Origin of the sequence: Listeria rocourtiae subsp. hofi, from assembly GCF_963575615.1 — a bacterium.
GTDB classification, from domain to species: domain Bacteria; phylum Bacillota; class Bacilli; order Lactobacillales; family Listeriaceae; genus Listeria_A; species Listeria_A hofi.
Window position 1 is genome coordinate 1 of record NZ_CAUYTL010000004.1, and the last position, 115,343, is coordinate 115,343.

The window sequence follows — 115,343 nt, forward strand, 5'->3', positions numbered from 1 at the left end:
AAATACGTATCCAAAATCTAAATGCAGATTTTGGATACGTATTTTTCTAGGTCAGAGAACCTTTTGTCTCAGACTCGCTCAAAAGTTTATGTAGTTTAGCGTATGCCTAACTTTACGATATTCAAGTTATTCTTCTGTAGATTACGCCAAATGTCATTCCTCGATTTGGTCTTCTCCACAAAAATGCCCTTTTTCTCTAATTGTTGGATTACCTTGTTTAATACATCTTTATTTTCTTGCAAATGGTATCACTCCAATCGCCTTTTCAAAAACTATCCCGTTTATATTTTTTCTATAGGTTCACTTTAACACAAAAACGTTGATAAAAATACCCCTTTTCAAAAAAAATTCTGGTATTTACGAATTATTTTTTATATTTGGTCCTTGTAAACGGTTTAAAACCGAATATTATACGCAAAAAAGGACTATGTAGCGAAATTTTGTTATAATTTAAAGACATGAAAAGAAGGAGTGATTTAAATGGCCATATCCAAGGCAAAAAAAGCACGAATAAAGCGTGTCCGTGAGGGAGGATTAGATCCAACAATTCATAGGAGTGTTTTTGCAACAATCGATTTGCGAACACAACGAACAAAAACAAAACAAGAAAAAGTAAACCAAAAGAAATACAAGCAATCTTATTCCGACGATGGACAAGAATGCTTGTATTTTTGTACCTGCTTATTTTAGATAGCCGTCCTCTATTCTTACCACACGATCTACTAAATCTAATACACGTTCATCGTGCGTAACCATAATAGCCGCCTTGTTATTCCGTTTCACTTCTTCTGCGATCATTTGCACAACTTTATGTCCTCGACCCGCATCTAAACTCGCGGTCGGTTCGTCTGCCAAAATAATATCTGGATTGTTCATAAGTGCCCTTGCAATTGCTACTCTTTGCTTTTCACCACCTGATAAGCTCTCTGGATAATTGTGCGCTCGCGAGCTTAGGCCTAGTTCCTTAAGCAATATGTCCGCTTTTTGTCTCGCTTGACCACCACGATTTCCTGCCAATTCAGCAATGAGTAGTAGCTGGTCACGAATGTGTAGATAAGGAATGAGATTAGCACCTTGGAAGATGAATCCAACTTTATCAAGACGAATCTTTGTCAATGCTTTTCCAGAAAGTCCACTTAGCTCGGTGCCACCTATCGCGATTTCCCCAGCAGTTGGTGATAGTAAAGCACCCGCAATGGATAAAAAAGTACTTTTCCCTGAGCCTGATGGACCAACAATAGCTACGAATTCTCCCTGCGCGACTTCTAAAGATACATTCTTCAAAACTTCTACGATTTGATCTCCATCTTGATAACTTTTTGAGATATTTTTCATACTTAATGTCATTAGATTGCCCTCCCGATTGCTTCTAGTGCATCTACTTTAGCCACACGATATAGTGATAACATCGAGCCGGCCACCGCGACGATGAGAAAGAGTACTGAGCAGCCAATTGCGAGAGCAGGGTCAAGTGTAAACGGCATACTGGCAGGTAAAATAGCAGCAAGTCCGAATGTTAAACCATTGCCGATTGCTAAACTGACAACCGATAAAAATAGAACTTGACTAATAATACTCCTTCCAAGATAGGCGGTTCCTGCACCCACTGCTTTTAACACGCCAAATTGATTAATTTTTTGGATTGTAATAACATAGAAAAATGCCGCGAGGACGAAAGCTGCGATAACAAACAAGAAAGCAATCATCATGAGCAGCGAGCCTTGTTCTTCAGAATAGCCTGGTATGCCTTGGAGAACTTCTTTACTGGATGCAAGTTCGAGTTTTCCAAGCGTCAAACTTTCGGCCTTACTTTCGGAAATATCAAGTGCAACAGCGGTATATTCGCCTTGTGCGGCCTGATTCGTTTGGTGAATGAGACTCCAAGCATCCCAGCCCACGAAAATAACTGGCGAGTGACTAAACGTGTTATTTTTTGTGAAGCCTGTTATCCTAAACTGCTGACCGGTAGCACTGTCTTTCATGTTGCTGTTTAGTGTATACCCTGATTCCTTGAGTGAAATATCGGCTATTACTTCATTTTCAGCTTTCGGTGCCATCCCTTCTGTTATCGTTGGTTTTATAAAACTGCCTTTATCCATACCAAAATAAGTGATATCCGTTTTTTTGTCTTTTTTCGGTGGCGTAATCGTTCCCATTTGCACACCAAGATTCGCGCTCTCTTTTTTGCTTAGTTGCTTTGTAATTTCTTGCGTTTCGGATGCGGTTAAATTCGAGCGGGTTAAGCGGTTATCTGAGTCTTTCTGCAACACGTAATAAGTTGCGGGACTTGATGAAATCGCGGCTCCATTGTCATTTGCAAGACCGTTTGCTAGGCCAGTGACAAATAACACCAACCAGGCAATCAATACCATGATTAAACCGATTAAAAAGTAGCGTAATTTTGCGTGTTTCAATTCTCTTAATGCCAAAAACATTCCGTTCAACTCCTCCTAAGATCTTACGCTTAGTTTAATGGAGTATTGTAAACGGAATGTGAATCGGATTTTACAAATTAATTTTTGGCAAAGTGACAATAAATGTCGTGCCTTGTCCTAGCTTACTTTCTACAAAAATGGTGCCATTATGCAGGTCGATAATTTTTTTACTGATGGAAAGACCGAGGCCACTAGAATCTTCTTCGCGTATCCGGCTCTGATCGGCTTTGTAGAATCGACTGAAAATATGTTCCTTATCTTTATCGCTTATTCCGATACCATTATCAGCTACTTCCACGACGACTTCATTGGCTTTTTCATACAAATGGATCTTAATAGTCCCGCCTTTTGATGTGAATTTCATCGCGTTCGTCAATAAATTCGACCAAACTTGATAGAGGAGCTCGGCGTCTCCGGTGTACATCACGCCCTCGAGTTCAACATCCATTGTCAGCTCTTTTTCACGCCAGCTCCATTCTGTCATCTGTAATAATTGACGCCACTGCGCTTCTAGTTGGAACGTTTCTTTTTTTCGTAACGTTGCTTCTTGATCTAGTGATGCAAGCGTTAATAGCTGCTTCGTCAAGGAAGATAAGCGCATTGTTTCTTCTGATAAAACGGCTAAATATTCCGCCCGTTCTTTTTCTGTCAATGTTTCTGAGCGTAGTAATGTCGCAAAACCTTGCATGGATGTGAGCGGTGATTGTAATTCGTGCGAGACATTCGCCACAAACTCCTGACGCGCAGCCTCTGATTTCTCGAGTTCGCTAGCCATTTTGGAAAAAGATGCTGCCAGCTGGCCTATTTCATCCTTGCGCCGAACTTGTAATGCTACATCATAGTTCCCTTTACGAATTTTCTTAGTCGCATTAGTCAATTTTATAATTGGGCTCACTATGTACCTACCACTAATAAGCACAAGTAAGATACTAATAATCGATGTAAACGTAAGAATCAGCGCGAAAAAAATGCGCAACTCTCCAAATTGCTTTTCTGGATCTTGCCTTAGAAAAAGTGCCTTCGTTTCTCCGTCCGTTTTGATTGGTACACCAATTGTATTGCGCACATCATTATCAAAAAATCCTGTGATGAAGAACCCTGTTTCGAACGTATCAATACCATGATAAGTTTCACTAGCTAGCACTTGTTGCACTGTTTTTTCTGGCAAATCATTTTTCCTGAATTCGCCACCAAAATAGTTGGACTCCATTTTACCATCTGTTAGGAATAATTCGTAGCCCAATGCGCCGACACTTTGAAGGTAACTATCTAGTGAGACAGTTTCATTTTCTTGATAAAACGATTGGATTTCACGAGCCATTTCGGTTACTTTTTCATCGTTAAACGGCTTTAATTTCACTTGATAGTAAATATTAGCAAAGAGGAATCCGAGTAGGCTACTGGCAAGAATAACAACGAGCATCGTGACGACAATACGAATATAGAGCGTTTTCATATCGTTTCCTCAAGTTTATAGCCAACGCCACGCACGGTTGTAATTTTTATACCGTTTTTATGCTCGTCAAAGTGGTCTCGTAAACGTTTGATATGTACATCTATCGTGCGGTCGCTACCATCATAATCACGTTGCCAAATCCGTTCGATTAATTCTTCTCGTGTAAAAATACGGCCTGGATAACTTGCCAGTTGGTAAAGTAACTCGAATTCTTTTACCGGTATCATGATTTCGCGTTGACCGACTGTGATGCCATAACTTTTTTGGTCAATCGTAATATTACCGATTTTAATTTTTGATTCGCTTGATTGATTGGATCGGCGTAACAATGCCCGGATTCGGAAAACCAGTTCTTGAGGCTCAAATGGCTTGGTGATATAGTCGTCTGTTCCTACTTCAAAACCCCGCGCTTTATCTACAAGCGCATCTTTGGCAGTCAACATAATAACCGGTATTTCTGGATAGCTTTGGTGCATTTTTTGACAAAGTTCGAACCCATCCATTTTCGGCATCATAATATCAATGACAGCCAGATGTACGTGTTGGTTATCAACAATCGTTTCGGCCTCAGCTCCATCACGTGCTTCCAAGACATGAAACCCCTCTGTACGAAGACAATGCCCGATTAGTTGGCGAATGTGCCGATCGTCATCTACTACTAGAATCTGTTTCATCTTGTCACTCCTCTCCTTTAGCTACATCATACCAAAAACCATGTCGCACTTAACTAGGCAACGTGGTTTATTAACATTACAGCACTTTTTCTAAAAAACTAATCGTACGTTCGTGTTTTGGTGCGTCAAATACTTGCTCTGGTGTGCCTTCTTCCACGATATAACCGCCGTCCATAAAAATCACGCGATCACCGACCTCTTTTGCGAAGCCCATCTCATGTGTGACAACCATCATCGTCATACCTTCTTTCGCCAAATCCTTCATAACCCCTAAAACTTCACCGACCATTTCGGGATCGAGTGCGGATGTTGGTTCGTCAAAAAGCATGATATCTGGATTCATCGCAAGTGCTCGTGCAATCGCCACACGTTGTTTTTGCCCACCAGAAAGTTGACTCGGTAAAGCATCAGCTTTATCTGCTAGCCCAACACGTTGCAAAAGCGCAAGAGCATTTTTTTGTGCGTCTTCTTTGGACTGCTTGCCAAGCTCAGTTGGAGCAAGCATGATATTTTTCAAAACAGACATATGCGGGAAAAGATTGAAATGCTGAAATACCATACCAATGTTTTCGCGGACTTTATTAATATCCGTTTTCTTGTCTGTGATTTGGTAGTCATCAACAATCACATCGCCTGCTGTTATTTCTTCGAGCTTATTCATGCAACGCAAAAATGTACTTTTACCAGATCCAGATGGACCGATAACACAAACTACTTCGCCTTCTGCTACTTCCAGATTGATTCCTTTTAAAACTTCATTCGTACCAAAGCTCTTCTTTAGATCGGTTACTTTTAGTTTAGTCATTATTTACCCTCCGTTCCATCCAGTTCGATAGTTTCGTTAAGGCGGTGATGACAATCAAGTACATGATTGCGACAATCAGCCAAATAGTCGATGATTCGAATGTACGAGCGATGATAATTTTACCGGATTGAGTAAGTTCAACAAGACCGATAACACTCATGATTGACGTATCTTTCAACGTGATAACAAACTGATTGATGAACGACGGAATCATGACGCGAACCGCTTGCGGGAGAATAATTTTAATCATCGTTTTGCCGTATGGTAGGCCAAGTGAGCGACCTGCTTCCATTTGACCTTTATCAATAGCTTGGATTCCGCCGCGAATAATTTCAGTAATGTAAGCTCCTGCATTTAAACTTAGCGTAATCACTGCTGCAACGGTAGCATCCATTTTAAAGCCCATTGCTTCGGGAATACCAAAATAGATGAAGAAAGCTAAAACGATTAATGGAATACCGCGGAAAATATCAACGTAAACTGTTGCAATACCACGTAATAATTTGCTGCGACTTACTTTTAAGAATCCAAACAAGAGACCTAAAGCAGCTGCGAAAACAAGAGAAATAAGCGTTAATTTAATTGTGTACCAGAGGCCTAAAAGTAATGCTGGTAGGCTTTCAATGAGCAAATCCCAGAATGATTGAGGTTTTACATCGCTACCAATATAGCTGTCCAAAATTTCTTGATATTCCCCACTTGCTTTAATATTTGTCAAACCAGCATTGAATTTCTTAAGTAACTCTTGGTTTTTGCCTTTATTCACCGCAAAACCGTAAGAATTTCCTTTTTCTTTTTCTGTGACAATATCAAGACCATTTCCTTGTTTCACGCCATAAGCAAGCACAGGATAGTCATCGAAGCAAGCAACAGAGTTCCCTGTTCTAACATCTGCATACATACTTGCAGAATCATCGAAAGGTACAAGTGTATAGCCGTATTTGTCTTTATTAGCATCCGCAAAAGCGTAGCCTTCTGTTCCCGTCTTGACAGCGACTTTTTTGCCGTGTAGATCTTCGTAAGATTTAATCGAATCGTCACCTTTTTTGATGGCCATAACGATGCCGGACTCAAAATAAGGATCAGAGAAATCAAATTTTTGTTTGCGTTCATCCGTGATACTCATACCCGCGATAACGCCATCCACTTGATTACTTGTCAGTGCTTGAACTGCCGCGTTAAAACCTAGTGGCTTTACATTGTATTGAAAATCTTGATCTTTGGCGATAGCTTTTAGGATGTCCATATCGATTCCAACTAGCTCGCCTTTTTCGTTCTGAAATTCAAACGGGGCAAATGTTTCATCCGTTCCGATTTCATATACTTTCTGCTCTACTGCTTGTGCATTTGGCACAAAGCTACCTGCGACCATTGCGAACACTGCCATGAATGATAGCAGTAAAAATAGTATTTTCGTTTTTTTCATTTTTTCCTCCCCATTTTGCAAGTATGTATATAAAATGTTCCTTTACTTTTGATGCGGTACAAACATAACACTTTCTCGATTTTATCATAATGTAACCTTATTGAAAATACCCAATTCAGATAAGGTTAAATGGACATCATAAGAAAACCTCGGAATAATAGCGCTATTCCAAGGTTTTTTAATCATTTTTAAAATTTTGTTAGGCTTCAATTGCCCCATACGTCTTTAGCAATGGCTACAACGTGCGCTAACTTCGCCCATTGTTCATCTTCCGTAAGTATGTTCCCTTCTTCTGTCGAGGCAAAACCGCATTGTGGACTTAGGCAAAGTTGAGATAGCGGCACAAATTCAGATGCTTCTTTAATTCTTGCTTTAATTACTTCTGGGTCTTCTAGCGTGCCATTTTTCGATGTGACAAGGCCAAGAATTATTTTCAAATCTGGTCGCTTTACGTAGCGCAATGGAGCGAAATCACCAGAACGATCATTGTCGTATTCTAAGAAGAAACCATCAATATTAAGGCCGCCAAATAGCGTTTCGGCCACTGGCTCGTATCCTCCTGAGGCAATCCATGTCGAACGGAAATTGCCACGACAAATGTGCATCGTAATAACCATATCATCCGGCTTTTCGGAGATTGCTTCATTGATTAGATTTTTATACGTCTCTTGCAATGTATCTGGATCAAAGCCACGTGCACGGACGACTTCTCGCTGCTCGTCAGAACATAGATAGCTCCATGATGTATCGTCTAGTTGCAAGTAACGACAACCCGCATCATAAAAAGCCTGAATCGCCTGCTTATACGCGTTCGCCAAATCTTGAACAAACAGCTCGTTGTCCGCCAAGTACGGCGCGTATTCCATATCCCCCCGATAATGCAACATCGCCGGGCTTGGAATCGTCATTTTGGCAACGGCATCCTCTCCCGCAATGCTATGTAAAAATTGATAATCTGCAATCATTGGATGATTACCGAACTTAATTGGCGCGACAATTTTGACAGAATGTGTCTTTGTTTGGACATTAGCGAACTGAATACCGTCCTGCGCGTCGTATCCTTCCACGCCATCCAAACCTTCTAGGAAATCAAAATGCCACCAAGCACGGCGGAATTCGCCATCCGTCACAGCTTTTAGTCCAGCTTCTTTCTGCTTTGCTACGATTGACCGAATTTCAGCATCTTCTATTGCACGTAATTCTTCGGCTCCAATCTTGCCCGCCGCCTTATCCAACCTCGCCTGTTTAATCGCTTCTGTTCTCAAAATACTACCAACTTGATCTGCTCTAAATGGTGCTTTTCCCATACTCTCCACTCCAATCTTGAAATTTGAAAAAACCGAACCCGTTTCACCAGGTTCAGCCTTTTTATCCTATGCTTCCGCGATTACTTCAATTTCAATATCTGCATCATTCGGCAATTTCGCAACTTGAAAAGCGCTACGTGCCGGGTAATCCCCTTCAAAAAACGATGCGTATATCTCATTGACCGCCACAAAATTACCAAGATCCTTGAATAATACCGTTGTTTTGACGATTTTATCGAGACTTGAGCCGCCAGCTTCTAATACCGCTTTAATATTGGCAAATGCTTGCTTCGTTTGTGCTTCAACGCCAGCCGCCATTTCACCGGTTGCCGGATCAATGCCCAATTGCCCCGATGCATAAATAAAGCCATTTACTTTCACTGCTTGAGAATATGGTCCCAACGCTTTTGGTGCTTGATCTGTGTGAATAATCTCTTTTGTCATGTATAAATCCTCCTAGTTATGGTTTATGTTAGTATTGTATGTTAATTCAGATAGTTTTGCAATCTTTAAATAGGTAACTTCTCTCGGAAATTATGCCAACGCTCGATAATAAGCTGTTGAACCTGCCCCGTAACATCGTGTACATTGGACATAAACACTTGAATCAACAGATAAATACCAACAAACGTAATCACTGCCACCAGCAAGAACACCAAAAGGCTAATCCAATAAACGTCTACACGCGACTTTTCATAGTGACCAATAATAAAATACATAATGGCAAATGGCAAAAAGAATAAGGCGACAAAACAAAGCAATATAGAAAATAACACTGAACCGAACAACGTCAAGATAATTGAAATAATTAAAACAACGAGCGGAAAAGTAATCATGCCACCAATACCCGCAGCACTCTTCATAAATGTCACTTCTTTAATGCCCATCACATATCGAATCGCAGCCCAAGCAACTGTAATATTCAACAACATCAAAATCAGCATGTAAATAAAAACCTGACCTGACGAAACGAAAATCGCAGTAACTATCTTTTGGATGATGGGATACTCCTGTAATGAATTAACTATTACCCCTTTCATATTCCAGCTGTATTGCAGCGAAAGCCCAATCACAAATAAAAGTACGTGAAGCAAACCAAAATACCCCTTCTCTTTACTAGCCTGCATACTCGTTCTTACAGGACGCGCAATCGTCATCCCCACATATGAAACATAATCACGAATCATCGCTAAACCCCTTTCTTATTTCAATATGATATAATTATAACTTATCCACCAAAGATTAACACATTTAAACTGTTACTTTACTAGAAAAATGAGGAGGAAATCATGTTTATCAAATTACTAATTATCTACTATATAGTCATCAATAGCATCGGTTTTGCATCAATGGGCATCGATAAAAGAAAAGCCGTGAAACATCAATGGCGTATCCCCGAGTTCACGCTTTTACTGTTTGCATTTCTCGGTGGTGGTATAGGCTCTTGGCTCGGTATGCATCTTTTTCATCACAAAACACACAAGCTAAAATTCACATGGAGCGTTCCTATTTCGGTTGCGCTACACATCGGGATTATCATTTACCTCCTGACTTACTTTAAGTAACGAGCCTATCTAAGCAGAGAAGTTGTATTCCAAACCCATTATCCTTTAAAATAGACTTATTCGAGAGGGGTTTTTGACTATGAGTTTTAATCTTATTTCTGTGGAAGAGCTAGAAAATCGTTCTGCTGAAAATATTATCGATGTACGAGATACAGCCGATTTTAACGCCGTTCATATTGAAGGTGTCCGCAATATCCCGCTAATCGGCCTGCCAAATTTCATCGAAGAACTAAATCCAAATACGATTTACAGTATTATTTGCTATTCTGGAAATCGCTCTATGCAAGCATGCGAATACTTAAGTGCACGCGGTTATCAATGTGAAAATGTCGTTGGTGGCATGAACGCTTGGCTTAATAAATAAAGCTGAATTAGTATCAACAAAGAGGTACGCTCTGTCCATAATGGATAGACGCGTACCTTTTTGCTTTGCGTTATTTTTTCTGACCGATTCGACTCACCAATTTGCCAAGTTCCATCAAGATTACAGCACCAAGAGCAAGCCCTGCCGCTATTCCCCACTCATTTAAGCCAAATGATTCTGGAATGGAGAAGACTTCACGCGCACCTGGAAGTATCGTGATACCATAAAGTACAAAACATACCAAGACCGCGTAGATCACGTATTTATTACTAAAAAATCCTGCTTCGAAAGCCGTTTGTTTATTCGAACGTGCCGCAAAAGTTTGCAACGTACGAGCTAAAATTAACGTCGTAAATGCCATCGCGACACTAATTTCAGGCGAATGTTGCAGCCCGATATATTGCGAAATGATAACCGCAACGCCAATCAATGTCCCCCGAGTCACAACCGCCTGCATCGTTCCACCCGCAAAAATACCTTCTTTAATATTCCTTGGTTTGCGCTCCATTACATCTGGCTCCGCTTTTTCCATTCCGAGTGCAATCGCTGGCAAGGAATCATTCACCAAGTTGATAAATAGGAGTTGTAGTGCCGTAAATGGATTGATCCAATCAAATACTAAAGCAAAAAGAATCGCAATGATCGCACCTAAATTCCCTGCAAATAAGTACGCAATCGCCTTTTTAATATTATCAAAAACAGTACGGCCAACTTCTACCGCGCTCACAATTGAAACAAAATTATCATCCGTCAAAACCATCGCTGAAGCATCTTTGGCAACATCAGTTCCACTTCCCATTGCCACACCAATATCAGCTTGTTTCAAGGCCGGTGCATCATTCACGCCATCGCCCGTCATAGATGTAACTTTGCCTTTTTTCTGCCAAGCCTTCACGATGCGGATTTTATTCTCAGGAGATACCCGTGCATACACGGAAATATGCTCCAGTTTTGCGTCCAGTTCTTCTTCCGTTAATGCGTCCAGCTCCTGACCAGTTAACGCGATGTCATCTGGATCCATCAAGCCAATATCGCGCCCAATCGCTTGCGCCGTTGTCTTGTGATCTCCGGTAATCATCACCGTACGAATCCCCGCTTTTTTCGACTCCTCAATTGCCGCGTAAACCGCTTCACGTGGCGGATCAATCATTGCCGTCAAACCAACGAGCACCAAATCATGCTCATCATCCAAATCAACATCAACTTGCGAGCCATCCAAACGCTTATACGCATACGCCAAAACCCGCAACGCCTGATTCGAAAAATCCTCATTCGCCTGCATCAAGCGTGCCTTCAACTCTTCCGTCAACGGCTGCTCCTTGCCATCCAAAAACACTTGGCTACAACGCGCAAATACGACATCCGGTCCACCTTTTGTCAGCATCGCTTTTTGCCCATCAAACGTATGCACCGTCGACATCAACTTCCGCTCCGAGTCAAACGGAATCTCCGCCTCACGTAAATAACGCTCCCTAATTTCGTTATAATCCTTATTATTCTTATTACTAAAAGCAATCAAAGCAACCTCTGTCGGATCCCCAAGTTCAAGCCCTTCCTCATTGATGTTCGAGTCATTACAAAGCACCGCGATATGAATTAAACGACGCTCCCCTTCCGACCACATATCTGGTGTATTTGGAAAAACTTCTTGCGTCCCGTCCGGCAAATAATAATCCACTACCGTCATCTTATTCTGCGTCAACGTCCCCGTTTTATCGGTACAAATAACACTCGTTGAACCAAGCGTCTCAACCGCCGGCAGTTTTCGAATAATCGCATGCCTTTTTGCCATCTTGTTCGTCCCAACCGACAACACAATCGTCACAATCGATGACAACGCCTCCGGAATCGCTGCAACCGCAACTGCAACTGCAAACATAAAGGCATTCAAAATCGCTTTCGTCATATCGCCACTTCCGTCACCAAACCAAACACGCCCAGCTTCAATCGCAAAAATTAAAATACAGAGCAGCAAAATCCCAATACCTAGTTTCTTACTAAAGCTCTCCAATTTTCGCTGCAACGGCGTCTGTTTTGCCTCCGCGCTCTCCAACAAGCCAGCAATTTTTCCAATTTCCGTATCGCCACCTGTACCAGTCACGACAAAAGCACCGCGCCCGTAAACCGCCAAAGCACCACTAAAAACCATATTTTTTCGATCCCCAAGCGCCACTTCCTCAGAAATCGCGCGGATATGTTTCTCAACCGCTTCGGATTCCCCCGTCAGCATTCCCTCGTCCACTTTAAGCGAGCCACTTTCGAAAATCCGGCCATCCGCTGGCACAAAATCCCCAGCATCCAGTAAAACAATATCACCGACAACAAGTTCCCGCGCCGCAATCGTCAACTTCTCTCCGTTACGAATTACCTTAGCCTCAGGTGCTGACATCTCCTTGAGCGCATCAAGCGACCCTTCCGCCTTACGAGTCTGCACAACACTGATCACAGAATTCAGCAACAACACTGCAAAAATAATTAGCGACTCCACAACCTCACCAATCAAAATTTGCACAAGCGCTGCGGCAAGTAACACAATCACCATTGGATCTTTAAACGTTTCCAAAAACAGTTTCCACAACGGATCCCGTAACTTATCTTTCAATTCATTATAACCATCCCGTTCCAACCGTTTCGCAACTTCCGCTGTCGTCAAACCGGTTTTTGCAGACGTTTCTAGCTCTTCTAGTACCTTATCTGCTTCTTCCTGATATCTCTGCATCCCTAAACACCTCTTTTTTTCCAATATACTATTCATTATACCCAAAAAACACTATTTTCAAATCAAAAAACCACGAAATCCCAAAAAATCAGGATTTCGCGGTCTTTAGCTATTTACGATACTATTAAATTACTCTTTTAAATCCGACATCTTCGCCTTGCCCATCAAGAGCATAGTCACAAATGCCAAACTTAGCGGTATGAGCGTCCACAAGAACGTCTGTGCAATCGAGCTACACAAAACTTCGGTCACTTTATCCAAAATTTCAACCGGAATTTTGGCACGTAGTTCTGGTGACAAAATCGCGCGACTATCCATATGTTGAAACATATCCGGTACCCCGTTAGCAAACAGGTTACGCTGCACCACGCCATAAATCGTAATCCCAACTGTCATCCCAAACGAGCGAATAAAGTTGTTCGTAGCACTCGCTGTTCCCCGCTCACTCGGATTGATTTTATACAAGCTTGCCGTCCCCAGAATCGAGAACGATGGACCAATCCCAACACCTAACATAACCATGTAAATCGTTAACATGTAACGTGGCGTATCTGGAGTCAACGTCCCAAACAAAATCGTTGTAACAAACGTCAAAATCCCTGCACAAATCATAATCGAGCGGAAACTAAAGCGATTCGCCAAATTCCCCGAAACGGCAGCCATCACACTCGTACCAACCATCATCGGCAAAAGCAATAAGCCTGAATTCGTCGCCGTTCCACCATCAACGCCTTGCACGTACAGCGGGATATAAATCGTCGCCACCATAAATACACCACCATATAGCATCCCCGTCAGCACTGTCCCCAAGTAAACGTTTCGCTTAAACAAGTAAAACGGTAAAATCGGATCTGCGACGCGACGCTCCACAAAAATAAGCACAACCATCGCGACTACAAACAAAACAAATAAGCTCAAAATCTGCACAGAATCCCATGCGTATGTTTGCCCACCAAGCTCTAAACCAAACATCAAAGCAACTGTCCCACCAACGAGGAAGAACGCTCCCAACCAATCAATTTGAGCTTTATTATGTTTTGGTGACTCTTTATAAAAAATACTAATTAAAAATAAGGCCACAATACCAATCGGCACGTTAATATAGAAAATCCAATGCCAACTAATGTTATCCGTAATAAATGCGCCTAGTAGCGGCCCAACAACGCTTGAGAGTCCAAACACAGCACCGAACCAACCGCCGACGCTCGCTCTTTTTTCTAGCGGCAATACATCCCAAATAATCGTGAACGCTATTGGCATCAAAGCACTACCACCAATTCCTTGAATCGCTCGGTAAATCGCCAGCTGCGTCATCGTCTCCGCTGTTCCACAAAGAATCGAGCCAATTAAAAATAATATAATTCCGAACACATAAAATCGTTTCCGTCCATACATATCCGATAATTTTCCGAAAATCGGCATTCCCGCCATTTCCGCAACTAAGTACGCTGATGTAATCCAAACATACTTATCAAGTCCCCCTAAATCCCCTACGATTGTACCCATACTTGCCGCAACAATCGTGTTGTCAAGAGAAGAAACAAAGATTCCAAGCATGAGCGCTATCAATACCGGAACTATTTTCGTCTCTGTTTTTGCCATTTCCCTCACCTTTCTCGACTATAACCATGTATAATAGAGTTGAGCACACCAAAAGTAAATCAGCAACAAACATTCACCTTCCACAAATTTTACATACTTCCTGCTTTCACCAATATGCGGAATACAGATGCTTTCGCTCGATTTACATAAAGCCCAGTTTAACTCCTACTCGAAATTTATCACAGTTCGTCTTCTTAATTTAACACTGTTAAATTATATCTTGATTACCTCGAAAATAAAATCAGTCTAAAGGAGTATTTTTAGTGAGCAAAAAAAGGAATTTAACGAAAGAAAAGATTATTCTGGCCTCCTTAGAAGTTTTGCAGAAAAATGGTATGCAACATTTGTCGATGCGCAAAGTAGCTGAGGCGATGGGTGTCCAAGCACCAGCGCTTTATTGGCACTTCAAGAACAAACAAGATTTGCTTCAAGGTTTAGCAAGCTACATCTCGTCCCAAATTGAACTTCCCGATTCAAAGCTCTCTTGGCAAGAAAAAGCTCGCTTTCTTGCGATACAAAGCCATGATGCGATGCGTGAAATTCCTGACGGTGCGGAGATCATGATGAAAACAATTCCAATCGATACCCACCGTCTACAGATGATTGATTGCTTATTTGTCGCATTTTTAGACGCAGGTTTTACGGAAGATCAAACATTGGCATTGTGCAATTTAATCGATAATTATGTGACCGGAATTGCGATAGATGAATCGTCACAAGACCGAACGCTACAAGAAGTCGGGCCTGACAAAATACACGGCCTTTTTGCCTCAATGTTTGAACGTGAAGATACGCAACATTTAAAAGTACTGCCAGCTATGAAAAAATATGCGGAGTCCGAAAACCGTTTTGATCTGAACTTTTTATTTGGATTAGATGTTATTATTGCAGGTGCTGAGAAATTGCTGGCATCAAATGAAGGAGTGTGACCTATGCGTGAAGATAAATTATTACAAGGAGCGCGCGTTTTTTTGCGTCCATTAAACGCCAATGACCAAGATACATACTACACGATGTTTTTCAACAATGATGTGCGGCGACTAACAGGAACAAAACAAGCATTTACGTACGCTCAAATCGAGAATTATATCGCGAATAAATGGAAAGATAGTAGTGCAGTGCTTCTCTTAATTTGTTTGCAAGAAACCGAAGAAATCATCGGTGACATTGCACTACAAGATATCGACACGACAAACCGTAACGCCAACATCCGTATCGCCATTGGGAAAGTGGAACATCAAAGTAAAGGCTATGGCTCTGAAGCAATGCGGCTCATGCTCGATTACGGGTTTGGTATTTTAAATTTACATCGCATAGAACTAAACCTATTCGACTTCAACAAGCAAGCTGCCCGCGCCTATGAAAAAGTCGGGTTCAAAATCGAAGGCATACAACGTGAAGCGCTATTTTACGACCATGCCTACCACGATTCGATTTTAATGAGTATGCTAGCCCACGAATATCGTGATAAATACTTGAAATAACAAAAAAAGACGAGCCTGGAACAAAACTCATTTTCATGCAAAATAAGCAAGATATCACACGTCCTTTTTCGAGTAGGATGTGAGTCTTGCTTAACACAAATCGAGCGAAAGCGTTTGTATTCAGGGGATTTGGTGGAATGAGGATGGCAAACTCATTCCATTCCTTTGCATGGGGAGGAGATTCTATCTCCGACCATGTGAGAAGTTAAGCGAAACTTTCTTGTGTAGTAGAACCGCTCGATTGCTCGCCATCCTTATTCTAAATATCCTGAAAGAACGTCTATTCGCAATGCGCATAGGTGTATTGGGACTGTGGTGTATCATTGTGTTCGAACAGTCACTGGTGGATTACATGTTCGCTTTGCTCACATGTATATTGGGACTGTAACTCATTTCATTCGAACAGTCCCAACAATGCGAGCGCTTGTCGCCGATTTATATGTCCCAAACCGATCTTTTTGTCGTTTAACGCTTTCTACGTGTGTACAGAATCGTTATAAGCGACGTACCAAGAATCAAAAATCCACCGGTAAACAGGTATAACCATGTATCTAAATCACCGGTATTCGGCAATTTGGTGTTATTTTTTAATGTCGTTGTATGAGTCACCTTTGTGTTGTTACTATGATTCATTGGCGTTGATATATTCGTATCCGGTTTAGTTGGCTTGTCTGGGATAATTGGCTTGTCTGGCTTCGTTGGTGGTATAACAATTTTTGCATCTGTTACGACTAATGTCACTGGTTTTGTGCTTAGCTCTGGAATTGTCACTTTTTTAGGCTCTGGATCAATCGTGTAACCTTTTGGTGGTATCACTTCCTTCACTTGATAGTCGCCAGGAGAAAGTTTAGGGAAATGAATTTTACCATCTGCTTCTGTTGTTCCCTTACCAACTACATTTTGATTCGCGTCTAAAATGTTATAAGTTGCGCCTTTTAGTGAAATTTTATCATCATCACGATCAACTTTATGCACGATGACGCTTCCGAAATCTTTGTCATTTGTCATCGTAACTTCTGCGACTGCAGCTTGGTTCATTTCTATCGTGAACGGTATCTTCTTGTCGTTAAGCCAATATCCTTTTGGCGCTATTTTTTCTTGGAAGTAATAGTTTCCTGGAGCAAGTTCCGTGACACCGAGCTCGCCTAATTCATTACTTACTAGATTTTGCTCGAGTAGCGTTCCATTCTCTGTGTATAGCTCAAATACCGCTCCTGCAAGTCTTGCTTTCGTTTCTGCATCCATTTTCGTTAATTTAACAGAACCAGGAATAAGCGTATTTGGCATATCTACTTCTACCTCCTCTTGCTGTGATGGAACAATCGTGAAGGCTACAGGAGTTGAATCGAGCTCATATCCTATTGGTGCTCTTGTTTCTACAAACTGATAATCTCCCGGCGGTAAATCTCGCGTTTCAATTTCGCCATCTTCATTCGTCGTTAAATCTGTTTGTATCGTATTTCCATTCTTGTCCTCCACCTTGAAAACTGCACCAAATAAGTGATTATCATGATTGACACTATCTTCTTTTACCAACATTGCTTTCCCGCGCATTAGTTCATTCACATAATTAATCGTCAACGTCTGTTCCTGTCCTCTTGCAACTGTAAATTTAATCGGCGTTGTCGGTAATTGATAATGCTTCGGTGCCTGTACTTCCATTAATTCATAATCGCCTGGCGCTAGGTTATCAATGTAGATATCACCATTTTCATCCGTCGGTACAGTGTCTCCAAGTGAGATATCCTTACCTAGTGATTTAAGTCTAAATTTCGCCCCCAGCAAACTTATGTTTAAGTTCACGCTATCCGCTTTATGCAAGCGAATTGAACCCGGCACAAGCGTATTTGTCACTGTTAAATAAATGCCTTCCTTCTGCGCTTTTACAATTGTGAATGGTATCGGGGTCGCATCTAATTGATAATATTGCGGTGCTGCTGTTTCTTGTAAAATATAATCACCCGGATCAAGTTCAGGAATCGTTATTTTGCCGAAAACATCCGTTGTTAAATTCTCTTGTAGCAAGTTACCTTCCTTATCCGTTAACTTAAAGACAGCTCCCGGCAAAGCTTCCCCTGAGACATTATCCGTTTTATCAAGCGTTACCGTCCCCGGAATAATCTTATCAAACGCCTCCACAGATACCGGTTCTTGCTGTCCTTTTACAATCGTAAATGGTATTGGAGTTGCATCTAAATAATAGCCAGCCGGTGCTTCTGTTTCAATAAACGAATAATTGCCCGGCGCCAAATCAGTCACGTGAATCAGTCCGTCTACATCCCCAACAAGGTTATCGACCACAAGCGCCCCTTCACTATCGACCACTTTAAAAATAGCTCCAGATAGCGGTGTGTTCGTTTTCTTATCTAGTTTCGTGAGGACAATGCCACCTTTTGTTAACGTATTCGTCGCCGTCACCTGCGCAATATCTTGTTGCGATTTTGTAATGGTAAAAGGAATTGGTGTCGTATCGAGAATATAACCAAATGGCGCAGCAGTCTCGACAAACTTGTAATCGCCAGGTGCCAAATCTCCTGTTGTGATAACGCCATCCTCGTCCGTTACAAGACCTGATTGCACGACATCACCTTGTGCATCTTGGACATCAAACGTTGCCCCTTCTATCATGAGAAGTGAATTCACACTATCGCTTTTCGTCAAGCTAGCTTTTCCTTTGAGTAACGTATTCGTATAAGAAAGCGTCAATGTCGTTTCTTGCCCTTTCACGATGGTAAACGAAATCGGTGTCGTCGGTAATTGATAATCCGCTGGTGCCGTTGTTTCCATCAGCTCGTAATCACCCGGCGCCAAATTATCAATATAAAGTTTACCGTTTGCATCTGTTGCAACTGTTTCACCTAAATCCGTATCTGTCGTCACGTATTTCAAGTCGAATTTCGCGCCAGCCAGATTAGCCGTCGTATCGATATCATCCGTTTTATGCAAACTTACAGCACCAGTTAGCAACGTATTGGTAGCTTCTAATTGCACCGCGGCTTGTTGCGCTTTTACAATCGTAAACGGAATCAAAGTACTATCCAATTGGTAATATTGTGGCGCTTTTGTTTCCTGCAATGCATAATCGCCAGGATCAAGGTCAGGAATCGTTATTTTGCCAAACGCATCTGTCACCAAATCCTCTTGTAGCGTATTTCCTTCACCATCCAGTAACTTGTAAACAGCTCCTGGTAACGCCTCACCCGACACATCATCTGTTTTTGATAACGTCACTGTCCCCGGAATAATTTTATTCGGCGCACTCACCGTTACAGCTTCATGTTGCCCTTTTGTAATCGTAAATGGAATCGGCGTTGCGTTTAAATAATAACCCGTCGGTGCTTCCGTCTCGATGAATTCATAATCACCTGGTGCCAAATCGTTCACACGTATCACACCATCCGATTCTCCGACAAGATTCTCCTGCACTAAATCCCCATCACTATCTACCAATTTAAAAGTAGCCCCGGCCAGCGGTGTATTCGTTTTCTGATCCAATTTTGTAAGAATAACATCACCCGGTGTAAGCACATTACTCGCGTCCACCTTTACCGCACCAATCTGCGACTTCCCAATCGTAAACGGAATCGGCGTATCATCTAAAATATAACCAAATGGCGCTTTCGTTTCTACAAACGTATAGTCCCCAGGTGCCAAATCCTTCGTCGTAATGACACCATCCTCATCCGTTACTAATCCAGTTTGAACTACCGTGCCCTCATCATCAAGCACATCAAATGTCGCATCAGGAACCAGAATTAACGGATTCACACTATCATGCTTTGTCAACTGCGCCTTGCCCTTAATCAATTCATTTGTATAATTCACATCTAGCGCAGTCGTCTGATTCTTAACAATCGTAAAGTGATATGCGCTCGTTGGCAATTGATAATCCGCTGGTGCCGTCGTTTCCATTAAGTCGTACTCACCTGGTGCTAAACCATCGATATACAGCACACCATCTCCATCAACCGCAACAGATGCTCGGACGATATTACCCGTCACACTCGATTTCAACTCAAAAATTGCACCTGCCAGTTTTTGCGCAGCATTCACACTATCCACTTTATGCAACCGAATCGCACCAGTCTTCAACGTATTAACAGCCGTCAGCTCCAACGCCTGTTGTTGCGCAAGCGTGATCGTAAATGAAATCGGCGTACTATTCAACTGATAACCCGTTGGTGCCCCTGTCTCCACTAATGAATAATTCCCCGGATCAAGGTCCCCGATAGTCAACACCCCAGAAGCATTCGTGACAAGTCCTGTTTGTAACTCATTTTGATTGGCATCCAATAATTTAAAAGTCGCACCGGCTAGCGTTTCCCCAGACACATCAGCCTTCTTCGTCAAAATAACCGTGCCTGGAATCACCTTATCTAGCGCTGTCAGAGACACTTCTTGCATTTGCGACTTCACAATTGTGAACGGTATCGGAGTCGCGTCCAAATAATAACCCGTCGGCGCGGTCTTCTCAACAAATTGATACGATCCAGGCGCTAAATTCGTCACATGAATCACACCAGACGCATTGCTTGTTAAATTATCCTGCACTACTTCCCCAGTACTTTTTTGCAACGTGAAAACTGCTCCTTGCAGCGCTAATAAAGACTTCTTATCCTTCTTTGTTAGCGTAACGCCACCCGTTTTCAACGTATTCGTCTTCGTTTTAGTCACGATATTCGTCGAACCCGTAGCTTTTGATATCGTAATCGGAATTGGCGTTGCATCTAACTGATAATCCGTTGGTGCTGTCGTTTCAACCAGCGTATAGTTTCCAAGTGGTAAATTCGGAATATCCAGTTTCCCTTGAATATTCGTTGTCAACCCAGTCTGCACTGTTGCACCCGCACTATTTAGTAACTTAAACACCGCGCCAGCTAGCGGAACATGTGTGACACTGTCCTCTTTCGTCAGCGAAATCGTACCTGGAATAAGTGAATCATAGGCACTTACCGCAACCGCCGTCGTCTGTTTCGCAGCAATCGTAAAAGTAACAGGCGTCGAGTTCAACTGATAACCCGTTGGTGGTGTCACCTCAACAAAGGAATAGTTGCCAGCCTGTAGGTTTGTCACTTTAATTTTTCCAGTCGCATCTGTTGTCAAATTGTCCTGCACCACAACATTGCCTTTTTTCAACTGATAAACCGCACCAGCCAAGGCTGTCGTAGTACTTGTTTGGTATTTCGTCAGCGTCACTTCTCCAACAAAAAGACTATTTTTAACCGTCACCGCTTTTGTTGGCGTCGCGATATTTACTGCCATTCCCGTTTCAAGCGAATCAGAAATAACATATCCATTAGGCGCAACACTTTCTTTAATAATATAGTTCCCGTACCGCAAAGCTCCGAAAACAACTTGACCATTACTATCCGAAACACCCGAACGTAAAACCACTGTTCCCGTTGAGTCGTAAAGCGCTAAACTTGCACCAGCAAGTGGCGTCGTTCCAATGTCTGTCTTCGTTACTGTAATCGTACCACGAACACCGGTCCCACTACCGCCGCCATCCGTCACTTTTACAACGACATTCGATACCGTCTGCACTTGCTCCGTCGTGATGTTAGCTCCAGCAAGTTTTATCGTATTACTTACCGTTTCTTGATTATTCGCATCGATAAAAGAGCTATACTTCAAAATATAAGCTGACGTAATCGTATTGGCAAACGTAATTTTAAAAGTCTGCGCTCCTGTCGTGTTATTTGTCGTAATATCCAGCCTATAGTCCTGTCCTTGAACGAGTTCTGCCCCTTGCGTCAACGTTCCATTCACAGCCACAACTGTTTTGTATAGATGAAACGAAGCAGGAATCAACACTTGATTGCTCGTCGGCGTGTCTAAAATAGTTGCATTCGAAACAGTAGACTGCCCTGGATTAATCGTAGCCGTCCAATCAATATTCGCCCCATTTTGCGTCCCCGTTTTGCCAACATAAGTCCCACCGCTCGGAATATTCACATTGCCAGTCCAAGAACCAAAATTTTGTGCTCCATCTTTTAGTGTTGCGGTATTCGTATACGTACCAACAATCAGCTTATCTGCCAAACTTGTTTTATACGTAATATAATACGCCGTCTGAATGCTATGCTTGAAATGAACCGTAATAACACCGCCAGTCATATCCAACGTATATTCACTACTCGGCACAAGACCACCGTCCGTATAACTATTCTGTCCCGTACCAAGCGTCATCTTATGCACTTCAATTGTATTTGGCAACAACGTCTGATTTGGCGTCACCGTATCCGTAAAAATCGGATCATCCACAGGCAGCAAATTGTAGTTCATGCCAACCGTCCACGTTATCTCCTTCTTCTGTGCATCATAAGTTCCTGACTTAAAGCCATTGTTCTTCGTATAATCACCCGGATTCACGTTGACAACGACCGAACTCGTCTCATCCCCATTTATTTCCACCCAAGCAATCGAGGCCACATTTTCAAAGTTATTCGGTGCCGTCACCTCCGAATAGTTAAACGATGTACTGTAAGTTAGCCTCAGCGTATGCGTCATGTTCGTCTCATAATTACCAATTAAATCAATCGTAAACCCTTTACCATCCGCATATTCTGTTAAAATATAGTCCACACCCGGAACTAAAACACTGTTTGCATTATTCAAATCTATCAACCTAACCGTACTCGGAATCAAGGTCAACCCATCCGAAGTAAAACGGTCCTTAATAAAGACATGATTCATAATATAGTTATTGTTATTAATCACTTGTTGCCATTGCATAACCTTCGTACTATAGTTTGTATTCGTCACCGTTTTGCTAATATTTCCTTGCGTTACATTCCTCGTTGAACTTGTAGATGTCGTTGTCGAACCATTTGGCGTTGTCACTGAATTAACAACACTAAGATTCGCCGTAATTAGGCTCGTCGGTGTCGTATCATACGTAATTACATACGCCCCGGTAATCGCCTGATTAAACTGTAAATTGAAACCATTTTGTGTCGGAGTCGATGTCGGTGTTACCGTATAGGCACTAGCTGGCACCGTACTTCCAACCGTTGCTACCCCAGCCCCGTCAATGCTCACATTTTTAACAACGATAGAACCGGGAACCAATCCATACGAATTCGTAAATAAATCGCGAATAATCGCATTAGGTTGCGTGATAGACGCCGTATCATAATTATAATTAATCGTCCAAGAAATTTTCTGGGTCTTGGAATCATACGTACTTGACTTATTCAAGCGCTTCCCACGATTAATCGGCACTGTAGAAGAAGCACTGACCGCCGCATTATTCGTACTTGTTAAAGTTGCCGTATTCGTAAAAGAAGTTTTCGTCAAATCCGTAATTGTCGTTGTGTATCTCACCTCATAAGCCTTAATACTGCTATCCGCAAAATCAATCTCCAATGTATTATTGGCATTAGTCACAATTGTATATTCTGACGGATCAGCCAGTGCTCCGAGCGAGTTCGTCCCGTTCGTAAAAACATTCAACTTATAAACTTGAATCGAAGTTGGCTCCAATGAAAGTCCTGCTTGAATCGGATCTTTCAAAATACTCTTTTTCAATAATTTCTGATTCCCATTCACTTGCACCCGCCAGTTAATCGAAGTCGGATTATATGTGGCATTCGCCGTTCCAGCTTTCGTAATACTTGACCCACCACTCGGCACGAAATTCAACGTAAAAGTAGCACCTTCATCTACAGGGAAAGTAACCGTTTTCGTCGTAATCCCGATAATTTGCTGTTGGTCAAAATACGTATTAAAATGCACTTCTCCTTGCACATTCGATGACGTCTCCGCATTTTCATTAAATGTCAAAACAACTGTGTGATCCGGCTTAGCAACAAATGTTCCATAATCTCCAAGCGTCCCTGTAATCGGGCTATTAATCGCAAAAAGCGTTGGAATCGTAAATGTATAAGTATCCCCATTCCTCACGTTTAAAGAATCTGGCAGTGCCCAATTAACTTGAATCCTCGCCTGTGAATCAATTGTTGGTCGGTTTTCATCCGTAAATGGATTTCCACTCAAATCCGTTAAAACAACACCTGTCAAAATATTGGATTGAATAGCTGTCCCCTCAACAGAAGCTATCGATGCATTGGATTTAGATTTGGCTGTTACATCCTTCTCTGTTCCCTTTTCAGGCTCTTTCTTAGTATCCTCTGCCGGCTCTTTTGTAACCTCAGTCCCTTTCGTTTCATCTTGTAAAAGTGGAATTTGAATCGCTACTAATTGTGTACCTAAATCAAAAGAAAGCGGTAATAGCTTCTCTTTTGTGTCACTTTTTAATGTAGCATGTAGCACAACTTCCCCTTTCTGATCTGTTGTAAAATCCTTTGCATTATCATTAAATTTCAGATGTAGTTTATGCGTGGCATTATCGGCTGTAATGGTACCGTATGTCTTACCATCAATCTGGAAATCCTCACTCAAGTCCTTTTCCAGAATAACACCTTCTGGAATCGTCAAATAAACCTCCTTGCCAGCCAAATTATCCCCACTAACAAGCGACCAGCCGTATCGAATATCCACTTTGCTCTTTTCCAACTGTAATGGTTTTGAATCCGCCGTGATTACCTTTCCATTCTCATCGCCAATAATAACGCTCGTAAAAAAGTCCTTTTCTACAGATTCCAAACTTTTAGATTGAGCTGGAATCGCCGTCAAAACCGTGAACGCTACCAACATGAAAGCAAGTACCGATGCAAGTGTCCTTTTCATCATTTTATCCCCCTCTTTATCTAACAAAAACACAGCTACCATTCTCAGAGGAAAGCAGAACTAGCCCTCTATCGGATCACATTTATGTATTGAAGTAAGCATAACTTTTGTTAGTAAAATTACCTAATAAGCATCTTTTTTCACAAAAAGTTACTCTAGAGTTACTAAATACCACTATATACTATTTCAAAACACATATTTCACTTTTATATGGTAAATGTATCTATATTTTAACGAAAAAATGTTTACAAAACGCATGAAATAAGACATAAATAAGATTATTCCCGTTTTTAAAAATATTTTTCAATAAAGTCAATAAGCCTTTTAATTTATATTTATTTTCCATTTTAAGCAAAAAAAGAGCAGGGATTAACATAAAAAATCCCTGCTCTTTTCTACTAATCATTCATTTTTTGAGAACTGAGCATCATGCAAATTGCGGTACGCGCCTTTTTTCGCAATCAACTCCTCATGAGTTCCTTGCTCTGCAATACCCGACTCATTTACAACAATAATCCGATCTGCATGTTTAATCGTTGCCAAGCGATGCGCGATAATCAATGTCGTTCTGCCTTTTGCCAGTTCATCTAACGACTGCTGTATAACAAGTTCCGTCTCTGTATCAAGCGCTGATGTTGCCTCATCTAAAATCAAAATTGGTGGGTTTTTCAAGAACATCCGTGCAATCGCAAGTCGCTGCTTCTGACCACCAGAAAGCTTCACACCACGCTCACCGATAATCGTATCCAGCCCATTTGACATCTCATCTACAACCTTTTCTAAATGCGCTAACTTCACCACATACAAAATCTCCTCGTCCGTTGCATCTAATTTTCCATATGCGATGTTCTCCCGAATTGATCCCGAAAACAAGAACACATCTTGCTGTACAACACCGATTTGCGCCCTTAACGAAGCAAGCGTCATCGATTGAATATCCATCCCATCAATCAAAATCGCACCGTCTGTCACATCATAAAAACGCGGCAACAAGTTACAAATTGTTGTTTTCCCAGCCCCAGAAGGTCCAACAAATGCAACCGTCTCGCCCGCCTTCACCTCTAACTCAATCCCATTCAGCACTGTTTTTCCAGAATCATATTGGAATGACACATGTTTATATTGGATATCGCCATGCAAGTGCTCGACATTTGTTGCATCTACACGATCCACAATCGTCGGCTCTGTATCAATCACATCGATAAATCGCTTAAATCCAGCAATCCCTTTCGGATAACTCTCAATCACCGCATTAAACTTCTCAATCGGTCGCATAAACACATTCGTCAGCAAAATAAAACTTACAAATTGCCCATACGAAATCTCATCATTAATCACAAAATATGACCCAAAAAAAAGCGCAAATAACGTAATCAGTCTCATCAAAAAGTAGTTAAATGAGAAACTAAATCCCATAACCTTATAAAACATCAATTTCGACCTACGATACGTCTCGTTCAATAAACCAAAACGTTCCCGTTCAAAGCCTTCATTAGCAAACGCCTGAACCACTCGCACACCACTAATCGCATTCTCAACACCTGCATTAAAACTACCTAAATCCTTAAAAATTTGCGTATTGACACCCGTCATTTTTTTATTGAACGCAATAATCAACACACCCAAAATCGGTACAAGTATAATTGTCATCACCGCAAGTTTCACGTTAATCGTCATCATCAATAAAAACGCCCCAACAAGCGACATAATCGAAATAAAAATATCCTCTGGTCCATGATGCGCCACTTCGCCAATTTCAAACAAATCCGTCGTCATCCGCGACATCAATTTCCCCGTTTTTTGATTATCATAATACTCAAATGGTTGCTTCTGCAAATGTGCAAACAAATCCCGCCGCATATCCGTCTCGATATTAAGCCCCAACATATGTCCCCAATACGTCACAATATACTGCATGAACATATTTAAAAAATAAAAAAACAACAATGCCAAAGCCGCTGTGACAATCAAACCCCAGTCCTTATTTGGCAACAATTTATCAATTACTTGATTCACTGCCACTGGAAACGCTAACTCCAGAAGCGCCGCAATTACCGCACAACCAAAATCAACTATAAATAAAAGCTTATAAGGCCTGTAATAACCAAAAAAACGTCTCAACAAAGTAAATCTCCCCCTTCACAGAAATTCTATTATATCAAAAAAATCGGAATCCGCCTAGATGATAACGATTCTCAACGAAAAAAAGTTCCCATTTTCATGAGAACTCATCCTTGTTCACTTATTTCCACCCAATTGCCGATTTTTTCGCCGCCCGAAAGGAATCATCGCAATCGCGCCAAAAATTGTACAACTATAATACGTAATCAAACGCCATAATATCAAACCAATCACCAATTTATCCGGACTAAGCACCATACCGAAAAATGATGTGAAACTATACTCCGCACCACCACTGCCACCAGGTGTCGGAATCGATGACGATAGCTTCATCACAAACGCATGATATGTCATCACCGTCAACAAGCCAACATCTGTCACGCCCATGCTCAATAAAACAAAATAGGGAATACTCAAATAAAACAACAATTGTAAAACCGTATATGCTGTGCATTCCCAAATCAGACGTTTATCCCCGCTAAAACGCAAGCTCTCCTCATGAAATGAAGCAATCTTACTGTCCGCATTTTCACGAATCCCTTCACGCTTTTCCTTTTTAACGAATAAAAGTGCAGGCTTCAAAAGAATATGCACAATCACAGACGCCACTCGTTCACTTTTTGCCACTATAATCAATCCTATAATAACAACCAAATTAATAACAAAGCCAATTAGAATCAAATATTTAATCTCGAACGTCGTATGCCCCAATAATGGAAAACCAACAATCAGAAAGAAAATAAACGTTGCGACAATCATCGCCTGATAAATAATAAACTTAATCAGTAAAACCGAGCTCGCCAATCCAATATCAATTTTCCGCCGTGTCAATAAATAGAGCTGTGCCGGCTGCCCACCACTCGCAAACGGCGTCACCGAATTAAAGAATTGGCCAATCATCGTGATTCGAAATGACGTCCTGAGCTTCAATGTCGAATCAGCCTGCTTTGCAAAACGATGCAACACAAGCGATTCCAACCACCAGTATAAAAACATCGCCAAACAAGCTATTCCAATGTAAATCAAATTCACATGCCTCAGTACATCAATAACCGTACTCCACTTCACATCTTTAAATTGGAAATAAATGAACCCAACGCTAATCGCAACGACTAGCAAAATACTCATTACATGCCGGCTCGTACTTTTGCTCATCAACCTCTATCCTTTCAAAAGCCCATCATAAAATTCCTGCCATAATCCTGTTAGCCTGGCTTCTGAATAATACGTCGCACCTTTTTTAGCACCCTCTTTAGCCACTTCTAAATACGCACCATCTGTTGCCATCCGTTCTAACTGCGCCTTAAAACCAGCTACATCAGAGGCCTCGATATAATTACCCGCGAGAATTCCCTCGTAAAGCTCCAAATCACGAAGTAAAACCGAAAGTCCGCTACTCATACCTTCCAAAATCGCCATCGGGAACAGCTCATTAAACGACGGCAAGAATAGTACATCGGCCATATTATAATAAGTATTCATATCCTCACGCTCAACGATTCCAGGAAACTGCACATTCGCAGGCGGATGATCATAAATCTCTTTCAACTCTTTATAACCGGCTGTAATTTTCCCGAACGAAAAACCACCAGCCCAAATAAACTGCATCTCCGGCAACTGTTTCGCAACTTCAATAAAATCAAGTACACCTTTACGATGCTGCACTTGCCCAACTCCAATCGCCACAAACGCATCTGGCGCGATACCATGTTGCTCACGCAGACTCACTTTTTCATCTGTTGCCATTGGATAAAATGTATTCGCAGACACAAAATTCGGAATGTACTTAATCTTCTCCTCTGGTATACCATATGCGATTAACTGCGGTATAAACGACGGATTTACCACGACAAGCACGTCCATTCGCTTATAAAAAAGAATCACATACGTATAAAAAATTTTTTTCGCAATCCAAGGTAACTTCAAACTCTCATCCAATGTCTCCGGCAAAAAATGCACGTAGCCAACCATCACACCACGCCTTTTTTTCGCAAACGTTGATAAAAAGAATGGAAAATCAATCGTATGATAGTGGGTTATCTCAGATTTACGATATGTATTAATAGCCACGTCGTACTTATCCGCATGATGCGTCGTCATTAAATTAATTAATTCTCGGTAAGCAGAAGCTACCCCCTGTCCTTTTACCTTTTCCGCAGAGGATAGCATCGTAATTCTATTCATGATATTTTCTCACTTTCTTCTCTCGTTTTTGCAGAACCGCCGCCGGAATACTTAAAACATAATTGTTAACCGTGTACTGATCAAGTGGTTCATATGTCCTTTCTCCATCTACCCAGCCATAATTCTCGCATATTTCCATATACAGTTGCTCTACATTCGCACCAAATCGTTCCGCCGAAAAACTACCGATGTGTTGTAACGCTTGAGCCACCAATCGATTCGCTACCTCAGGCTGTTGTAACATATCACATATCACCCCAGGTAACTCCCAATCAGCTCTAAAACTACGACCTGTTTTCCGATTCAAAATCAGGTTTTCGTTACTCCGATCTGCTTTTGCAATCACCGGAATGCCAGAAGCCATCGCCTCAATATACGTCATACCTTGCGTTTCAGATGTCGACGCACTTACAAATACATCTCCTAGTTGATAAAAACGACCAATTGTTTCCCAATCACGTTCACCTGCAAAGATAACCGATTTAGAAACACCTTCTGTAAACGCCAGCTCCTCAAGCTCCGCACGCGCTGGGCCATCGCCAACGATTAACAATTTTGCATTGGGAACCTCTTCTAAAACACTAGGAAAAGCTCTCACAATAATATCGATACCCTTTTCTTGCGCTACACGTCCGACCGAAACAACAACCTTATCTTCTGGTGAAAGACCAAGTTCAGTCTTTGTCGCTGCTAAATCATCCTTATCAAACCGGTCTGGTCGAAACGACTTAAATTCAGTGCCAGTCGGTATTATCCGAATATGGTTGTTAACACCATAGCGTCTCAGCGACAATTGCACCTTCTCAGTTGGCACAATAACTGTATCCATCGACTCACAAAAAGCACGGCTCAATTTCTGTACAACGCCCTGCCCAATTAGTTTTCCTTTGCCAATATAATGTAAGTAATCCTCATACATCGTGTGATACGTATGCAAAACAGGAAGATCAAATTTCTTTGCCATCTTTTTCCCGATTAGTCCCATTGAAAATTCCGTATGGGTGTGGATAACATCAATTTCTAAGCGTTTAATTAAACGGGCCACCTTTTGTGTTCCCGCCATTGCAATCCGGCGCTCAGGAAAAAACACAAACGGAATACTCGAAAAACGGAATACTTTTCCTTGTTCCGCAACCAAGTCAGCCTGTGGGTCTGAAGTTGTAAATATATATACATTGTGTCCTCGTTTGGTTAACTCTTTTTCCATTGTCTTAATTGATGTCGCTACACCGCTAATCTGCGGAAAAAAAGTATCTGTAAAAATTCCTATGTTCACTGTTTTCGCCTTCCCTCCACACCATGATACAATACCATCGTGCCATTACCCGAGCTTGTTTTTCCAGCCTATTGTCGCTATTAAAAGCGCGTTCTGATACTTATCACAACATACTGGATTCTCTCGTCCATCCTTATTATAACAAAATTCTAGCCAAAAAATCATTTTATTTTTCTATCATGTCGGTACATTTGGCAACTTATATTTACATTATGCAACATTGTTGCATAAATTACCTAGGCCTGTGGTTTGATTTTTTCTAATACCTGCGCCTTTTTTTACGAAAAAATGACTTTTTCAAGAATCTCGATTTTGGGATCTAAGGACATCGCAACAGGACATGATTTTTTAACGAGATGCAGCGCTTTTTCTGCTTTTTCTCGGTTTTCAGGCGCAACTTTTAACGTAAATGTTACTTCGATTTTCTTCAAAACACGAACAGCAGCTTCCTGGTCCTGCTCAAAATCGGCATGGATATTCTCAATCGTGTAATCTATCCGCTTTTTTTCTAAAATGGCATCATACACATAACCGCTACATGCTGCTACGGAAGCAACAGTTGCTTGTGTTGGCGAAAACCCTGTATCACGATTTAACTGCCAATTTCCGTTCTCATGTACCACATCGAATCCGTTCGTACCTCTTACTATATCCATATCCTAATTCCTCCTAATAAACTTCATAATTCTGACCTGTTTGGCCTCCAAGAATGCTTTTCACGAATGCTTGCGCTACCTTTTCAGCAGGCACTGGGTTAAAACCAACAAAAAAGGCTGCATATTTATCCCAAGACTCTTGCAATACATTAGGGCTCACGCTATTAATCCTAATCGAACGCGGCATTTCAATTGCAGCTGATTTAACAAAAGCGCGAATTCCTCCGTTAACCATTGCCGCAGAGGCACCTTGTTTGATTGGATCATCCATCATAATGCCCGTGACAAGCGTAAAACTACCACCATCGTTCAGATGCTCCAATCCTAACAAGACTAAATTCATCTGTCCTTTTAACTTACCTTCAATGGATTGCTCGTTGTTTTCTGGTGTCATCGTCGCAAGCGGCCCGAAGTATGCCGAGCCCGCCGCGACGACTAGCGCATCGATTTTCCCGACCTGCTCATACATCGCTTGAATACTCGTAACTGACGTCATATCTATCACAACATCTGATCCCTTACGACTCGCCGTAATAACCGTGTGTTTCTCCTGCTCCAATTTCGAGACAATCGCTTTTCCAATCGTTCCCGTTGCACCAACTACTAATACCCTCATTTATTATTCCTCCTAGAACTAATTCATATCCCGTCGCAGCGTCTTTGTGTTAGCGACAAAAAGAGATACTAAAAGTACAAGAATCGCACCAGACAATAGCAACGTCGCCAGCGCACTTTCATGATCGATAATAATATAGCGAACGATTGCTGTAATACCAATATAAATAAAATAACGTAGTGGAAAATGGTATTCCATCTCAAAATATTTAATAATCAAGGCTAAAAACTCAAAATAAAGGAAGAATACCAAAATCTCTTCGGTAATCTGATAAAAGCTCTCGGAAGTATCGTAAAAAATACTATGGAATATTTCCCAAATTTCTTTAAACATCGCAATACCAAGTATGACTGCGACTAGGATTAATGCGAGATTTAGCGCAGCTCGCAATAACCGTGGTGTTTTATCTGACCATTTTTTTATAGATTCTATCATCTGATTACCAACTCCTCCCGTTTGCTTATCTATTGTACCAGATTTTTCCCTAAAATTCATTCGCTTACTTGTTATTCGTTTCAACTTTTTGAATAAAGGTTTCGAATAAAGCACACATTTCGTTGTCTTGCTTCACCATAATTTCAGGGTGCCACTGAACACCTACGACGAATAAATCTCCTTCGCGTTCCAAAGCCTCTATTACGCCATCCGATGCCCAAGCTGTTGCATGAAATTCAGCTGCCACAGTTTTGATTACTTGATGATGCAATGAATTCACCATTGTCTTCTCGCCAAAAATCGCGCGTAACTCGGAATTTTCTTTTGTCACGACGGAGTGAATTGGAAAACCTGGATCTGTATGTTGTAAATGCTGGCGCTCAATTCCTGGTGCATAACTAATATCTTGATAAAGTGAACCACCAAAAGCAACATTCATCAGCTGAACACCGCGACAGATTGCTAAAACAGGTTTATTTTGAGCTAGCGTTTCTTTCAATAATTCCATTTCGTATAAATCACGATCTGGTAACGTTCCACTAAGTAATGCTAGCGGTTCTTCTCCGTATAGGAATGGCGAAATATCATCCCCACCAGTAAGTACCAAGCCATCAATATGTTCCACGATTTCTTTCGCGTAACCTGTTTCTGTCACCGGTAAAATAATTGGTGCACCTCCCGCTTTTGCAACGGCCTTAACATACGTATCATTCACTGTAGCACGATCCTCAAATATATTTTGTGGAAACTCCATACTACGACGTGTTCCCGAAATTCCGATAATAACTGTCATTTTCAATCGCATCCTCTCAAAGCTTACTTTCTACTATAGTACATAACCGTTTTTCAAAATTCGAATCATCTGCCTTGCGAAATAAACTTTTGTTATCTATAATTAACTATACCAATTAATATTATCTGGCTTTTATAAAGGGAGGAATTATATTTATGCAAACAGACCAATTTAAATATTTACGTTTGTTATCCCGTAACTATCCTACCATCGCAAGTACCGCCACAGAAATTATTAATTTAGAAGCAATTCTTAATCTACCAAAAGGAACAGAACATTTTTTAAGCGATTTACACGGAGAATATGAGGCTTTTGAACAAGTTATTCGTAACGGCTCCGGTGTCGTCAAACGTAAAATTCACGATGTATTCGGCAATCGGCTGACGGAGGCCGAAATTAACAGTTTGGCGACTTTAATCTACTATCCAGAACAGAAGCTGGATTTGATTTCAGAAACAACAGAAAATCTGGATTTGTGGTATCGCAATACGCTTTTTCAATTGATTGAGCTCTGCATTCACGTCTCTTCTAAGTATACTCGTTCCAAGGTCCGCAAAGCAATGCCCGCTGACTTTGAATATATTTTACAAGAATTACTGCATGAAAATCAGCTCGTGATGGACAAGTCACTTTATTATGACGAAATTATCACAAGTATTATTTCACTTGAGCGCGCGTCTGAGTTCATTGGTGCACTATCGCGACTGATTCAGCGTCTCGTAGTAGATCATTTACATATCGTTGGCGACGTCTATGATCGCGGACCTTACCCAGATAAAATTATGGACTCTTTGATGGATTACCATTCCCTTGATTTTCAGTGGGGCAATCATGACATGCTCTGGATGGGCGCTGCGAGTGGTTCACGTGTTTGTTTGGCCAACGTGTTGCGGATTTCCAGCCGTTACCTTAATCTCGATATTATTGAAGACAGCTACGGCATCTCGATTCGCCCATTAGCCATTTTTGCCGAATTGAATTATGGTGATGATCCATGCACAGCCTTCCTGCCACAGAAAACTGCAATTACTGAGCAAAGTACCACCGAGATTAACCAGATTGCACGGATGCATAAAGCAATTGCAGTGATTCAGTTCAAACTTGAAGGCGAAATCATAGAACGCCATCCAGAATTCGAAATGGAGCATCGTTTACTGCTTAATATGATTGATTACGATGCCGGAACCGTAAATATCAAAGGCAAAACCTATCCACTAATAGATCGCCATTTTCCGACGATTGATCCTGCTGATCCATACGCACTAACGCCAGAAGAACACGAGTTAATTGATAAACTCACATACTCATTTAAAAATTGCGAAAAACTACAACGTCATGTCTCCTTTCTATACGCCAAAGGAAGCATGGTTCTGACGTATAATAGCAACTTACTCTATCACGGTTGCATCCCACTGAACGAAGATGGCACTTTTATGACAATGACATTAAAAGGAGAAAAATACGCTGGCCGGGCTTTGCTAGAACAGTTTGAACAAATCGCACGTGAAGGCTATTTCCGAACAAGTGGAACTCCTGAAAAGAAATATGCACTTGATATCGTTTGGTATCTATGGACCGGTGCCGCCTCCTCCTTATTCGGAAAAAGTGAGATGACGACATTCGAGCGTTACTTTGTAGCAAATAAAGAAACGCACGTTGAGAAGAAAAACGCCTATTACAAACTACGAAATGAAGAAAAAATATGCCATCAGATTCTGGCCGAATTTGATTTAGATCCTAGCGGTCACATTATTAACGGTCACACACCGGTTAAAGAAGGCAAAGGCGAGAGCCCTATTAAGGCTGGTGGTAAAATGCTAGTCATCGATGGTGGCTTTTCACCTGCCTATTAAAAAACGACAGGTCTTGCAGGCTATACGCTTCTTTACAACTCATTCGGCCTCCAGCTCGTATCTCATCAACCATTTACATCGACCGAGGACGCGATTAAGCAAGAAACCGACATCCTCTCCACACGCCAAGTTATTGAAACTGAAACCAAGCGGAGACTCGTTCGCGATACAGATATAGGAAAAGACTTGCTCCAACAAGTTGATGAATTAAAATGCTTATTGAGAGCCTACCGAGAAGGTTTAATCAAAGAACAGCATAACTAACTATGAAAAATCAGATATCCTAATTCGATTGGGATTCTGATTTTTTATAGGAAATAAATTTTAATAATTCTAAAAACATATTGTTTTTTCTAGCAAAAACGTTCATAATAGATAGATAATATGGTCTAGGCATTTTATCAATCGCATTAACAGAATACTTAGCCAAATGAATTAAATCAGGAGTGTGAAAAATGAAAGTTATTAAATTCGGCGGAAGTTCGCTGGCTTCGGCTACGCAGCTACAAAAAGTATACAAAATCGTGGTAGATGATTCAAAGCGAAAGTTCGTTGTAGTATCAGCTCCTGGTAAACGTTTTGCAGATGATGTAAAGGTCACGGATTTATTAATTGACTGTGGAGCAAAGCATCTTTTAGGGGAGAAAGCTGTAGATTTGGAGCAAGAAGTCTTATCACGTTATGCATCGATTGCCGAGGAACTTGGCCTTGGAAACGAGATTATGACGAGAATTACAAGAGATTTCAAAGAACTTCTCGCCTCAGATAAAACCAATCCTGACCGCTATATGGATCGGATTAAAGCAAGTGGTGAGGACAATAATGCCAAACTAATTGCTGCGTTTTTCCGAAGTCAAGGAACCGAAGCGCACTATGTCAATCCAAAAGATGCGGGGTTGTTTGTCACAGATGAGCCTGGAAATGCTCAGGTTCTGCCAGAGAGCTATGATAATTTGTATAAACTATTGGATCGTGATGGAATTGTTGTTTTTCCGGGGTTCTTTGGGTATACGAAAGACGGTGAAATCAGTACGTTCTCGCGTAGTGGTTCGGATATTACTGGGGCGATTGTGGCAAATGGTGTGAAAGCGGAAGTTTATGAGAACTTCACAGATGTGGATGCTGTGTACGCAGTAAATCCCTCCATTGTGCATAAACCGAATGCAATTGTAGAGCTGACTTACCGCGAGATGCGTGAACTGTCCTATGCTGGTTTTTCAGTGTTTCATGATGAAGCGCTTGTGCCAGCCTTTCAAGCGGGAATTCCTGTACAAATTAAAAATACGAATCGGCCCGAGCTTCCAGGGACACGTGTCATTCATCATCGGGAAAACACAAATGGCCCAGTCGTTGGGATTGCAAGCGATGGCGGTTTTTGTAGCATTTATATTACTAAGTACTTAATGAATCGCGAGGTCGGATTTGGCCGTAAAGTATTGGAAATTTTAGAAGATGTTGGCTTAACCTATGAGCACATGCCTTCTGGGATTGATGATTTGACGATTATTTTGCGAGAAAATCAGATGGACCATCAGACAGAGACCACTGTTTTAGACCGCTTGAAAAACGAACTTTCATCTGATGAAGTCATTATCGAACACGGGATTGCGCTTGTGATGGTCGTTGGTGAAGCGATGAAACACAATGTCGGAACAACAGCGCGAGCTTCAAAAGCACTATCTGAAGCTAAAATTAATATCGAGATGATAAACCAAGGATCTTCGGAAGTCAGTATTATGTTCGGCGTAAAGGAAGACCAAGAGAAAAAAGCAGTTCGTGCCTTATATAATGAATTTTTCCACGCAGAATAAGCAATGAGTACGGGACAAAACTCATTTTCATACAAAATAAGCAAGATATCACAAATCCTTTTTTTCGAGTAGGATGTGAATCTTGCTTGACACAAATCGAGCGAAAGCGTTTGTATTCAGGGGATTTTGTGGAAGCCGGAAGCGGAGTGTACGACTGTACATGAGAACCGGAAGTCCGCCAAATTCCTGAATGCGAGCGCTTGTCGCCGGTTTATTTTAGGTTATGTCTCAGACCCATTTTTTTGCGTTCTTTAATAATTAGTCCCTTGCTCCAGCCCAACCAAATCGCATAATAGTGTGACGAATAAACCAGTACAATGGACCACATGAAACTAATAGCGGTACATAAATGAGCATCATTTGCCAGTCAAAAATCGATACGAGCGAAAAGAATTTGCCACCGAATAGGAATAAACAAACAAACGCAGCCATCATTGTTACTATAAGTACTTTTGTTTTGCGTCCAAATGGATGGCCCACACTAATCAATGCGACAAAACACGTTGCTCCTGTCAACATAACATTCATGGTCGATGTTTGCGCAAAGCTTAAACCTAGCATATTTCCAAACCCTAAAATAAGCATGATATATGTGATAACGCAAGTCGCTGCCGGTACAGATGTTTGCAATACTTTATGGAGAAATTGCCCTTTTATACGGGCGTAGTTAGGTTTTAAAGCTAAGAAGAACGACGGAATTCCAACAGTTAGCGCTGAAATTGGGCTCAGCTGAATTGGCTGAAACGGATACGCACCTGCCAGGAAAATGAAAGCGAGCGCAAGTACCGTTGAATACATCGTTTTAATAAGATAAAGCGATGCCACACGTTCAATATTATTCACAACACGTCTGCCTTCACGCATTACATCAATCATCGAATCAAAATTATTTGATAAAAGGACAAAATCAGAAACGCTACGCGCGGCGTCACTACCTTCTGCCATCGCAATACTACAATTCGCCTCTTTTAAAGCAAGTACATCATTCACGCCATCACCAGTCATCGCAACAGTGTGCCCCTGACTTTTATACGTTTGAATCAGATGCTTCTTTTGATGTGGCGTCACCCGTCCAAAAACCGTATAAGCTTCAATAATAGGCATTAAATCTGCTTCAGCAGCAACTTCGCTCATATCAATATATTTATCACCATTCGCAATGCCTGCACGAACAGCAACATTAGAAACCGTCACCGGATTGTCTCCTGAGATTACCTTTATCGCAACTCCTTCCGCAGCGAAAAAGGCAAATGTGTCGGGGGCTTCCTCACGAATATTATCCGCAATCAAGATAAACGCTAGTAACACACATTGTTCCGGCAAAACGCTTTCTGTCAGCGTTTTCTGAGAATGAGCAACCGCCAAAACCCGAAAACCTTGTTGCGCATATTCATCTAACTCTTGTCGATTCTCCGCTGATAAATCTCTAAAAATAAACTCCGGCGCGCCAATTAAAAACGTCCCTTTCTCCGTAAAACTACAACCGCTCCATTTACGCGCGGAAGAAAACGGAATCCGCTTCTCAATTTGCCATTCAGGATTTTCCGTGAAGTGTTTTCCAAGCGCCATACTAGTTGCATTATTATCCGAAAGTGAACCGACAATTGCACCAACACTCGCGTCAATTTGCGAAGATGTCACGCGCGGATGTTTCAACACGATATCTGTAACGTCCAATTTCCCATCCGTAATCGTTCCCGTTTTATCTAAACACAACACATCGACACGTGCCAATGTCTCAATACACGGCATTGATTTCACGAGTACCTTCTGTTTCGCCAAATTAATAACACCAACCGCAAGCGCAATACTTGTCAAAAGTACGAGCCCCTCTGGAATCATTCCAATCATTGCGGCAGCCGTTCCTAATACCGATTCTTTCAGCGGCAATCCTTGAAGATACTTTGAGAAAAATAATGCCAAACCAATTGGAATAATGATAAACGTCAATACTTTTATAATTTTTTTAATAGAGCGAATTAATTCGCTATCTGGACGTTTTTCCTGCTTCACTTCCATCGATATTTTTGAAACAAAGCTATGCTCACCGACTGCCGAAACTTTCACATAGGCCTGACCACTGACAATATAACTTCCTGACATGACGTAATCATCCGTTTGTTTTACAACAGGCTCAGCCTCACCGGTCAATTGAGATTCATCCACCTCCAAGCCATCCGTTTGAAACACCATGCCATCCGCACAAATTTGATCTTCGCGATTCAGCACCATCACATCACCAAGCACAAGATCAGCCTGCTCCAATTCGTGAACAACACCGTCACGCACAACCTTCACTTTCGCTTGCGTCAGAATCGTTAGCTTATCGATATTTCGCTTCGCCCGAATCTCTTGAAAAATTCCCATCGCCGTATTACTAATCGCAACACCCAGAAATAACAGGTTTTGATAGCTCCCAACGAGAATAATGAAGCTTGCGATAACGACATTTATCATATTAAAAAGTGTAAACGTATTGTCTCGAATAATGCCTAGCACACTCCTAGTTAAAGGTTTCAGTGCATGATTGACCTGTCCATGTTTTATACGCTCGGCTACCTCATTTGAAGTTAAGCCTGCTGGGGTTTTTGTTTTATTTTCCATCTCAACAGATCCTTTTCTTTTAGAATAGCAATGCAAAAACGAGTTCTTCGATACATTCATTATGCCGTATTATATCAAAAGAAGATAAAAATACGATGAGATTTTAAAATTTTTTTTGAAGTTCTCTCATTTTTATGACATATTATATATTACCCCTTTTAAACAATTAGCTATCATTAAAAATCATTTTTTTCATTTCTGTCCATTTTCGTGACAAGATTGAATTTCCTAAATGGCGTATTCATGGTTTAATAGTTATAGAGGCAGCGAACGGGCGCCAAAAAAATTAGGAGGAGATACAATGAATACAGATACATTGACGCAAAATGAAACTTTAGATACAAAAATCCAAACTGGGAAGTTCCTTACAACTTTACTTGATTCAGGGATTGCTAATGAGAGAATCGTTTTAAAGAAGAACGACAAAATCGAATTAACTGCAACAAACAACACGCCTTACATCTTTGTCATTGTATCTGGTGTTACTAGTATTTTCTCCAAAATAAATGTAGCGATAGATTTTGCTGGCGAAGGTGACCTACTAGATTACAACGTTTATTCTAGCCAACTATTCGGAAAAGCTTTAACAGATGAAGTTATCGTTTGGAGATTTTCACAGATTGATGTATTTAATCAAATCGCGCAAAATGCAGAACTTCAATTACAGCATTACCACATGTTACAAATAATTCAGCGTCGTTTAGAAAAAAAGCAAATGCAAGCAACATTAGACACGAAAAACATGATTGCTGCTTTTATTCACACGCTAGCTGTTCGTTATAATACACAAACAAACGATCAAGGTATGATTGAATTACCAAGATATTTTTCAAGAAAAATGATTGCTAACTACGCAGGTGTTGGACTTACTACATTGACTACTCACTTACAACAATTAATGGAAGATGGGCGTGTCATCTTTAATAATCGCGTACTTTTAATCGATGCAGAAAACGGGATTTAAAAAATAAGTCGAATAAAAAATCATGCTTAGCACCTTTGCCAAACATGACTTTTTATTCGACTTATTTATCTATTACTACGATATAAGTAACGCTAATTGGACCATGTACACCGACCACGAGTTGCATCTCAATATCACCTGAATTCGATGGGCCAGAAATAAAATTAATGGAAGAACCAATTTCCTGACCACTAGCAATACGCGCATCATAATAATCTGCGGCTTGTGTCGAACGCGGCACAATCTTACTTTTCGGGATGATTGCAATGTAATGTACCGGTAAGAAATGAAGCGTCCGACCTTGTTTTGGACTAGATTCCACAACGACCGATCCGCTCTCAGCAAGGAGAAAATCAGCAAATGCTATCGCAATGTTGGCATCAGCCGCCGTAGCAATGTTTTCCACACGGTTTTCCCGGCCTTCTTTCCAAACCGATACAGCGCATTTATCCCACGCATTATCCGCTAAATTTTGAAGTCCATACTCAGCAAACCGTGGATCATCCGCAATAAGCACCGACTCGTTCCCATAATTGGTAGCGATTTTTTCGATATGTTTTGCAAGCTCCGAAACAGGCGTCTCTACAACATCCGTATGAATCCGAGTACAAGCATCTTTGGCAATCGCAAGCAACTCATCCTGCGTCTTTCCAACCAACGTCTCATTCGCAATCGTATGCACCCGCTCAGGTCGCTCCACACCCGTTCGGCGTCTCTCCCGCCCTAGTTTCTCCGCAACTCCATTCAAAAAGGCTTCCCGATTATCCGTGGTCATTCCGCGGCACCTCCCGCTTCCCGATTTTTATACCACGTGCGGAAATTATCGCGTTCTTTCGGCGGTCTCGGCAAATCACGCACACTTGTCCAGCCTTTAATCAAACCAAATCCACCGTTGATGAAGCCGCCATACTGATACAAGTTTTCCGTCGTAGTAGATGGCTTCGCACCCAGCACGCCAAGTCCGACATGGCCAAATTTGAGTGCCTGCTTAAATAAGAACGGTGACGCTGTAGCTTTGGCAATAAAACGCATTTGCTGATCCACGAAACCATGTCCCATCTTCAACTCATCCGTCATCACCCGGCGATGCTCTACTAACAAGCCGTGGAGTGGAATTTTAACAGGACATGTATCTGTGCAAGCACCGCACAAACTAGACGCATAAGGTAGCTCTCCAAATTGTTCGTAACCCCCAAGCACTGGCGAAAGTACAGCTCCAATTGGGCCTGGATAAATCGATCCATAGCCATGTCCACCAATCGTCCGGTACACTGGACAAACATTCAAACAAGAACCACAGCGAATGCACTGCAATACCGATTGAAACTCTGTACCAAGCGCCTCCGAACGTTTATTATCCAGAATCACCACATGAAAATCATCCGGACCATCCGATTCCTCCGTCAATTTTGGCCCTGAAAAAGTAATATAACTCGTCAAACTTTGCCCAACTGCACTACGTGATAATAAGTTATCCATCACTTCCGCATCTGCCATATTAGGTACAATCCGCTCCATTCCCATCAACACAATCTGCGTATCCGGAATGCTCTCACATAAATCCGCGTTTCCCTCGTTCGTAACCAAATTAACCATGCCACTATTAGCAACCGCAAAATTACAACCAGTAATCCCAACATCTGCATCCAAGAAAAATTCCCGCAACACTTCGCGCGCAAACCGTGCCATGTGCTCTGGCTCATTATCCCCGTCATACCCCAACTTTTCCTTAAAAACCAGCCGAATCTGCTCCCGGTTCTTATGTATATCTGGGAAAACAATATGAGACGGCTCATCCCAATCATCCATCTGCAAAATAAACTCTGCAAGATCGGTCTCCATCACTGAAACTCCGTCCATTTCCAACAACAGACGATCCAAATCAATCTCCGTTGTCACCATCGATTTAGACTTCACAATCTTTTTCGCATTTTTCTGCCTAATCACGTCTTTTACATAATCCGTTGCTTCCTTTTCCGTCGACGCAAAAAATATTTTTCCACCATTCTTAGTCACGTTATCACTGAACTGCTCCAAATAAAAATCGAGATTCTCCAACGTGTGCTGCCGAATTTGCTCGCCAAGATCACGCCACTCTTCCCAGTTTCCCAATTTTTCACGCGACGTTTCTCGTTTTATCCACTGATCATCCTGCGCCTTGGCAACCGCCTTTTGCATAAATGTATCATCTAAGCTCTCCTTCACCCGCGCATCAAAAGTTTTCGTACTCGTTGATAGTCCCATATAAAATCCCCCTTAACCATTCACCCGAACAGGCTTTGTAACGTTACTATTCAATACCTCAGCAATATGCATAATCTTGATTTCTTTCCCCTCACGATTAAACTTGCCACCAATATTCATCAAGCACCCCATATCCGCGCTAATCAAAATCTCGGCATCCGTCGCCACAACATCTGCCATCTTCTCCGCGACCATTTGCTCTGAAATCGCCGGCATCTTCACCGAGAAAGTCCCACCAAATCCACAACAATTCTCCACATGTGGTAATGGTACCATTTCTAATCCACGCACCTCTGCAAGCAAAGCATATGGCGCTTCCTTCTCACCCAAAATTCTCGTCATATGGCACGAGCGATGGTACGTAGCCTTCCCTTCAAGCGTAGCGCCAACATCCACAACACCTAAAACATGATACAAAAACTGCGAAAATTCATATGTTTTTGCACTAAGTTCTCGAGCCGCATCCGCATAATCTGGATCATTCTTAAAAATTTCTGCATATTCGCGTATCATACCAACACACGATCCTGAAGGCCCAACTACATATTCCGAGCCCTTAAATGCCTCCAATTGATTAATTAACGTAGCCCGTGTCTTCTCCATGTAACCGCTATTATAAGTGGGTTGCCCACAACAAACCTGTGATTCTGGAAAATCCGTCTCACATCCCAATCGCTCCAAGCACTCCACCATTGCGATCCCAACATTCGGAAACATCATATCTACAAGACACGTCGAAAAAATACTGACTTTCATTCTATACGCCCCCATTATTTTTATGTATTCTTTCTTCTCTCAGTAAATTCTATCATAAATTTCACTGAAAAACGAATACAAACCACTCATTACCGAGGTTTTCGCTTGGTTTCATCTGTGATTCATCCGATTTGGAGAGAAAAAAACAGCTTCTTTATACAGGCATCCCGTATAAAAAAAGCTGTTTTATCTAATTTCATGAATCGACTAAAAAATTTCATCATGAATCGTATTTTTTAATAGCATTATCACCTAGAAAGCGCTACTATTAAGAAGGGTGAACTAATCAACCAGTAAGGAAATATAATAATTATACAATTGTTGTACAACACTTTTTGCCTGATCGTAAGCACGGTCTTCTAAAGCCATCAAAAGCAGTCCTGTAGCCTCGGCTGTGCACATCGATGACATTAATAAAAATTTCTTACCAAAGATATCATCAAAAGCCGTCAACTGCTTATTAATCGTTTGTAAACTCTTATCTAGAATATCCATATTCGCTTGTTTACATAGCTCAATATAAAACCGCTCACTTGCTTGAATATAAGCCAAATAATCATGTTTTTTGATGCCCATTTTCATTGCTTCCACGTGCATACTTAGTGGTTTCTTTACAATCGGAATATTCGTTTCTTTTAATTTCTGGATGATGTACTCCATATTCAAAAACATAATTTGGAATCGACCAGAATAATAGAATTCTTTGCTATGTGTTTCCTTCACGCTGTACATATCCGTTGCCACTTGATTTAGTAATCCTCTTTGACACAACAATTGCAATGCTTGTTCCGCAATATGGCTCGATACTCCAAACTCAGCGGCCAAATTTTGCACCTCGATTGTGTCACCTATTTTGTAGTCTTGGCAAAGAACAGCTTTCTTAATAGAAGCATAAATTTCATCTGCTACGCGCTCATTGTTTAACATCATAGTTATTACCTGCTTTTTTCGATTTTAGTATCTCTATTCATTTTAAACCATATGGAGCAACTAAAAAAGAGGAGCCTCTCTCAATGTTGACTTTGAAGAGCGCAAAAAATAAGAAGTTTTACAAACCTAGAAAGGATGATGTCAACATGAAAGGTATTTTAGAAAAAGATAAAGAACGCCAACTACTCATTATTAAAGTCCTTTTATCTGACCGCAAAACATGGGATCGCAAAGAAATTTGTAAAATCGTACGCTGTTCCAAAAAAACATTAGCTCGTGATATGAAAAATCTAGAAAGCTCATTGCCAGACAAATGGAAGCTAATCAACACAAATGAAGGCATCCTTTTGGAAAAACCATTTGATGAAAACTTTATTCACCTATTCTCTGCCTTCTTTTCAGAAACTTATTTGTTCCGCATCTGCTATGATATTTACGATGAAAAAGAAATATCGCTTGCCATGTGGTGCCAAGAAAACTTCGTTAGCCCGGCAACAGTATACCGTAAGCTAGCACCAGTCGATCGTTACTTAAAGTCCATTCATCTCCAACTTGAGAACAAGCCACTAAACCTCATAGGTAAAGAATCACAAATCCGCTTCTTGTACTATGATTTATTTTTCAACGCCTATCCTGCTCATGACTTATTTTTCATCGACATTAGCTGGGAGATTATAGATGGCTTTATTGAAGATGTTATGCGAAAATTAGATATATACTTTTCACCAGCGGCAAAAATTCAATATGCCGCTTGGATTGGGCTTTCCCTTACTCGCATCAAGAGAGGTTATCCTATTGACAATCGCAGCAAAAGAACGACTCGGACATGGGAAGCATATAATAAACGCGCAAATCTAGCAGAATGCTTTCGAATATTAGCGGATGCAAGCCATATTCAAATTTCTGAAGCTGAATCTATCTTTATCTTATCCTGCATTTTCTTCTGTTCTAAATCATATAATTCGGAAAAATCCAGAACCACGCGTATTGAGACATGCAAAGAAGTCAATCCAATTACTTACCGACTTGTAGAAACAATTTTCAATATTTTGCCGAAAAATGAATGGGATGCTGATGACTTGATGGTAAGTCTAATCGATATCTTTGCCGTGTTTCATGCCGTGGAAAGTCCGCTTTTCTTAGCACAAGAACGCTTTTTGATTAAAGAAGAACATGTTTTATCCCCTGATTTAGAACAACAGATTGCGACTATTTTTCAAACCTTCTCACAAAATCCGATGTATGCTTACTTGCAGGAAAATTATGATGTATTGATGCACCGAATTGGGATAAGCATTCAGAGCGCGATAGAACGAACTGCACGGCCTGCGATTTTAACAGCGAAAATTTTCTCACAAAACGGTTTTTTATGGGAGGATCTTGTGAGGAAAACGATTCGTTCACGCTATTCCGCGCAACAACTTATCATCGTTGGGAGTGGGCATCCACAAGCTGATTTTATCATTACCGACTTGCCATTACCACATAGCACTATCCCGCAACTCGTCTGGAATACGAATCCAACTTTACGAGATTGGCAAGTGCTAGATACCTATCTAGAAGAACGAACACGCCAAAAAGAAGAACTACTTTAAATTCAAAAAGGAGCTGAATAGCTATATGCTACAAGTAAACAACGTATCCAAACAATTCGGCACAAAAACCGCTGTCGATGATTTACATTTCCAGATTAATGAAAGCGAAATTCTCGGCTTAATCGGCCAAAATGGTGCTGGAAAAACAACTACTTTCCGCCTCATCCTTAATTTTTTACGTCCAAACAGTGGTGAAATTCTCTGGGACAATCGAGAAATAGCAAAAATAAATACAGATATCATCGGTTATTTACCAGAAGAACGCGGTCTTTATCCAAATGTCACCATTGAAGACCAAATCATTTTTTTCGCGGAATTAAAGGGCTGTTCTCGCGCTAAAATCAAGCCAGAAATCGATCTTTGGATGGAACGAGCTGAAATTGTTGGTAAAAAGACCGACCTTGTCAAAACACTCTCTAAAGGAAATCAACAAAAAATCCAACTCATTAGCACAATTATTCACCGTCCAAAACTCGTTATCCTCGACGAACCTTTCAGTGGCCTTGATCCAGTCAATGCCGAAATCCTGAAAAAATTCGTTTTTGACCTAAAAGCAGATGGCGCCACAATTATTTTCTCAAGTCATCGCATGGAAAACGTCGATGAATTGTGCGATTCCCTCGTGATGCTAAAACAAGGAAAAACCGTATTACGTGGAAAATCCGAAGACGTCAAAAACAGCTTTGGACGCAAACGGATTATGCTTGATGCGCCACATCCCACAGAAGCTATCGCAGCCCTAGCTGGTGTTACACAAATTGAGAACCATAAAGGCATTCGAATCGTCCATCTGGAAGAAGAATCTGACGCTTCCACTGTGTTCGATTTTGTTACGAAAGATGGTTTTATTCCAATGTTCAGCTTAGAACCGCCAACACTCGAAGAAATTTTCAAATGGAAAGCAGGTGAAACGAATGAGTAAATTTTGGGTCATTACATCGCAAGTCTACAAACGCCGTGTCAAAACAAAATCATTCTTAGTTTCCCTACTGCTTCCACTACTTATCGGTGCAGCTATCTTTGCACTGCCAAAAATCATCGACTACTTCGGTGGCAGTGATGAACCAACAAAAATCGCCGTCATCTCCGAAAATCCAGCTTTTTCAGCCGCTATCTCCGCAGATAAAGCTAATTTTAAAGTCGATAAAAAAATAGAAACCGAGAAAAATGCAAAAAAATCACTGACAGCCGGTGATATCGAAGGATTCGTGACGATTACATCGCTTGATAATGAAGTGAAAGCCGTCTATACATCCGAAGAAACAGCAGGAAACACTCTCATCGCAGCGCTTCAAAACGATATAACAAGTGTCACGCTCCAACAAAAAATCAAAGAATATAACATTACAGAAAAACAGTTAGCAAGTCTCACCACCCCAGTCCCAGTAACAAATGAATTACTATCTAATGATCAGCTAACGAACAGCCAAAAAGAAGCGATGAGCGCAGCCATTTTGATGCTTACCCTCGTTATTTTTATCTTCGTAATGAGTTATGCAAGCATCGTCGCAGCAGAAATTGCAAATGAAAAAGGCACACGAATCATGGAAATTATTTTATCTAGCGTCTCGTCAACTACCCACTTGATGGCGAAATTGACCGCGATTCTACTTATGCTTCTGACACAAATCGCCTTTTATGGTATCTGTATCGCTATTGTCATGATTGGTGGAAAAAACACCGAGATGATTCAAAACATACTGCACCAGCTGGCTCAATTTCCAACGTACTATCTCATTCTAAATATTTTATTCGTTGTCTTTGGCTTGCTTCTCTATATTTTGCTATCAGCAGTTATTGGCTCTATGGCACCAAATGTTGAAACCGTGTCCCAATTCATGTATCCGATGACAATGCTCGCAATTATTGGCTACTGGGGATCTATCGCAGCCGCTAATGCACCGAATAATATGCTGGTCATCATCGGTTCCTATGTCCCAACTTTCTCGCCGATGATGATGCTTGCCCGAATGGACCTGCTTGCCGTCAACGCGACTGGTATTTTCATTTCACTCGGGATTCTTGTCATAACGAACGCCCTAGCATTTTGGCTAGCAATCCGACTTTACCGTGGCAACGTACTACTATACACGAACGATGGCCTGTTCAAAACTTGGAAAACATCCTTAAAATATGCGAAACGAGACTAGAAAAGAGGTTTTATAATGCTTATCAGAAAATCAACAAAAAACGATGCTGCGGGAATGATAGAGCTCGAGCATCTCGTCTGGACACCAGGAACAACACCAGGAGACACCCATTACGCAACAGAATCCGAATACTTATTAAAAAACCCACCTGAATCAAAAGTAGTTGCTGAAATCGATGGGAAAATTGCCGGTATTCTAGGCTTCCACTCTCCCATCCCACTAAAAAGTAACGAACATGTTTGGATGCTAGATATCGCCGTACATCCCGATTTTCAAAAACATGGCGTCGGTTCTGCACTTATGCAAGAACTATATCGTATTGCCAAAGCAGAAAATAAGAAAAAAATATCCTTACGCGTGCTGTCGACAAACGAAAAAGCAATTCAATTCTATCAGAAACATGGTTTTGAAAAAGAAGGCCATCTCCGCAACGAATTTATTATCGATGGTAACTATGTAGATGATATTTTCATGGCCGTCTTCCTGTAGAATTAGTTACTTTAGATTTATTAAAAAATCTTATTTTACCATTATTGTATATCTAATATATCATTTTACACTATTTATGTTTTAACTTTATAAAAAACGGCTAATGTATAGTATCAAAACGATAGAAGGTGATTGGGTGACAGAATCGCACAGGCTGAAATATAAGCTTATAGGTGAAATGGACAAATTAGCCACACAAGCCAAAGGTCAGTTTAGTAAGTTAACCAATGACGTTGTCGGAGTAGCCCGTATTTAAGAAGGATATTTGAACCGTAGTAAGAAATTCGATTATCCAACGATTATTGTTTGCACAAGTTATTCGTATCTCACTTTTCCCTATTCTCGTTAACGAAAGCGATATTTGTTTTTAATGAATATCGTGCGAGTAATCTATATGTTTTGTCTCACTTTGAGTGCATATAGATGTATGGATAGAGATACCATAACTTTGCTATAGTCGGATATCGTCTGGTGAAGGAAGTTTTTAAGTAACTGGCTAGTCTTGCGAGAGCTTGAGGAAGACCGCCGTAATTGAAGGTCGCGTCAAGAGTTTTACCCACTCGTTTAAGGCAAGGAATGCGGAATCTCGATACGTCGCTCCAACTATATCGACCTCACTTTTTGATATAGCTAGCGAAAAAGTTTCGTATTCAATTATTGAATTCTAGAAATAACATTATGGTAGTCATATCTACTAGTCCAAAGTTGTCTAGTAAATATCTGGATTTTCCATTCAATCTACCGCTTATTTTTAGATATTCTATCGTATTTCGATTTATTTAAACCAGTTACTCAGACAAATTCCGGCACATCACGAGGAAAGAGGATGAATAGGTTATGATGCTTTTATAGCTCATTCCTACTTCATCCTCTTTTTTTATTCTAATTCTACTCGTAAATCGCCGTTTCGCAACCAAGAAGATCGCAATAAGAATGGTCTAGCTATAAGTGCAATCACTGCTGGTATGACAACCGCGACAAGTAAGAAAGCAGCGAATGATAACCAACCATAATTTGCAATCAAGAAAAGTGGTGCAACAAAGGCACATAGTCCGAGCCCCGCAACCTCAGCAGATGCCTGCAAATGAAAGATCAGGACGCCAATTGGGCTTGCAATCACCGCTGAAATAAGTGGCACAATCATCACCGCAGGACGCTTAATAATGTTTGGCGTCTGTAATTTCGGCGTACAAATCAATTGTGCAAAAAATGCTCCCCAATTATTATCTCTAAATCCAAGCACCGCAAAGGATACAAACTGCACCGAGCAGCCAATCAAAGCTGCCGCACTCGCTGTCGGGTCAAGCTGCAGGGCAATTGCTAATGCTGCAGAAGACGCTGGGCTTAAAATCAAAATCGCAAAAATGAGTGAGATTACCATTGATGACAAAATCGGCGAACCGTCCACAAGCGATGTAATCCCGCCACTCACCGATGTCAAAACGGGCGCCATGATTTTAGAAAATAAAAGTCCACTTATCCCCCCTGAAAGCAATGCCGCAGCAGGAATTAAAATCATATCAAAATTTGTCTTCCCAGTTACGCGTTTTCCAACCCAAACCGCAACAATGACAGCCAAGATAGACCCAATCGGCTCACCGCCAATAATCGCAAACCCACCATTTTCTAAAGCTAAGATGGCGCCTCCACCAATAACAGACGCAGCTGCTGCACTAATCACAACAAGTGTATTAGCGCCAAGACATATCGCAATTCCAACGCCTAGCCCAGGAATCAGCAATAATTTACCGACTGCTCCAATTTCTGTTAGCCACGTAAAGCCTGCCATCTGTCCAATCGTTTGTAATAATAAACCCATTCCAAGTGTTACTAAAACCGCATTTGCAATCCCCATTGATGCCTTATAAGAGCGGTCTACAATATAATCCTTCATACTTTATCCCCTTTTCTCACTTAATCCTCTCTATCTTAGCGATAATAGGACTAAAGAGCAAGAAAAGTTTTACTTACTAAACAAAAAAAGAGCTGAAATGAATAAAACAGCTTTAAACACTGTAAAAACGCCCATTATAATAGAAACAAGCGAACTAACGTTCAATATCTAGTTTAGTCTATTAAATATTCATGATATATCAAAAGTCACTTAATCTTTCTTGAATTTTTCTGTATAATGGAGATATTACATATAGAAAGGAGTTTTTTCATGAAACTTATCGGCTTAATTCTGCTTATTTTAGGCATCGTTGGTATTGGCGTATCCTTTAGCATCGTTGGGATCATTGGCTTTATCGTTTGTTTAGCCTCCCTTGTCCTGTTCATACTTGGTATCTTGTTCATGATTCGTTCTAAGAGAAAAAATAAACGCTCCTATTCATATAGATAATATAAAAAGTAGCGATCCGCCAATCGGATCGCTACTTTTTATCGTGCCGTTACTTTTTCAACATTAATTAATTTATCTAAATGCTCTGCTGCCATGCTCGTTCCAAGTGCTACAGATTCGAACGGGGCTGGAGCCAAATGAACCGGCACTAGTATTTGATCATGTAACCAATCCTGTAAACCTTCTAACAACGATCCGCCACCAGTCAACATCAAGCCACTTGCACGGATATTTCCACTCAATTCAGGCGGGCTTGTTTCTAATGTTGATTGAACCACACCTAGAATACGCTTCAAAAACTCATCAATTTCTTCTTGGAACTCAGTCGATGGAACTTTAATCGTAATTGGAAAGCCAGTAACTAAATCGCGTCCCTCAATCTCAATCATCTTCTTTTCGAGCGATGTGTCACAATGTAGTTGCCATTTGACTTGTTCCGCAGTTTCTAAGCCAATTAAAACATTATGCTTATTACGAACCAATTGCGCAATATCACGATCAAGCTCATCTCCTGATTTACGCACCGTTGCACTCGTGACAATACCTCCATACGAAACAAGCGACGTCGATATTTTTCCAGCGCCGATGTCTACAATCACATTAGCAATCGGTTTCTCAAACGGTAATCCAGCGCCTATCGTTGCTGCGAGAGATCCTTCTATAAAATGAAGCGATTTGACACCGAGGGAAAACAAAATGTCTCCAATCGCTTGACGTTCAATATTCGTAGCACCAGGAAGCAGTGAAACAATCAAATCCATTTGTTTAAAACGCTTACCAGTAACCGCAACAACGCGACTTTCCACTTTCTGCATTAATCGTAATGTCATATCAAAGTCAGCAATAATACCGCCTTGTAATGGGCTGAGCACCACAATCGATTCCGGTGTTTTCTCTGCTAGTTCTTTCGCTTCATGGCCAATTTCTAAAACTTTATTTTTCCTCATATCGTATGCTAAAACTGTAGGCTCATGAAAAATCATTTTCTCCATGTCTGAGTAGATACTAATATTAGCCGTGCCAATATCAATACCAATTGTAACTTTCCCCATATTTCTTTTCCCACTTTCCTAAATGTTGATTTTCAGATTCGCCTCATCGTCTATAGCTATCCTCTTCTAGTATATCAGGTCTAAAAAATATAATCCATGACGAAGCCGTGAACTTTTTGAAAAAAGTGTAATAAAAAGAAGCAAAACACACCTATTTAATTAGATATGTTTTGCTGGGTATTTTAATGCATTTTTAGTTAGCTTTTCTTTTACAATTGTTTCAACATCGGCATCCATAGCATCAGCCATCTGAATTGCATAAATGAAAACGTCCGCTAATTCCTCTAAAATTTCCGTACGTTTGGCGCTAACAGCCTCTTTGCTAGTCTTCCATTGAAAGCATTCCAACAGTTCATTAGCCTCAAGTGTGAGCGATAAAGCCAAATCTTTTTGCAAATTGTATTGTCCTTCCCAGCCACGCTCCTCAATAAACTGACGGATAGCTTGCTTTAATTGCTCCATTGTTGCTACCTCCTTTTTTAAAGAGCGTAACATATATTACTACATCAAGCTAATTTTAAATAGGAATCTTTTACTTTCTCAAATAGCTTCGAGTAACTTTCAATCCCAGTTACATCAGCAATTGCTTTTTCAAGTCCTACTGCTGCAACGAGTGCTTGTAACTCAACAGACTCCGTATCATCTGGATCATTAAAACGTAAAGCTGCGGCAATCGCATCAGCAAGTGCTTTCGGCGTTTCGTTAAAGGCCTCAACAAACTGACGTGCTGGCTGAACAAAGCGATCATTTGGTCCTAATTTACGCATTGGTGAGCGACCAACACGCGATACATAATCCGAGATGTAAGGATTTTTGAATCTTTCAATAATTTTGTCAATATATGCTTGATGTTCCTTATGCACAAAATCAAATTTCTTCTCTAGCAAAGCACCTGTCTCCTCGAGTGCGCTACGAACGGCGAATAATACTTTTTCATTATGAATAGCGGCTTCAATGGAATCGATATTTTTCATGTGCCCGATATAAGCAGTAACAGCATGTCCCGTATTAACCGTAAACAATTTTCGCTCAATATATGGGGTTAAGTCAGCCACATACGTGATTCCAGGAACTTCTGGTGGAGCAACTTTAATCGCGCTTTCTTCCACAACCCACTCATAAAATGGCTCCACTAGAACCGTTAGCGGATCATCATGCGTTTGATTAGGAACAATCCGATCAACTGCGGCATTTGGAAATGATATAAATTCATCCGCGTATTTTTTCTCAGCGTCCGTTAATTCAGCGTAAACACTAGCTTGAAGTGACTCAGAGGCACCAATCATATTCTCGCACGCCATCACAATTAGCGGTTTTTGGATTGCTATTCTCGCTTTAATTGCAGCGACTAGCATTTTCGCAATAAACGGCAAAATCGTTGGACCAACCGCTGTCGTCACAAGCTCCGTTTCCAAAATAGCAGCAATCACCTGCTCCGGATTTTTCTGACTATTAATCGCGCTCACATCGGTAATCAAATCCACCTGCTGTGAATCATCGGCTAAAATCACATTATACTGCTTCTTCTCGTTTAGAGCATCTACAATCGTTTCATTCACATCTACAAACGTGACATGATATTTTGCTTCATGTAGCAACTGCCCAATAAATCCACGCCCAATATTCCCAGCACCAAAATGTACTGCAATCATGCGCTTTCGCTCCCCTCAAAGAAATCTATAATCTCTTGCTTCGTCTCAGCTGCAACGATTTGCGCTACATTCTCTTCTTCCGAGCAGACAATCGCGATGCTACTCAGCAAATCCATATGCTCCCCGTCTGCACCGGCAATTCCTATCAAAACTTTCACCTCATTGCCATCAAATGAAACACCATCTGGCACCTGTAAAATAACGATTCCCGAATTTTTAATCATGTCTCTCGAATCATCCGTACCGTGGGGAATCGCTACCATATTCCCAATAAACGTTGTCGTCAAAGCGTCCCGTTCTTTCATCTTCTCAATATAAGGCGTATCCACATATCCCTGATCCACTAGCAGTTGCCCCGCTGCGGTAATCGCCTCTTCCTTCGTACTAAAGGTTTGTTTCAAAGCAATATCCTGACTATTCAATGCTACCATCCTATTTCCTCCTCATATCATATAAAAACTCATTCAATTTCCGAATTATAAAAGCTGTGATTTCAGTACCATTTCCCGATTCCAATAATCGCGTTGTCTCTATGCTCTCAACTGCCATTGCACTAATAAAACTCATCACTTCAAGTCCTTGCGGTGCCAATTTTTCCGGTGCCAGCAAAACAAGTAAAGTTGTCGCCGCTACATTTCCGCCACCCATCGCCGGCACATCGACCGCATCCTGCAACGAAAAAATCTGGAAAACCGGCTGATGTACAAACTCGTTTCGAACATGAAACAAAGCAAGACGCGTCTCGGGAATCCCAAAACCGCTCCATTTTTCCCGTTCTAACAACGAACGCAACAATATCTCCACTTGAATTTCTCGCTCCTGCGCAAACATTGCCATACAAACTGCTCGCAATGTGTCTTCCAAATCGTGCTGTGTATCTTCCATTTTCACAACCTGAAATCCCTTCAAAATCGCCAAAATCGTGTTCATATATTCCTGCTCATTTTCCAACTGATGCACTGCTTCAAGTAAAGTCATTCGTTCTTCTTGCTCTCTGGTCTCCTTCTGGGGCACAAACATTTCCTTTTGCTTCAAAAAAACCTCAATCTTCGAAATTTCTCGATCTGTCAGCATTGGGCTCACCAAGAAATATTCGAAATCAACTTTCCCCAAATCAATCGTTGAAACAATAACATCAAAATGCTGTGTATTACGATGATTCAAGATTTCAAACAACGACACATTTTGCAAATCCTTGAGCTGTGGTAACGCCTGTTTCAAGCGTGTCGCTAGCATCTTAGACGTCCCAATACCGCTCGAACAAACGACTAATCCAGAAAATACCTGATGCTCATTTTTCTGCAACAACGCTGCTCCGAAATGCAGAACCAAATAACCAATTTCCTCATCCGGAACATCCGATTGCTGATAAATCTCACGAAACGCCACACGTACAATTTTGAAAAGTGACGGATAGTCATGCTTTATCGTCTTAATCAAAGGGTTATGAATGCGCATATTTTGATCCAACCTACGCAACGCAGGTCGCAAATGTGCAGTCAATCCGCTGAGCAATGCTTCTTCCTGAAAAGAACTACCAAGCTCTTTCTCCACTTTTGAAATAAGCCGCTTTGCAATCGTTACCGCCTGTACATTCTCGTTCCCAGAGAAGATCCCCGTCTCGTCTTGTGCTTTAGCCCCACGAATATGTGTCGTCACATAAAACGCTTCACCATCTGGCACAACAAACGCTTCCATATCCAAACAAGCAGCTAGTAATTCTTTCGCCACTGTAAATTCTGGAAAATCACGAAAATATGCTTGTTCCGATTTCATCTCTTGCAGATAATTCCCACTGATCATGCGCTCCACTGAAATCGAAATATGCACAATAAGTGTCAAATACGCCTCATCTGTTATTTCATAAGCCAAATCCTTACGCCAAGCTCGAATATTTTCTTCCACTTTTTGAATCAGTGCATGATCAATGACATTCAGTAAGCGCTCATCCGCCAATATTTCCAGCTCATCTTGCTTCTGCCTCTGGAACAATTGGAACAGTGAATTTTTCGAACCCGTCATCGCAATTAAATCACTTAGTAACGCTCGTTTTGTGGCTTCTTCTGCAATCAATTTGACACCATAACCACGTTTTCGCTCAATCTCCGCGCGCCCAATCAATTCTTCTTCTAGCTTTGTCAAATCGCTACTCACCGTTGATATCGTCACATTCAAATCATTTGCCAACACAATCAATTTCACCGGCTCATTTTCTTTCAGTAACGTTTTCAAAATAAAGTGCTGCCGCTCCATTGGTGTAAATTCATTGTAAGAAAGGTCAAGTAGCTGCCATTTGAAATCTTGACGACTAGACTCCGATCCAAACACCGAAATTTTGGCATCTTTACGCTCCAAAGCTAGCTGATATGAACCCAAAACAGCCTCCACTTCCTTCAAATCCCGCCTAATCGTCCGCTCACTAACATCCATATATTCCGCCAAGTCCGCTGTTGCTACCGGTTCATGGCTCATTAAAAGCTGCTCCAATATAAGTCTCGTCCTTGCCGAAATATACATCTAAAAATTCCTCCAGTTATTTCTGGTCAGCCAAATTCTGTACTAATTCATCATATTTATGACTATTCAAGAAATTGTCCACCGAAATATGATAAGCTTTTGGTAGTTTTTCCGTTGCACGAGCCGTTAAATCTTGATGTGTAACGACAATATCGGCATCTTCAGGCAACTGAGCAATTGCGAAATTCACAACCTCAATATCCAACCCAGCCTTTTTCACCTTATTACGCAACACCGATGCTCCCATCGCACTCGATCCCATGCCAGCATCACACGCAAAAATAATTTTTCTCGTTCCAACCGGAATACCATCCGTCGCCAATTCCGCGTCATTCGCACCAACGACCGTACTGGCAAGCGTCGCCTTCTTCCCTTTCATTTTAGCCATCTTTTGCTCCGCTGTTTTTAGTTCCGCATCATCTGTCGCTTTCGACGTTTTCAGCACTACCGCAGACACTGCAAACGAAACAAGTGTCGCAAATAATACGCCACAAATGATACCAAGATAGTCCCCTCGCGGTGTCAAAGCAAGTATCGCAAAAATACTACCAGGAGAAGCCGTTGCAACGAGCCCAACGTTAAACAAATTAAATGTAATAATCCCCGTCATACCACCAGCAATAGCACCGATAATAAGCGCTGGTTTCATCAATACATACGGGAAATAAATCTCGTGAATCCCACCTAAGAACTGAATAATAATCGCACCTGGAGCTGTCTGTCTCGCCGTCCCACTCCCAAAAATAGTGTACGCCAACAAAATTCCCAGACCCGGACCAGGATTCGTTTCCACTAAGAACAGAATCGATTTACCTGTACTAACCGCCTGATCAATTCCAAGCGGCGCCAAAACCCCTTGATTTATTGCGTTATTCAAGAACAATACTTTTCCAGGTTCCACTAAGATACTAACAAGCGGTAACAAATGATTATCAATTAAAAACTGAACTCCTGATGCCATCGCCGTGTTCACTGCTTGAAGCGCAGGCCCGATTGTCTTTAAGGATACAATTGCCAAAATCCCCGCTAAAATACCAGCTGAGAAATTGTTCACCAACATTTCAAAACCAGCTCGAATTTTTCCTTCAATCATTTTATCGAATTTCTTCATTAGCCAAGCCGCAAGCGGGCCTAAAATCATCGCACCCAAGAACATTGGCATCGAAGTACCCACAACTGCACCCATCGTGACAGCCGCACCAACGACTCCACCACGCGTATCATACACTAGTTTACCACCTGTATAGCCAATCAAAAGGGGTAATAAATACTTAATCATCGGATCGACTAATTTGGCAATCTCCTCATTTGGCCACCAACCAGTCGGAATAAATAATGCTGTAATAAGGCCCCATGCAATAAACGCCCCAATATTGGGCATAATCATACCACTTAAAAAACTACCAAAATGCTGAACCTTCACACGAAAGCCAGACTTCGCTTGTTGTTGCTCCATTTCCTGTGTCCTCCTATATTCTTTCCTGATACCCAGCAAAGAATCCCTTTGTTTTCTGCTTCAAAGCGATGCCTCGCCTGCTCCACTAAAGAAAGTGCGCCCTTTCCAAATACTAGCTTCACATATTGGCTTAGCTCTTACATCCATTGTATGATAGCGGTATCAACATAGCAATATAATCAAAATTGGAATTTGTCCTTGCTAGATGGACAAGATTGGAGAAGAGGCTTATGTAACATTCCAGTATCATTACATCGATTGTAGTCGGCTGTGCTATCGCATTATTCAGCTACATGTTAGAGAATCGGGATAATAACAACAAGTAGGCGATATATCTCTAATTCCACGCATAAAAAACCCTAGTTGTAGGCACAACTAGGGTTTTTGGGTGAGCACACGCTCACAGTATTTCCTTGAAGTAATTATAGCACACTCATATCGACCATTCAAGCCTCCTGAGCCACAACTGCTTCCTCAATATGCTCCGGCGGAATAAATCCATTCAACCGTGAAACCTCTTCGCCACCTTTATAAAGCACCAACGTCGGCGTTTGGCGAACATTGCGATCGAAAAAGAAATTCTCCCCGACTTCTTCCAACTTCACTTTCAATACTTTCACCTTATCTGCCATCGATGAATTCTTGAACTCTTGAAAAGAAAGGTCTAACATTTTGCAGTTTGGGCAATTGTCTTTCCAGTAATCCACATACACTAATTCTCCCGCTGCAATGTGTTGTTCGAATTCTTCCATTGATTTAATTTCGATACTTGTCATTTTACTACCCCTTCTCTCATGGACAAAACTTCCGTGACCCAGTTCTTAATCGCCACGTGATCCCGTTCATTATTCGGCATTTGCTCAATCTTCAACCTCGGATATACCGACTCAAAATAAGTCGCCATCCGATCGACTGCCCCACAAAAATAAGCCATACTCCATTGTGTTTCACCTGTCCCAAAAATTGCGACGTGCGGTGGTTTCATTTCTAATTCTGCAATAAAATCTTTCATATCTGGCGGCGTCCTACCTAAATCTGCTGTCCAAGCCCCTAACATGAACAAATCGTAGTCGGTCTCAAGCGGATATTGGGTGCCGGGATGAACACGGAAACTCGTCACATCATGTCCTACGTGTACAAGTTCAGCCTCTATTTCCTCAGCGACCATCTTCGTATTCCCGCTCAAAGAATCATACGCCAAGAGGATTCTCATAGGTCGTCAAAACCGTTATCAACGTTTGTCTTTTTGTAACTACTATTGCGCATTTCGAAAAAGTCCGTTTTCGTCTCAGTAAAGTTGTCTGCATAAGCCTTAATCCATGTCATCTTATTATCGCTATGACCCGGATAAAGTTCAGGAATACCAAGCATACCGAGCATCTTATTGGCACGATACTTCACATAATCCACCATTTCCGATACATCGATACCTTCAATTCCATCCAACACTTCTTCTGACCAAATCGACTCAAGCTCAACAGCATGGCGGAAAGCCTCATGTGTATATTCCACAAGCTCATCTGTTTGCAATTCCGGATTTTCACCAAGAATCGCGCGAATAACTTCTGAGATAAACTTAGAATGTGCTAGTTCATCACGATTAATAAAGCTAATAATTTTCCCAGTTCCCGTCATTTTATTTTGACGCACTAAGTTATAAAAATAAGCAAAACCACTATAAAAATTAATGCCTTCCAAAATAGAAGATTGAATCAATGCCTTCACTAGATTTTCGCCCGTCTTATTTGTCATAAACGCATCATAAGACTCCATAATTGGCTCATTTCGCTTCACTATTGTCGGATGCGTCCTTGCCAATTCAAAAATTCGTTTCTGCTCTTGCAAATTCGTGATTGATGCAAGCACGTAAGAATAACTTTCATTATGAATCACTTCTTGCTGGCCAATAATCGCGGTATTTGCATGAACAGCCGGATCAGTAATATATTCTGCAACATTATAAATAAACCTCGTTTGCGGAGAATCAAGTGTTGCTAGCAATCCAATAATCGCATCAAAAGCATATTTCTCTTCTTCTGAAAGCAACGGATACTGCTTAGCATCACTCTTCATATCAACCTCATCAGGAATCCAATAATTTGTTGATAACTCTTTATATGCACGATAAAACGATGGGTACGGAATATCATTCCAATTCAAAATACCACTTGTGTCCCCATTTATAATTGCAGTTGAACGATTTGGACTGAGCGGCTCCAAAATTTTAATACGGTGCAGTTCTTCTTTTTGTTCCGTCATATAATAACCTCCTCTTAATCTTTATGTACTTTTTTCTTGATGTTCGTGTAACATCTACATTCTGCATAAAACAAATCGAGCGAAAGCGTTTGCCTCGCGCAAATTTGGTGGAAGCCGGAAGCGGAGCATACTTGGGTATGTGAGAACCGGAAGTCCGCCAAACTTGTGCGAGGCGAGCGCTTGCCGCCGATTTACTTTGCGTATGAGCTATCCTATCAGCTTGAGCACCATTCGCACTCTTCAACGTCGATATCGTTTGAGCGCACATAATACGTCGTTTTCAAACCTTCGCTCCAAGCCAACATATGAAGTTCTAGCAATTTACTTGCCTTAATTCCACTTGGCACATAGAAATTGAAGCTTTGTGATTGATCGACATGACGTTGGCGGCGACCATTTTGGCGGACACTTGCGAATTGGTCCACTTGATACGCGCCTTTACCATAATAAGGATATGTCTTAAGTGAAAGATCCGGCGCAATAACTGGGCGACGATAATCTTTCTTCTCTTCATAATAAAACGGGCTGAAAATTGGATCGATGGACGCCGTTGACCCTGCGATTTGTGCTGTACTCATATTTGGAGCGACAGCTAGCAGATACGCATTACGGATACCATTTTGCGCGACATCTGCTGCAAGTTCTTGCCATCCATCTGATGTGTAACCGCGACGTTCAAAATATTCGCCAGTATTCCAATCACTGCCTTTAAAGACCGAGTATGCGCCTTTTTCTTTGCCTAATGCTGCGCTCGCTTTGATTGTTAGAAAGTTAATTTGCTCGTATAGTTCGTCGGCAAATTGTTCAGCTTCTTCACTATCCCACGCAATATTTTTAAGGGCGAGCAAATGATGCCAGCCAAAAGTACCAAGTCCAATCGAACGATATTTCTTATTCGTAATTGTTGCTTGCGGTACTGGTAACTCGTTCAAATCAATAACATTATCCAACATCCGAACTTCAATCGCAATCAAACGCTCCAATGTATCTGGATCTTCCGCAGTTACGGCACGACCCAAGTTCACAGAAGACAAGTTACAAACGACGAAATCACCTGCTTGCTTTGTAATCACGATTTGATCGCCACTAATAATTTCTTGAATCATCCGTGTCGGGCTCATATTTTGCATAATTTCGGTACATAGATTACTTGAGTAAACCATACCTGCATGTTTATTAGGATTCATCCGGTTTACTTCATCACGATAGAACATAAATGGATTTCCTGTTTCCAGCTGACTCACCATGATACGTTTCATGATATCAATTGCCTTCACAATTTTTCTACTTACTGTCTCGTCCATTACTAGCTCTTCATATTTCTCCCGGAATGAACCGTCGCCTTTTTTCTCGTCGTAGAAATCTTGTAAGTACCAGCCTTTCTTCTCTTTGACTTCATGTGGGTCAAATAAGTACCAGTCGCCACGACGCTCAACAGCCTCCATAAATAAATCAGGCATACAGACCGCTGTAAACACATCATGCGCTCGCAAACGTTGGTCTCCGTTATTTAGACGAAGATCAAGGAACGCCTCGATATCTTTATGGAAAACATCCAAGTAAACTGCAATCGCACCTTTACGTTGCCCAAGCTGATCAACACTAACTGCTGTATTATTCAGTTGCTTAATCCACGGAACAACACCACCACTAGCACCACGCACACCACGAATCGCAGAACCGGAAGAGCGGACATAACCAAGATATGCTCCTACACCGCCGCCATGTTTACTCACTCGAGCTACATCCGTATTACTATCGTAAATTCCTTGCAAGCTATCATCCACCGTATCGATGAAGCAACTAGACAATTGACCGCCGACTTTTCCAGCGTTAGCAAGCGTTGGCGTTGCTACTGTCATATACAAATTGCTAAGCGCCCAGTAAGCTTCACGAACTAAATCCATTCGCTTTTCTTTCGGCTCATCTTGCATTAAATAAAGTGCAATCGTCAACCAACGTTCTTGCGGCAATTCATAGACATTGCGCGCTTGATCCGTAGCCAAGTAACGTGTTGCCAGTAAATACAATCCGTTATATGTGAAAAGTTTATCCTTCTCTGGATCAATCATGTCACCAGCTTGGATTAACTCATCTTTCGAATAATTTTTTAAAATGCTTCCAGAATAGATACCGCGTTCGCCTAGGCTTTCTTGCAGGCCAACATATGAGCCGTATTTATCATCATCATTGTAAAAACGATTTTTACTTGCCTTCTTGTATAATTTGTTCAAATAAAGCCTTGCTGCAAACAATTCCCACGCTGGAAGATGAACATCCGTCCGCGCCTCAGCCTCACGAATCAAGTAATCCACTAGCTCATCTGCTGCGTAATCTTCTTTTTTCTCAATAAAGTTAAACACTTTACGTTTATAGTCTTCCATCTCTAGTGCTGGAAATTCTGTATGAATCGTATCTAGGTATCTGTTTAATCGTTCTTTGTCGAAAGGTAATTTGCGATTCCCTCCATCTTTCACTATGTAAGTCGTCATTTGTAATCCCCATTTCTTTCCAATATTTCGAGTTATACTTAATCCCGCTTCTAATCGAAACAACCTACATTCGAACAAAAAAATTAACTTTTGCAAAAGTCAGATCCTTTGTAAAAGTTAAAATAGCAATTCATGTTTTAACGGCTTTCGATACTATATATAGTACCTCGTTTCGAATGTGAATGCAAGATATTGTGTCTTACCTTTTTTCTCAGAATCAAGACAAAGCGTTTCACTTCAAAGGTTTTCGGATTTTAAATTTATTTTTGCAGCAAAATCTATGTGAAGCAGACTACAAAAAACGATTTTGTCAACCACTACAAGTTGTGATTAGAGTACCGTATGATACCATATTTAGTGTCAGGATTTTTATGGTTTTTTTATTTCACAAACATTAGAAAATCCGCATCTGCATGACACGGATTTTCTAACCTCATTGTACTTTGCTAAATATGTGCTTTCGTCTCACATAAATAATGATAGAGAGTGCCACAACAGCTTCTGAAAGTGGAATCGATGCCCAAACACCTTCTGCCCCCAAAAACGGAGGTAAGATGATTAAAAAGGCCACCATAAATAGCATTTCACGCGCTACGGTAATCCAAATCGCCATTCCTACACGTCCGCTCGTTTGGAAATAGGTCATCATCACGAAGTTAAAGCCCATAAAAAGATAACCCGCGAAGAAAATCTGCACAGCTATTGTTGCCAAATCCACAATTTCTGGGCTAAATGTGCCAAACATCGCTACAATGTGGCCTGCACCAAAGAATCCACCAACGAAGAACACTAGTCCGGTTCCAATCGCTGTGATAACGGCAAGTCTCATTGTTTGTTGCTCCCTATCTTGCTGCTTTGCGCCACGATAGTAACTAATCAATGGTTGAATGGCAGAACTCATACCGAGGAACAACATCAAAATCACACTATGCGTATAATTCAATACAGAAAAAGCTGCAACTCCCGCTGTACCGGCTACCGCTGCAATCGCGATATTGTAACCCATCGTGAACACTGACAAACCAAGTTCCGACAAGAAGCTCGGTAAACCAATCGAGAACGTTTTTGTAAATGATTTTTTCGAAAAGCGGAATTTCACGAATTTTAGGCGCGACGTTTTCTTGAAAAAATGGATAGATAAAACGCCAATTCCTACCGTTACAGCAATGATTGTCGCGCCAGCCGAGCCACTAACGCCCCAATCTAAAATAAATAAGAAATAATAATTCAAAATCACATTTACGATTGCTGTCACAATAAGCGCAACCATCGATAAATTGGGATCCCCATCATTACGTACAAAAATACTCAAAATGTTTTCAATCGTAAAGGCAAATCCAAACATGAGAAGAATCGTCATGTAATCCATCACATACGGTAACGTCTCTGGATTTGCACCTAGCACATTCGCGAGTGGCACCCGAAATACAAATGCAATCGCCGCAAGTGTAATCGTGATAACAAACACCATTATAATAGAACGAGTAAAAATGCGTTGCGCCTCTGGAATGTTCTTCTCACCTAGTGCAAACGAGTATTGTGTTGCTCCGCCAATCCCAATCCAAAGCGAGATTGCCGTAAAAATTGAGAATACCGGAACCGCGATGTTAATGCCTGCAAGCGCAACTCCACCAAGCCGATGCCCCACAAAAATTCCATCTGCTACAATATTCACCGACATCAGCAACATTCCAACAAGCGAAGGAATCAAATACCGTAAAAATACCTTCAAAACTGAGTCAGTCTCCATTCTTGTGTCCATTTCTTTCATAGCTTTTCACTTCCTAACCTAACGTTAATTAGTCAACGTTACTATTTAATCATATTTTCAATAAAAAAGCAACATGACAGCCAACATTGCAAAATTGTAAGTTTCGGCACCCCTTTTGTTAGTTAAGAAGCGGGAATCTAATCTTTTGCCACGCTATAATAAATGTATCAAGTAAAGGAGTTGGCAACGAAATGAAAAAATTAATGCTCACACTCATCATTATCGTTATTATAATAGGTGGCGCAATGCTCACTATGCGCTTTGTGAATTTTAACCGTGTAGGTGCCGATACATACTATGTCAAAATCACAACAGATGGTAAAGTAACAAAAGGTCAAGCAAGCGACGGTAAAAGCTACACAAACTACAATTACAGTTTACAAAGTTACAATGAGAATGGTGAAGAAAAGCAACTCGAACTCATCGCCCAAAAGAATTTACGTAAAGGCGCGTATTTAGAAGTATTCGTGAAAGAAGATAAAGGCGTGACATCCTATGAAGAAATCAAACAAAAGGATGTTCCAAAAAAAGCCGCCGATAAACTAAACTAATACAGAAAGGTTGAGGACAATGAAAAACAAAAAAGGATTATTACTTACTTTAGCAGGATTATTAATTGCACTATGCGTTGTATTTGAATATGGAATGCCATCAGATGCAGCTGCCAAAGCCTATTTTGTAGATGTGAATACGAATGGCGAACAAATCCAAAAAAATAATTTTTCCGGTTATAAATATACATTAAAAGGTTACAAAAAAGATGGCAGTTCGGAAAGCATCACATTCTACTCACCTGACAAACTGGCTAAAAATAAGAAATTCAAAATTCATGTCACAAATAATCAATTTGTTGCCAATTACAAACAAGTCAAAAAGTTACCCTCCACGATTCAATATTATGCAGAACAATAAAAAGGTGTTATGTCAAGGATTTATCGCCCTTGATGTAACACTTTTTTACTTATTCAGCATTAAGCTCCATTATTATATTTCTCAACCGCCGTCTAAATTCCGAGCTGTTCCCTTCGTTTAACCGAGTAAAAGTTAATCGGATGGCTGATTCCTTGATACCAAATAAGAAAGCTGGCATAACTAGTAATTTATGCTCCAAAAAAATATCAAAACTGCGGCTCGTCCAGTTTTTATCGCTTGGTAATTGGCACCAAAGATGGAAACCGCCTTGTGGGACATGATATTTTAGTCCCTCTGGCAAACAGGCGATTAGTAAGTCACGCTGTTTCTGCAAAGTTTGGCGCAACCATGAGATATGGTGCTCGAAATCAGCGTCATTTAGGACATGGTTTGCCAGTACTTGTGGGAATATACTAAGTCCAAAATCCATTTCTTTTCGTGCTTCGGCGAGCCTTGTCACAACAGCAGCCGGCCCTAAAAGCCAACCAATACGCGTAGTGGAACCCATTATTTTCGATAAAGAACCGATGTAGAGAACGTTATCAGGATCTAATTTCTTTAAAAGTGGGGGCATGGCGTAATCGGTAAACGATAACATGCTGTACGGGTCATCCTCTACAATTGGGACTTGGATTTTCGCACACAATTTCACCAATGCTTCTCGGCGTTTTGTTCCCATTGTTAAGCTAGTCGGATTTTGGAAAGTTGGATTGACGAACACCATTTTAATACGATGCTTGCGATAAAGTTGTTCCAATTCATCTAGTTTCACGCCGTTTTCATCCATTGGCAATGCATAGATTCGCAGACCTGCCGACTGAAATATTGACAATGCATAAAAGTAGGAAGGTGACTCAATCGCAATCGCATCTCCACTCGTTAATAAACATTGTGTAATTAAAAATAGAGCTTGTTGCGCACCCGATGTGATAAAAATTTGATCGAGATTCGTTTTCACATCATGATCTCGTACAATCATATCACGAATAGTTTCTTTTAAAGGCTGGTACCCTGCTATGTCCTCGCTATCCTCTTCCGCTAAAAATGTTTGCCAAGATAAGGCTGGCGTCGATATTTTGGGGATGAGTTGAACAGGAAGTTCGCCGGAAGCAAGGTCAATAACGCCATCCGGTGATTCATGCAGAAGCTGTTTCATTTTATCCATGTACGGAGTTGCTTGCAAAAAAGAACCTTGCGATACATAGTGACGCCAGTTTGTTTTTTTGCCAGTGAAAACACCCCATTTATCTTCACTGATACGCGTCCCACTTCCTTGTTTTCGTGTAATGATACCACGTGCGCTAAGTTCATCAAGCGCTTTAGACAGTGTAGATCGATTTACATTAAGCATGGCGGCAAGTTCACGCTCGGCTGGAATTTTATCGCCTGGGAGTAGCTTACCAACCTCAATATAGTCTTCCATAAGCGCAATGATTTGCTGGTAAATTGGAATTGATTCGGTTTTGGTGATTTTCCACATGGGGAGCCCTCCTTTTGTTGTGGTTCTTGGAAAGCGTCGTTTGCTTTACTAGAACCTCAATATGCAGTGGAATGCAATGAAACTGCTTTCCTCTTACGACAACTCCTTGAAAACTTAACACACACCACACAACAACAAGAGTTGTGGTTCTTGGAAAGCGTCGTTCGCTTTACTAGAACCTCAATATGCAGTGGAATGCAATGAAACTGCTTTCCTCTTATGACAACTCCTTGAAAACTTCACATCCTTCACAACAACAAGAGTTGTAGTTTTTTAACAGTGCGATTTGCTTTACTAAGAACTCACTACAATTGGCGGACTATTGCAGCTTTTCTTTAATGGACCACCTATTTATCATCCAATTGGCTGTTTTTTTAAATTTGGTTTTAGCTTACCATATAAATGTACAGGTTTCCAAGGCAGAAGTTTTACATATATAAAGGAGGAGTCAATCGAATGGAAAAGCAAACTGGTAGTGAGTTAGCAAAAAGAGGTATGGCACAAATGCAAAAAGGCGGCGTTATCATGGATGTCATTAACGCGGAACAGGCAAAAATTGCGGAGGATGCTGGTGCTGTAGCAGTTATGGCATTAGAACGGGTGCCTTCTGATATTCGTGCTGCGGGTGGTGTTGCTCGTATGGCTGATCCACGCATTATCGAGGAAGTTATGAGTGCAGTTTCGATTCCAGTCATGGCAAAAGCTCGTATCGGCCATATTTCTGAAGCTCGTGTGCTTGAAGCGATGGGCGTTGATTATATCGATGAAAGTGAAGTTTTAACCCCTGCAGATGATGAATTCCACCTTCTAAAAAGCGATTTTACCGTGCCATTTGTATGTGGCTGTCGTGATCTTGGTGAAGCGCTCCGCCGTATCGGTGAAGGTGCTTCGATGCTTCGTACAAAGGGAGAACCAGGAACTGGAAATATCGTAGAGGCCGTTCGCCACATGCGAAAGGTGAACAGCCAAATTCGCAAAGTCAGTGTGATGAGCGATGACGAACTGATGACAGAAGCTAAAATTTTAGGTGCTCCGTATGAACTTCTAAAAGAAATCAAAACGCTTGGCAAATTGCCGGTCGTAAATTTCGCAGCTGGAGGCGTCGCTACACCTGCGGATGCAGCCTTGATGATGGAGCTTGGCGCGGACGGTGTCTTCGTTGGATCAGGTATTTTCAAATCGGATAATCCAGCTAAATTTGCAAACGCAATCGTACAAGCGACGACTTATTATACAGATTACGAGCTGATTGGCAAACTATCAAAAGAACTTGGTACGGCGATGAAGGGAATCGAGATTTCTCGTTTAAACCCAGAAGATCGTATGCAAGATAGAGGCTGGTAATATGAAAAAAATTGGTGTTTTGGCTTTACAAGGAGCGGTTTCTGAACATCTCAACGCAATTTCTTTAGCCGGAGCCCTTGCCGTTCCTGTAAAACATCCTGATCAGTTGCGCGATCTTGATGGCCTTATCTTACCTGGTGGCGAAAGTACGACAATGCGCCGTCTCATGAAAAAATACGATTTATTTGAGACAATCCAAGTTTTTGCTAAATCAGGAAAAGGTATTTTTGGAACATGCGCAGGCCTTGTTTTAACGGCACGAAAAATAGATGGAAACGACGATGAAACTCTTGACTTAATCGATACTGTTGTAATACGAAATGGCTTTGGTCGCCAAAAAGATAGTTTTGAAGCCGCGATTGAGATAGAAGGGATTGAGAGTGGGCCGTTCCCAGCAGTTTTCATCCGAGCGCCTTACATCGCTTCTGTCGGTGAAAACGTCGAGATTCTAGCATCGATTGATAATAAATATGTTGCAGCTAGGCAAGGAAAAATTCTAGTTACCGCGTTTCATCCAGAATTAACTGGTGATAATCGCTTACTAGAACTTTTCATCGCCTCCTTATAAACGAAAAAACGGATTGCCATTACCGCGCAATCCGTTTTTTCATGCAAAGTTATTCTGCTACAGCTTGAGCCGCAGTAATTAGCGTTAAGTTGTAAACATCTTTCGTATTACAACCGCGAGAAAGATCGTTTACAGGCGCATTCAAACCTTGTAAAATCGGTCCAACTGCTTCAAAATCACCTAAACGTTGCGCAATTTTGTAACCAATATTTCCTGCTTCTAAGCTAGGGAAAATAAATACATTTGCGTCACCTTTTAACACAGAATCCGGCGCTTTGCTTGCTGCTACAGAAGGAACAAACGCTGCGTCAAATTGGAACTCACCATCTAATACTAAATCTGGTGCTTTTTCTTTCGCAATTGCTGTTGCCTCTGCTACTTTTACCGTTTCATCTGACTTAGCAGAGCCTTTTGTTGAAAAGCTCAGCATTGCTACACGTGGATCGATTCCGAATACCGAAGCCGTTTCTGCGCTGACAATCGCGTTCTCCGCCAAATCTTGCGCAACTGGTGCAATATTAATCGCTACATCGCTAAAAACATATTTTTCATCGCCACGAACCATAATCATCGCACCCGCCACTTTTGAAATACCAGGTTTCGTTTTAATAATTTGTAACGCTGGACGAACGGTATCTGCTGTAGAATGCGCTGCGCCACTCACAAGCCCGTCCGCTTTTCCAGTGTAAACCAACATCGTACCAAAATAGTTCGGATCAACAAGAATTTTGCGTGCATCCTCTTCTGTCGCCTTGCCTTTACGACGTTCCACAAATGCCGCAACCAGCTCATCAAAAAGCGGATCTGTTGCTGGTTCGTGAATCGCAATGCCATCAAGTGATACATTCAATTCTTTCGCAGTCGCCACAATAGCGGCTTTATCGCCTAACAAAATTGGTGTTACAACCTCATCTTTCAAAAGTTCCACCGCTGCACCAACAATACGTGCATCTTCGCCTTCTGGTAATACAATGCGTAAACCCTTTCCTGCTACTTGTGCTTTTAACGTTGTAAATAAGTCACTCATAATTTCATTTTCCTCCAATTATAATAATATGATACTTCCATTCTACTACGAAATCGAGCACTTTGATAGTAATTCCAATCGTATATAGCAGTTTCATTCTAATAGCTTTTGTATTAATACAACATTAACTAAGCATCATAAATACTTCCTTCAACTGTAATGGTCTAATCAAAGTTTTAACTAATACAGATTATTTATCTTTTGCTATTAAGCCTGCCAATTCATCCTCTGTCAACGGACGATATTCTCCTAGCGCTAGCTCTGCATCTAATTCCAGTGTCCCCATGCGCAACCGTTTCAAATATGTCACTTGTTTATCCACCGCTTCAAACATCCGCTTCACTTGGTGAAATTTTCCCTCTTGAATTATAATTTCCACTGTCGAAATACCATTTTCAATTGCCAAAATAGCTAATTCTGCAGGCTTGCACGTATAATTATCAGAAATCGTAACACCTGCTTTAAAAATCGCAATATCTGCTTCTGTCACAACCCCATCAATTTTTGCAAAATAGGTCTTATCGACATGTTTTTTCGGAGACAATAAATTGTGCGCCAAAACACCATTATTGGAAATCAGCAACAAGCCCTCTGTATCTTTATCCAATCGCCCAACCGGAAATAATTTTTTTAATTGATCGCGTGCATCTAATAAGTCAATCACCGTCTCATCCCAATTGTCCTCGGTCGCACTAACAACTCCCTGGGGTTTATTCATCATTAAGTATGTAAATTCCTCATATACAACCAATTCGCCGTGTACTTCCACCTTGTCTTGTGTTGCATTCACTTGGTATTTTGCCTCTTTTTGACGCGTATCATTGACGGTTACCGCGCCCGCCTTTAGCAAACTTTTCACTTCTGTTCGACTTCCAAAACCACTATTTGCGAGCAATTTGTCCAATCTCATTCTCTTAAACCTCCACACGTCTCTTTCTTCTATCTATTCTAACGGTTATTTTGAGTCTTGACAATTGGGCACTATTCTTGCCATACTCATTCTTTCTGTCACGCTGCTAAACAATAATAAAGAAGGGATCCTAGCAAAATCAAGGTAAAGATTATGTATATGGTCGGTATTTTTTGCGTAAAATTGCTTGCTCCTGCTTTCGCCTCTCTAAATCCGCTTTAAAAAACAGATTCATTTGCCCCTTCTCGACGCGCTCTACCTTACCGCGCTTAACAAGAGATGATAAGGCTTGTTTGGAAATTCCTAAAAATGTGGCGGCTTCTTCGGCTGTTAAAAAGTACTTTTCTAATAGCTGGATAGCTTTCTTTTTATCCATCATGCGCTCACCTGCTTTCTATCGCTATTCTACTGGATTTTGGACTCTTTTTTCAACTGTTAGCCTTAACACTTTCATCTAATTCTAAAAAAGGCTATACTTAGTCTGTTAGTAATATCGAAATGGAGGTATTTCTTATGAATCCAATCATAGACCACTTGCGAAATCATCGTTCTTTTCGCAAATATCAAGCTGATAAAACGATTCCAAAAGCGCAATTAGACAGTATTGTTCGTGCTGCTCAGAGCGCTCCATCGTGGATTAATGGACAACAATATTCGATAATCGCAATCCAAAATCCTGAACGTAAAGCAAAGATGGCCGAGCTTTGTGGTAACCAACCTTACATAGCAGAAAGTTCAGTTTTTCTAGTTTTTGTAGCTGATTTTTATCGTACTCACTTGGCGAGCGAACAACATCAGGGCTCTCTTTCAGCCGTTCAAAATGTGGATGCTTTACTCGTTGGTGCGACAGACGTGGGGCTTGCTTGCGAAAATGCGATTATTGCTGCGGAATCTTTTGACTTAGGCGTTGTATGCATTGGTGGCATTCGTCGTAACATGGCAGACGTCATCGAATTTTTGAAATTGCCAAAGCACGTTTTTCCTGTTGTCGGACTTTGTATTGGCTATCCTGATGTGGAAATGCCGATTAAACCGCGTTTTCCGAAAGAAGCTATCTACTTCCAAGAAACGTATCAAACCGATGTCGCAGATTTGATGGCAACTTATGATGAAACCATTATTCCTTTTTCGGCACGTGAGGGTGGTGTTTCGTGGACAGCCCGGGTTTCAAAATTTTACGATAAAGATTACTATCCTTCGATTGCTGAGACGTTGAAGCAACAAGGTTTTTTGATGAAAGATGTATAAAAATTAGGAGGCAAATACAATGACAAAAGCTTTATTTTTAGATTCGGTTTTTCAAGACCGCATATGGGGCGGTACAAAATTACGTGACTTCTTTGGCTATGATATTCCAACAGAGACAACTGGTGAATATTGGGCGATTTCGGCGCACCCAAACGGTCCTTCAACAATAAAAAATGGCGAATTTGCTGGGAAAACGTTGACTGAATTATGGGCGGAACAACCTGCTTTATTCGGCAACCCAAAAGAGGCAGTTTTCCCGTTGTTGACTAAAATTTTGGATGCGAACACGGACTTATCGGTGCAAGTTCATCCAAATGATGCCTATGCAAAGGAGCACGAGAACGGTGAGCTTGGCAAAACTGAATGCTGGTATATAATCGATTGTGATCCCGGTGCAGAACTTGTATACGGGCATAATGCGACATCAAAACAACAATTAATTGACTGGACCCGCGATGGGAAATGGCATGAATTGCTTCGTAAAGTGGCCATTAAACCAGGCGACTTTTTCTATGTGCCAAGTGGTACGATTCACGCGCTTTGTACAGGGACGCTCGTTTTAGAAACCCAACAAAGCTCGGATACAACTTATCGCGTGTATGATTACGATCGTGTCGATGCACAAGGCAATAAGCGAGAACTTCACTTGGAAAAATCGATTGATGTGACGACTGTTCCACATCATGACGCCGTTTTAAATATCACAACAAAAACAACCGGCGCACTGACTGAAACTACTTTTGTGGAAAGTGAATTTTTTGCCGTTTACAAATGGGACATTGACGGAAAAGCTGATTTCACTGCGACTGCGCCCTATACGTTGGTCAGTGTCTTAACTGGTGAAGCCACGCTAATCATCGACGGCGAAGCGACACCTATCAAAAAAGCAGACCATTTCATTTTGCCAGCAACATGCAAGAACTGGACGATTGATGGCCATGTGAGCTGCATAGCTTCAACACCTGCAAAATAATTTTTTAACCTGCCTCCATATCTTTTTATGGAGGTTTTTTTCACAAACAGAGCACCAGACAAATTTCCCATTTCTATGTTACAATTCAAGTAATACATAGGAAGGAAGTGCTTGAATTATGAACGAAGCTGTTAAAACATTAGATGGTTGGTTTTCCCTGCATGATTTCAGAACAATTGACTGGCCTGCTTTAAGAGAGGTTTCCTCCACTGACCGCGACGCTATGCTCAATGAATTACAAAATTTTTTAGGGGATATGGAAATCACAAAAAAAATGGGAGAAGGAGAGCATATCGTTTATTCGATTATAGGTCAAAAAGCAGATTTGCTATTTTTCACGCTTCGACCGACGCTTGAGGGTTTGAATGAGGTTGAGAATCAGCTGAATAAACTACGTATTGCGGATTATTTATTACCAGCCTATTCTTACGTTTCTGTTGTGGAACTAAGCAATTACTTGGCAAATCACCTGGCGAAAGATGGAGATCCTTACGAGAATAAACATGTGCGTGAGCGTCTATATCCGGAATTGCCAGCTCGTAAACATATTTGTTTTTATCCGATGACAAAGAGGCGCAATCTAACAGATAACTGGTACATGTTGCCGATGGAAGAGCGCCAAACTATGATTCGAGACCACGGGGCGATTGGTCGTACGTATGCTGGAAAAATAAAGCAAATTATTGGCGGATCGATTGGTCTTGATGATTTTGAATGGGGCGTGACGCTTTTTGCAGATGACGCGCTTGATTTTAAACGAATTGTTACTGAAATGCGCTTTGATGAGTCTAGTGCTCGTTTTGCGGAATTTGGTTCGTTTTTGATTGGAAATTATATCACAACAGATGCATTGCCTAATTTCTTTAGAATGTAGTATTAGAGCCTAGCTTCCCTTATGGTGAGAGCTAGGCTTTTCTGTGTTACTTGACCAAGATTCGGCCTCAACGACTGTTTAACTTTCATAGTTACAAAATTGTAAGCCACCTCCTTCAAAATGTCATCTTACTCAATGGAACGCATTCCTTTTTACCGTTACACTAAGCCTATAAGTTATTTATTTAGGAGGAGTTTACATGGAAATGGTATTACAAGCAAAGAATGTTCGTAAAGTTTACGGAATAAAAGGAAATGTGTATACAGCTTTGGATAATATTAGTTTGGAGATCATAAAAGGGGATTTTGTTGGTATCATGGGACCTAGTGGTGCCGGGAAATCGACACTACTCAATGTTTTTTCAACAATTGATAAGCCTACATCTGGTGAGATTCAAATTTCAGGGCAAGGACTGGAGTCGATGAATGAACAGCAAATGTCAACATTCCGTCGTGATCAGCTCGGTTTCATTTTTCAAGATTATAACTTGTTGGATACGCTTAGTGTTCGGGAAAATATTATCTTACCGCTTGCACTTGCGAAACGTCCTGTGAAGGAAATGGAAGCAAGTCTTGATAAAGTTGCAGATACATTCGGCATTCGTGACATTTTAGATAAGTATCCAAATGAGATTTCTGGTGGACAAAAACAACGGACAGCCGCAAGTCGTGCGATTATTGCCAATCCTAGTTTAATTTTCGCAGATGAACCTACAGGAGCGCTTGATTCTAAGTCAGCAACAGATTTGCTTGAAAGCTTGAAAGGCCTAAATGAGCAGGCGCATTCAACGATTATGATGGTTACACATGATGCTTATGCCGCCAGCTTTTGTAAGCGAATTTTATTCATAAAAGATGGTGCTATTTTTACTGAAATTTATCGCGGAACGAAGACGCGTAAGGAGTTCTTCCAAAAAATTCTTGATGTGTTAGCGCAATTAGGGGGCGACATGAATGACGTTATTTGATTTAGCAAAAAAGAATATTAAACATAATTTCATTCACTACTTCCTCTATTTTGCATCAATGAGTTTCTCGATTATGATTTACTATACCTTCGTCTCGTTAGCGAAAGATCCAGCGGTTGTAGAGCGTATCGATAGGAACGCCAAGCTTTCTGCTGTTTTCAATGCTTCATCGATTGTCTTAATTATTTTTGTTGCCATCTTCATTTTATACTCGAATCATTTTTTCACACGGAAACGCAAAAAGGAGATTGGTCTTTATTCTCTACTCGGTCTTCGTAAAAAAGAAATTGGCCGTATGCTTTTCTATGAGAATTTCTTGATGGGTGTTGTCGCACTTGCCGTCGGGATTGGACTTGGAACATTACTATCTAAGCTTTTTGTCACAATTCTACTTAAAGTCATGGATTTTGGCGGTGTGAGTAATTTCGTCTTTTCAATGGATGCCGTGATTAATACAGTCATTATTTTCATCATTATCACACTGATCACATCGCTTAGCGGCTATCGCATTATTTACAGCACAACGCTTCTTGATTTGTTTCATTCAGAAAGTAAACGTGAAAAAACACCGAAAAACAATCCAGTCTTGGCAATTATAGCGATTTTATTCATTGCAGGAGGCTACTTCCTTGCCCTTCAACCACTTAGCGAGGACTCTCTACTAGCAAAAATGGGGCCAGGAGCTGGCATGTTGACCATTCTATTCTCTGTAATTATTGGAACCGCGCTACTTCTAAGCAATTTTTTACCGTTCCTACTCAATCAAATTCGTAAAAACAAACGAATTTTTTATAATGGGACAAATATTATTAGTAATTCCCAGCTTTCTTTCCGAATTGCTTCAAATGCTAGAACGCTTGCTGTCATAGCAATTCTAAGTGCTACAACGCTTACTGCAATCGGTGCTATCGGAAGCCTCTACTATAATGTCAACAAAACTTCAGACATGTCATATCCTTCTACTTTTGAATATGTAATTGTGGATAAGAAAAGTAACGAGGAGGCATTGAAACTTGCTGAAACAAGTACAAAAACACCAATGACTGGTCATCAAGAAACGGCTTTGCGCGATATTAAAGCTACTAGCGACCGTGAAATGCCATTTGCATATAGTCCTGATTCTGGCTTCACATTCATTAGCCAAACAGATTATAATAAACTTTTAGCTATCCAAGATAATACAGATATCAAAAAAGCGGACCTGCAAGATGACGAAGCAATTCTTATTTCACCTAATTTCAGTCTCGAAGAAAAATCATCGAGCACGCTTAAAAATCAAACTTTCACCTTAAAAAATAGTACCAATCAACAGGTAACCTTAACAGAAACCTTAGAGCAATCACCACTAGCCAGTGTTTACTACCTTCTGATTTTGTCTGATAATGTAGCTAAAACAATCTCTACTCAAAAAACACAAACGATACAATCCATCGTAGTTGAGAACCCGAAAGATGCAGTTGCACTCAGCGATAAAATGGATAAAGTACTACCTGAGGATGCCAATTTTATAAGCTATCCGTCCGGTTATGAAATGTCAATGAGCACAATTGGCGTACTTCTTTTCATTGGTATGTTTATCGGACTTGTATTCCTTGCTGCTACTGGTAGTATCATCTACTTCAAACAATTAACAGAAGCATATAACGATATTGCAACTTATGATATTCTGAAGAAAATAGGCTTGGATCGCAAAGAAATTCGTAAAACAATCGCTAAGCAAGTGCTCGTGATTTTCCTCATACCACTCATACTTGGTATCGCTCATAGCTCTGTCGCACTTAACATGTTCTCCAATATGTTGCAGATGGATCTCACGTTACCAGTTATTATTAGTACTGGAATCTACACAGCGATGTTCACAATTTACTACTTCCTAACTGTCAATACTTATACGAATATCGTGATGGGAAAAAAGAAATAGATACAAAATAAGAAGTATGGCGTGCCGTTCTTGTCGACTGGTACGCCATACTTCTTTCTTGTATTTTCATCCACTTACGCTAAAATAGAGATATATCATTTAAAATCGACTGGAGGAACAATGATGGAAAATTTATCAGAATACTTAGCAAAAATCGACAATCTCGAGCATAGAGCACAGATGGAAGATGTTTTGAACTGGGTGAAAGAAGAATTCCCTAATCTAAAGTCAAAAATAGCGTGGAATCAACCAATGTTCACTGACCATGAAACGTTCATTATTGGATTTAGCATCGCCAAAAACAATTTCGCCGCGTCACCTGAAGCAATAGTAGTCGCACGTTTCTCAGATGCCATCAAAGCAGCTGGCTACACACATACTGCAAATCTAGTCCGATTCCCATGGGATAAGCCAGTGAATTATGATTTATTGCGAGATATGATTGCCTTTAATATTACGGATAAAGCAGATTGCGAAACATTTTGGCGAAAATAACAATAGCTTTGGTGAAACGTCCTCTCATTTAGTGGGCGTTTTTTAGAGCATATTAGGCTAAAAGACAAAAAAATATCGCTAGACCAGCAATGTCAGCAGGTTTAGCGATTAAAAGGGAGTTTAAGGTAAGAAAGACTCTCAATTACTAAAAAGGGAGAAAAAGTAATTAAGATGTCGTTGCTTACATGTATAATACCCCGCTATTTGAAATCCAATCCTTTTTTTTTAACCTTTTTTTGTTAAAGTTAGGTAACAAAAATTACCACATTCCACTTAATATTATGAAATCCCTTCTTACGCAACGCTTTTTATATTACAATACTGGTTTATATTTTGCTACGGCGATGATAAAACAAATCCATCCGGTGATGAATGCTACGCCGCCAAGTGGAGTTACTGCTCCAAGGACGGTGATTTTAGTGATGCTGAGTACATATAAACTGCCTGAAAACAGAATAATTCCGGTCCCGAACAAATATCCTGCTGTTCGCAATAGTCCACTATTTATTTTGCTAAGTAGTAAACCTACAATTAGAATCGCTGTGGCATGAAACATTTGATATTGAACGCCTGTTTCGAAAGTTGTGTGATAGCTTCCTAGTATTTCTTTCAACGCATGTGCCCCGAAAGCGCCTATTCCTACAGCTAAACCTGCAAATATTGCACCTATTATTAACATTTTTCTCATTTCGTATTCGCCCCCTCTAAAAATCTAGCAGTGAATCACCATTTGATCCATCTTCTGTGTCTATTTTGCCACCATCAATTGTCGCTGATTTGGCTACAGGTAATTCGCCGGTCATCGCTTGATACTCCCTGCTTGAACTGAATGTTGCTGACGATAAGGGGGACGAGTTTTGATCACGCATTACTTCTATTAATACGGCTAACCCATGTAGATGCAACTGTTTTTCTTGTTCTGATTTGGCCGCTTTTGCGAGGTTCAATTCCTGCTCCATCTTCATAAAGAGGGTTTGGTCCGATACTGTCATTATAGGCTTTCCCCCTGCTGGTCTAATTGACGAATTACGCGTGCTGGATTTCCGGCAACGACCGTGTTCGCGGGCACATCTTTTGTCACAACGGAACCAGATCCAATAACCGCATTATCGCCAATCGTAATTCCTGGATTAATTACGCTACGACCGCCAATCCAAACATTATGACCAATCGTGACACTTTTTGCAAATTCTCGTCCACTATTTCGCTCTGTCGCGTCAAGCGGATGGTACGCTGTATAAACATGGACACCCGGCGCGAACATACAATTGTTACCAATTTTAATCGAAGCGCAATCTAAAAAAACACAATCAAAATTCGCGTAAAAATCATCGCCAACTTCCATATTATAACCGTAATCAAGACGTACATTCGGCTCCATGTAAACATTTTTTCCTGCTGAGCCTAATAATTCACGAATATGTACTTCACGAGCAGCAGCATCACTTACAACACCATTAATCTTCGCACATAGTTCACGAGCTCGTTCTCGCCCTGCCACAAGCTCTGGGTCTCCCGCTCGATATAATTCGCCGCTAATCATCTTTTCACGTTCTGTCATCATTTTTTGCATCCACCCTTCCCTATTTTTATCAACTCCTTCCATTATAACGTTTTTCTAACAAAAAGCCCAATTCAAAAATGACTTCTGAACTGGGCGGATATCGCATTATTTTTCGCTTGTCGGTAGGAACTGAAATATTTTTTTAAATGAGCCGGTTATAAAAGTTACGATGGCTAGTACGAGCAAAGTAAAATCGAACTCATAACCACCGATGAATCCTTTTGAGAAGCTCACGGTCACAATAGCTACTGAAAGAATACCAATAATTAGCGCAGATGCGTATGGTACCAGCACGCCAAAAACAAGTGCCAAACCACCAATTATTTCAAGTGGAGCGACAATATAAGCCATAAACCCAGGAATTCCTAAACTATCGAAAAACTGAACTGTCCCTCCAATCCCGCCTGTGAACTTCTGTAGCCCGTGTAAAAAGACAATCCCACCAAGCAAAATTCGCACAATCAAAATACCGTATTTATTCATTTTCTCATCTCCTTTATTTTTATCGTTACATTCATTATGCTGAAAAAATATATCTTACTACTTAACTAGGTATTAATTTTTTCTTAAATTCTAGCTTTATAACTTCTGATTCATCAGTTTTACTTACTGCAATTTTGCTAAAAAAATGATATCCTAGTGTTGTAGGTACGAAAATGGGAGGATTCTATTATTATGATAAAAGTAATTGCTTCAGATATGGACGGCACACTGCTTAACTCAAAAATCCAAGTGGACGAGGAAGGCGTAAAAGCTATCGAACAAGCTCGGGCAAAAGGCATTCATTTCGTCTTGTGCACAGGGCGAATGTACGATGATGCGATGCAACTCATCAACCACGCAAACCTCTATGGACCGGCGATTTGTATGAATGGGGCTGAGATTCGTGATGAACACGGCAAGATTTTGAAACAGATTCCAATCGACAAAGCCTCAGCACGGTATACATATCAAGTGTTAACAGACCTCGGAATGTATTGCGAGTTCTTCACTGATATCGGCCCGATTTCACCGAATAAAGATAAAGGCATCGAGCTAATGAAGGAAATTCAAGGGAAGGTGCACCCAAATTTCAGTGCTGAAGAGATTCATCGCTATGTTGAGGAACGTTTTGAAAGCAAGGATGTTCATGTGATTGATGATACGGAGCGTCTGTTCAACAATGAGGATATCACGATTTTGAAATTCATCGCCTTTTCTTCTGATCAAGCGGTGCTCAAAAAAGCAAAAAAACAACTTGAAGCACAGGGAAATCTGGCGATTAGCTCTTCTTTTTCCGACAATATCGAAATTACACATATCGATGCTCAAAAAGGACTTTCTTTGCAGTATTATGTAGAAAAAATGGGCGTAACGATGGACGAAACTTTTGCGATTGGTGATAATTTCAATGATGTTTCTATGTTGAAAATAGCAGGTTACAGCGTTGCAATGGGCAATGCCGAGCCCGAAGTCAAAAAATTAGCCAAGCACATCACCGATTCAAATGACGAGCATGGGGTAGCAACTGCGATTCAAAAAATGCTTGAAACAAATAATTAAGGTAACTGGAGGGAATTTATCATGACAATCAAAAAAACATTAACTATTGCAGGCTCGGATTCTAGTGGTGGCGCTGGACTCCAAGCAGATTTAAAAACGTTTGAGGAATACGGTACATTTGGCTTTTCGGCGATTACAACAATCGTAACAATGGATCCCGACAATAATTGGAGCCATGGTGTGACGCCGCTTGATGCTAATTTATTACGCGCCCAATTGAAAACAATCCTTTCAGGTGGTCCTGTTGACGCGATGAAAACGGGAATGCTCGGTTCAGTTGAAATCATCGAAGCTACTCGTGATGCCATTGACGAGCACAACTTGCAAAATGTCGTGATTGATCCCGTGATGGTTTGCAAAGGGGAAGATGAGCTTATCCAGCCGGAAAATGCCGAAGCAATTCGCGATTTATTGTTACCACGCGCGTTAATTACAACACCGAATCTTTTCGAAGCCGGTCAACTTTCTGGGCTTGGCAAACTGACGACGCTTGACGATATGAAAGCTGCTGCAAAAAAAATTGTAGCATTAGGCGTAAAATACGTTGTCATCAAAGGTGGAAAAGCATTGCAAAGCGACAACGCGATCGACCTATTATACGATGGGACAACATTCACTGTTCTTGAAACACCAAAAATCGACACAAACTTCAATCACGGTGCTGGTTGTACATTTGCAGCAGCAATAACAGCTGGACTTGCGAAGGGCTTAACGGTGGAAGAAGCTGTGCATAAAGCAAAAGACTTCGTAACCGCAGCTATAAAAGGTGGATTTGCATTAAATAAATTTATCGGCCCAGTATGGCATGGTGCTTATAATAACGCTGAGAATAGATAAATAGTTAATCTTGCTTGGTTTTCCAGGCAAGATTTTTAATTGTGAATTACTTTTCATACCAATTCATCCCCCAGACATGTTATAATAGTAGCGAAACTTATTTTAGGGGGATTTAAATTCATGACAGAAAAAAAAGATACGATAAATAAAGCGTCGTCTGACAAAAACTATTTTTGGCCCATTATGATTCTATCCTTTGTCGCGGTCGTTGTTATTTTACTTCTATTCTTCTCACCAATTGGTTATCAAGGGAAAGTTGACTATGACTTATCTATTTTTCCAAGACTCAATGCAATTTTTAACAGCTTTACGTTTGTATTTTTGTTAATTGCATTATGGGCGATAATTGCGAAGAGAAATGTGAAGATGCACCGTGGTTTTATTTTAGCAGCCTTCACATCGACGTTATTTTTCCTAGTCAGCTACTTGACATTTCACTACATGTCTGCGGAAACATCGACATTCGGTGGAGAAGGAATTGTTCGTCCTATCTATTTCTTCATCCTGATTACGCATAGCTTCTTGGCCGCTATCGTTGTGCCTTTAGCGCTATTTGCACTCGTTTGGGGATGGACAAACCAAATCCAAAAACACAAAAAAATCGTACGTTGGACCATGCCAATTTGGCTGTATGTAAGCTTAACTGGCGTACTTGTTTACCTGTTTATGGCGCCTTATTATTAATTTTGGCATATTCGTGTAACATTCATCAGCTATAATTATTTTGGGAGAATTGTTTTGCTGTTAGCTTCAAATTTATGAACGAGGTGAAAGATATGGCCACTCGCCAAAATCGCAATCAACCAACAAAGAAGAAACTACGTAAAGGCAGGACTATTTTTGCAATTATTATAGTCATTATACTGGCCATCGCTGGACTTGGTTTTTACCAATATAAATCGAGTTTAAATGCAGCTGAGGCTGATAATAGCATGAAAGAATTTGAATTTAATGGCCAAAAAGCCGAAGATGTGAATGATCTCAATGTCTTATTAATAGGAAGTGACTCGCGCGGAAAAGATCAAGGCCGTTCGGATTCCTTGCTTATCGCTCACTATGATACGAAGTCAAAATCACCGAAATTAGTCTCGATTATGCGTGATACATATGTCGATATCCCTGGTTACGGTTTAAACAAGATTAACGCAGCTTATTCGTTTGGTGGCCCAGAGTTAGTTCGCCAAACAATTAAAGAAAATTTTGGTGTCAATATTGAGTATTATGTGGTTGCCAATTTTGAAGGTTTCCCAAAAATTGTCGATACCCTTGCGCCAAATGGAATTGAAATTGACGCAGAGAAAGATATGTCAAAAAATATCGAAGCAAACATCAAAGCTGGTAAACAAACAATGGACGGTGAAACTTTGCTACAATATGCCCGCTTCCGTCATGATGCAGAAAGTGATTTCGGCCGGGTTCGTCGTCAGCAACAAGTTCTTAACGCCCTAAAAGACCAAGCACAAAGTATTGGTACTATTACGAAGCTACCTAGTTTAATTGGAACGATGCAAGGCTATACAAATACGAATGTAACAACAGGTATGATGATCTCTATCGGAAAAGATTTCGTATTAGGTAACGCAAAAGATATGGCAGATTTCCGCCTACCGGTCGATGGCACGTATAAAAATGTACGCAATTCACATGGTTCTGTGCTAGATATCGATGTGGCAGCCAATGCAAAAGCGTTACAAGACTTCTTAAAGGACTAACATTCATCGAAATCACTCGTTATTCATGGCGAGCGGTTTCTTTTTTTTGACTATCGCTTAGAAGAGGCATATACTAATAGTCAAAGAAGGGCAGTGATTTTTATGACCGATAATAAATTTGGGCAAATTCCCTTATCGATTCTTGATTTAGCCAGTATCCGTGAAGGTTTCAATGAAGCCGACGCTTTCCAGAATAGTAAATCGCTCATTCAGTTCGCTGAAAACACAGGATTTCATCGTTACTGGGTGGCTGAGCATCATGGGATTCCTGGAGTGGCTAGTTCCGCGACAGCTGTTTTAATAGGTTTTCTTGCAAGCCATACAGAAAAAATTCGCGTCGGTTCTGGTGGTATCATGCTTCCGAACCATTCACCACTTGTTATCGCAGAGCAGTTTGGCACGCTAACAACGATGTACCCAGGGCGAATTGATCTTGGCCTCGGTCGCGCGCCAGGCACTGACTTTAAAACAGCTCGTGCACTTCGACGTGATTTGCATGAAACCGTAGAAGCATTTCCTAATTCAGTCATTGAGCTTGGGAACTATTTTTCTGATGAAGGTAACAATGGTATTTTCGCCATTCCTGGTCGTGGCCTTCACGTTCCGCTTTATTTACTCGGCTCTAGTACCTACAGTGCCAAATTAGCCGCAAAATTTGGCTTGCCGTTTGCCTTCGCAGCTCATTTTGCGCCGAATGAGTTAGGAAATGCGCTAGAACTTTATCGCACTCGCTTTGAGCCTTCAAATATTTTAGACGAACCTTACGCGATGGTTACTGTGAGTTCAGTTCTTAGCGATACAGTCGAGGAAGCTAATTTCCTAGCTACGTCTGGTCACCTTTCCTTCTTAAACCTGACACGTGGCGAACCAACTCCACTTCCTAAACCTGTGGCAAATATCGATCAAATCTGGTCTGAATACGAAAAAAATGCGCTTTTGCATCAGCTTAGATATTCCTTCATCGGTGATAAGAAAAAAGTATCGGCAGAACTGGAACAATTCATGGAGGCATATCAACCAGACGAACTCATTGTCGCGTCCAATATATACGACCCATCACTCAAACAAAAAAACTACCAGCTACTTCACGAAATTTGGGAAGAAAAGAAAGCTTAGACGATTAATCGCTAAGCTTTTTTTCATTAGTAACGGTATATATTTTCTCTACCTTTTCTTGTGAGAATAAAACACCGTGCAGTGCTCCACCAAACACCGCGCCGCCATCAATATCGATAATCGAGCGATCTGATGAGTACCAAATAGCTGTGGAATGATCGGTATTCAAACTTTCCGTTGGTGTATGCCCGACTACAAAGGTTTTTCCAGTCCGATTCGTTCCTTGCTGAAATGACTCACGAACCCAAACCATATCATGCTCGGATGTTTGTTTCCAATCCGCAATTTCAAAATCAACACCTGCATGAACAAATACAAAATCACCCCATTCAAAATAATATGGTCGATTTCTAATGAAGGCAAGTTCGGAAGCTGCCTCATTTTCAACTCGTCGTGCTAGTTCTTCCGGTGTCATTTTTGCTGATGTTTTGTAGGTTAGTAGGCTTTCAATCGTTTCCATTCCTCCTTGGCTTATGTAATACATCATTTTCTTGCAAGGGTCAGCAAGCCAGTCGAGTAACATATTTTCATGATTTCCACGCAGAAAAATAGCGCCATACTTTGCTTCAAGAAGCATGGCTTTACGGATAACCGCCCCTGGGTCTTTTCCGCGATCAATTAAATCGCCAACTGATAACAACCGCTCTTTGTCAAGTGTCCAATGCTCCAAAAGTTTCTCGAAAGCCACTATCTCACCATGAATATCTCCTACTGCAAATATATACTCCATCATCATCACCTCTTATGTAAATACCTCTGAAGCACTGGGGTCAGTTAAAACCAGACTTCGAAAGGCAGTTTCACTATCATTCTAGATTATTTTATAGTTTATTTATTTTCTTTTCTACAGATTTAATTTCTTTTTCAAGCGCATTCATTCTTAATTCTGTAGCAGAAATTGTGCCATTTACTAGATTGGTATCGTTGAATTGATCTGTTTCGCCAAGCAGTTCCTGATGTTGGCGGCGCAACTCTATTAAGCGTCCTTCTAAATCTTGTTTTTCGTAAGCCATGTATTTCACCTCCAAATAATATTGTCTGTATCTATTTTATCTATAGCCTATTCCCCTTTACTTGAAAAGTCAATCATTTTGATGAAATGTAGATTATGACTATCATTGTGGTGAATTGTATGGTATTTTTAAGTATATGGGTGTTTTCACAAAAGAAAGGGGATAAAATTTTATGATGAGCATTTCAGAAATTCGGAAAATGACAAAGCAATCTTTAAAGGGAAATTGGGGACTTGCGATTGGTGGCATGGTGCTTGCTTATGTGATTTTAGGCGCTGTTTCTATGATCAACTTCATTCCATTCCTAGGAACAATTGGTTATTATATTTTTGCTGGTCCTTTTATGATTGGTGTGACTTGGTTTTTCCTTGCTATTACTCGTCAAGAAAAACCTGATATCGGTTACTTATTTAGCGGATTCAAAACGTTTGGCCGTAATTTACTGGCGGCGGTACTTGTATTCATTTTTACATTCTTATGGAGTTTACTATTCTTGATTCCAGGTATTATTAAATCCTTCTCGTACTCACAAACGTTCATGATTTTACGTGATGATCCCAATATCTCACCACTAGATGCCATTACAGAGAGCCGACACCGCATGAATGGTCATAAAGGACGTTTATTTGGCCTTATATTATCTTATATCTGGGTGTTCTTTATTCCAGCTATTGTAATGATGGTTCTTGCTATCATTGCAGCTGCCACAACGGCTATGTTTGAATATGGCTACGATGCATCATATTCATATGATTACTATGCGAGCTCGACTGATATGAGCCCAGTATTTCTACTAATTTTTATTCTTGGTTATTTCTTGATGCTAGCTATCATGTTTGGTTTAGCTATTTGGATTTATCCACAAGTTCTCGTGTCTTGTGCTGTATTTTATGATGATTTGTATGCAAGCACTGGCACATTTAGCGACGATATGGATACGACTGATTACACGACAACAATTCCAGAAGATGATGTGTCGTTTGGTGCTATTCCGCCAGTTAATCCGACACCACCAGAAGAACCAGAAGCACCACACTTCGAGAATAAAACTTGGGGTGCTGACTCAATGGTCAATCCTGAGCCGCCTGAAGCAGAACCTGAACAACCTGACGATACAATCAGTGAAGCTGTCCGTCCATCACAGCCAGCAGATTCTGAGGAAGCAACGGAACAAAAGAATGAAAACGAACCAAAATAAACATCTATTAAACTTTACTGTACAAGAGGCCTCTGTTTCCGATGAAGGAACTTTACAGCAACTGATGACAGATACAGCCTCTTGGCTAAAGAGTCGCGGTTCCATGCAATGGAGCGACATTCTGGAAGGAAAAGATGTCCACGAGCTAAAGACACGTATTCGAGACGGTGAAGTCTTTTTAGTTCGCAAAACCCATCACATTGCAGCGGCTTTTATTTTACGGAAAACAGCAAGCGATTGGGATGAACGTTTATGGCGTGATCATGGCTACCAAACTCCTGCGAGATATTTGCATCGATTAATGATTGCTAGAGATTTCGCCGGGCAGAATTTGAGCAAAGATATCCTAGATTGGGCTAGTGTGGAGTCTTTACAAACCGGCTATCCATATCTGCGCCTTGATTGCATCGCTGACAACGAAAAGCTCAACACACTCTATCAAAATGCTGGCTTCGTCAAAAAGGCGATTGTTGATGGCTTCTGTATATACGAAAAACGAACGTAGGATTAAGTCCTACGTTCGTTTTTCATTTATTATGCGCGGAGGGCATTGAGCGCAAAATCATCAAACAAAGTCCGAATACGCTCATTCGCTAAATCATAATCGTCAGCCTCAAAAGCATCCGCAATAGCCGTAAATTTCTTAATCGTCAAGTCCCGCTTATCCTCGGAACCCTGCTTCAAAACTGTTTCCATTGAAAAATTATTAATCGTAAAAAAGACACGCTTCACATTCTCATAATAATATGGGTTAGAATCATGCTTTAAAATACGGAAGAAAAATTGATGTTGATTGAAAATATAATCCTCCATATCTTGCAAATAAGAAGAACGGTCCATCGAAGCAATATAATTCCTCAATGCTGCGATATCCACCGATGTATTTTGCTCCTTCATTTTTTGAATCGTAGCATCCATAAATACCTTGATAACTTCCAAAAGATGACCATATTTAGCCGGGTCAATCATCGAATCACGGACAACAACTCCACTATATGTACGGTAATCTAGAATTCCCTCCGATACCAGTGCCGTAATCGCCTTACGAATTGGTGATCGGCTCACTTCTAATTCCTTCGCCAAACGTTCCTCCGTCAAATGCTCATTCGGCTTTAGCTCTCCTTTTTTTATTTTCTCGATAATGCTAAAATACACCATTCTGTCTAGCGTCTTATATTCTCGTTTACTTTTCAATAGCTTCGACACCCCTATCTTAATTACCAACATTGTAGCATAACCTTCCAAAAATTTCACCTATCGGAACGTTTTTATAATAAAATAATTGACCAGTTCCCGAACAATTGTCTCCGCCTTATCAAAATTCTTCGTTATTAGGAGTTCATTCATGCGCATACAGTGCTCAATTAAGTAGGCTCCATTATGAAACGGGATTAATATAATTTCCTTCGGGGCTTTCGTCAAAAAGTCGATACCCATCTTTCTAACCGTACTATCAGCATAAGAATTACCCATATAAGCAATAAAATCAAAAATAACCTGCCAAACTTCCTCTGCAAAACCCGTGCTATTATCAGCTTTTAAGTAACCTTCCATCATCGATAAGCGTTTATACAAATGCTGTGGCTCAAATAAGATTCCCTTATTTTCGATTTTCCCCATTGTTTTAATCGTCAAAACCTCTAGCATTTCCAACATCTCGATGAACTTGCCAACCGTCACTTTCGTCTCACTAACAAAGGCTCCGCGATTGCTTTCAATTGTTAAAAAACCTTCCGTTTCAAGCATGACCAAGGCACGGCGCACCGGCGTTCTACTAATGCCAAGCTCTTTTGCAACCGTATTCTCAGGCACACGATCCCCTGTTCGCAACTGCCCATTCAAAATTTTCTCCTTCATTATCTCGTAAGCTTTTTTCTCATAGTTCTGTTTTTCCATTAAGATCAGTTCCTCTCGAAGTCCCATTTTAAAAGTACTTTTTGCGCCAAAATACAATGGTTGTAATAATCGTCACTATAATTGTTCCCATCATAATCAACCCAAATGCATATTCATTATCTGAAAACGGTAGCTTTACATTCATCCCGTAAATGCTCGCCACAATTGTTGGTAATGACAAAATAATCGTAAACGATGTCAAAAACTTCATTACTCGGTTCAAATTATTCGCAATTACAGATGAAAAAGTATCTGACATTCCACCTACAATTTGCGTATATGTATCCGTCATCGCAATAGCCTGCTTATTTTCGATAATGACATCCTGTAATAACTCCTTGTCCTCGTCCTTATCTGTATAATGTGCCGCGACAACCATCTTCTCTAATATCGCTTTATTCGACTGTAGTGCCGTTGCAAAAAAGACTAGACTACGCTGAATCGCCATAAATGCGTACAATTCCTCATTTTTCATCGATTCTCTAATATTTTTCTCAAGTGTATGCATGTGCTCAATTAGACTGTTCAAATATTTCAAGAAATAATAAGCAACCGCATATAAAATCTGTAAGACAAATGCAATATGATTTGCCGTATCATATTGTTCCATTCGCCTATCTATAATGTCCTCTAAAATAGGTATTTGTTCCAGCACAACTGTCACGACAACTTCTTTTGTTGTAATAATGCCAATTGGAATCGTCTTAAACTCCAAGAAACCCATCTCATCTTTCGCCTCAATCGGGCAATCTATAATAACGAGCGAATGCTTAAAGCTTTCTTCCACGTGCTTTAATTCAATTCGAGAGCGCTCCTCCCTATCCAACGGGTCTAAAATATGATCTCTGGGTATTTCGAACTTCTTCGAGAGGTAGTCAACCTCATCAGGAGTCGGCGCCATAACGTGAACCCAGCTACCCTGTTGATAACTATCAATCTTCCGTATTTCAGCATCTTCCTGTGTTTTATAATACGTAATCATTTCCGTACCTCCCATCAAGTCATAATAGGAATATGCAATCTTTACAATACATTTCATTTGTGTTACAATTATTATTAGTAAAACATATTCTGTAACAATGCGAGGTGAGCGTCATGGAGTCGATACAAATGATTTTGATTGGTTTTTGTTTCGCTATCTTTTTCTTTGCGCTATCTTTTGTTATTAGTAAGCTTGGTAAAATCTCGGTTTATTGGGTCTCACTTGGAGCAAATGCAGGATTCTTTCTAGCTTTTCTACTTGTGCAACGAGCTTTCCCAGCAGAAGCCCGAAATGCCCTGTTCTATTTGAATCTAGGTATCCTAACTTTCGTACTCATTCAAGCCGCACTTGGGCTTGCCCATTGGCTACTAAAGAAAGCAACAGCGCGCCAAAAGAATTGGAAACATTCCTAAATTAATTATAGCAAAATTTTGCCTATAAAGAAAAGCTAAGCATTGTGTTCGATGCTTAGCTTTTACTATTCGATACCACTTTAATTACTATCCCATTAGGGTCTTCTACTAAAATACTGTGCTCAGTTGCTTCTTGAAAAGTTATCTCATTCTTTGCGAAACGTTCGGCTATTACACTAATTGCCTCCTCCATCTGAATAGTGTAGAAAGCTAGCCCCGTCTCTAATTCCCCTAAGTTAGGTAAATCTCGACCTGCCCAAATATTTGTACCGATATGATGATGATAATCACCCTCTGCGAAAAATAAGGCTGACGGAATTTCTGTAGTTAGATTAAGTCCTAAGACAGTTTGATAAAACGTCCGAGCTGCCTCTAGATCACGAATTTGTAAATGGATATGGCCTATTTTTGTATCATGTGGTGCACCACTCCATTCCAATTCTACCCCTGCCATCAATATCCCGTCACCATCGACTTCATTTGTAGCCATGGGAAGATTACCAAATTCGTCACGCTGCCACTCACTCCTAAGTCGATCCGCGTAAACTTCAATACCGTTGCCATCTGGATCACGGAAATATAGCGCCTCACTATAAATATGGTCTCCCGCACCATCTATTAGGTAGTTGCTTTCCAACATATGATGTAAAAAGCTACCCAACTCCGCTCTATTAGGAAGTAAGAATGCCGTGTGATACAAGCCTATTTTCGCTTGTTTAGGCGTGTTGCCATGCTTTACTTCGATTAATTCCACGAGCACTCGGCCACCTATGCCTAATGCTATTTTCTCACCCTCATTTTTGATCACTTTCAACCCGATAATTTCTTGATAAAAAGTTGCCAAAGTCTGTTTATTTCTCGTTTTTAAAACTACTTTTCCAATTTCCATACAGGTCATCCTTTCGTTGTAACTAATATAATTACAACACAATCGCTCTCAAAAGTCCATTTTTATGCTTACAATTAGTAAGTGATTATTTTCGCTTTTCATACCCGTTTAACTTTCGATACAATATCGAACGATGCAACCCTAATTGAGATGCAGCCTTTGATATATTCCCACTATTACGCTCAATCATTTTTTTGATACAGTGAGCCTCCACCTCAGACAAATACGTTTTTAGGTCAACAAAACTATCTATGCGTTCTTCATAATACATATCGAGTATAGAAGTGGATTTTTGGTTTGTTGGTATCTCTTCCAAATTTATTCTCCTCCTCCAGATTTGCTCATTATTGAACATATTATAACATAAAAACAGCTAAGAAAATATAAGTAGATTCCCTCTGTATAAAGAAGATGCACCGAATAAGTTCGACACATCTCCTTACTGTTAAGCCGTAATTTCGATTTGATTTCCTTCACTATCTAAAATAACACTCTCATAATAGCCATCCCCAGTCGTTCTTGGACCACTTTCCAGCGTATAGCCATCATCTTGAAGTTGCTTCGTTAGTATATCCACGCGCTCTTTACTACCAACCGAAAAAGCGATATGTGCCCAACCTAACATTGCGTTTTCTTTCGTATCTACAACGTCTATCCGTTGCATAATTTCAAGCCTTGCACCTATAGGATAACTAATAAAATAAGACGAAAAACCTTTCTTGACATTTGTATATTTGTCATTGGAAACCCCATTAAAATAGGTCGTATAAAAAGTTTTAGCTCGCTCAATATCCGCCACCCAAATTGCCACATGTTCTATCTTCATTTTACCGCTCCCGCTTTCATTTTTTTCTTTGTAAACTCAAAATTCTTCATCCATGGTCGTCCTTTTTTCAGCGACCAGTAGCCAATGAGAACGAAAACTAGCGAACCGATAACATCAACAATAATATCTCCCATCGTATCCGCCAATGCTTCCCGCCCAACAAGCGGTGTACCATTTGACATAGCATAGCGTTGCATATTTAAGTTCATCAAGCCATCGAATGTGTATTCATAAATTTCCCAAAAAGCACCTAAAGTAACAGCAAAACAGAATGCAAATACAGAAATGAAACCGGGCTTCATTTTCATGACAACGTGCTTGTCATTATTTAGCAAGTTGACAAACGAGAAACCTATCGCTCCAAGCATCGCACCACTAAATGTATGCAAAATTTTATCCCAATGCGGAACTGTGGAATAGAATTTTTGGACAGTTCCTAAGTAAATAGATGCATATAGAAAGACAAGAAATAAAATATACACAAGACCTGGTATCTCAAATTTAAAGCGGTGAGATAGAATCGTTGGTAATAGCAAAATAATAACTCCTAAAACACACTCAAACAACAGAAAAATATAATCGCTGCGAAGCGTCACTTTTGGCTCACCTGGCGTTTGCTCTATCGGCGCCAAGAAAACTTGAATCGTAATAAAAACCATCGAAATACCCATTGAGACGAAAATAAAGATTGCGATCCATTGCGCGATACTAACTTCTTTTAATTTTTTTAACATCGTTTTCATCTCCATTCTTCCTATATAATACAATCATTATAGCAGAGTTCAGTAAAGTTCTCCTATTTCACCAACTAAAACAGCCGTTCCAGTAATCTCGATTGCATAGCTTGCATCTAGCCGTTCCACATGAACCACCACTTTGCCATCACGACCAACTTCCATTCCTTGCTCCACAATAATTTCAAAAGATTTATCGATATTCTTCGTCATATACTCGGCGTAATAAGCTCCCATAACTCCCGATGCCGTTCCAGTCACTGGGTCTTCGACTGTTCCCGAATAAGGGGATGAGAAATGCCTAGCATGCATCGTTGCGCTATAATCAAATGTTTCCAAGCAAAAAGGATGAACAGAAGCATGTGGCATCTCTTGAAGGATAGCAGGAAATCTAGCATTATTTGGATTCATTTTTGCAAAACTCGCTAATTTTTTTATAGGTACGAGCAATGTCCATGTTCCCGTACTACCGTACATAATCGGCCACTCGTCAGCCAAATCAGCTTCTACTAAACCAATAGATCTTGCTAAATCAGTCCGCGAGCCCAAGAAAGCCTCAAAAACCGGCATTGCCTGTTGCATTGTCATCCAAACCTTTCCGTTTTCCGAACGAGCCAGTTTCACATTCAAAATACCTACTTTAGTCTCTACCCGAATTTCACCTTTTTCATTCAAAAAATCGTGATCTACTAAAGCATGAATTGCCGCCATTGTGCCATGACCACAAAGATTCATCTCATGTCCTGGCGTAAAATAACGCAACTGAATATCTGCCACTTCTGATTTCATTGCAAATGCTGTCTCATTAAACCCTATCTTCTCCGCTATTTCCTGCATTTTTTCTGTCGTTAAAGCATCTGCCTCTATCACAACCCCTGCCGGATTACCTTTTCCAGGAATATTACTAAACGCATCATAGTGATATATTTTCAACTTCATCAACTCCCTTACTCAAATTATATCATTTATTTCCCAGGAAATAATCTTAAATCGTCAAACTAGCGTCACATAAGCATGCTATAGTTAGCTTCGAACAAACCTAAGGAGGAGAAAATATGAAAAAAATGATAATAGCGGGCTTGGCATTGTTTCTCATAATTAGTACAGCATGCTCACACAATTCAAATGCCGAAACATCTTCACAAATCGAAAAAGAAAATAATAAGCGGATTGAATATGCACAAGGTGATTTCACATATGAAGCAATCCCTGAAACATTCACACTAAAAGTAACAAAAAATGGCACCACTGAAACCATTGCCGAACCTCAAGAAAAGCGCACTGTAACGAACCTTAAAAAAACAGCCACCGAAACAAGCTGGGACTATCCTGATGATAAACTTCACGTCACTATCAAAAAAGAAGCCAAATCATTAGCTGTATCCATTCATTCCACTAATCCAAAAACTTCTCACTTTGAATGGCCTCGGGTTGATGCCCCAAGTTATACGTTACCAATCTCAGAAGGAAAACAAATTCCACAAAACGATTCTGCATGGAAAAAGTATTTTTCTACAGACGGTGAACAGACGATGAATGAATATTTTTCAATGAAGTTTTTCACCTTGAACAAAGAAAAGTTCGCTGTTTCTTATGTTATGCCTGACACTTACAATAACGATATTTTATTTCAAACTAACCCTGCTATCCAGTTTAGCATCAAGCATACATTTTCATCTGTCAACAAAGAGAAGGATTACAAATATCAGATTTTCATCACAGATAATGACCCCGTTGCAATCGCTAAGAATTATCAAAATTATATAAAAGACCAGCATCAATTCACCACATTAGCCGAAAAAGAAAAACAAAATCCTGAGATAAAAAAACTATATGGTGCACCTCATGCTTACCTTTGGAACAGCCGTGTTTTAACTGAGGAGGATGTACATTGGAATAAGTTAAAAACATCTATTGATAATCCTCTTTTTGATTGGATTGGGAAATTGCTTGATAAGTACGGTGAAGACGGTTCGACCGAGTATCGCACCGTTCTTAATAACATTAAAAACGGTGAATTGTATCAATATGAGAAAAATATGATGCTAAACGCTTTTCAATACACCCTGCAAATGCCACAACTTTATAACCCTGATATATTCAAAAATCCAGATGCTACTGCAAAAAAATACATTGATAAAGGCATTAAAAACCTGAACGAGCAGGAGCTTTATGACCTAAACAAACACCTGATCGGTAGCCATATTGAGGGCTTGACTACACCTATCAATGATTGGGGACAATCCAATTCTACGTCACTTATCAAGAAGATGGAACAAGCTGGTATTAAAAATGCTTGGATTGGCCTTCCGAATTGGGTGAATGGTCTAATGAATCCTCTTTCTGTAGATGCGGCCGCTGCGGCTGGTTATCTAGTAGGACCTTATGATTCCTATCAATCGATTCAGCAGGATGCAAGTATTGATTGGAATACCGCTTCTTTTCCGGATCCGACACTTTATGAAAATGCGACTGTCGAAAATGAACAAGGCGATAAGCTCACAGGTTTTCTAGGCAAAGGTCGCAAATTAAACCCAACACTCGTTTTCAATGCCGTTAAAACACGCGTAGATGGCATTTTGGCAGAAGGAATTGGCTTTAATTCTTGGTTTATGGACGTTGATGCAGCCGGTGAGCTCCATGATGATTTCGCAAAAGCACATCCTACAACACAAAAAGAAGATGCCGCAGCTCGGATGAAACGTCTTGATTACCTGAATAACAAAGGTTTCGTTATCGGTTCAGAGGGCGGTAACGATTATGCTGCCTCGCACATTGCTTTTGCTCATGGATTGGAAACACCTGTTATTAAATGGGATGACCCTGATATGCGTGAGAATGAGGACAGCCCGTACTTTGTAGGGAAATATGGTGCAATGGATGGCAAGACACCAACACGATATAGCAAAATTGTTCCTATCAAAGATGAATATAAACCAATTTATACAAGTCCAGTCTACTCCATCCCCCTTTTCAAATTAGTCTATAATCGCTCAGTAATAACAACACACCACTGGGAATGGGATAGTTATAAGATTAAAAATCAATCTGGTGAGCGTCGTCTTAAGGAATATTTATACAATACGCCGCCACTATTCCACCTTGACGAAGATACTTGGAAACTACATCAAGATGATATTACTGCTAATATGAAAAACTGGACCCCTTTCCAGCAAGAAGCGCTGAAACACGAGATGACTAACTTCCAAACACTTGATTCCGATCGCCTTGTTCAAAAAACAGAGTTCGGATCTAAATTGCAAGTTATCGCCAATTTTTCAAATAAGGACTTTTCATTAGAAAAAAATAGCATCCCGGCTCATACTGCCTTGATTATCAATGATGGTAAAATAACAACGATTAGCACTGATAATCTAGATTAAAGTAATATAAACATACCAACTAAATCGGCGACAAATGCTTGCTTTATTGGGAAAATGAATCAATCCCAATGTAAGCTTGAATAAAATATACTATAGCATCTTTTGTTGTCGTCAATTGGTTGATGCGGATTGGTTATTAGTGTCTATTATTTATGAATTTTCTCTATATCTGCTAAATAAAAAGCTAGGAGCAAATTGCTCCTAGCTTTTATCGATTTACTTATCCATTTCTTCTTGTAACTCTCTTTGTCTTTCTTTAAACATGTCGATTGTTTTTTGTAATTTCTGTTGTTGCTCCTCTGTTTGCTCTCGCATGCGATCGATAATCACCTGGAACGCCTCGGAACACTCTGCCCACACATCTTTCTCGCCATCTTTTAATGCATCCCGTGATTGCATATGAATAGCACCGTCCTTTGTTTTCATTTTTCTATATCTATCTTACCTTACAATTATAGCAAAAATGGCATGGATTAGCCAAGAAAAAAATGTGAATAGCATAAATATTCCATTCGCAAAACTGTATAATCTTCATTGTCCAGTTTATATTACCATATAAAAAGCTTGTTCATGGCACCCGTTTTGGCACCAGTGAACAAGCTTCTTCACTGTATTATCTGTCGTTTTTTGTTCTTACTAAATAAGATTCATACAAAACATACGCGACGATAGCAAAAACAACAGGTCCTGCAATCATCCAAATCGTACTATTATAGTCTCCATTTAATGATGGATTAATAATCGTGAAAATATTAGCGAATCCAACCACAATCAGAACAACTGCGGTAGCCAGATACGTTTGCCATTTCTTTTTATAAATAACAAATTCTCTATTCAGTCCGGGTTTTGCTTTGAAGAATGGGAAAGTAAAGGCTAGAAATAAATATGGCAGTGTCATCGATACGTTCGCCATTAATGTAAGCTTATTATAAAACGCAGATGGATTATCCCCACCGAATGATGCTAGCAAAATAATAATGACAACTGCCAAGCATTGCATCCACATCGCAAACTCCGGCATATTTGCTTTGTTCAATCTCGTCATTTTTTTCGGCCAAACTTTTGCTGGTGTTCCTTGAATCAGCGTTTTAAGTGGTGAATAAATCAAAGTGAAAAATGCTCCTGTATAAGCTAAGAACATCGATAAACCGGTAATTCGAGCAAACCATGTTCCGATTGAAGCTGCGTTTGTGGCACTCAGTTGGAACGCGTTTCCAAGCTCGAATCCTAAATTATACATTAATACATATGTTATATTTCCAAGGTTCGTCGTTTTACCGCTAAGTACTTGTAGCCAGTTGGCGCTTATACCCCAAAGAAAAATCCCCAGTGCATAACCGACTGAGATAACAATCGCCGAGATAATAACTCCCTTTGGAAAATTCTTTTCTGGGTTCTTCGTCTGATCTACCAAACCGCCGACTGCTTCAATACCGCCATAGGCAAAAATGGCAAATACCACAAATGATAGTGTCGCAAGCGGCGTTAGGTAGGAGGGGTTTGGCGAATCTATGAAAGATGACCAGCCTGTAATCGGTTGGGCAAACTCTCCACCATTGCCTATAATAATTAGGACACTGACAAGTAGCAATACTAAATTTAACCCTGTAACTGCTATACCCCCAATTGCTGTTACTTTTGAAATTTGTTTTAACCCACGGGAAGCGAAGAATGTAATTACAATCATCCAAACAATGGCTAGTACACCAACCGTTTGCGTTGAAGTCAGCGAGAATAAACGCCATTCTTGTGTTTTATCTCCTCCAAAAATAAAAGTGGAGAGTGGAATCCAAACTTTAGAAGATGTACTCACCATCCAGATAACATAGGAAGCAAACCACATAAAGGTTCCTATAAAAGCAAAGCGTGGACCTATGCTGTCATTCATCCAAGAAAAAATGCCCCCTTGCTCATTCTTGTATGTTGAACCGAATTCCGCCATCATTAAAGCATATGGTATAAAGAAACAAATTGCTGATAAAATATACCATGGAATCGCACCATATCCCATCAGATAAAATGCGGATGGACTATTTGCAAACCCGAATACCGAGGTGAAAATCATCAGTATTAGTCCAATTAATGTTAACTTTTTCACTGGTGTTGTCATATGTATCCCCCAAATTTTTTATTATTCATTTGATCAAAGTGATAATAAAGACCCTATTTATCTGATATTAATTTGTAAAAAGACTGTTTTTTATTTGTATAATACAATAAATAAGTTCTTAACAAATGGATTATACCACATTTACATTCTATTGGTCATCTGTTTATCTGCCTGTTTTATTGGATATATTTTACATAATCAACTATTTTAGTGTAGTAATGATGTTTTGTACAATAAAAAGTTGTCAACCTGTTTACTATTAATTAGAACAGCAGGAAGACAACTTTTATTTATAATATTGGTGATAGTAAACTTGCTAACGTTTCTTTCATGCGTTGTGTTCTTGACTTAGCTTTCATGTCAGCTTCCGTAAATAGGTGACTTTCAAGGAAGTCTGCATTAAAGTCACGCTCTAGTTGTACGACGGCGTTACAACGGTCATAGAGAAAAACCATTAATTCATGATTTAAGCGGAAACTACGGATATCAAAATTCGCGGTTCCTACTGCCGCACGTTCTCCATCGACAAGCATTACCTTTGCATGTATAAATGAATCGCTGCGATACGAATACATTTTTGCACCCGCATCAATCATTGTTTGGATGTAAGCATTACTTCCGTGAAAAGAAACGCCCCGATCGCCTTTACCTGGAACAATGACGCGGACATCAATACCACTCATTGACACGCGGCGGATAACGGCCAATGATTCTTCATCTGGTACGAAATAAGGACTGGCAATCCAAACAGATCTCTTGGCTGAGTCCATGAGGTCAAGCATTGAATCACGAACCCATTTCTCTTTATCATACGGGCCACCATATACAATTTGGACCCAGTCATCTGCTCCTTCAACTGGCTGGGCGTTGAGGTAACGTGAGATTCCAGCTTCACTAATAAACTCATCAGCAGCACCCACACGATTTTCCATATAAACCCAATCAAACAAGAAAGATTCTTGTAGTTCGATGACACCTGTACCATCGATTTGCATATGTGTATCGCGCCAAACCTCAAAGTCTGGCGTATTGCTACGATATTCTTCTCCTACATTGAGGCCACCTGTGAAACCAATCTTGCTATCAATAATAATCATTTTACGGTGATTCCTTAGATTTGCTGTGCGTGCAATCCAGATGGAACGCACAGAATCATAAGCATGCACCTTGGCACCGGCTTGTTTTAATGGCTCCAAAAATTCATCTTTTAAATGGGCAGATCCCATGCCGTCATACATAAAGCGGACGGTAACTCCTGCCTTTGCTTTTTCAATTAAAATATCGCGAATTTCAGTTGAAATTTCATCTTGGCGGTAAATATAATATTGGATATGAATGTGATCCGTAGCCTTGCGTAATGCAGCTAATATAGCCGGAAATGTTTCTGATCCATTGGTTAAAATAGTTACTTTATTACCGTTGATTGGGCGGATATCAGTTAGTGCGAACAGGCTCTTTGACAGTTCAGGTAGTTCTTTTTCGGATTGTTGGATAGGCAAATTATGTATTGCCTCGATTAGTTTTTCTTTTTCTCGTACTTGGTTAGTTGTGAAAATCCGGCCTTGCGGGTTTCTACCGAAGAATAGATAGAGTATTACTCCAAATACTGGTAGAAAAAATACAGCAGCTAACCACGCGATTTTTGAGCTGGTGTTTCGCTGGTCCCAAAGAAGTAGGCGCACTGCAATGATAACAGCCCCAATTTCTCCAGCGATTGTTGCAAAAGCTAAGATGGCCCCTGACCATGTGTACAAGTAGTAACCGACTAGAGCAAATAAAACTAATATAACGATAACCTGAATTAATTTTTGCATTGGATGGCTCCCTTTTCTTAATTTATCACCTAATTATACATGGAAATGGGGAATTTGTCCTGTTCTATACAAAAACATCAGTATTTCCAAATTTTGAACTTGCCCGCGTCGTGCAGATCTTTTACGATAACCGTAATTATTGGCGCTAGAATAAGGCCGATGATACCGAATAATTGTAAACCGATGTAGAGCGTGAACAGCGCCACTACTGGATTTAGCCCGAGTTTTGTCCCAAGAATTTTTGGCTCGATGATGTTTCTGATAACGGTAATGACGATGTATAAGATGAGAAGCTCAATCGCAAACGCTAAATCACCATTAATGAAGGCGAGTAGCACCCATGGAATCATGATACCACCCGTTCCAAATACCGGAATCATGTCAAAAACAGAAATTCCAAGTGCAATCCAAATCGCGTTTGGAACGCCTAGAATTGTGAGTCCGATGAAAAGCTCAACGCAAGTGATACCAGCGATAATAAGATATGCTTTAATATAATCTACGGTTGTTGTTTTGAAATGTTTATGCACGTTTTGCACAGTTTCATTCACGCGATCTGGCAGTTGCTTTCGCATAAATGCACCGACCTTATCGAAATCCCAAACGATGAAAAAAGAAAATAACATGCTGAACGAAAAAAAGATAAAAATACTTGGTAATGAGAGCGTCACAGAAGCAACCCAGCTCGCAATACTGCCAGATAATGAGAGTATGAAACTCCCAGCCTTAGCGATAACAGCATTGAAAACGTGATAGTATTGTTGAACGAGATCTGGTGCAATATTTTCAATCCAGTCCGCGCCCCAGTCCTCAATTTTTTGCAATGCTGGCAATATATCGTTCTGATAATAGCTAGGAATATTACCGATAGAACTACCGAGGAATTTGAACAATTCTAGCATGCCAAGAATGAGCAAACCGCTAAGAATCGCATAAAACAGTAACATGACGATAAGCCCCCAAGCACTACGGTTGCCCCATTTCGTCTTACGCGCTAGAAAACGAGTCAGTGGCATACACATCCAAGCCAATCCAAATCCAATTAAAAATGGATACGTCAGTGGCAAAACATATTTAATAAACAGCAAAATAATAGCAACGATACTAGCAAAATACAAAAAACGAATTAAAAAACGCCTCTGCCTCTCCAAATTCGACTTTTCGCGATGCTCCTCTTGTTTCTGCTCCATTCCAATCCCCAACCTTCTCTATATAAAATCGTATTTTCTCGGGAAGCCCCGTATGTATCGCCAAACCCCAGCGAGCCGAGAAGGCTGTAGTTCCTAGACAAAAGCGAGCACCGAAGTGGAGCGTACGACTTGTACGTGAGCATCGGAGCACAACTTTTAACGACGGAAATACGGTCTTCTCGGCTCGCTGGGCCGGTTTTTAGAAGAAATCGTGCATCATAGACTTAATCTCTTTTACTGATTTATCCATGTCTGATTGTTCTTTTTCGTTTAGTGGCATTTCAATGATGAACTTGATTCCTTCGCGATTAATAACCGCCGTTGAGCCAATATAAATATCATGATGGCCGTATTGACCTTCTAAATAAACGGAAAGTGGTAAAATTGCGTTTTCATCGTTGAAAATAGCTTGTGTTATGCGGGCAAGGGAAATCGCGATACCATAATAGGTAGACCCTTTATGCTCAATGATTTCATAAGCTGCATCGCGAACTTTATGGAAAAGTTCATCTAAGACATCATCGGTGATTTCCGGATGATCTCGCGTCCATTCTTTGATTTGTAATCCCCCAATATTGGCGTGGGACCAAACAGGGAATTGGCTATCACCGTGCTCACCAAGCGTATAAGCTTGCACATCCCGGGCATCAACACCAACAAGTTCAGCGAGTGCCTGTTTGAAACGTGCGCTATCAAGAGATGTTCCTGAGCCGATGACACGATGTTTCGGCAGGCCTGAATATTTCCAAACAGCATATGTTAAGACATCCACTGGGTTTGATGCTACTAAAAATAATCCGTCAAAACCGCTTGCCATAACACTATCCACAATTGCTTTGGTTATTTTCAAATTTTTACCGATTAAATCTAATCTAGTCTCACCTGGAGCTTGTGCTGCGCCTGCCGTAATAACAACAAGGTCCGCATCTGCACAATCATCATAGCTTGCAACATAGATTTGTTTTGGCGAAGTATATGCCAGGCCATGCGATAAATCCAAGGCGTCACCAGTTTTTTTTCCTACGTTCAAATCTATAATCCCAATTTCGCGTGCAATACCTTGTGACGTCAATGCGAAGGCATAGCTTGCTCCAACATCTCCCGCACCCACTAAAATTACTTTTTGTTTGTCTTTACGCATATTTCTCGTCTCCTTTTTGTTTGCGATTTTTAACCGCTTTTTGAATTTCTACAAATACTAATGGGAAAACAGACAATCCAAATGCTAGCAGCCAATGAGTCAAGCTTAGTGGTACAAGATAGAACATATCGGCAACAGGCGGAATCAAAACCATTAGTAGAATAATCACCATCGATAACATTGCGCTAAAGAATAGTGGCTTATTAGATAAAAAACCAATTTTGAAGATAGATTCGTCGCTGCGAACGTTGAAAATATGGGAAACAGAAGACCAAGCTAAAATGACGAATGCCATTGTCATCCCGACATCTGCACTCGCGCCGATGTCTGCATTAACATCGACGAATCTTCCAATATAAAATCCAATCAGCGTTACAACGGTAAACACAACAGCTTGCGTCGCGACTTTTGCACCCAAACCATTCGCAAAAATACCGCTGTTTTTCTTCATCGGTGCGCGATTCATCACATTAGCATCTGCCTTTTCACGGCTTAAGCAAAAACCAGGGATACCATCAGCGACCACGTTAATGAGTAGCAACTGTACTGCAACAACCGGTGCACCCCATCCAAGTATAATCGCAATGAACATAATAAAAATCTGTGAAAAGTTCGTGCTGAGCAAGAAATAAATTGTTTTGCGAATATTTTCATACGCCGTCCGCCCTTCCGAAACCGCATCCACAATCGTCGCAAAGTTATCATCTGTAATAACCATATCTGCTGCATTTTTAGATACGTCAGTACCCGTAATCCCCATTGCAGCACCAACATCAGCAGCTTTCAAGGCCGGCGCATCATTCACACCATCCCCAGTCATCGTCACGACTTCTCCATTTTTCTGCCATGCTTGTACAATTCTAATTTTATCCTCAGGACTCACACGTGCATAAACTGCATAATCACGTACCGTACGCTCTAATTCTTCCTGTGACATCTCCGCAAGCTCAGCACCAGTAATCGATTTATCCCCATCTTCTAAAATTCCAATTTCCCGAGCAATCGCCGAAGCCGTCACGATATGATCTCCTGTAATCATGACAGTTTTTATTCCCGCACGCTTCGCCTCTGAAACTGCGCGTTTACTCTCAGGTCGCGGTGGATCAATCATACCAACCATGCCTGCAAAAGTTAAATCATGTTCGAGCGCTTCCGCCGTCAAATCCTCCGGCATTTCTGCATAACGCTTATATCCCACAGAAATAACGCGCAGTGCCTTCTCCGCAAATCGATCATGAATATCGCGCGCCTGTTCTAGCAATTCATCCGAAAAAGCAACTGGAATTCGGTCAAAAGCTCCCTTTGTAATCGAGAGGAATCCACCGTTCACTTCATGAATCGTTGTCATCAGCTTACGCTCCGAATCAAACGGTAGTTCAAATACCCTTGGCGACTTCCGCTCCAAATCAGCCTTTACTAATCCCTTTTCATTCAGCAAACGAATGATAGAAGATTCCGTCGGGTCACCAATAATCGTTTCCACACCGTCCGTAACTTCAATTGTCGCGTTATTTGATAGACTCAACATTTCCAGTAATTCATTTTCCTGCGCATCAAATGTTTCATCCACTGATTTTGGTGGCACGCCCACCGACCAAATCTGCTGAATTCGCATTTTATTCTGCGTCAACGTCCCTGTTTTATCCGAACAAATCACCGATGTATTACCGATTGTTTCTACAGCAGGAATCCGTCTAATAATCGTATTTTTTTTCACCATATTCTGAACGCCATAAGCAAGCGTGATCGTCACAATAACTGGAAGCGTCTCAGGAACTGCCGCAACCGCAAGCGATACTGCAATCATAAGCATTTCGATTATTGTTTCACCATGCCATAATCCAATCCCAAAAACAAGTACGCCGGCAATCAGTGCCACAACGCTTAAGCGCTTCGCAAGCTCTTTCAAACGTTTTTGTAACGGCGTCTCTGTCTTCTTCGTCGCATTAATCAGGCTTGCAATTTTCCCCATTTCCGTACGCATCCCAGTTTCCACAATCACCGCACGAGCGCGTCCACCTGTCACCAAGCATCCCGAAAACAACATATTAAAGCGATCCCCAAGTGGAGCCTTCTCCGTTACAATCGCGTTCGCATCCTTCTCTACTGGCAAACTTTCTCCTGTTAATGCCGACTCCTCGACTTGCAAACTGTTGCTCTCAATAATCCTTGCATCTGCCGGAATCATATCTCCCGCACTGAGCTCAATTACATCACCAGGTAGTAGCTCTGTCGCATCAATTTCTCGTTTCAAGCCATCGCGAATTACCAACGTCATGTGTGCATTCATATTTTGCAGTGCCTCAAGCGCCCTTTCTGCGTTATTCTCCTGGTAAATCCCGAGCACCATATTCAGCACTACAATCGCCAAAATAACAATGACTTTCGGATACCCATAACCCGTCGTAATCGCCAAATAAAGCGAAATAGCTGCGGCTACAAGTAGAATAATCGTCGTGATTTCAAGCAAATGGTGCCCAATTTTAGCAAGTAACGTCTCCTTTTGCCCTTCCTCAAACTTATTTGGTCCGAACTCTGCCTTTTTCTTCGACACAGTCGCACTCGTTAACCCTTTTTCAGCACTCGTATGCAACGCTGTATAAATGGCTTGTATTTCTTTTTCCATCCATTTCATCCTGATTACCTCCACACTCTGTTTTCCAACTTGTGATACGATCTTAAAATGATTGCATTATTAAAGTAATCTTACAATTCGTGTCTTGGTGGTGTATGTAATGACTCTCGCTATTCTATCTATTCCCGAAAAAAAAGACTAAAACCCTTTCTATAAAAATTTTCTCATCAGTAATCTTTAAAAGTGAAACCAACGACTAATTGTAAATAGTATGAAAAATGCAATTGCAAAAAATTAAGCACAATCCCCCTTTGCACTTAAGCCTTGTTTTCACCTTTAATAATACCATAAAAAGGTCACAAACCGAACCACATTGATTTCTTTTTTTCGTCAAAAAAGGAGTGCCCATCAACAAGAGGCCATAATATAACTATAGCTAAGATACAAAAATCGCCTTACCCAACATAGTGGATAAGGCGAAAATAATGCTTTAAACAAGCCACGCAGAAATGTTTGGCTTCGGGAGATTTGGCATCAATTTATTTATAAAGCAAAAAAGTCACTAAGTACTTTTGCTGTGTCTGCAATCAGTTGATCATCATATTTATCATCTTTGCCTGCTTTTTTGGAAAAAATAACCCAAACGAGCGGTTTCGCATCTTTGTCCTTAGGATAGATGACTGCGATATCATTACGTGTGCCATATGAACCCGCACCAGTTTTGTCGCCAATAGCATAGCCATCTGGAACACCTGCGCGAATTAATTTATCACCAGTTGTATTATCGATTAATGTTTGTTTGAAGTAATCCAAACGATCAGCCGCCATGTTTCCTTCTGTCGCTAAGAACGAGAGCCCTTTTGCCATTGCTTCTGGTGTCGTTGTATCACGCTTATCTCCAGGCTTTGCTTCATTTAATTCCGGTTCAATACGATCGGCTTGCGTTGTTTTATCGCCAATTTTCGCCAGTTCTTTTTGATAGCCTTTAGGTCCGTCCAATTGATCAAACAAAATATTTCCAGCTGTATTATCACTGTATGTCATTGCCGCGTTAATAAGTTCCTTGACAGTCATTCCATCTTCCACATGTTTTTCCGTCACTGGCGAGTAATCAACTAAATCTTCTTTTGAAAATTTAATACGCTTATTCAGCTGATCTTCTGTTAAATTTTTAAGTAATAATCCGCCAGCAATCGCTTTATATGTGGAAGCGTAGGCAAATCGCTCTTTGTCATTATAGCTGACCTGCCTATCATCATCCAAGTTCACACCGTAAACACCTAGCGTTGCACCGTACTTTTCTTCTAGTTTTTTTAATTCTGCCTCCACATTGCTTCCATCTTTTTTCTGCTCAGGTGCATTTTTCAACTTCTCAGCCGAAGCCTCTTTATCGGGACTACCACATGCAACCAAAGCTGTTACAGCAAAAAGGAACATCAAACCTATTAAACACTTCTTTAAAAACATCTCTCCAACTCCTCTCTTATTTCGTACAAGTTCTACTTTACCTTTTAAACGTAAATAAAGCGTACAGAAAACAGAAAGAAAAGATTAAGTCTTTAAATACTTGCTTGCAAAAAAAGCCACAAAGATATCTCAGATGTGATTCTTAATGGCCTTTTTATTCCTATTATAACTCAGCTTTAATACTCGAAACGCGTCCCGAGATAACTGGTAAATTCCCGTTTTTAGTACGAATAGCATCGATTAGCTCTTTCTCCTGCTCGATATTTTTCATTTTGATGTAGTATCTCAGCTCCATCAAACTCCCCATATTCGTTGTTCTTACTTGTTCTAATGAAATTTCATACGCGTAATCTTGTAATAAGTCATCAAAAAGGTTCGCATAATCAATATCCTCTGGAATCGAGATACGTAGGCTTCGCTCAGCCACTTTGCTTTTCGATCCGAATTTTGTGCGTGTCAAGACAAGCAAGACAATCGCTACAAACACCGAGAAAATCAGTGCATACATTAAATATCCCATTCCAGTCGCAAGCCCAATGCCCATCGACCAAAAAATACTACTAATTTCACGTGCACCGCCTGCTACGGAACGGAAGCGAATCAAACTAAATGCCCCCAAAACAGCAATACCTGTACCAACATTCCCGTTGACGAGCATGATAACGGACTGCACTAAGATTGGCAGAATCGTTAACGTTATGATAAAACTTTGTGAATATGTGTTGCGATACATATGAACGCTAGCAACCAAAACCCCTAATAGAACCGAAGTCCCGCTATACATAATAATTTGCCACATATCCAAGTCTACCGCCGTACTTTTCACTATATTTTCGAACATTTTCAAACTCCTACTTTCTGATTCATTAAATATCTTCTATATACTTGTTCATATTTTGAAAATTTAGATGGGTATAGATCTAAGTCGGAAAGAATATTCGCGAACCATAGCGGATATGCATGCAATGATTTTACTTCCATCAAAATATCAATTTCCGGTGCTACGAGTTCCCCATCATGCCCATTTGCCAATGACAGATCGTTGTTGCGCCATCTTATTTTTGCGTCAAATGTTACCCTAAAACCGTCCTCTTCATATGCGCTAAAAGCTCTCCGGTCATATGAAATAATAACTTTAGGCGCTATTGTCTCTTTCTGTTTGAGCCAAAAAATCTCGTTACTGATTTGCTGATTCAACCTATCATCAAATTTGCACTCTTCCTCACTCTGCATGTATGTGTCCACTTGAGCAAGACGCATCGAAATTCTCCTTTTATATACAATTCCCATTAGCTTTTTCTTAATTTCCAGATAAACCATTTGCTCATCACTTGGCACCCCGTAAGTACGAACTCTAAACTTCTCTTTATATAAAGGCTTCTCGCTCGATCGTTTAATTAAATCATAGTTTTCCGTATCGTAGTAAAGTGAACAAATTGTGTGCAAACCGTACTTGTCTTCCTTCATGTGCGCTGAAATTCGTTCTAGAAACTCCTCATATTTATCTTGATTGAGGATATATTTCTTCTCCTTCCGCTCAAAAATCTGCATTACCTTTCTCCTTTTTCTAAAATTTCCGAATAAAAATTTTATATTCTATCATCTATATAAAATGGTCTAAAATTGACCATGAAGAGTAAGAGAAGCGTACCATATAATGAAACGTTACGCTTCTTGTACTGTAGTTACCATTTTATTTATTAATGCAAAGATCCTGATATTTCAAAGCCAACCATTTCTTTTAATGCTTGTATATCTAAAATTGTAATTGGTTTTGGTGTTAGTTTGACAAGCCCCTCTTCTTCAAATTTTGACAAGATTGTTGTTGCATACTCCCGCGTGATTTGACAATAGCTTGCTAAATGATGTTGACAGATTTCTTTTGGTAAGTGCCCCTCTGATTTGCCTAATTTTTTAGATTCTAAATGTAACAGTGATGCTGCTACTTTCGCTTTTGCTGGTAACAGATTAAATTTGCCATAATAGTTCACGGATTGCGTTAGATTTTCGATAATTTTGAGTAGAATCGAGGTCCCCCAACCTGACTCGTCGATAACATTTAAAACAAAATACGGATCGATAAAATAAGCCGTTGTTTCAGATATCGTCTCTAACTCAAATTGATTGCCCCCTCTCGATAGCAAAGATGCAAAGCCGATAAACTCGCCATCTCCCGAGAATGAGATTGTTGTTTCTTTCGTGTTATGGCTTGCCACAATTTTGGTTAACCCTTTTTCTATATAAATGAAAGAACGATTATCTGTTACCGTGGAATCAATAACTGTTTTTGCTGGTAGTACTTTTTTCTTGGAATATTTATCAAATGATTTATTGGAAAACAGCAGTATTTCCAGAAAATTCTCGTCGATTTCAACACCAAATGTTTGTAGCATAATGAATGCCTCCTTTTAATTTTCACATGATTGCCATCTCTCTTTAGGCTTGTTGCTGCAATAAGGAATCTTTTAAGGCTATCAAACCTTCTTTCAAACTTACTTTATTTGTCCATCCCGTTAATTCTTTGGCACGATCACTGGCAAGCACAGAGCGCTTCACGTCTCCTAAACGCGGTCCTTCTACAGTAATCGCTACCTCTTTTTCAAATACGTCTAAAATCGTGTTGTAAATATCTAAAATCGCAATTTCATCTCCAGTTCCAATATTAAGAACGGTGTTGACTGCTTTTTCAGATACTAGTCGGTTTGCTTCCACAACATCTCCCACATACACATAGTCTCGTGTACAGCCAGTTGGCATATCCGGATAGGTCATTAGAACAGACGGTTTGTTTGCTAAAATATTGTTCACAAAAATTGGAACCACCCCGCACTCGCCATCTGGAATTTGACGTGGACCATAAATATTGGCATAGCGTAAAACGGTATATTCAAAGCCATATGTGTTGGCATAGATGTCAAGATATTTTTCGCCGGCATATTTGGTGATGGCGTATGGGGATAGAAGTTGAGGGGTATCACTCTCTTTGGACTTCTCAGTACCTTCGATGACTTTGCTTAAGGCACCACCGGAAGAGACGTAGATAAATTTCTCGATTGGAAATTGTTGCGTGCACTGGAGTAACACAAGCAGACCGCCAAGATTGATATCTAAATCGTATACGGGGTCTTCCATGGAGCTAACCACAGACTTCTGGGCTGCGTGATGGTTGATAATCTGCGGACGAAAGGATTGGAAGATAGCCATCATTTTAGCGTGGTCTTTAATATCTGCTTCCACAAAAGTGAAGGTATCGTCCGCAAGTAGATGACAAATATTGTCTACTTTACCGGAAGATAGATTGTCGACGCATAGTACCTCGTAACCTTCTCTTATATACATTTCACAAATATGGGAACCGATGAACCCTGCGCCACCTGTGACTAAAACTCGATTTTTCATTTTTTGTTGCCTCCTTCATTAAATTATATCGCGTATTTTCGCCTTTTAATTGCCAATTTGTAAGATACTCGCGATGATTTCTTGTAATTTTGTGAAAAATGTGCTGGATTCCATGGCAATTGCGCTAAAAATCGTGAATGCCCAAAGAATACTGAGATAGACGACCGTTGTTTTTCGGACATCCGGTTGCTTTTTGTTGCTTAAACTCCTCTGTAGTTCGTGCGTGTTCGTTTGCCTTTTTTTGAGCTTTTGTTGGTACTCGGTCTTTTCTTCCTTGGATAATTTATTAAAACGGTGAACGAATTTGCTGTACTCTAAGCCTACTTCTTCTGCGGGACCGTCTAGTCGTACTTCCCCGTAATGCAACCAAATAATGCGATCACATAGGGTGCGCACTTGACTGAGTGCATGGCTGACGAAGAAAATCGTTTTACCTTCTGCTTGGAATTGCGCTATTTTGTCGGTACATTTCTTATAAAATGTCGTGTCGCCAACCGATAAGGCTTCATCAATAATAAGAATATCTGGGTTGATTTGAACCGCAATGGCAAAGCCAAGACGTGCCTTCATCCCACTGGAGTAACGCTTGATCGGTTGGTCGATGAAATCATGTAAATCAGCAAAATCCGTAATCGCTGGAATCATCTCGGCGATTTGTGCATTGGAATAGCCAAGCATGAGGCATTTCAAACGAATGTTTTCCAGACCGGAAAGCGTTGGCTTGAGCCCTGCTCCGATGGCTAATAAAGATACGTCGCCACCTGTTTGCACGCTACCATGACTCGGTGGAAGGATACCGGCCAAGATGTTAGATAACGTTGATTTGCCAGAGCCATTGAGGCCAATTAACCCCACCGTTTCGCCGCGCTTCACCTCAAAAGAAACATCACGTAATGCTAAGAATGCTGGTTTTTTTGCACGCGGATGAAAAAGCGAGCGTAGTTGCTTGGCTGGACTGGTAATCATGCTGTACTGCTTCGATACACGCTGGACAGACACCATACTTTCTATCATTTTTATTCTTCCTCTCTATACATAATCCATGAAACGATCTTTAAAGCGTAGATGCAGGATAGATCCTATGCCAAGGACGAGTAGTGTCATCCCCCAAAAATAAGCGGTCCACCATGGCTCTTCGAAAAACCACTGTCTGGAAAAAAAGCTATCGCGGAATCCTTCGATAATGTATACGAAGGGATTCAATTTCAAAAGTTTCGTCATGAGGGAATATGGGTTAGCTGTCACATCAATGACTGCGCCGGAAATGAAGAATAAAAGGCGCATCGCGGAACCAATAATTAGCTGGTAATCGCGAAATAGAATCGTAATCGTCGCATTGAGCAGAGAAATAGCGTACAGGAATAGGCACATGCACACGAAGTAGTAAAAAAATTGTGTCCAGTAAACAGTCGGGAATAGGTGATTGACGAATAGGAAACCGAGTAAGATAACCAGCATCGTCACATAACTGGAAAGTGACTTAAAAATCGTGATGGACGGCAAAATACTCATTGGAAATTTCACGCGAGAGACGACACTCAAATTACTATAAATCGAGTTGGCACCAGAAATGATAATCGCGCTGATGAAAAACCAAGGAATCATTCCTGCGAGCATCCAGACAATGTACGGAACACCAGCATCCATCGAACTAGCTCCATTCATCCGAACCCCAAAAACAAAGTAATAAATCAATACTTGCAATGTCGGACTGAGCACTTCCCACAACATGCCTAGATAATGACTCTGATAGGTAGCTCGCTGATCATATCTCGCAATTCGCGTAATCTTATGGAAATGCTGCACCTGCTCTTTTAGAATTTGGACCGTTTCTTTCACTGCTTGTTCACTTCTTCCTATTTTTGGATCATTTTAGAGATGGTTTCAAATAAAAATGGGGCGTAATACTGACCCGTTTGGTTGTGGTCACTGTAGTCTTGCAGATCTAACTGGTACGGCACGCCTTTTTGGTCTAATTTTTTCAGTAACGGTTGTAAGTGCTGTGGATAGTGATAGTCCCCTTTCCCAATGTGGAAAATGAAATCTGGGAACGTTGTATTTGTATCGACGAGGTTCATGATGAGTTCGTCGTAATATTTCTCCCCTGCGGCTTTATCTTCACCCAACATATTGTTTAAACCTTTGCGGACAACCGGTGCATTGGTCGCACGCTGTTTCAAAAACTTCGCTAAGAAAACTTGTGGTGCCCCAACAATTGCCGTTCCAAAATGATATTTCATCGAATAGTATAGGGAGGCTGCGCCACCTTTGCTTGATCCTGATGCGATAATATTTCGGGATGATATACCTAGTTCGTTAGCTTTTGTCATGATAAGTGCAATCACGGAGCGTTCGTAATCAGAGCGACGATTATGCCCCATGTAGTAACAGAATTGTCCTTTATACTCATCTAAAATGAAAAGCTTGTTGACATCACATGGCCATAAAGTGCGGAAATGATTATACACCGGTGGACCTCCGCGAAATTCATTCGAATGCAAGCCAGAGAAAGAAATCAGTAGTTTATCAGATGGCGTTTTCGCTGGTTGGAATAAATATTTCACAGGATGATCATTGTAATAGATTTCTTCTTTCTCCAATGTTGTCGTGACCGTTTGCTGATTCGCTACATCGACGTTTAACATATTGGTCATTTTATTGATAATAAGCGTGTCGTCTTTTTTCAAAAATAGACGAATTTTGTAAGCGCCGCTACGAATTGGTTGATAACTCACTGTTACTTGTTGCTTATCAATCGGTTGGTACCACTGACGCTCAATAATTTGGTCATTATAATAGATATAGTAAGCATACGTGTAAGTGGCTTCTAGCATGTACAACGCTTTAAAGTTCACTACTAGCTTACCTGCTGTATAGGCTAGGCGGGATGTGTCCAGTTTTTCAATAATGATATCGCTTGTCATAATTTCTCTCCTCATATCCGGAACTTATCCCACAAAGGTTGTGGTTAGTAAGTCCTCGATTTCGTGACAAATTTTAGCTTTGTTAAAATATTTATAGGCGTAGTTTTTATAGCTTTGTTGATTGGCTTCATTTAATTCATTACTCGCAATAAAGTCTGCGATTGCTGTCGGTGTTTTAAAAATAGAGTTAGCGGGATAGACTGTTTCCACACCTGGCCAATTGAGTAGGCATGGTGTAGAACCAGCTGCCATACCTTCCATCAATACCGTGTGGAAACTTTCTGATTCACTTGTGGATAACAGGTAGCCTATTTTTTGAAGCCATTCGTGTACATCGTTACCATGCTTGTCGAACACAACATTATCTGCCCAATCAGCGTTATGGATACGGGCAAATACAGCATCATAGTATTCTCGTTCTGCGGTACGTCCCATCAACCAAGCTACATCTTTTGGTAACTGTCCTTTGATAAATAGTTTGTAGCGTTTGTCTTGTTGCCATAGTTGTTCAAAAATATCAAGCGCTTTGTCTAACCCTTTAATTTTTGGAATCACACCGCAAATACCTAAGTTGAAGTCAATGTTGGCTTTTTTCGGGCGATCTAGTTTTTCCGTGTCAATCGTGTTAGCAATCAGCACCATTTTGTGGCGGGGAATCTTACAAATCCGATTCATCTCTTCCATAATGAAAGGACAAACGGCGATAATATGGTCAATTGCATCGAGGTTATAGTGGAAGGGATGTGCGGTGCGTTTTTCTTGCGCGTGAACACGAACAATGAGCTTTTGATTTGGCTTTTTGTTTTGGGAATACCAAACCGCGTTGCCAAGTCCCCATTCACAATAAATCATATCTGCCCATGCGAGTAGTTCCTTACTTTTTGCCAAATCATGATCGGTATGATTCGTCCAATGATCGATTTTAACATTAATATTTGGTTGATTTTCGAGGTAGTCAATGATATCTGTCATAAACTTCAAGTCATGACTCGCAAATAAAAGATTCATTGGCTCTTTATTGTAGCTCCATAAGATGTTTTTCAATCGGTCGTAAGATGCTTCTAGTGTGAAGTTTTGACTTGCTTGGTACATCGCTTTTGCCGCACGTTTATATACTGCTGAGTCGTTCAAAACAAGTTGCGTTTTCTCTAAAAATTCCGCTTCTGTGTCAACGAATAACTCGTAATCCGCACCGACTAATTGTTCATGCATTTTTGTCCTTCTTAGTAAAACAGGTTTGCCTAGTCTGGCGTATTCTAGTAGTTTTGTCGATAACTCCACCGATGCATCGTTATCAATCGATTCACTGCGCCAACTAATACCGACATCCGAGGCGGCGATATATTCCTGCGACTCTGCACGAGATACGGCACCCACCCAATCGATATTTTCTGTCTGTTGAAATGCTTGTTTGATTTTGCCATGACGTGCGCGTAGCTCCCCTTGGAACTTGTCGCCCACGATGCAAAACGTAATATCTGTGTCTTCTAACTTGCGCGCGGCACGGATAATTTCTTCCGTATACCATTCCGCTGCAAATTTTCCGCTGTATATGAGCTGGTTATTTCGATTGCGATAATCAGGCGTGTTCGGTTGCGCGGGAATCATTGGTGATAAAATCGCCACTTTTTCCCCACTAACATCCATCAATTCACTGAAAATCGCACGTGTTGCTTCCGTTTGTAGAAACATATTCGGAAAGCTATCATAAACTTGTCGTAAATCCGAACGTTCAGTATCTGAAATTGTTGCTGGGTCATGATTGAAATCCGTAATATACGGCATCGTTTTTTTCATCAACTCTGGGTGCTTCATCATCTCTTTTACGAGCGCAAACCCACGAATAATTATCAAATGATAGTTGTTCTGCTTATTCAATTTTTCCATCCGCGCTAGTGCTTCTGAAACCTGAATCCGATTCCCATTTTCAAAAGGCATCTCTGGAAATGTCTCAAATGGATCTAATAATTGCACATTGTCAAAATTAGAAATACCACCCGTCAAGCGCGTATTCTGTTCCTTCGCTTTCAGTAATATATCGGTCTGCACATTCGGGTTAATTGCTAGCATCGAAGCCATTGATGTCAACCATACTGCCGAACCGTCCATGATATTTAAATCCATGTCACCATAGACTAAGATTTTTAACTGTCTCACAACTCATCGCTCCTATATTTCTACTTTAGTTAAAACGTTCGTCGGGGCCTCTGCGCCGTAAGCAACAAAATTGAACTTATCACTACTAAACAGCGACACACCTTGGCGGAAATAATGCGCCATCGATCCATCATTCTCCATATTCCCCAACAATACCGGTACCGTCCCCATCATTGGAATCGCCGTTTTTAACAAGGCACGGTGATATGTCAGTCCACTTACAAACTCATAATCTTCTTGTGCGCCTTCTTCTTGTAACACACCATGTTCCCATTCGAAAAAGTTCTTCTTCCCGATGACATCCGCTTTCGTATACTCCGTTGCTAAGAATAAATCCGCAAGATATTGCTCTCCGTAAAAGTGCTCTCCTGCCATATAGCTCATATACTCTGTTTGGATAATATCTTGTAGTTTTTGATAGTGATTCACATACGTTATTGCATACATGCTCACATCTTCCGTATTGTACTTGTTCATTAAATCTGTTACGCCATCGAACATGGAGGCAAACAGGACAAGCTTTTTATTCGAATACGTTTGGCGGTCAAAATTCACCTTCACTGCTTCTATATCCGCCTCCGAATGCACGACTGATACAACAGTTACTGCTTTTGGTAGCGCATCTAGTGTGATGCCCATATTGGCAAGCATCATCCGCAAACGATGCTTATACGTATGGTGGTGATATACTTCGCGTATTCCTTCAAGCGCTGTTTGCTGATACAAAGCATCATCCGTCGTAATCGCCTGAATTTTCTCTTTGAGTTCATCCTCATCTTCTGCAATCAGCACCAAGTCACCAAACATCCGCTTAATTCCTTTTGAATAACTACTGATAATTGGCGTCCCGCATGCCAAACCTTCAAACACGCGACGTGAGAACATCGTCGGCGATCCCTTAATACTATTAATGTTCAACATGTACTTGTAACCTTTATAAGCAATATCCATATCGTTGTACGCTAGACTTCCTAACACACTCGGCAAAAAGCGCTCTGGAAACTGGAAATCCGGGGAATGGCGCTCAAAGTTACGGTCATAAATCGCTAATCCGTACTGTTGCGTCACATCTAAAATTTGATCCATATCCCGGCGACGATCCTCATGACGATTCGCATAGTAAGAACCTGCAAAACACATTTTGTCAATCCGCTTCTTATATAACTTAATCGGATTGTGCATCTCAGGTTGCACTGCGAAGCTTTGCGCGAAGACATTATCATGACCTGCTGCTTGTTTATATTTCGGAATCATGTCCGCATCTGTTGTATAAATGTAATTAAATAATTTCGCCGTATCAATAAACTTATCGTAATGAATCGGATCCTCTTTATTCCAAAAAATCGTTGGTACATCGTTTTGCTTACACCATTCTAGGAGCCCTAACAAAGCACTTCGATCTTGGTTAGCATACCGGCCAATCTTATACTCCCAAGCTTTATGATTGCCGTGCCATGCCGATTCCACCATCAAAATATGTGGTTGCTCTCGCTCCAATACTTCTTGCCAATCATCTGGCGTAAACGTAATCAGGTTTACTTCCTTGTCATAACACGTTCGCGTAAATTCATCAAAAATACAGGCCACACGCAAATCCGTCGTTTTTGTGATGCTCTTTAGGCCAGCACGTGTCTCAACAACTGTTTCACCAGCTTTTTTTGTTGCCTTTGTCGCATCGAAAGTTCGAGTAAACTCACAACCAGTAATCTCTATAACCGTTTTCGCTGGCACACGCAATGCAATACGCAAGCGCGTCGTTTCCTGCCCTACTTTTAGGTGGTTCTCCTTATTCGGGTCGAACAATGTTGATTTCAACTGCTTCTTATTTCCGTATTCGATAACGGCAATCTTACATTCTTGCTTTCCATTCATATCGATATCTATTCTGAAGTCAAACTTCTCTCCCGGAACCGTCTCAATAATATGCATTGGGTAACGGCTGAATAAAAGGTTCGTCTCCAAGTAAGAAAAGTAAATATATTTATCAATGCTATTTGTAGCCATGACTGCATCGCCGTGTTGCTCGAATGTAAGATTATCGTTCGAACTATGCCAATTATCTGCGTTTGTGAAATCCTTCGAAGCAATCACTTCAGGCTGAATATTGCTTAAAATTTTCTTTTGTAAATACTCGATTTCATGATATAAATTCTCAATCTTTTTCACGTTTTCATTCCTCAATCTTTGGCTTTAT

Annotated in this window: 105 protein-coding genes and 1 pseudogene (1 of these 106 running past the window's edge); 33 read left to right on the forward strand and 73 right to left on the reverse strand. The window is 40.6% G+C overall.

From position 1 onward, the window contains the following. Nucleotides 1-95: 95 nt before the first annotated feature. A complete protein-coding gene (locus R8925_RS03380; RefSeq protein ID WP_181676135.1) occupies nucleotides 96-242 on the reverse strand; it encodes an Lmo0850 family protein in 147 nt (48 codons plus the stop codon). A gap of 238 nt (nucleotides 243-480) precedes the next feature. Between R8925_RS03380 and R8925_RS03385 the strand changes: the two genes are divergently transcribed. Continuing rightward, nucleotides 481-690, forward strand: coding sequence for a hypothetical protein (locus R8925_RS03385; RefSeq protein WP_430534515.1), 210 nt, complete (start codon nucleotides 481-483; stop codon nucleotides 688-690). Here the strand turns inward: R8925_RS03385 and R8925_RS03390 are convergent. From R8925_RS03390 to R8925_RS03430, 9 genes are all read right to left on the reverse strand, one after another. Further along, nucleotides 682-1,347 (reverse strand): ABC transporter ATP-binding protein, encoded by a 666-nt coding sequence (locus R8925_RS03390; RefSeq protein WP_430534516.1) that lies wholly within the window; start codon nucleotides 1,345-1,347, stop codon nucleotides 682-684. The genes R8925_RS03385 and R8925_RS03390 overlap by 9 nt on opposite strands. After that, the gene (locus tag R8925_RS03395; protein ID WP_430534517.1) at nucleotides 1,347-2,435 is read right to left on the reverse strand and encodes an ABC transporter permease; all 1,089 of its coding nucleotides are present in this window, start codon (nucleotides 2,433-2,435) and stop codon (nucleotides 1,347-1,349) included. Before R8925_RS03395 ends, R8925_RS03390 begins: the two co-directional genes overlap by 1 nt. Before the next feature lie 70 nt (nucleotides 2,436-2,505). Next, a complete protein-coding gene (locus tag R8925_RS03400) occupies nucleotides 2,506-3,891 on the reverse strand; it encodes a sensor histidine kinase (protein WP_430534518.1) in 1,386 nt (461 codons plus the stop codon). Further along, complete coding sequence (locus R8925_RS03405) at nucleotides 3,888-4,565, reverse strand: response regulator transcription factor (protein WP_430534519.1); 678 nt, start codon at nucleotides 4,563-4,565, stop codon at nucleotides 3,888-3,890. Before R8925_RS03405 ends, R8925_RS03400 begins: the two co-directional genes overlap by 4 nt. Nucleotides 4,566-4,641: 76 nt before the next feature. After that, complete coding sequence (locus tag R8925_RS03410) at nucleotides 4,642-5,370, reverse strand: amino acid ABC transporter ATP-binding protein (RefSeq protein WP_430534520.1); 729 nt, start codon at nucleotides 5,368-5,370, stop codon at nucleotides 4,642-4,644. Beyond that, on the reverse strand, nucleotides 5,363-6,796 hold the full coding sequence (locus tag R8925_RS03415; protein WP_430534521.1) for an amino acid ABC transporter substrate-binding protein/permease: 1,434 nt from the start codon (nucleotides 6,794-6,796) through the stop codon (nucleotides 5,363-5,365). Before R8925_RS03415 ends, R8925_RS03410 begins: the two co-directional genes overlap by 8 nt. A gap of 206 nt (nucleotides 6,797-7,002) precedes the next feature. Then, nucleotides 7,003-8,103 (reverse strand): 5-methyltetrahydropteroyltriglutamate--homocysteine S-methyltransferase, encoded by a 1,101-nt coding sequence (locus R8925_RS03420; RefSeq protein ID WP_430534522.1) that lies wholly within the window; start codon nucleotides 8,101-8,103, stop codon nucleotides 7,003-7,005. A 66-nt stretch (nucleotides 8,104-8,169) separates the two neighbouring features. Beyond that, nucleotides 8,170-8,547 (reverse strand): RidA family protein, encoded by a 378-nt coding sequence (locus R8925_RS03425; protein ID WP_430534523.1) that lies wholly within the window; start codon nucleotides 8,545-8,547, stop codon nucleotides 8,170-8,172. Between the two features lie 65 nt (nucleotides 8,548-8,612). Beyond that, nucleotides 8,613-9,290 (reverse strand): DUF6574 domain-containing protein, encoded by a 678-nt coding sequence (locus tag R8925_RS03430; protein ID WP_430534524.1) that lies wholly within the window; start codon nucleotides 9,288-9,290, stop codon nucleotides 8,613-8,615. Between the two features lie 102 nt (nucleotides 9,291-9,392). Here R8925_RS03430 and R8925_RS03435 point away from each other — a divergent pair, with 102 nt between their 5' ends. After that, nucleotides 9,393-9,668, forward strand: coding sequence for a DUF1294 domain-containing protein (locus tag R8925_RS03435; RefSeq protein WP_430534525.1), 276 nt, complete (start codon nucleotides 9,393-9,395; stop codon nucleotides 9,666-9,668). Nucleotides 9,669-9,747: 79 nt separating this feature from the next. Beyond that, nucleotides 9,748-10,032, forward strand: a complete 285-nt coding sequence (locus R8925_RS03440; RefSeq protein WP_430534526.1) for a rhodanese-like domain-containing protein — start codon at nucleotides 9,748-9,750, stop codon at nucleotides 10,030-10,032. A 70-nt stretch (nucleotides 10,033-10,102) separates the two neighbouring features. Here R8925_RS03440 and R8925_RS03445 read toward each other — a convergent pair whose 3' ends face one another. Beyond that, a complete protein-coding gene (locus R8925_RS03445) occupies nucleotides 10,103-12,751 on the reverse strand; it encodes a cation-translocating P-type ATPase (protein ID WP_430534527.1) in 2,649 nt (882 codons plus the stop codon). A 129-nt stretch (nucleotides 12,752-12,880) separates the two neighbouring features. Further along, nucleotides 12,881-14,353 (reverse strand): MDR family MFS transporter, encoded by a 1,473-nt coding sequence (locus R8925_RS03450; protein ID WP_430534528.1) that lies wholly within the window; start codon nucleotides 14,351-14,353, stop codon nucleotides 12,881-12,883. A 263-nt stretch (nucleotides 14,354-14,616) separates the two neighbouring features. Here R8925_RS03450 and R8925_RS03455 point away from each other — a divergent pair, with 263 nt between their 5' ends. Both R8925_RS03455 and R8925_RS03460 read left to right on the forward strand, forming a co-directional pair. Beyond that, nucleotides 14,617-15,282 carry a TetR/AcrR family transcriptional regulator C-terminal domain-containing protein gene (locus R8925_RS03455; protein ID WP_430534529.1) on the forward strand — a complete coding sequence of 222 codons (666 nt, stop codon included), beginning with the start codon at nucleotides 14,617-14,619 and terminating at the stop codon, nucleotides 15,280-15,282. Between the two features lie 3 nt (nucleotides 15,283-15,285). After that, entirely contained in the window at nucleotides 15,286-15,837 is a 552-nt protein-coding gene (locus R8925_RS03460; protein WP_430534530.1) for a GNAT family N-acetyltransferase, read from the forward strand. 465 nt (nucleotides 15,838-16,302) lie between these two features. Here R8925_RS03460 and R8925_RS03465 read toward each other — a convergent pair whose 3' ends face one another. From R8925_RS03465 to R8925_RS03505, 9 genes are all read right to left on the reverse strand, one after another. After that, nucleotides 16,303-24,531, reverse strand: coding sequence for a SpaA isopeptide-forming pilin-related protein (locus tag R8925_RS03465; RefSeq protein ID WP_430534531.1), 8,229 nt, complete (start codon nucleotides 24,529-24,531; stop codon nucleotides 16,303-16,305). 399 nt (nucleotides 24,532-24,930) lie between these two features. Next, nucleotides 24,931-26,652, reverse strand: a complete 1,722-nt coding sequence (locus R8925_RS03470; RefSeq protein WP_430534532.1) for an ABC transporter ATP-binding protein — start codon at nucleotides 26,650-26,652, stop codon at nucleotides 24,931-24,933. Nucleotides 26,653-26,766: 114 nt separating this feature from the next. Continuing rightward, on the reverse strand, nucleotides 26,767-27,804 hold the full coding sequence (locus tag R8925_RS03475) for a lysylphosphatidylglycerol synthase transmembrane domain-containing protein (protein ID WP_430534533.1): 1,038 nt from the start codon (nucleotides 27,802-27,804) through the stop codon (nucleotides 26,767-26,769). A gap of 6 nt (nucleotides 27,805-27,810) precedes the next feature. Next, entirely contained in the window at nucleotides 27,811-28,833 is a 1,023-nt protein-coding gene (locus tag R8925_RS03480; protein ID WP_430534534.1) for a glycosyltransferase family 4 protein, read from the reverse strand. Continuing rightward, complete coding sequence (locus tag R8925_RS03485) at nucleotides 28,826-30,109, reverse strand: glycosyltransferase family 4 protein (RefSeq protein ID WP_430534535.1); 1,284 nt, start codon at nucleotides 30,107-30,109, stop codon at nucleotides 28,826-28,828. Before R8925_RS03485 ends, R8925_RS03480 begins: the two co-directional genes overlap by 8 nt. 278 nt (nucleotides 30,110-30,387) lie before the next feature. Continuing rightward, complete coding sequence (locus R8925_RS03490; RefSeq protein WP_430534536.1) at nucleotides 30,388-30,765, reverse strand: OsmC family protein; 378 nt, start codon at nucleotides 30,763-30,765, stop codon at nucleotides 30,388-30,390. Nucleotides 30,766-30,778: 13 nt separating this feature from the next. Further along, on the reverse strand, nucleotides 30,779-31,381 hold the full coding sequence (locus tag R8925_RS03495; protein ID WP_430534537.1) for a short chain dehydrogenase: 603 nt from the start codon (nucleotides 31,379-31,381) through the stop codon (nucleotides 30,779-30,781). A gap of 18 nt (nucleotides 31,382-31,399) precedes the next feature. After that, on the reverse strand, nucleotides 31,400-31,813 hold the full coding sequence (psiE, locus tag R8925_RS03500; protein ID WP_430534620.1) for a phosphate-starvation-inducible protein PsiE: 414 nt from the start codon (nucleotides 31,811-31,813) through the stop codon (nucleotides 31,400-31,402). Between the two features lie 67 nt (nucleotides 31,814-31,880). Continuing rightward, nucleotides 31,881-32,609 (reverse strand): gamma-glutamyl-gamma-aminobutyrate hydrolase family protein, encoded by a 729-nt coding sequence (locus R8925_RS03505; RefSeq protein ID WP_430534538.1) that lies wholly within the window; start codon nucleotides 32,607-32,609, stop codon nucleotides 31,881-31,883. A gap of 155 nt (nucleotides 32,610-32,764) precedes the next feature. On the opposite strand from R8925_RS03505, the pseudogene R8925_RS03510 reads away from it, so the two are divergent. Both R8925_RS03510 and R8925_RS03515 read left to right on the forward strand, forming a co-directional pair. Then, nucleotides 32,765-34,726: pseudogene (locus R8925_RS03510) on the forward strand (fructose-bisphosphatase class III). A 191-nt stretch (nucleotides 34,727-34,917) separates the two neighbouring features. Next, nucleotides 34,918-36,273, forward strand: a complete 1,356-nt coding sequence (locus tag R8925_RS03515; protein ID WP_430534539.1) for an aspartate kinase — start codon at nucleotides 34,918-34,920, stop codon at nucleotides 36,271-36,273. Between the two features lie 258 nt (nucleotides 36,274-36,531). On the opposite strand, the gene R8925_RS03520 is transcribed toward R8925_RS03515, so the two are convergent. Then, nucleotides 36,532-38,877 (reverse strand): cation-translocating P-type ATPase, encoded by a 2,346-nt coding sequence (locus R8925_RS03520; protein ID WP_430534540.1) that lies wholly within the window; start codon nucleotides 38,875-38,877, stop codon nucleotides 36,532-36,534. Nucleotides 38,878-39,178: 301 nt separating this feature from the next. On the opposite strand from R8925_RS03520, the gene R8925_RS03525 reads away from it, so the two are divergent. After that, entirely contained in the window at nucleotides 39,179-39,841 is a 663-nt protein-coding gene (locus R8925_RS03525; RefSeq protein WP_430534541.1) for a Crp/Fnr family transcriptional regulator, read from the forward strand. Nucleotides 39,842-39,902: 61 nt separating this feature from the next. On the opposite strand, the gene R8925_RS03530 is transcribed toward R8925_RS03525, so the two are convergent. The 4 genes from R8925_RS03530 to R8925_RS03545 all read right to left on the reverse strand — a co-directional run bounded on the left by R8925_RS03530 (nucleotide 39,903) and on the right by R8925_RS03545 (nucleotide 43,771). Next, complete coding sequence (locus R8925_RS03530) at nucleotides 39,903-40,616, reverse strand: LutC/YkgG family protein (RefSeq protein ID WP_430534542.1); 714 nt, start codon at nucleotides 40,614-40,616, stop codon at nucleotides 39,903-39,905. Beyond that, a complete protein-coding gene (locus R8925_RS03535; protein ID WP_430534543.1) occupies nucleotides 40,613-42,085 on the reverse strand; it encodes a LutB/LldF family L-lactate oxidation iron-sulfur protein in 1,473 nt (490 codons plus the stop codon). The genes R8925_RS03530 and R8925_RS03535 overlap by 4 nt, the downstream gene beginning before the upstream one ends. 12 nt (nucleotides 42,086-42,097) lie before the next feature. Continuing rightward, nucleotides 42,098-42,841: a (Fe-S)-binding protein gene (locus R8925_RS03540; protein ID WP_430534544.1), complete on the reverse strand. Its 744-nt coding sequence runs from the start codon at nucleotides 42,839-42,841 to the stop codon at nucleotides 42,098-42,100. 282 nt (nucleotides 42,842-43,123) lie between these two features. Beyond that, the gene (locus R8925_RS03545; protein ID WP_430534545.1) at nucleotides 43,124-43,771 is read right to left on the reverse strand and encodes a GntR family transcriptional regulator; all 648 of its coding nucleotides are present in this window, start codon (nucleotides 43,769-43,771) and stop codon (nucleotides 43,124-43,126) included. Nucleotides 43,772-43,854: 83 nt separating this feature from the next. Here R8925_RS03545 and R8925_RS03550 point away from each other — a divergent pair, with 83 nt between their 5' ends. Genes R8925_RS03550 through R8925_RS03565 form a run of 4 tightly spaced genes read left to right on the forward strand, consistent with a single transcriptional unit; the run spans nucleotide 43,855 to nucleotide 48,005 of the window. Beyond that, entirely contained in the window at nucleotides 43,855-45,366 is a 1,512-nt protein-coding gene (locus R8925_RS03550) for an AcpB/EbpR/MafR family transcriptional regulator (RefSeq protein WP_430534546.1), read from the forward strand. Nucleotides 45,367-45,391: 25 nt separating this feature from the next. After that, the gene (locus R8925_RS03555) at nucleotides 45,392-46,288 is read left to right on the forward strand and encodes an ABC transporter ATP-binding protein (RefSeq protein WP_430534547.1); all 897 of its coding nucleotides are present in this window, start codon (nucleotides 45,392-45,394) and stop codon (nucleotides 46,286-46,288) included. Continuing rightward, on the forward strand, nucleotides 46,281-47,516 hold the full coding sequence (locus R8925_RS03560; protein ID WP_430534548.1) for an ABC transporter permease: 1,236 nt from the start codon (nucleotides 46,281-46,283) through the stop codon (nucleotides 47,514-47,516). The genes R8925_RS03555 and R8925_RS03560 overlap by 8 nt, the downstream gene beginning before the upstream one ends. A gap of 15 nt (nucleotides 47,517-47,531) precedes the next feature. Next, complete coding sequence (locus R8925_RS03565) at nucleotides 47,532-48,005, forward strand: GNAT family N-acetyltransferase (protein ID WP_430534549.1); 474 nt, start codon at nucleotides 47,532-47,534, stop codon at nucleotides 48,003-48,005. A gap of 877 nt (nucleotides 48,006-48,882) precedes the next feature. On the opposite strand, the gene R8925_RS03570 is transcribed toward R8925_RS03565, so the two are convergent. Beyond that, nucleotides 48,883-49,899: a PTS sugar transporter subunit IIC gene (locus tag R8925_RS03570; protein WP_430534550.1), complete on the reverse strand. Its 1,017-nt coding sequence runs from the start codon at nucleotides 49,897-49,899 to the stop codon at nucleotides 48,883-48,885. A gap of 270 nt (nucleotides 49,900-50,169) precedes the next feature. Between R8925_RS03570 and R8925_RS03575 the strand changes: the two genes are divergently transcribed. Continuing rightward, complete coding sequence (locus R8925_RS03575; protein ID WP_430534551.1) at nucleotides 50,170-50,349, forward strand: hypothetical protein; 180 nt, start codon at nucleotides 50,170-50,172, stop codon at nucleotides 50,347-50,349. Between the two features lie 38 nt (nucleotides 50,350-50,387). Here the strand turns inward: R8925_RS03575 and mreB are convergent, their stop codons facing one another. The 6 genes from mreB to R8925_RS03605 form a co-directional block, all read right to left on the reverse strand. After that, on the reverse strand, nucleotides 50,388-51,401 hold the full coding sequence (mreB, locus tag R8925_RS03580; protein ID WP_430534552.1) for a rod shape-determining protein: 1,014 nt from the start codon (nucleotides 51,399-51,401) through the stop codon (nucleotides 50,388-50,390). A gap of 159 nt (nucleotides 51,402-51,560) precedes the next feature. Then, the gene (locus tag R8925_RS03585; protein WP_430534553.1) at nucleotides 51,561-51,863 is read right to left on the reverse strand and encodes a nucleotide pyrophosphohydrolase; all 303 of its coding nucleotides are present in this window, start codon (nucleotides 51,861-51,863) and stop codon (nucleotides 51,561-51,563) included. Nucleotides 51,864-51,907: 44 nt separating this feature from the next. Further along, nucleotides 51,908-53,053 carry a mannitol-1-phosphate 5-dehydrogenase gene (locus R8925_RS03590; RefSeq protein ID WP_430534554.1) on the reverse strand — a complete coding sequence of 382 codons (1,146 nt, stop codon included), beginning with the start codon at nucleotides 53,051-53,053 and terminating at the stop codon, nucleotides 51,908-51,910. Beyond that, the gene (locus R8925_RS03595) at nucleotides 53,050-53,484 is read right to left on the reverse strand and encodes a PTS mannitol transporter subunit IIA (protein WP_430534555.1); all 435 of its coding nucleotides are present in this window, start codon (nucleotides 53,482-53,484) and stop codon (nucleotides 53,050-53,052) included. The genes R8925_RS03590 and R8925_RS03595 overlap by 4 nt, the downstream gene beginning before the upstream one ends. Nucleotide 53,485: 1 nt before the next feature. Beyond that, nucleotides 53,486-55,570 carry a PRD domain-containing protein gene (locus R8925_RS03600; protein ID WP_430534556.1) on the reverse strand — a complete coding sequence of 695 codons (2,085 nt, stop codon included), beginning with the start codon at nucleotides 55,568-55,570 and terminating at the stop codon, nucleotides 53,486-53,488. A gap of 16 nt (nucleotides 55,571-55,586) precedes the next feature. Then, nucleotides 55,587-57,026: a PTS mannitol transporter subunit IIBC gene (locus R8925_RS03605; protein WP_430534557.1), complete on the reverse strand. Its 1,440-nt coding sequence runs from the start codon at nucleotides 57,024-57,026 to the stop codon at nucleotides 55,587-55,589. 248 nt (nucleotides 57,027-57,274) lie between these two features. On the opposite strand from R8925_RS03605, the gene R8925_RS03610 reads away from it, so the two are divergent. Further along, the gene (locus R8925_RS03610) at nucleotides 57,275-57,352 is read left to right on the forward strand and encodes a type I toxin-antitoxin system Fst family toxin (protein WP_430539402.1); all 78 of its coding nucleotides are present in this window, start codon (nucleotides 57,275-57,277) and stop codon (nucleotides 57,350-57,352) included. A gap of 120 nt (nucleotides 57,353-57,472) precedes the next feature. Here the strand turns inward: R8925_RS03610 and R8925_RS03615 are convergent, their stop codons facing one another. The 5 genes from R8925_RS03615 to R8925_RS03635 all read right to left on the reverse strand — a co-directional run bounded on the left by R8925_RS03615 (nucleotide 57,473) and on the right by R8925_RS03635 (nucleotide 63,548). Then, entirely contained in the window at nucleotides 57,473-57,802 is a 330-nt protein-coding gene (locus R8925_RS03615; RefSeq protein ID WP_036065394.1) for a thioredoxin family protein, read from the reverse strand. Next, nucleotides 57,799-58,239 carry a flavodoxin gene (locus tag R8925_RS03620; RefSeq protein WP_430534558.1) on the reverse strand — a complete coding sequence of 147 codons (441 nt, stop codon included), beginning with the start codon at nucleotides 58,237-58,239 and terminating at the stop codon, nucleotides 57,799-57,801. Before R8925_RS03620 ends, R8925_RS03615 begins: the two co-directional genes overlap by 4 nt. Next, nucleotides 58,236-59,285: a ribonucleotide-diphosphate reductase subunit beta gene (locus R8925_RS03625; protein ID WP_036073157.1), complete on the reverse strand. Its 1,050-nt coding sequence runs from the start codon at nucleotides 59,283-59,285 to the stop codon at nucleotides 58,236-58,238. Before R8925_RS03625 ends, R8925_RS03620 begins: the two co-directional genes overlap by 4 nt. 215 nt (nucleotides 59,286-59,500) lie before the next feature. After that, nucleotides 59,501-61,777: a ribonucleoside-diphosphate reductase subunit alpha gene (locus R8925_RS03630; protein WP_430534559.1), complete on the reverse strand. Its 2,277-nt coding sequence runs from the start codon at nucleotides 61,775-61,777 to the stop codon at nucleotides 59,501-59,503. Between the two features lie 433 nt (nucleotides 61,778-62,210). Continuing rightward, entirely contained in the window at nucleotides 62,211-63,548 is a 1,338-nt protein-coding gene (locus tag R8925_RS03635) for an MATE family efflux transporter (RefSeq protein WP_430534560.1), read from the reverse strand. Nucleotides 63,549-63,739: 191 nt separating this feature from the next. Here R8925_RS03635 and R8925_RS03640 point away from each other — a divergent pair, with 191 nt between their 5' ends. Continuing rightward, nucleotides 63,740-64,099, forward strand: coding sequence for a YxeA family protein (locus R8925_RS03640; RefSeq protein ID WP_430534561.1), 360 nt, complete (start codon nucleotides 63,740-63,742; stop codon nucleotides 64,097-64,099). Between the two features lie 19 nt (nucleotides 64,100-64,118). Next, nucleotides 64,119-64,460, forward strand: coding sequence for a YxeA family protein (locus R8925_RS03645; RefSeq protein ID WP_430534562.1), 342 nt, complete (start codon nucleotides 64,119-64,121; stop codon nucleotides 64,458-64,460). A gap of 49 nt (nucleotides 64,461-64,509) precedes the next feature. Here R8925_RS03645 and R8925_RS03650 read toward each other — a convergent pair whose 3' ends face one another. Further along, nucleotides 64,510-65,940 (reverse strand): aminotransferase-like domain-containing protein, encoded by a 1,431-nt coding sequence (locus R8925_RS03650; protein ID WP_430534563.1) that lies wholly within the window; start codon nucleotides 65,938-65,940, stop codon nucleotides 64,510-64,512. Between the two features lie 456 nt (nucleotides 65,941-66,396). Here R8925_RS03650 and pdxS point away from each other — a divergent pair, with 456 nt between their 5' ends. Both pdxS and pdxT read left to right on the forward strand, forming a co-directional pair. After that, the gene (gene pdxS, locus R8925_RS03655) at nucleotides 66,397-67,284 is read left to right on the forward strand and encodes a pyridoxal 5'-phosphate synthase lyase subunit PdxS (RefSeq protein ID WP_430534564.1); all 888 of its coding nucleotides are present in this window, start codon (nucleotides 66,397-66,399) and stop codon (nucleotides 67,282-67,284) included. 1 nt (nucleotide 67,285) lies between these two features. Further along, nucleotides 67,286-67,852: a pyridoxal 5'-phosphate synthase glutaminase subunit PdxT gene (gene pdxT / locus R8925_RS03660; protein WP_430534565.1), complete on the forward strand. Its 567-nt coding sequence runs from the start codon at nucleotides 67,286-67,288 to the stop codon at nucleotides 67,850-67,852. Between the two features lie 49 nt (nucleotides 67,853-67,901). Here pdxT and pta read toward each other — a convergent pair whose 3' ends face one another. From pta to R8925_RS03675, 3 genes are all read right to left on the reverse strand, one after another. Then, a complete protein-coding gene (gene pta, locus R8925_RS03665) occupies nucleotides 67,902-68,879 on the reverse strand; it encodes a phosphate acetyltransferase (protein WP_430534566.1) in 978 nt (325 codons plus the stop codon). A gap of 190 nt (nucleotides 68,880-69,069) precedes the next feature. Further along, nucleotides 69,070-69,789 carry a pseudouridine synthase gene (locus R8925_RS03670; RefSeq protein ID WP_430534567.1) on the reverse strand — a complete coding sequence of 240 codons (720 nt, stop codon included), beginning with the start codon at nucleotides 69,787-69,789 and terminating at the stop codon, nucleotides 69,070-69,072. A 151-nt stretch (nucleotides 69,790-69,940) separates the two neighbouring features. Then, nucleotides 69,941-70,168 (reverse strand): helix-turn-helix domain-containing protein, encoded by a 228-nt coding sequence (locus R8925_RS03675; RefSeq protein ID WP_430534568.1) that lies wholly within the window; start codon nucleotides 70,166-70,168, stop codon nucleotides 69,941-69,943. Between the two features lie 134 nt (nucleotides 70,169-70,302). On the opposite strand from R8925_RS03675, the gene R8925_RS03680 reads away from it, so the two are divergent. From R8925_RS03680 to R8925_RS03705, 6 genes are all read left to right on the forward strand, one after another. Beyond that, nucleotides 70,303-71,037: an NADPH-dependent oxidoreductase gene (locus R8925_RS03680; protein WP_430534569.1), complete on the forward strand. Its 735-nt coding sequence runs from the start codon at nucleotides 70,303-70,305 to the stop codon at nucleotides 71,035-71,037. A gap of 19 nt (nucleotides 71,038-71,056) precedes the next feature. Beyond that, on the forward strand, nucleotides 71,057-72,010 hold the full coding sequence (manA, locus tag R8925_RS03685; RefSeq protein ID WP_430534570.1) for a mannose-6-phosphate isomerase, class I: 954 nt from the start codon (nucleotides 71,057-71,059) through the stop codon (nucleotides 72,008-72,010). A gap of 118 nt (nucleotides 72,011-72,128) precedes the next feature. Continuing rightward, the gene (hemQ, locus tag R8925_RS03690; protein WP_430534571.1) at nucleotides 72,129-72,884 is read left to right on the forward strand and encodes a hydrogen peroxide-dependent heme synthase; all 756 of its coding nucleotides are present in this window, start codon (nucleotides 72,129-72,131) and stop codon (nucleotides 72,882-72,884) included. Between the two features lie 199 nt (nucleotides 72,885-73,083). Continuing rightward, a complete protein-coding gene (locus R8925_RS03695; RefSeq protein WP_430534572.1) occupies nucleotides 73,084-73,851 on the forward strand; it encodes an ABC transporter ATP-binding protein in 768 nt (255 codons plus the stop codon). Further along, on the forward strand, nucleotides 73,838-75,772 hold the full coding sequence (locus R8925_RS03700; RefSeq protein ID WP_430534573.1) for an ABC transporter permease: 1,935 nt from the start codon (nucleotides 73,838-73,840) through the stop codon (nucleotides 75,770-75,772). The genes R8925_RS03695 and R8925_RS03700 overlap by 14 nt, the downstream gene beginning before the upstream one ends. A gap of 123 nt (nucleotides 75,773-75,895) precedes the next feature. After that, complete coding sequence (locus R8925_RS03705) at nucleotides 75,896-76,267, forward strand: iron chaperone (protein ID WP_430534621.1); 372 nt, start codon at nucleotides 75,896-75,898, stop codon at nucleotides 76,265-76,267. A 313-nt stretch (nucleotides 76,268-76,580) separates the two neighbouring features. Here R8925_RS03705 and R8925_RS03710 read toward each other — a convergent pair whose 3' ends face one another. The 4 genes from R8925_RS03710 to R8925_RS03725 form a co-directional block, all read right to left on the reverse strand. Beyond that, nucleotides 76,581-76,955, reverse strand: coding sequence for a DUF423 domain-containing protein (locus R8925_RS03710; RefSeq protein ID WP_430534574.1), 375 nt, complete (start codon nucleotides 76,953-76,955; stop codon nucleotides 76,581-76,583). 16 nt (nucleotides 76,956-76,971) lie between these two features. Continuing rightward, nucleotides 76,972-77,259, reverse strand: a complete 288-nt coding sequence (locus R8925_RS03715) for a YwdI family protein (protein WP_430534575.1) — start codon at nucleotides 77,257-77,259, stop codon at nucleotides 76,972-76,974. Next, the gene (locus R8925_RS03720) at nucleotides 77,259-77,831 is read right to left on the reverse strand and encodes a sugar O-acetyltransferase (RefSeq protein WP_430534576.1); all 573 of its coding nucleotides are present in this window, start codon (nucleotides 77,829-77,831) and stop codon (nucleotides 77,259-77,261) included. Before R8925_RS03720 ends, R8925_RS03715 begins: the two co-directional genes overlap by 1 nt. A 105-nt stretch (nucleotides 77,832-77,936) precedes the next feature. Then, the gene (locus tag R8925_RS03725) at nucleotides 77,937-78,314 is read right to left on the reverse strand and encodes a DoxX family protein (RefSeq protein ID WP_430534577.1); all 378 of its coding nucleotides are present in this window, start codon (nucleotides 78,312-78,314) and stop codon (nucleotides 77,937-77,939) included. A 192-nt stretch (nucleotides 78,315-78,506) separates the two neighbouring features. Here R8925_RS03725 and R8925_RS03730 point away from each other — a divergent pair, with 192 nt between their 5' ends. From R8925_RS03730 to R8925_RS03750, 5 genes are all read left to right on the forward strand, one after another. After that, nucleotides 78,507-79,373, forward strand: coding sequence for a Cof-type HAD-IIB family hydrolase (locus tag R8925_RS03730; protein ID WP_430534578.1), 867 nt, complete (start codon nucleotides 78,507-78,509; stop codon nucleotides 79,371-79,373). A 21-nt stretch (nucleotides 79,374-79,394) separates the two neighbouring features. Further along, nucleotides 79,395-80,210, forward strand: a complete 816-nt coding sequence (pdxK, locus tag R8925_RS03735) for a pyridoxine/pyridoxal/pyridoxamine kinase (RefSeq protein ID WP_430534579.1) — start codon at nucleotides 79,395-79,397, stop codon at nucleotides 80,208-80,210. Nucleotides 80,211-80,330: 120 nt separating this feature from the next. Then, nucleotides 80,331-80,894: a DUF420 domain-containing protein gene (locus R8925_RS03740; protein WP_430534580.1), complete on the forward strand. Its 564-nt coding sequence runs from the start codon at nucleotides 80,331-80,333 to the stop codon at nucleotides 80,892-80,894. 92 nt (nucleotides 80,895-80,986) lie between these two features. Further along, on the forward strand, nucleotides 80,987-81,922 hold the full coding sequence (locus tag R8925_RS03745; protein ID WP_430534581.1) for an LCP family protein: 936 nt from the start codon (nucleotides 80,987-80,989) through the stop codon (nucleotides 81,920-81,922). A gap of 102 nt (nucleotides 81,923-82,024) precedes the next feature. Continuing rightward, nucleotides 82,025-83,038: an LLM class flavin-dependent oxidoreductase gene (locus R8925_RS03750; protein WP_430534582.1), complete on the forward strand. Its 1,014-nt coding sequence runs from the start codon at nucleotides 82,025-82,027 to the stop codon at nucleotides 83,036-83,038. A gap of 4 nt (nucleotides 83,039-83,042) precedes the next feature. Here the strand turns inward: R8925_RS03750 and R8925_RS03755 are convergent, their stop codons facing one another. Beyond that, nucleotides 83,043-83,768, reverse strand: a complete 726-nt coding sequence (locus R8925_RS03755; protein WP_430534583.1) for a metallophosphoesterase — start codon at nucleotides 83,766-83,768, stop codon at nucleotides 83,043-83,045. Between the two features lie 91 nt (nucleotides 83,769-83,859). Next, nucleotides 83,860-84,051, reverse strand: a complete 192-nt coding sequence (locus R8925_RS03760) for an Lmo0654 family protein (protein WP_430534584.1) — start codon at nucleotides 84,049-84,051, stop codon at nucleotides 83,860-83,862. Between the two features lie 172 nt (nucleotides 84,052-84,223). Between R8925_RS03760 and R8925_RS03765 the strand changes: the two genes are divergently transcribed. Continuing rightward, nucleotides 84,224-85,249, forward strand: coding sequence for a DUF975 family protein (locus tag R8925_RS03765; RefSeq protein ID WP_430534585.1), 1,026 nt, complete (start codon nucleotides 84,224-84,226; stop codon nucleotides 85,247-85,249). After that, a complete protein-coding gene (locus tag R8925_RS03770; protein WP_430534586.1) occupies nucleotides 85,230-85,754 on the forward strand; it encodes a GNAT family N-acetyltransferase in 525 nt (174 codons plus the stop codon). Before R8925_RS03765 ends, R8925_RS03770 begins: the two co-directional genes overlap by 20 nt. Before the next feature lie 29 nt (nucleotides 85,755-85,783). Here the strand turns inward: R8925_RS03770 and R8925_RS03775 are convergent, their stop codons facing one another. The 3 genes from R8925_RS03775 to R8925_RS03785 are packed head-to-tail and all read right to left on the reverse strand — an operon-like array spanning nucleotide 85,784 to nucleotide 88,127. Beyond that, nucleotides 85,784-86,443 carry a GntR family transcriptional regulator gene (locus R8925_RS03775; protein ID WP_430534587.1) on the reverse strand — a complete coding sequence of 220 codons (660 nt, stop codon included), beginning with the start codon at nucleotides 86,441-86,443 and terminating at the stop codon, nucleotides 85,784-85,786. A gap of 60 nt (nucleotides 86,444-86,503) precedes the next feature. After that, complete coding sequence (locus tag R8925_RS03780) at nucleotides 86,504-87,145, reverse strand: GntR family transcriptional regulator (protein WP_430534588.1); 642 nt, start codon at nucleotides 87,143-87,145, stop codon at nucleotides 86,504-86,506. Nucleotides 87,146-87,173: 28 nt separating this feature from the next. Next, nucleotides 87,174-88,127, reverse strand: a complete 954-nt coding sequence (locus R8925_RS03785; protein ID WP_430534589.1) for a magnesium transporter CorA family protein — start codon at nucleotides 88,125-88,127, stop codon at nucleotides 87,174-87,176. A 113-nt stretch (nucleotides 88,128-88,240) separates the two neighbouring features. Here R8925_RS03785 and R8925_RS03790 point away from each other — a divergent pair, with 113 nt between their 5' ends. Beyond that, complete coding sequence (locus tag R8925_RS03790; protein WP_430534590.1) at nucleotides 88,241-88,540, forward strand: hypothetical protein; 300 nt, start codon at nucleotides 88,241-88,243, stop codon at nucleotides 88,538-88,540. 55 nt (nucleotides 88,541-88,595) lie between these two features. Here R8925_RS03790 and R8925_RS03795 read toward each other — a convergent pair whose 3' ends face one another. The 5 genes from R8925_RS03795 to R8925_RS03815 form a co-directional block, all read right to left on the reverse strand. Then, a complete protein-coding gene (locus R8925_RS03795; RefSeq protein ID WP_430534591.1) occupies nucleotides 88,596-89,429 on the reverse strand; it encodes a VOC family protein in 834 nt (277 codons plus the stop codon). Between the two features lie 85 nt (nucleotides 89,430-89,514). Then, nucleotides 89,515-89,745 (reverse strand): helix-turn-helix domain-containing protein, encoded by a 231-nt coding sequence (locus tag R8925_RS03800; RefSeq protein WP_430534592.1) that lies wholly within the window; start codon nucleotides 89,743-89,745, stop codon nucleotides 89,515-89,517. 129 nt (nucleotides 89,746-89,874) lie between these two features. After that, nucleotides 89,875-90,255, reverse strand: coding sequence for a VOC family protein (locus tag R8925_RS03805; RefSeq protein WP_430534593.1), 381 nt, complete (start codon nucleotides 90,253-90,255; stop codon nucleotides 89,875-89,877). After that, entirely contained in the window at nucleotides 90,252-90,998 is a 747-nt protein-coding gene (locus R8925_RS03810) for a DUF2238 domain-containing protein (protein ID WP_430534594.1), read from the reverse strand. The genes R8925_RS03805 and R8925_RS03810 overlap by 4 nt, the downstream gene beginning before the upstream one ends. A 39-nt stretch (nucleotides 90,999-91,037) precedes the next feature. Further along, on the reverse strand, nucleotides 91,038-91,931 hold the full coding sequence (locus tag R8925_RS03815) for a PhzF family phenazine biosynthesis protein (protein WP_430534595.1): 894 nt from the start codon (nucleotides 91,929-91,931) through the stop codon (nucleotides 91,038-91,040). 113 nt (nucleotides 91,932-92,044) lie between these two features. On the opposite strand from R8925_RS03815, the gene R8925_RS03820 reads away from it, so the two are divergent. Continuing rightward, nucleotides 92,045-94,372, forward strand: coding sequence for a glycoside hydrolase (locus R8925_RS03820; RefSeq protein WP_430534596.1), 2,328 nt, complete (start codon nucleotides 92,045-92,047; stop codon nucleotides 94,370-94,372). Nucleotides 94,373-94,588: 216 nt separating this feature from the next. Here the strand turns inward: R8925_RS03820 and R8925_RS03825 are convergent, their stop codons facing one another. The 17 genes from R8925_RS03825 to R8925_RS03905 all read right to left on the reverse strand — a co-directional run. Next, a complete protein-coding gene (locus tag R8925_RS03825; protein WP_430534597.1) occupies nucleotides 94,589-94,798 on the reverse strand; it encodes a hypothetical protein in 210 nt (69 codons plus the stop codon). 187 nt (nucleotides 94,799-94,985) lie between these two features. Next, nucleotides 94,986-96,482: a glutamate/gamma-aminobutyrate family transporter YjeM gene (gene yjeM / locus R8925_RS03830; RefSeq protein WP_430534598.1), complete on the reverse strand. Its 1,497-nt coding sequence runs from the start codon at nucleotides 96,480-96,482 to the stop codon at nucleotides 94,986-94,988. A gap of 290 nt (nucleotides 96,483-96,772) precedes the next feature. Then, nucleotides 96,773-98,296, reverse strand: a complete 1,524-nt coding sequence (gene cls / locus R8925_RS03835; RefSeq protein WP_430534599.1) for a cardiolipin synthase — start codon at nucleotides 98,294-98,296, stop codon at nucleotides 96,773-96,775. Nucleotides 98,297-98,373: 77 nt separating this feature from the next. Beyond that, on the reverse strand, nucleotides 98,374-99,486 hold the full coding sequence (gene ytvI, locus R8925_RS03840; protein WP_430534600.1) for a sporulation integral membrane protein YtvI: 1,113 nt from the start codon (nucleotides 99,484-99,486) through the stop codon (nucleotides 98,374-98,376). A gap of 199 nt (nucleotides 99,487-99,685) precedes the next feature. After that, the gene (locus R8925_RS03845) at nucleotides 99,686-100,627 is read right to left on the reverse strand and encodes an L-lactate dehydrogenase (RefSeq protein ID WP_430534601.1); all 942 of its coding nucleotides are present in this window, start codon (nucleotides 100,625-100,627) and stop codon (nucleotides 99,686-99,688) included. Beyond that, nucleotides 100,620-103,262 (reverse strand): cation-translocating P-type ATPase, encoded by a 2,643-nt coding sequence (locus R8925_RS03850; RefSeq protein ID WP_430534602.1) that lies wholly within the window; start codon nucleotides 103,260-103,262, stop codon nucleotides 100,620-100,622. Before R8925_RS03850 ends, R8925_RS03845 begins: the two co-directional genes overlap by 8 nt. Before the next feature lie 483 nt (nucleotides 103,263-103,745). Next, nucleotides 103,746-104,669: a class A beta-lactamase gene (gene bla, locus R8925_RS03855; RefSeq protein WP_430534603.1), complete on the reverse strand. Its 924-nt coding sequence runs from the start codon at nucleotides 104,667-104,669 to the stop codon at nucleotides 103,746-103,748. 163 nt (nucleotides 104,670-104,832) lie between these two features. Next, nucleotides 104,833-105,510 (reverse strand): DUF4956 domain-containing protein, encoded by a 678-nt coding sequence (locus R8925_RS03860; protein WP_036071588.1) that lies wholly within the window; start codon nucleotides 105,508-105,510, stop codon nucleotides 104,833-104,835. 2 nt (nucleotides 105,511-105,512) lie between these two features. Beyond that, complete coding sequence (locus tag R8925_RS03865) at nucleotides 105,513-106,220, reverse strand: polyphosphate polymerase domain-containing protein (RefSeq protein WP_430534604.1); 708 nt, start codon at nucleotides 106,218-106,220, stop codon at nucleotides 105,513-105,515. 149 nt (nucleotides 106,221-106,369) lie between these two features. Then, nucleotides 106,370-107,062: a Crp/Fnr family transcriptional regulator gene (locus R8925_RS03870; RefSeq protein ID WP_430534605.1), complete on the reverse strand. Its 693-nt coding sequence runs from the start codon at nucleotides 107,060-107,062 to the stop codon at nucleotides 106,370-106,372. A gap of 43 nt (nucleotides 107,063-107,105) precedes the next feature. Next, the gene (locus R8925_RS03875) at nucleotides 107,106-108,068 is read right to left on the reverse strand and encodes an SDR family NAD(P)-dependent oxidoreductase (protein WP_430534606.1); all 963 of its coding nucleotides are present in this window, start codon (nucleotides 108,066-108,068) and stop codon (nucleotides 107,106-107,108) included. Between the two features lie 45 nt (nucleotides 108,069-108,113). Beyond that, a complete protein-coding gene (locus tag R8925_RS03880; RefSeq protein ID WP_430534607.1) occupies nucleotides 108,114-109,082 on the reverse strand; it encodes an ABC transporter ATP-binding protein in 969 nt (322 codons plus the stop codon). 15 nt (nucleotides 109,083-109,097) lie between these two features. After that, nucleotides 109,098-109,907 carry an ABC transporter permease gene (locus R8925_RS03885; RefSeq protein WP_430534608.1) on the reverse strand — a complete coding sequence of 270 codons (810 nt, stop codon included), beginning with the start codon at nucleotides 109,905-109,907 and terminating at the stop codon, nucleotides 109,098-109,100. A 17-nt stretch (nucleotides 109,908-109,924) separates the two neighbouring features. Continuing rightward, nucleotides 109,925-110,992: an accessory Sec system protein Asp2 gene (locus R8925_RS03890; protein WP_430534609.1), complete on the reverse strand. Its 1,068-nt coding sequence runs from the start codon at nucleotides 110,990-110,992 to the stop codon at nucleotides 109,925-109,927. A 24-nt stretch (nucleotides 110,993-111,016) separates the two neighbouring features. Further along, a complete protein-coding gene (locus R8925_RS03895) occupies nucleotides 111,017-113,149 on the reverse strand; it encodes a glycosyltransferase (RefSeq protein WP_430534610.1) in 2,133 nt (710 codons plus the stop codon). A 12-nt stretch (nucleotides 113,150-113,161) separates the two neighbouring features. After that, a complete protein-coding gene (locus tag R8925_RS03900; protein WP_430534611.1) occupies nucleotides 113,162-115,315 on the reverse strand; it encodes a glycosyltransferase family protein in 2,154 nt (717 codons plus the stop codon). An 11-nt stretch (nucleotides 115,316-115,326) separates the two neighbouring features. Further along, a protein-coding gene (locus R8925_RS03905) for a hypothetical protein (protein ID WP_430534612.1) crosses the window boundary here: on the reverse strand, nucleotides 115,327-115,343 show its 3' end. The gene runs 1,093 nt beyond the window's last position; only the last 17 of its 1,110 coding nucleotides appear in the window; the start codon falls outside the window, past its right edge; the stop codon is at nucleotides 115,327-115,329.

What these genes read in the sequence shown, in the direction of transcription:
- R8925_RS03385 (WP_430534515.1), top strand. Translation starts at nt 481, where the DNA reads ATGGCCATATCCAAGGCAAAAAAAGCACGAATAAAGCGTGTCCGTGAG.
- R8925_RS03390 (WP_430534516.1), bottom strand. Translation starts at nt 1,347, where the DNA reads ATGACATTAAGTATGAAAAATATCTCAAAAAGTTATCAAGATGGAGAT.
- R8925_RS03395 (WP_430534517.1), bottom strand. Translation starts at nt 2,435, where the DNA reads ATGTTTTTGGCATTAAGAGAATTGAAACACGCAAAATTACGCTACTTT.
- R8925_RS03400 (WP_430534518.1), bottom strand. Translation starts at nt 3,891, where the DNA reads ATGAAAACGCTCTATATTCGTATTGTCGTCACGATGCTCGTTGTTATT.
- R8925_RS03405 (WP_430534519.1), bottom strand. Translation starts at nt 4,565, where the DNA reads ATGAAACAGATTCTAGTAGTAGATGACGATCGGCACATTCGCCAACTA.
- R8925_RS03410 (WP_430534520.1), bottom strand. Translation starts at nt 5,370, where the DNA reads ATGACTAAACTAAAAGTAACCGATCTAAAGAAGAGCTTTGGTACGAAT.
- R8925_RS03415 (WP_430534521.1), bottom strand. Translation starts at nt 6,796, where the DNA reads ATGAAAAAAACGAAAATACTATTTTTACTGCTATCATTCATGGCAGTG.
- R8925_RS03420 (WP_430534522.1), bottom strand. Translation starts at nt 8,103, where the DNA reads ATGGGAAAAGCACCATTTAGAGCAGATCAAGTTGGTAGTATTTTGAGA.
- R8925_RS03425 (WP_430534523.1), bottom strand. Translation starts at nt 8,547, where the DNA reads ATGACAAAAGAGATTATTCACACAGATCAAGCACCAAAAGCGTTGGGA.
- R8925_RS03430 (WP_430534524.1), bottom strand. Translation starts at nt 9,290, where the DNA reads ATGATTCGTGATTATGTTTCATATGTGGGGATGACGATTGCGCGTCCT.
- R8925_RS03435 (WP_430534525.1), top strand. Translation starts at nt 9,393, where the DNA reads ATGTTTATCAAATTACTAATTATCTACTATATAGTCATCAATAGCATC.
- R8925_RS03440 (WP_430534526.1), top strand. Translation starts at nt 9,748, where the DNA reads ATGAGTTTTAATCTTATTTCTGTGGAAGAGCTAGAAAATCGTTCTGCT.
- R8925_RS03445 (WP_430534527.1), bottom strand. Translation starts at nt 12,751, where the DNA reads ATGCAGAGATATCAGGAAGAAGCAGATAAGGTACTAGAAGAGCTAGAA.
- R8925_RS03450 (WP_430534528.1), bottom strand. Translation starts at nt 14,353, where the DNA reads ATGGCAAAAACAGAGACGAAAATAGTTCCGGTATTGATAGCGCTCATG.
- R8925_RS03460 (WP_430534530.1), top strand. Translation starts at nt 15,286, where the DNA reads ATGCGTGAAGATAAATTATTACAAGGAGCGCGCGTTTTTTTGCGTCCA.
- R8925_RS03465 (WP_430534531.1), bottom strand. Translation starts at nt 24,531, where the DNA reads ATGATGAAAAGGACACTTGCATCGGTACTTGCTTTCATGTTGGTAGCG.
- R8925_RS03475 (WP_430534533.1), bottom strand. Translation starts at nt 27,804, where the DNA reads ATGAGCAAAAGTACGAGCCGGCATGTAATGAGTATTTTGCTAGTCGTT.
- R8925_RS03480 (WP_430534534.1), bottom strand. Translation starts at nt 28,833, where the DNA reads ATGAATAGAATTACGATGCTATCCTCTGCGGAAAAGGTAAAAGGACAG.
- R8925_RS03490 (WP_430534536.1), bottom strand. Translation starts at nt 30,765, where the DNA reads ATGGATATAGTAAGAGGTACGAACGGATTCGATGTGGTACATGAGAAC.
- R8925_RS03495 (WP_430534537.1), bottom strand. Translation starts at nt 31,381, where the DNA reads ATGAGGGTATTAGTAGTTGGTGCAACGGGAACGATTGGAAAAGCGATT.
- R8925_RS03505 (WP_430534538.1), bottom strand. Translation starts at nt 32,609, where the DNA reads ATGACAGTTATTATCGGAATTTCGGGAACACGTCGTAGTATGGAGTTT.
- R8925_RS03515 (WP_430534539.1), top strand. Translation starts at nt 34,918, where the DNA reads ATGAAAGTTATTAAATTCGGCGGAAGTTCGCTGGCTTCGGCTACGCAG.
- R8925_RS03520 (WP_430534540.1), bottom strand. Translation starts at nt 38,877, where the DNA reads ATGGAAAATAAAACAAAAACCCCAGCAGGCTTAACTTCAAATGAGGTA.
- R8925_RS03525 (WP_430534541.1), top strand. Translation starts at nt 39,179, where the DNA reads ATGAATACAGATACATTGACGCAAAATGAAACTTTAGATACAAAAATC.
- R8925_RS03530 (WP_430534542.1), bottom strand. Translation starts at nt 40,616, where the DNA reads ATGACCACGGATAATCGGGAAGCCTTTTTGAATGGAGTTGCGGAGAAA.
- R8925_RS03535 (WP_430534543.1), bottom strand. Translation starts at nt 42,085, where the DNA reads ATGGGACTATCAACGAGTACGAAAACTTTTGATGCGCGGGTGAAGGAG.
- R8925_RS03540 (WP_430534544.1), bottom strand. Translation starts at nt 42,841, where the DNA reads ATGAAAGTCAGTATTTTTTCGACGTGTCTTGTAGATATGATGTTTCCG.
- R8925_RS03545 (WP_430534545.1), bottom strand. Translation starts at nt 43,771, where the DNA reads ATGATGTTAAACAATGAGCGCGTAGCAGATGAAATTTATGCTTCTATT.
- R8925_RS03550 (WP_430534546.1), top strand. Translation starts at nt 43,855, where the DNA reads ATGTTGACTTTGAAGAGCGCAAAAAATAAGAAGTTTTACAAACCTAGA.
- R8925_RS03555 (WP_430534547.1), top strand. Translation starts at nt 45,392, where the DNA reads ATGCTACAAGTAAACAACGTATCCAAACAATTCGGCACAAAAACCGCT.
- R8925_RS03560 (WP_430534548.1), top strand. Translation starts at nt 46,281, where the DNA reads ATGAGTAAATTTTGGGTCATTACATCGCAAGTCTACAAACGCCGTGTC.
- R8925_RS03565 (WP_430534549.1), top strand. Translation starts at nt 47,532, where the DNA reads ATGCTTATCAGAAAATCAACAAAAAACGATGCTGCGGGAATGATAGAG.
- R8925_RS03570 (WP_430534550.1), bottom strand. Translation starts at nt 49,899, where the DNA reads ATGAAGGATTATATTGTAGACCGCTCTTATAAGGCATCAATGGGGATT.
- R8925_RS03575 (WP_430534551.1), top strand. Translation starts at nt 50,170, where the DNA reads ATGAAACTTATCGGCTTAATTCTGCTTATTTTAGGCATCGTTGGTATT.
- mreB (WP_430534552.1), bottom strand. Translation starts at nt 51,401, where the DNA reads ATGGGGAAAGTTACAATTGGTATTGATATTGGCACGGCTAATATTAGT.
- R8925_RS03585 (WP_430534553.1), bottom strand. Translation starts at nt 51,863, where the DNA reads ATGGAGCAATTAAAGCAAGCTATCCGTCAGTTTATTGAGGAGCGTGGC.
- R8925_RS03590 (WP_430534554.1), bottom strand. Translation starts at nt 53,053, where the DNA reads ATGATTGCAGTACATTTTGGTGCTGGGAATATTGGGCGTGGATTTATT.
- R8925_RS03595 (WP_430534555.1), bottom strand. Translation starts at nt 53,484, where the DNA reads ATGGTAGCATTGAATAGTCAGGATATTGCTTTGAAACAAACCTTTAGT.
- R8925_RS03600 (WP_430534556.1), bottom strand. Translation starts at nt 55,570, where the DNA reads ATGTATATTTCGGCAAGGACGAGACTTATATTGGAGCAGCTTTTAATG.
- R8925_RS03605 (WP_430534557.1), bottom strand. Translation starts at nt 57,026, where the DNA reads ATGGAGCAACAACAAGCGAAGTCTGGCTTTCGTGTGAAGGTTCAGCAT.
- R8925_RS03615 (WP_036065394.1), bottom strand. Translation starts at nt 57,802, where the DNA reads ATGACAAGTATCGAAATTAAATCAATGGAAGAATTCGAACAACACATT.
- R8925_RS03620 (WP_430534558.1), bottom strand. Translation starts at nt 58,239, where the DNA reads ATGAGAATCCTCTTGGCGTATGATTCTTTGAGCGGGAATACGAAGATG.
- R8925_RS03625 (WP_036073157.1), bottom strand. Translation starts at nt 59,285, where the DNA reads ATGACGGAACAAAAAGAAGAACTGCACCGTATTAAAATTTTGGAGCCG.
- R8925_RS03630 (WP_430534559.1), bottom strand. Translation starts at nt 61,777, where the DNA reads ATGACGACTTACATAGTGAAAGATGGAGGGAATCGCAAATTACCTTTC.
- R8925_RS03635 (WP_430534560.1), bottom strand. Translation starts at nt 63,548, where the DNA reads ATGAAAGAAATGGACACAAGAATGGAGACTGACTCAGTTTTGAAGGTA.
- R8925_RS03640 (WP_430534561.1), top strand. Translation starts at nt 63,740, where the DNA reads ATGAAAAAATTAATGCTCACACTCATCATTATCGTTATTATAATAGGT.
- R8925_RS03645 (WP_430534562.1), top strand. Translation starts at nt 64,119, where the DNA reads ATGAAAAACAAAAAAGGATTATTACTTACTTTAGCAGGATTATTAATT.
- R8925_RS03650 (WP_430534563.1), bottom strand. Translation starts at nt 65,940, where the DNA reads ATGTGGAAAATCACCAAAACCGAATCAATTCCAATTTACCAGCAAATC.
- pdxS (WP_430534564.1), top strand. Translation starts at nt 66,397, where the DNA reads ATGGAAAAGCAAACTGGTAGTGAGTTAGCAAAAAGAGGTATGGCACAA.
- pdxT (WP_430534565.1), top strand. Translation starts at nt 67,286, where the DNA reads ATGAAAAAAATTGGTGTTTTGGCTTTACAAGGAGCGGTTTCTGAACAT.
- pta (WP_430534566.1), bottom strand. Translation starts at nt 68,879, where the DNA reads ATGAGTGACTTATTTACAACGTTAAAAGCACAAGTAGCAGGAAAGGGT.
- R8925_RS03670 (WP_430534567.1), bottom strand. Translation starts at nt 69,789, where the DNA reads ATGAGATTGGACAAATTGCTCGCAAATAGTGGTTTTGGAAGTCGAACA.
- R8925_RS03675 (WP_430534568.1), bottom strand. Translation starts at nt 70,168, where the DNA reads ATGATGGATAAAAAGAAAGCTATCCAGCTATTAGAAAAGTACTTTTTA.
- R8925_RS03680 (WP_430534569.1), top strand. Translation starts at nt 70,303, where the DNA reads ATGAATCCAATCATAGACCACTTGCGAAATCATCGTTCTTTTCGCAAA.
- manA (WP_430534570.1), top strand. Translation starts at nt 71,057, where the DNA reads ATGACAAAAGCTTTATTTTTAGATTCGGTTTTTCAAGACCGCATATGG.
- hemQ (WP_430534571.1), top strand. Translation starts at nt 72,129, where the DNA reads ATGAACGAAGCTGTTAAAACATTAGATGGTTGGTTTTCCCTGCATGAT.
- R8925_RS03695 (WP_430534572.1), top strand. Translation starts at nt 73,084, where the DNA reads ATGGAAATGGTATTACAAGCAAAGAATGTTCGTAAAGTTTACGGAATA.
- R8925_RS03700 (WP_430534573.1), top strand. Translation starts at nt 73,838, where the DNA reads ATGACGTTATTTGATTTAGCAAAAAAGAATATTAAACATAATTTCATT.
- R8925_RS03705 (WP_430534621.1), top strand. Translation starts at nt 75,896, where the DNA reads ATGGAAAATTTATCAGAATACTTAGCAAAAATCGACAATCTCGAGCAT.
- R8925_RS03710 (WP_430534574.1), bottom strand. Translation starts at nt 76,955, where the DNA reads ATGAGAAAAATGTTAATAATAGGTGCAATATTTGCAGGTTTAGCTGTA.
- R8925_RS03715 (WP_430534575.1), bottom strand. Translation starts at nt 77,259, where the DNA reads ATGACAGTATCGGACCAAACCCTCTTTATGAAGATGGAGCAGGAATTG.
- R8925_RS03720 (WP_430534576.1), bottom strand. Translation starts at nt 77,831, where the DNA reads ATGATGACAGAACGTGAAAAGATGATTAGCGGCGAATTATATCGAGCG.
- R8925_RS03725 (WP_430534577.1), bottom strand. Translation starts at nt 78,314, where the DNA reads ATGAATAAATACGGTATTTTGATTGTGCGAATTTTGCTTGGTGGGATT.
- R8925_RS03730 (WP_430534578.1), top strand. Translation starts at nt 78,507, where the DNA reads ATGATAAAAGTAATTGCTTCAGATATGGACGGCACACTGCTTAACTCA.
- pdxK (WP_430534579.1), top strand. Translation starts at nt 79,395, where the DNA reads ATGACAATCAAAAAAACATTAACTATTGCAGGCTCGGATTCTAGTGGT.
- R8925_RS03740 (WP_430534580.1), top strand. Translation starts at nt 80,331, where the DNA reads ATGACAGAAAAAAAAGATACGATAAATAAAGCGTCGTCTGACAAAAAC.
- R8925_RS03745 (WP_430534581.1), top strand. Translation starts at nt 80,987, where the DNA reads ATGGCCACTCGCCAAAATCGCAATCAACCAACAAAGAAGAAACTACGT.
- R8925_RS03750 (WP_430534582.1), top strand. Translation starts at nt 82,025, where the DNA reads ATGACCGATAATAAATTTGGGCAAATTCCCTTATCGATTCTTGATTTA.
- R8925_RS03755 (WP_430534583.1), bottom strand. Translation starts at nt 83,768, where the DNA reads ATGGAGTATATATTTGCAGTAGGAGATATTCATGGTGAGATAGTGGCT.
- R8925_RS03760 (WP_430534584.1), bottom strand. Translation starts at nt 84,051, where the DNA reads ATGGCTTACGAAAAACAAGATTTAGAAGGACGCTTAATAGAGTTGCGC.
- R8925_RS03765 (WP_430534585.1), top strand. Translation starts at nt 84,224, where the DNA reads ATGATGAGCATTTCAGAAATTCGGAAAATGACAAAGCAATCTTTAAAG.
- R8925_RS03770 (WP_430534586.1), top strand. Translation starts at nt 85,230, where the DNA reads ATGAAAACGAACCAAAATAAACATCTATTAAACTTTACTGTACAAGAG.
- R8925_RS03780 (WP_430534588.1), bottom strand. Translation starts at nt 87,145, where the DNA reads ATGGAAAAACAGAACTATGAGAAAAAAGCTTACGAGATAATGAAGGAG.
- R8925_RS03785 (WP_430534589.1), bottom strand. Translation starts at nt 88,127, where the DNA reads ATGATTACGTATTATAAAACACAGGAAGATGCTGAAATACGGAAGATT.
- R8925_RS03790 (WP_430534590.1), top strand. Translation starts at nt 88,241, where the DNA reads ATGGAGTCGATACAAATGATTTTGATTGGTTTTTGTTTCGCTATCTTT.
- R8925_RS03795 (WP_430534591.1), bottom strand. Translation starts at nt 89,429, where the DNA reads ATGGAAATTGGAAAAGTAGTTTTAAAAACGAGAAATAAACAGACTTTG.
- R8925_RS03805 (WP_430534593.1), bottom strand. Translation starts at nt 90,255, where the DNA reads ATGAAGATAGAACATGTGGCAATTTGGGTGGCGGATATTGAGCGAGCT.
- R8925_RS03810 (WP_430534594.1), bottom strand. Translation starts at nt 90,998, where the DNA reads ATGAAAACGATGTTAAAAAAATTAAAAGAAGTTAGTATCGCGCAATGG.
- R8925_RS03820 (WP_430534596.1), top strand. Translation starts at nt 92,045, where the DNA reads ATGAAAAAAATGATAATAGCGGGCTTGGCATTGTTTCTCATAATTAGT.
- R8925_RS03825 (WP_430534597.1), bottom strand. Translation starts at nt 94,798, where the DNA reads ATGAAAACAAAGGACGGTGCTATTCATATGCAATCACGGGATGCATTA.
- yjeM (WP_430534598.1), bottom strand. Translation starts at nt 96,482, where the DNA reads ATGACAACACCAGTGAAAAAGTTAACATTAATTGGACTAATACTGATG.
- cls (WP_430534599.1), bottom strand. Translation starts at nt 98,296, where the DNA reads ATGCAAAAATTAATTCAGGTTATCGTTATATTAGTTTTATTTGCTCTA.
- ytvI (WP_430534600.1), bottom strand. Translation starts at nt 99,486, where the DNA reads ATGGAGCAGAAACAAGAGGAGCATCGCGAAAAGTCGAATTTGGAGAGG.
- R8925_RS03845 (WP_430534601.1), bottom strand. Translation starts at nt 100,627, where the DNA reads ATGCGTAAAGACAAACAAAAAGTAATTTTAGTGGGTGCGGGAGATGTT.
- R8925_RS03850 (WP_430534602.1), bottom strand. Translation starts at nt 103,262, where the DNA reads ATGAAATGGATGGAAAAAGAAATACAAGCCATTTATACAGCGTTGCAT.
- bla (WP_430534603.1), bottom strand. Translation starts at nt 104,669, where the DNA reads ATGTTTTTAAAGAAGTGTTTAATAGGTTTGATGTTCCTTTTTGCTGTA.
- R8925_RS03860 (WP_036071588.1), bottom strand. Translation starts at nt 105,510, where the DNA reads ATGTTCGAAAATATAGTGAAAAGTACGGCGGTAGACTTGGATATGTGG.
- R8925_RS03865 (WP_430534604.1), bottom strand. Translation starts at nt 106,220, where the DNA reads ATGCAGATTTTTGAGCGGAAGGAGAAGAAATATATCCTCAATCAAGAT.
- R8925_RS03870 (WP_430534605.1), bottom strand. Translation starts at nt 107,062, where the DNA reads ATGCTACAAACATTTGGTGTTGAAATCGACGAGAATTTTCTGGAAATA.
- R8925_RS03875 (WP_430534606.1), bottom strand. Translation starts at nt 108,068, where the DNA reads ATGAAAAATCGAGTTTTAGTCACAGGTGGCGCAGGGTTCATCGGTTCC.
- R8925_RS03880 (WP_430534607.1), bottom strand. Translation starts at nt 109,082, where the DNA reads ATGATAGAAAGTATGGTGTCTGTCCAGCGTGTATCGAAGCAGTACAGC.
- R8925_RS03890 (WP_430534609.1), bottom strand. Translation starts at nt 110,992, where the DNA reads ATGACAAGCGATATCATTATTGAAAAACTGGACACATCCCGCCTAGCC.